This is a genomic window from Winogradskyella sp. A3E31 (genome assembly GCF_046720935.1).
Lineage (GTDB): Bacteria > Bacteroidota > Bacteroidia > Flavobacteriales > Flavobacteriaceae > Winogradskyella.
In genome coordinates this window covers 57,672-173,014 of the sequence record NZ_JBHNWH010000006.1, presented here as the reverse complement: position 1 = coordinate 173,014, position 115,343 = coordinate 57,672, and the positions used below count along the sequence as shown (strand labels likewise).

The following is a 115,343-nucleotide window of genomic DNA, read 5'->3' as shown; positions in this document are numbered from 1 at the left end:
TCTCGTTCCCGATACTTTAATTCAATCACCAGAATTCGCCATATCAATTGCTTTAGGTGCTGCAATCACCGTTTTTATTGCTACTAAAATCGGAATGCCAATATCCACAACCCATAGTTTGGTTGGCGCCTTATTTGGTAGTGGTGTTGTTGCTGTGGGTATGTCATTTAATTTCGAAAAATTAGGACATACGTTTTTAATACCATTAATCGTAAGTCCGCTAATGGCAGCAATAGTCAGCTTTGTATTATATCTCATTTTCCGCGAATCACGAAAAGCCCTTAGAGTGTCCAAGGAAACCTGTGTTTGTATTGGAGACGAAAAAGTTGCAGTTGTAAAAAACACAATCACAAATCAATTTGTAACCGTTGAAAGCAAAGGGCAAAAGACTTTAAAGATCTTAAACAAGGAACAATGTATTGAATCTTATAAAGGGAAATTTTTGGGTATTGACGCCCAAAAGCTATTGGATGTTGCACATTATATAAGTTCTGGTATTGTTAGTTTTGCGAGAGGATTAAATGACACCCCAAAAATAGTAGGTCTCCTAATTGTTATTAATGCCATGGACATTAAATGGGGAATGATTGCTGTTGCAATCGCTATGGCTATAGGAGGGTTGCTTAATGCTAAAAAAGTCGGGAAATTGATGAGTAAAAAGATTACACCTATGAACAGTGGCCAAGGATTTACGGCAAATTTAGTTACAGGGTTATTGGTGACAACTGCTAGTGTGCACGGTTTACCTGTTTCCACCACACATGTTTCGGTAGGGTCTATTTTCGGTATAGGCACCGTGACAAAAAAAGCAGACCTAAAAGTCATTAGAAATATATTACTGTCTTGGTTGTTAACATTGCCTATAGCTGCAATCTCTAGCGCTATTGTGTATTGGGTGTTAAAGGTCATTTAATCAGTAAGAGTAGAGTATAGTATTGCGTTAAAAACCAAGCCTTTTACTGATTCCTATTCCAAGCGCAACTTCCATAGCGATTCATATTTTATCATAAGCCAGGATTTAATTCTGGCTTTTTAATAGGCTTATTGCTAATTTACTATCTTAGGTGTTATAGAATAGGTGTGCGAAATATGTATACTTCATTTTTGTATGTAATTAAAACCAGCCCATTATGAAAATTCTGTTTAGTATCATATTTACCTTTTATTTTTTAATTGGCTTTTCTCAAAAGTCTCAAGAAATAGTAAATATCAGTAACGAATTCCTGTCAACATTAAGCGATGAAATCAAAAATGAAGTATTACGGGATTTCAATGATTCTTTAAGAACCAATTGGACAAATTTACCAGTGGGGTTAGCGAAAAGACCAGGAAAAAAATATGGTGATTTGTCAGATAAATCAAAAATTAAATTTCATGAGGTTTTAACTACCATCTTTAGTTCACAAGGCTATTTAAAAACGACTAGTATTATGCAACTTGACGATATGTTAAACGCTAGAGTTGATGAAGCAATAGAAAATAAACTAATTAAAGAAGATGATATTCCTAGAATCAAAGCACTAGACTGGGACTATAACAATTATTTTATATCAATTTGGGGTAATCCCGATTTAGAAAACCCTTGGAGTTTAAAATTTGAAGGACATCATCTCTCTATTAACCTTACCATCATAAAAGAAAAAATTTCTTTTACACCTATGTTCGTTGGTGCAGATCCTGCTTTAATGACTTCAACAAAACATGTTGGTTTGAGAGTTTTAAGTAAAGAAGAAGATTATGGAATTAAGCTCATAAATTCACTTGATGAATCTCAACAAAAGATTGCGACATTGAGTCAAGAAGTTCCAAGAGATATAATCACTAATCCTTCAAATAGTCAAAGAATTACAGAGTATCAAGGTATCAAAGCTAATGAACTCACTACAGATCAGAAAACGGTATTAATGCTACTCATTAAAGAATTCATCAATAACCTTGAGGATGAGAAATCTAATAAGTATTTGCGAGAAATTGAGGAAAGTGGATTAGATGAGATTTACTTTGCGTGGATAGGTAGTTATAAAAAACGAGAACCAAACTACTATATTATTAACGGTCCTGACTTCATAATTGAATATGATAATACGGGGAATCATATACATTCTATATGGAGGGAAAAGGGCAATGATTTTGGAGAGGATCTTTTAAAAACTCATCATATAAATCATAAGCATTAACTATCTATAATACCTAGTATGGTATATGAATTATCAACGTAAATCAATTATTAACCTGTAGCAATATCTTAGGACAAGACAGTTATACGAAACCATTAGACAATACTTTAACCAACCAATAAGATTCCCGCTTTCTCGGGAAACAGAATATGATAAAATTCTTTAGAAAAATACGATACGACCTTATGGAGAAAAATAAAACTGGAAAATATTTAAAGTATGCTATTGGTGAAATTATACTAGTCGTTATTGGAATTTTAATTGCATTACAGATTAACAATTGGAATGAAAATAGAATAGAACGTAATCAAGAACAACAGTTGCTTAAAAGTCTTCACAAAGAATTGAGTGATAATCTTACAGAACTAAACTATGATATTAAACGTGTTGATTCTTTGCATCATAACTTGAATATTTTAATGGACTTATTATTAGATGACAATCAAGAGAATACGAATATTGATAGTCTAATGCTTAAAACATTGACAACACCCAGTTGGAATCCAAGCTCTTATGTGCTTACTGACTTAAAAAATTCTGGAAAAATCTCTCAGTTATCAAATATCAATCTTCAGGAAAAATTATTTAAATGGGAGCGGCAATATGATAATTTATTAGAAATTTCAGAAGATTACAAGCAAAGTAATGATGCCTATTTAGAATTTTTAAAAAGCAATGCTTCTTTAAGAAATATAGATGCAAATTCTCAAAATTTACTAATTCAATTTTCTGCATTTGACTTTGATAATCAGACTTTACTTAAAGATATACGTTTCGAAAACCACATTGATGATAGATTTATTACGACATCTAATTTGAAAACTGAATATCGAGAGGCTAAAGAGATTCTTGAAGATTTATTAAAAGCTATTAATAATTGAAGCAGTCAACTAATTATACCACATTAACTTTTTAGGTATTGATTTTTATCCTTTCAATGAATTGCATTACCTTAAGCCTTCAAAATTCAAATACACTATGAAATCATTTTACTACCCAATTATTGCCATAATACTTTGTTTATGCTCCTGTTCTAATGAACCAAAAGAAGAAGCAAGTATGCTTATTTATGGCGGCACTATTTACACCGTTGATGACAATCAGCCAAATGTGGAAGCTGTTGCGGTTAAAGACAATACCATTCTTTTTACAGGTACTTTAAAAGAAGCCGAAAACTATAAGGGTGAAAATACTGAAATGATTGACTTAGAAGGTAAGACCATGACACCTGGTCTCATTGAAGGTCATGGACATTTTATGGGCTTAGGCTATAATGAGGTGAGTTTAGATTTACTCAATACCACAAGTTATCAGTCCATTATCGATGCTGTGGAAGAACGTGTTAAAACCGCACAACCCGGAGAGTGGATTACAGGTCGCGGTTGGCATCAAAGTAAATGGGATTCTCTGCCAGATAATTTAGTGAAAGGATTTCAGACGCATTTTAGATTGAGTGATGTTTCACCAGATAATCCTGTATATTTAAGACATGCCAGTGGACATGCAGGGTTTGCCAATGCCAAGGCGATGGAAATTGCCGGACTTTCGGTTTTGGCTGATGAAGGTCTAACAGAATTTGAATTGGAAGGTGGTGAAATCATAATAGATGAAGCCGGCCGACCTACAGGCGTGTTTAATGAAAGAGCACAAGGGATCATAACAAAACATATTCCTGAAAATACACCTGAAACCGACAGACAAGCGTTTCAATTAGCTGTAGACGCTAGTCATAGAAATGGTATTACCAGTTTTCATGATGCTGGGATTGGAAGAGAAACCATAGCACTTTATGATGAGATGCAGGAGAAAGGAAAAATGAATGTACGGATTTATGCGATGCTTACGGGTTGGGATAAAGAATTGATTAATGAATGGTACGAAAAGGGTATTAGAGTAGATGAAGATCATCGATTTACTATTCGTTCTATAAAGTTGAATTGTGATGGGGCTTTAGGTTCTCGTGGAGCGTGGCTTTTAGAACCTTATGCCGATAGACCAGATCATTATGGGCATGAAACTTTACCTATGGAATTCGTTAAGGAAACATCGTATAGTGGATTACGAAATGGCTTTCAGGTTTGTTCACATGCCATTGGTGATAGGGCTAATAGGGAAATTTTAGACCGTTATGAAATGGCGTTTAAAGATTTACCTGAACAATCTGAAGACCATAGATTTAGAATTGAACATGCCCAACATTTGCACCCCGAAGATATTCCTCGTTTTGCTGAATTGAATGTGATTCCCGCGATGCAAGCCGTTCACATGTCATCGGATCGCCCTTGGGCAATTGATAGATTAGGTGAAAAGCGAATTAAAGAAGGGGCGTATATGTGGCAAGATTTGTTACAAAGCGGAGTACCGATTGTTAATGGTACGGATGTGCCAGTAGAACCAATAAACCCGATTGCGAGTTTTTATGCCAGTATCAGTAGAAAAACCTTAAAAGGCACTCCAGAAGGAGGCTATGAACCTGAGCAGAAAATGACGCGTCCACAAGCTTTAAAATCCTACACTTTGGATGCTGCTTATGGTGCATTTGAAGAGGATATTAAAGGGTCGATAGAAGTGGGGAAGTTAGCTGACTTTACTATTTATAACCAAGACCTAATGACTGTCGATGAGAATAATGTTTTAGAAACTGAAGTCGTCATGACCATTTTTGATGGGAAGGTGGTTTATAAAAAATAAGAGAAGTTATAGTTAATTATTTGCCAATGAAAACATCTTGGATTCACTTTTAAACTATCTTTAATATGTTCTTTTAAAACAATAAAGTTATGGGACAGACAAAGTCTAAAAGCAAGTCTTCTTTGCCTAAATCACAGGCAAGAAAGGCTCCACAGACTTCTCCAAAAAAGAAGTAATTTGTGATGGGTTTATTTAGTATAAACCTTAAGTGTTGAAAAAATAGTAAAGTACCACCTTCAAAAGAGGTGGTTTTATATTTTAGGTATAAACCAAATTAAAAAGCCCTTGATTTTCATCAAAGGCTTTTATAAAATATTAGTTATTCTCACTATCCGCAACAGTGAGCATATTGCCTGTCCGTGCTACGGACTACATCATGCCTGGCATTCCGCCACCGCCCATTGGAGGCATAGCAGGTGCATCTTCTTTAATGTCCACTAAAGCACATTCGGTAGTTAAGATCATACCTGCAACAGAAGCTGCATTTTCTAAAGCGATACGTGTTACTTTCTTAGGATCTATAATACCAGCTTTAAGCATATCTACATAAGATTCAGACTTAGCATCATAACCGAAGTCTTTCTTACCTTCAATGACTTTATTGATAACTACAGAACCTTCACCACCAGCATTTTCAACGATTGTTCGTAGAGGGGCTTCAATGGCCTTATTAACAATTTGAACTCCGGTAGTTTCATCTAAATTTTCTGTAGTGATTTTTTCAAGATTTTTCTTAGCTCTTACAAAAGCGACACCACCTCCGGCAACAATGCCTTCTTCAACAGCAGCTCTTGTTGCATGTAGCGCATCGTCAACACGGTCTTTCTTTTCTTTCATCTCAACTTCAGAAGCCGCGCCAACATATAATACAGCAACACCTCCAGCTAGTTTAGCTAAGCGCTCTTGTAGTTTTTCTTTATCATAATCAGATGTCGTAGTCTCGATCTGAGCTTTTATCTGATTGACACGAGCTTTGATGTCAGACGCTTTACCAGCACCGTTTACGATAGTCGTGTTATCTTTGTCGATAGTGACAGTTTCTGCAGTACCTAACATAGAAAGATCAGCATTTTCTAAAGAGAATCCTCTTTCTTCAGAAATTACAGTTCCACCAGTAAGGATAGCAATATCTTCTAACATCGCTTTACGTCTATCACCAAAACCTGGTGCTTTAACAGCAGCAATTTTTAATCCTCCTCGTAGTTTGTTTACTACTAATGTCGCTAAGGCTTGTCCTTCAACATCCTCTGCAATAATTAATAATGGACGACCAGATTGTGCTACAGGTTCTAGAATAGGAAGTATTTCCTGTAGGTTTGAAATCTTTTTATCGAACAATAAAATGTATGGATTTTCTAAATCTGCAATCATCTTGTCAGAATCCGTTACGAAGTATGGAGATAAGTAACCTCTGTCGAATTGCATACCTTCCACAACGTCAACATAAGTTTCTAATCCTTTTGCTTCCTCTACAGTGATGACTCCTTCTTTACCAACTTTTCCGAAGGCTTGAGCGATTAGTTCACCAATGGCATCGTCATTGTTGGCAGAGATGGCTGCTACTTGCTTGATTTTGTCAGAATCGTTACCTACTTTTTGAGCTTGTTTGTCTAAATCCTTAACGATAGACGCAACTGCTTTATCAATACCACGTTTTAAATCCATTGGGTTTGCACCAGCAGCAACGTTTTTTAATCCTTCCTTAACGATAGCTTGAGCTAAAACAGTTGCAGTAGTTGTACCATCACCTGCTAAGTCATTGGTTTTAGAAGCTACTTCCTTAACCATTTGTGCTCCCATGTTTTCCAATTCGTCCTCTAGCTCAATTTCTTTTGCTACAGAAACACCATCTTTAGTAACTTGTGGTGCTCCAAATGATTTTCCGATAATAACATTACGTCCTTTAGGACCTAAAGTTACTTTTACTGCGTTTGCTAATGCATCGACTCCTCTTTTAAGGCCGTCTCTTGCATCTATATCAAATTTTATGTCTTTTGCCATTTTTATAATTTTTTTCATTCCTGTGTGGTCACTGAGGCTACTCGAAGTGAGAACAGGAATATGTTATTGTTAATTGTTGAAAATTTAGTTTGGATTGATGAGATTCCCACATCCGCAGGAATGACAGTTTAGACAATTGCTAAGATGTCACTTTCACGCATCATAAGGTAATCTTTACCTTCAAGCTTAAGTTCAGTACCACCGTACTTTCCGTAGAGTACTGTGTCACCAACTTTTACGGTTAAAGGTTCGTCTTTTTTTCCGTTACCTACTGCAACGACATTTCCTTTTTGTGGTTTTTCTTTTGCATTATCTGGGATAATGATACCAGAAGCCGTTTTGGTTTCCGCCTCCATCGGTTCTACAAGAACGCGATCTGCTAAAGGTTTAATGTTTAAAGCCATTTTATAATTGTTTAAGTTAATTAATAAGAATTGTTTTACCCTCTTTGGGTTAACGCTTTAGCGTTATTCGAAAATTATGCCAATGCCTTTAAACTGACAAAGTTTCAGATATAAAAAAAGGCCAACTAAATGTTGACCTTTTCTTTATATTATAATGTAACCTTATTCAGGTGTACCTGTTGTTGAATCATCAGTGTTAACTGGTGGCGTTGTAATTGGAGCAGTAGTTTCTTCCGTATCTAAAGCTTTAGACTCTGCGGAACCTCCAGCACCTGGAATCGTAACGTTTGCCAATAATATTAAAACTATTAATACTGTAGCGAGCACCCATGTACTGCGGTCTAAGAAATCTCCTGTTTTCTTTACTCCACCTAATTGCTGTGTGCCACCGCCACCAAACGAAGAGGATAATCCTCCACCTTTAGGGTTTTGCACCATAATAACGACGACTAATAAAAATGCGACAATTACGATTAATATTAAGAATATGGTAAACTTTGTCATTGTTCTTGATTGTTATCTTTTAATTCTTTTACTGCCTTAATTTGGTCTGCAAAGAAACTACTTTTTTCTGGATATTTCAAACTTAAAATTTTATAAGATTGAATTGCCTTTTCATAGTTTTTTTGCTCTAGGTAAATCCGTGCTAAGGTCTCTGTCATAAGACTTTCTTCGGTAGGCTCATTATTGACTAGCTTAGGCTTGGGTTGATTTACAGTTGGTTTTATTTTTGGATTGTTTTCTAAAAAACGATCAATGATTTCAATTTTTTGGTCTAAAGGTGCAGAGGGTTGAGGCTCTTTTGTTTCTGGAGTACCTCTATCGATTGGTTTAAAACTTGTAATTTTTAACCACTCAGAAAAGGAATGAGTTTCAGTGTTTGTAAACTCTAATGGTTTTCCGATTTTTAGTTGCTCTTCTGGCTTTTTAGCCTCTTGGTGTTCTTGTATTTGAGTTTCAACGGATTCCTTTGCTGTGTCAGATTGTTTCTCTTCAAATAACCGAGGGTCTAAAACGCGCTCAGTATCTTTAATATGTTTATTTAGAGCATCGTCGATAGTAACACTTTTATTGATGGAAATGTCATTGACATCATTAACAACTATAGATTTAAGATATTCAGAATTCTGTTTTATCGTTTCAGAAATGGCATTTTGGTTAAACTCTTCTGAAGTGATATAGTCAAAAAGAATACTTCGGTCAGCAGTATAGGCGGCTGTAACTTTTAGAGCATTATTGTACTTATAACTTTCCTTATTTTTTAAGCCTTTTAGATAAATGGCTCTTGCAGGTTGAAAGTATGGATAGTCTTCAACAGCTTTTTTAATGAACTCAGTCTGGGCATCAGAGATGGTTTCTGGATATTGTAATAAATATGTGAGCTCTTGTAATTGCATTTTACCAATCTGCTAATGAGGCATTTAAAATATCTTGGGTTATACGGTCTAAAATCTCTTCAAACGCTGTGTCTTTTGTGCCACCAATTAGCTGTGAAGCTGCAGGGTAGTCATAAAAAAATGAAAAGCGTTGTTCAAAATTTTTCTCTTCATCGAGATTATCAAAATAACGGACATTGACTCCGATGGTCAATCTGTTTTGGGCAGCACGGTTATCTGAGGTGGCTGTTGTCGGAGAAATGCGATACTCTACAATTTCTCCTTCGTAAATAATATCGCCGCCAGAATTGACCAACTCTAAACTTGTTTGGTTTTGGATAAGGTCTTGTAAGGTGTTTGTAAACTGTATATCTAGACCTGGCTCAATAAGCGGGGCATTGTTTTGAAAGAAATTTACTTGAAACGAGTTAGCATTAGTTGTTATTCCTGTAAAAGAATAAACACCGCACCCCATAAGTAAAACACTTAATAAGATGGCACTAAAATATTTTGAAAATCTCATAGTTTATTTTTCAGTTGTGAACGCAGTATTACAAATCATATTGCTTAATTTTTCTGTAAAGTGTTCGTTCGCTTATGCCTAACTCTGCTGCCGCTAATTTACGTTTTCCATTATGACGCTCTAAGGATTTTTTGATTAATTCTAGTTCTTTATCCTGAAGTGATAATGTTTCCTCTTCTTCAATTTCCTCAGCAAAATGGTACTTGTCATTTTTGTCTTTTGGCTGTTCTGGAGCGGATTCCTCATGTGAAGGAATTGAAAGCACTTCTAAATCCTCAATGGTTTCATTATAATCAGACGCTCCTTCATCATCACCATATATTTTCTGAATCAGCCCTTCGTTTTCTTTCTGAACGTCTGAAGATGAGTCATTTTTCATCAGTTTCAAAGTCAACTTCTTAAGATCGTTCAAGTCATTTTTCATATCAAAGAGCACTTTGTATAAAATCTCTCGCTCATTGCTAAAATCACTTTCAGATTTGCCAGATGGCCTTATTACAGCAGGGAGATTACTTCCGGCATTTGGTAAATAATTTTGTAGTGTTGAAGCATCTATTGTTCTGTTTTGCTCTAAGACAGAAACCTGTTCTGCAACATTTCGTAACTGCCGAATATTACCATTCCAGCGGTATTTTAATAAGGATTGTACAGCACTGTCTGTTAATTTTACAGTAGGCATTTTATACTTTGAAGCAAAATCACTGGCAAACTTTCTGAACAATAAATGGATATCTTCTTTTCTATCTCTTAAAGGAGGAAGGTGAATTTCAATGGTACTTAATCTGTAATATAAATCTTCTCGAAACTTTTCCTTTTTAATGGCTTCAAACATATTAACATTTGTTGCAGCCACAATTCTAACATCCGTTTTTTGCACTTTACTAGAACCAACTTTTATAAACTCACCATTTTCTAAAACACGCAGTAAACGTACTTGTGTGGTTAGTGGAAGTTCCCCAACTTCATCTAAAAAGATGGTACCTCCATCGGCCACTTCAAAATATCCTGAACGGGTTTGCGTCGCTCCAGTAAAAGCTCCTTTTTCGTGTCCAAAAAGTTCACTGTCAATGGTACCTTCTGGTATAGCTCCACAGTTAACAGCAATATACTTGCCATGCTTACGGTGTGATAATTGGTGAATTATTTTAGGAATACTCTCCTTACCAACACCACTTTCTCCAGTCACCAATATAGAAATATCCGTTGGGGCAACCTGGATGGCTTTTTCTATGGAACGATTCAGTTTTGTATCATTACCGATAATCCCAAAACGTTGTTTTATAGCTTGTACTGATTCCATATTTACTTCCTGCGCAGGCAGAAATCTTTAATTTAATATTTTTACTATTATGAGATTCCCGCTTTTGCGGGAATGACAATTCAATTATTATCTGAGTACCCTACAGCTTCACCAATTAGTGTAGCTGAAGTACAATCGTTAATCTTTACATTGACAAAATCTCCAACCTTATACTGTTCTTTAGGGAATACTGCCACTGTGTTTTGAGAATTACGACCAGACCAATGCTGATCTGACTTTTTAGATTCTTTTTCAATTAAAATTTCTACTGTTTTACCTACAAATTGTTTCGTTCTATAGTGACTATGCTCTTGTTGTAGGTTAATGATTTCAGACAAACGTCTCTTTTTTATAGCCATCGGCACATCGTCTTCCATTTTACGGCCCGCTAAGGTTCCGGGTCTTTCGGAATAAGCGAACATAAATCCAAAATCGTACTTTACATATTCCATAAGGCTTAGCGTATCCTTATGATCTTCTTCAGTTTCTGTTGGGAAACCAACAATCATATCCTGACTAATAGCACAGTCTGGGATGCGTTTTCTAATGTTGTCGATTAATGCAAAATATTCTTCACGGGTATGTAGACGATTCATCTCTTTTAAGATACGGTCACTACCACTCTGTACAGGTAAATGAATATAATTGCAAATGTTCTGGTATTTAGCCATAACATCTATAACATCCATGGTCATATCTTGGGGATTAGATGTAGCAAATCTAAATCGCATTTTTGGTTGTGCTTTAGCACATAACTCTAAAAGATTAGAAAAGTTTACCGCTGTCGCTTTTTGCAAGTCACTTGCCTTTTCAAAATCTTTTTTAAGTCCGCCACCATACCACAAATAACTGTCTACATTTTGACCTAACAAGGTTACTTCTTTGTACCCTTTTTCTGCTAAATCGTTGACTTCTTCAATCACAGATTGCGGATCTCTACTACGTTCACGTCCTCTGGTGAATGGTACCACACAAAAAGTACACATATTATCGCAACCTCGGGTGATGGAAACAAAAGCCGTAACTCCGTTGGTGTTTAGTCGAACAGGGGAGATGTCACCATACGTTTCTTCTTTAGACAGAATAACGTTAACGGCATTTCGTCCTTCATCGACTTCGCTTATGAGGTTTGGTAAGTCTTTATAGGCATCAGGGCCAACAACCAAATCGACCATTTTTTCTTCCTCGAGGAATTTGCTTTTTAGCCGTTCGGCCATACAGCCTAAAACGCCAATCTTCATTTTGGGATTGACTTTTTTAACGGCGTTATATTTTTCAAGGCGTTTGCGAACGGTCTGTTCTGCTTTATCTCTTATTGAGCAGGTATTTACCAGAACCAAATCAGCATCCTCAAGATTTTGGGTGGTATTAAAGCCTTCTTTAGATAGTATAGAAGCTACAATCTCACTGTCGCTAAAGTTCATTTGGCAACCGTAACTTTCGATAAACAATTTACGGCTGTTTCCCTCTTTAGCTTCTAGTACAAGACTTTCGCCTTGTTTATTTTCGTCAATTATCTTTTCCATAGTCATTTCTTGAGTTAACAAGAATCTTTTAATAGTCACTTAATCCGTTGTGCATTTTGACAAAATTCGTCACTTCGAGTGAATTTTTCGATTGAAATGAGAAAAATTTGTATCGAGAAGCAGAATTTTAAATGCTAATTAGTTCTCGATACGATTTTTCGTTCCTCAAAATCACTCGAACTGAAGCAAAAACAAATTTTTACCATCAAAATCCACAATGGGTTAACTTAATATGTTTACTGTCAATTAGCGTGCAAAGATACAAATATTTATGGCTTTGTGACAAAGTGGCAGTATTGTTTTAAGCCCTCGTCTAGTGTTTTTTTAACATAAAATAATCTGTATTTTGAAGCAACCATTTTATATTCATTGCATCTATAATACTATAACTATCAATCAATTTATTATGAAAAAAATAATCGCCCTTCTCATTGTTGCCTTTCTTTTTTCATGTAATGACGATGATGTGCAACAGGAAATGGTTAACATTGCCATCCCAGAACTGCAATCAAAATCTGAATTCAGGGCAAGTATAGACATTTCTACACCACAGCCAATTGAGCAGGCAGGTAAAATTTATGTTTACGAGAATTATATTTTTGTTAATGATGCTTTTAAAGGGATTCATGTTATAGACAATTCTAATCCAGCCTCACCTCAATCTTTAGCATATTTAAAAATCCCTGGAAATGAAGATATTTCTATTAAAAATGATTACCTCTATGCCGATAGCTCTATTGATTTAGTCGTGTTTGATATATCGGACATTAATAACATACAGTTTGTTGAACGTTTAGAGGATGTGTTTTCTGTTTATGATTATCAGATTCCAGCTAGTACGGAGTATGCAGACTTTAATTATGAAGACTTAGAGGATAATGTCATTGTTGGGTGGACAGTTGAGCAAAGGATCAAAGAAGATGAAAATATAGATATTTTTATAGACACGTTTGATACTGCAAGTGAGTCTGGTAATTCAGTTGGTACTGGTGGCTCTTTGGCTCGTTTTCAGATTGTAAATGATTTTTTATACACTGTAGGTAATTATGAGATGTCGATATTCAATATTTCAGATTTGGCACAACCAACGTTGACAAATACACAATATGCCGGGTGGAATATAGAAACAATGTTCCAAGCAGATAATCATTTGTATTTAGGTGGTACAAACGGAATGTATATATACAGCCTTGAGAATGCAGAAAGTCCTAGCTATGTTTCTGAATTTACACATTGGGAAGGATGCGACCCCGTTGTTGTGGATGGAGATTACGCTTATTTAACCTTAAGAGGGGGTAACGATTGTGGTGTAGAGGAAAGTGTATTAGAAGTCATTGATATTAGCGATAAAAGCCAGCCTACGCTAATAGCCACTTATAGCTTAGACAATCCTTATGGGTTAGGATTTAAAGGTGAAAATCTATTTGTTTGTGATGGCACATCCGGATTAAAGGTTTTTGATAAAACAAATCCGTTGGATATTCAATTGATGCAAACGTTCTCAAATATTGAGGCATTGGATGTTATTCCGTTAAATGAGTCTTTGTTAATGATTGGTGACAATATTATATATCAGTATGAATATGCTAACGGATCCATAGAATTAATAAGTACCTTCAACCTCAATTAAGATCAAAAAAGAGTTTATAAATCTTAAATCGGCCTTACATTTTTGTAAGGCTTTTTTAATTATAAAATGCTTATTTAAACCTATTAGAAAGAGTTGTAATTAAATTCATATTAGGATTGTAAATTAATTTTCGCATACATTTGTAGCCATAAAAAACGAAAAATGTCGAAGAACCTTGTCATAGTAGAGTCGCCAGCAAAGGCCAAAACCATAGAGAAATTTTTAGGAAAAGACTATAAGGTAGAGTCCAGTTACGGCCACATTGCAGACTTACCCTCTAAGGAGTTGGGAGTTGATGTAGAAGGAGATTTTGATCCCAAATATCAAGTGTCCAAAGACAAAAAGGATGTTGTAAAAAAATTAAGGGATCTTGCTAAAAAAGCAGAAACAGTATGGTTGGCTAGTGATGAGGATCGAGAAGGAGAAGCTATTGCGTGGCATTTGGCAGAGACCTTAAAATTAGATAAAGAAAAAACAAAGCGTATTGTTTTTCATGAAATTACAAAGAGTGCTATTGAGAAAGCAATTGAAAACCCAAGGAGTATTGATTACAATTTGGTAGATGCACAACAAGCACGTCGTGTTTTAGATAGAATAGTAGGTTATGAATTGTCGCCTGTTTTATGGAGAAAAGTAAAGGGAGGTCTTTCTGCAGGTCGAGTACAATCTGTTTCGGTGCGTTTAATAGTAGAACGCGAAAGGGATATTGAAAATTTCGAAGCACAGGCTTCTTACAGGGTTGATGCTGAGTTTTCTAATGAAGATGGTCAATCGTTTAAAGCCAAGTTGCCAAAGAATTTTGATTCTGAGGCTGAAGCTAAAGACTTTCTGAATAAAAATATTAATGCTGCTTACAAAGTTTCAGACTTAGAGAAAAAGCCAGCAAAAAAATCACCTGCTGCGCCGTTTACGACTTCAACTTTACAGCAAGAAGCATCCCGAAAATTAGGGTTTTCGGTAAGTAGAACGATGAGCAATGCTCAGCGTTTATACGAATCGGGGCTTATTACGTATATGAGAACGGATAGTGTTAATCTATCTAACGAAGCACGTAAAGGGGCTGAAAAAGAAATTGTTTCGGCTTACGGTAGTCAATATAGTAAACCAAGAAATTATAAAGGTAAGTCAAAAGGAGCCCAAGAAGCTCATGAGGCTATTCGTCCAACTGATTTTTCTAACCATACCGTTTCAGCAGAACGCGACCAGTCACGATTGTACGATTTAATATGGAAACGTGCGATTGCATCTCAAATGAGTGATGCAAAATTAGAACGCACCAATTTAAAAATTGAAATAAACAGTTCGTCTAAATTAGAGGAGCGTTTTACTGCGAGCGGAGAAATCATAACGTTTGATGGGTTTTTAAAAGTGTATTTAGAAGGTACTGATGATGAAGACACAGAACAAGATGGAATTTTACCGGATTTAAAAGTAGGGGAGTCACTTCAAAATCAATATATAACAGCCACTCAAAGATTTACGCGCCCACCAGCACGCTTTACTGAAGCGTCGTTGGTTAAGCAATTGGAGGAATTAGGTATTGGACGACCATCTACCTATGCACCTACCATCTCAACAATCCAGAACAGAAATTATATTGAAAAAGGGTCGAACGAAGGAGAACTTAGAAAGTACACACAGTTGGTTCTAGAAAATAATGCTGTTAAAGAAAAGAACCTAAGTGAAAAAACAGGTTCGGATAAAGGCAAGTTGGTGCCAACGGACATCGGCATGATTGTTACAGACTTTTTGGTGAATCATTTTGAAAGCATCTTGGATTACAATTTTACGGCTAAGGTCGAAGAAAGCTTTGACGATATTGCGGAAGGCAAAGAGGATTGGAAAGCCATGATGAAAGATTTCTATAAAGGGTTTCATCCACAAGTTGAAGATGTAAAAGAAAATGCTGAACGAGAATCAGGAGAACGCGTTTTAGGTACCGACCCTAAAACAGGCCGCCAAGTCAGTGTGCGATTAGGTAAATTTGGACCAATGGTACAAATTGGAACAGTGGACGAGGAAGAAAAACCGAAGTTTGCTAGTTTATCTCCAGACCAGCAACTGAATTCCATCACCTATGAAGAGGCAATGGACTTGTTTAAACTCCCAAAGTCTTTGGGTCATTATAATGATGAAGAGGTTGAAGTAAACAATGGACGTTACGGTCCTTATGTGCGTTATGGCAAAAAGTTTGTGTCTTTACCAAAAGGAGTAGATCCTTTAAGTGTAGAATATGATGAGGCATTAGAGTATATTAAGGAGAAGGAAAAAGCAGACGCTCCTATATATACATATAAAGGAGAAGATGTAACAAAAGGTAAAGGACGGTTTGGACCATTTATAAAATGGAACAACATGTTTATCAATGTCAATAAAAAATACGATTGGGATAATTTATCTGAAGATGATATCATAACTTTGATTGAAGATAAAATCCAAAAAGAAAAAGATAAGTTAATCCACAATTGGGAAGAAGAAGGTATTAGGGTTGAAAAAGCCCGTTGGGGTCGACACAATGTCATTAAAGGAAAACAAAAAGTTGAATTGGCAAAGACTGTTGATGTTTCGGATATGACTTTAGAAGAGGCAAAAGCCATTCTCGAAAAAAATGCTCCTAAGAAAAAAGCTGCCAAAAAGAAAACGACAAAACGAAAATCCACTGCAAAAAAGAAATAACCAATGAACTTTAATTTTTTATCGCCTGTTTCAGACTCAGTATTAGCACATAACGAACTGCTGGCAGAACAAACACTCGGTAAAAAAATAAACATGCATTCGGAGCAAAACGGTATACCAGATTTGGATGATATACAGTTAGCAATAATTGGAGTACAAGAAAACCGGAATGATGTCAACTTTATTGGTAATGAACTTAACTTCGATAATATTCGTGTGGCCTTGTATGGACTGTTCCCTGGAAATTGGCACACAACCATAGCTGACCTCGGTGATATTAAACCAGGAGAAACGGTAGAGGACACCTATTTTGCATTACGTACTACGATTGAAGTTTTAGTTGAAAAAAATATCATTCCTATTATTATAGGTGGAAGTCAAGATTTAACCTATTGCAATTACCGAGCGTATGATAGTTTGCAGCCAATGGTTAATATTGTTAATGTAGATACAAATTTTGATTTGGGTGATGCATCGCTTCCTATTAAGAATAATAGTTATTTAGGTAAGGTTATTTTAGAAGAACCTTATAATCTATTTAATTATTCAACTATTGGTTTTCAGACGTATTTCAATTCACAAGAAGAAATAGACCTTATGGAGAAGCTTTATTTTGAAGCTTATCGTTTGGGTGAAGTGTCTTCAGACATTAATTTAGTAGAACCGGTGATGCGGGATGCTAATATTGTTAGTGTGGATTTAAAAGTGGTACGTGCAGGAGAAGTGGATGGCAATCAAAAATATTCACCTAACGGACTAACAGGAAAAGAGATTTGTGCGGTAACACGATATGCAGGTATTAGTAATAAGGTGTCTTCTTTTGGAATATACGAATATCAGTATTCTAAAAAGGATCAGGCAACTTCTATGCTAATAGCACAGATGTTATGGTATTTTATAGAAGGGGTGAATTGTAGGGTAAAAGACGATGATTTTACTGATGATAATGCCTATCAAAAATATAATGTACTTATTGAGGATGAGGAACTTATTTTTCTTAAAAGCCTAAAAACGGGACGTTGGTGGATAGAAATACCTTTTTTACCAAATCTTAATAATAAATTAAAGAAGCATACGTTATTACCATGCACGCACGATGATTATGTGAGTGCAACGCTAGGTAATACACCAGATAGATGGTATAAAGCCTACAGAAAAAACAACTTCTAAAAACGTCATTCGTCGAGGAAAATTCCCAAAAACATCGACAAAATGCATTTTTTTTAGGATGAAATGCAAAAAAAGTTTGTAAAAAGTTGTTTTTTAGAAAATATATAAATATGTTTACCAACTCAAATAATGGATTATACTAATTTAACCTATAGTTTATGAAAATTAAAAAGCTTATTTTACTAGCCACTTTAGGGGCTTTCCTTGCCAGCTGTAATTCTGGTGATAAAGGACAGTTAGTTGGCGTACAAGGTAAAAAATGGCACCCTGAAAAACCCTATGGAATGACACTTGTCCCAGGTGGAGCATTCATAATGGGTAAATCGGATGATGATATTGCTGGTGTACAAGACGCACCAACAAAGACAGCTACAGTAAGGGCTTTCTACATGGACGAAACGGAAATCACAAATAGTGAGTACCGCCAGTTTGTTCATTGGGTAAGAGATTCTATCTTAAGACTTAAGTTGGCGGAACTTGCCGATTTAGAAGGTAAAACTGCAGGCAATGGCGATATAGGTGAATTTGCCTATTTAGATGCGGATCCAGCAAATCTAAATGCCTACGAAAGTTATATGATTAATACGTACGGTAACGATCAGCGTAAAATAAACAGGGATGTTGAACTGATATTTGATACTGCTGAATTCCCTGATGAATTATATGCAGAGGTTATGGATGGTATGTATTTACCATTAGAAGAATCCTATAACGGACAACGTACTTGGGACGTTTCTCAATTTAAATTTCAATATACTGAAATGGATATTCAAGCAGCGGCTAAGGACAGAACCTTAAAACGCTCGGATGTTATCAGTCAAAGAGAAATAGAAGTATATCCAGATACAACAGCTTGGATTCGTGATTTTGCATACTCATATAATGAGCCTATGCACAACGATTACTTTTGGCACGATGCCTATGGGGATTATCCTGTTGTAGGTGTATCTTGGGACCAGGCAAGAGCATTTTGCCAGTGGAGAACGATTTACCACAACGGATATCAAAAAAGCAAAGGAAAGCAACCGGTAAATATTTACCGCTTACCAAATGAAGCTGAGTGGGAATATGCCGCTCGTGGAGGCTTACAAGGAGCAACTTTCCCATGGGGTGGTTATTACACCAAAAATGATAGAGGTTGTTTTATGGCAAACTTTAAACCATTACGTGGTGATTATGCAGCTGACCAAGCACTTTATACAGTAGAAGCAGATGCATACGAACCTAACGATTTTAACTTATACAATATGGCAGGTAATGTTTCAGAATGGGTCAATGGCTCTTACGACACATCATCTTATGAGTATATGTCTAGTATAAACCCTGCGGTAAATGATATGGATAACGAACGTAAAGTAGTCCGTGGAGGTTCTTGGAAAGATGTTGCTTACTTCTTACAAGTGAGTTCTAGAGATTACGAATATTCAGATTCCGCTAGAAGTTATATCGGATTTAGAACGGTACAAGATTATATGGGTACTGAAGTGACAAAAAACGCACAAAAATAAAATTAAACAAACCAATTTAAACTAAAATTAAACCTACTTTAAGTGGTCTGCACTTAAAACTTAACACCTAAAAATTATGGCACAAAAAGGCAAACTTACGTTAACAAACATGATCTACGGATTAGGAGCTGCAATTGTAATTGTTGGAGCATTATTTAAAATCCAACACTGGCCGTTCGGTTCAGAAATTTTAACGATCGGTATGATTGTGGAAGCATTAGTATTTACATATTCTGCTTTCGAAAAGCAACAAGACGATTTAGACTGGTCTCTAGTATATCCTGAATTGGATGGAGGAGCAGCCCAAAACCGCAAGAAGAATCAAACTCCAGAAGAAGCTGAAGCGCAATTGTCTAAAAAATTAGATAGCCTTCTTAAAGAGGCTAAAATTGACGGTGAGCTTATGGCTAGCCTTGGAGATAGTATTAAAAACTTCGAAGGAGCTGCTAAGAATTTAAATCCTACAATGGAGTCTATGGCTGCTACTAAAAAGTATGGAGAAGAGTTGTCTTTAGCCGCTGCCCAGATGGAGTCTTTAAACAGTTTATACAAAGTTCAATTAGAAAGTGTAAACCGTCAGGCAACGATCAACGAAGAAGCTGCTGAAAATGCAACTAAGTTGAAAGAGCAAATGCAATCATTAGCCTCTAACTTATCATCTTTAAACGGTGTATATGGCGGAATGCTTTCTGCAATGAACAAAAGCTAATTAGTTTTTATAACCAAATCATTAATTAACCCTAAAAACTAATTATTATGGCAGGAGGAAAACCTAATGCAAGGCAAAAAATGATCAACCTGATGTACTTAGTATTTATTGCTATGATGGCAATGAATATGTCTAAAGAAGTACTGTCAGCGTTTGGTCTGATGGATATAAAATTCGAGAATAATAACGAAGCTGCAACTGAGAATAATGCAGGTATGTTGGCTAATTTAGAAACTAAGGCGGCCGAAAAACCAGAAGAATTTAAATTAGCTGCAGAAAAGGCAAATCAAATTACGCTAGTTTCACAAGATTTTTACAATTATATAGAGTCTCTTAAAAGCTTCTTATTGAAAGAAGGTAAATATGAAGTTGACCCTGATACTGGTAAATTACCTTTTGAAGCTATGGACAAGACTGATATCCTAGATGAAGCTTGGTTTACGGGAGACCGTTTAACAAAAGAAGGAGATAAAGTTATGGCTCGTATTGAAAAGTACAAGTCAGACATTAAAGAAATTCTTGGTAATGATGTAAAATACCAATCAGCAATCGAGGATTTTGAAGATCGTTTTGATACAACACCGGTAGAAAACAATGACGGTAAAAAATTACAGTGGTTAGATTACCACTACCAAGGATTCCCGGCAATTGCATCGTATACTAAATTGACTGCAATGCAGAATGATGTGAAACTGACTGAAACTAATATGTTTAACCTATTTTTAGGTAACACTTTAGATGAAGCCGTATCATTAAAGAATTATACAGCGATTGTAATCCCAGACAAAAATGCATTTTTTGCTGGAGAGAAATTTACTGGTCGTGTGGTTCTTGGTAAATATGCAAATGTAACTCCAACAGCATTATCTGTTGAAGGTAATAGTATTGATCTTTCTAGAGAAGAAGCTATTGACTCAACTGGTGCAGCTCGTATAGAGTTTGTCGTTGGTAATGTTGGTGAGCACGATGTTAATGGTCAGTTTACGTTTAAAGAAGATGGTAAAGATTTACCGATTGACTTTAACGGACGTTACGTAGTAGTTCCAAGACCAAATTCTGCAACAATTTCAGCTGACAAGATGAACGTTGTTTATCGTGGTGTAACTAACCCAATGACTATTTCATTTGCTGGTGTACCAGATAACAAAGTAAATGCTTCTGCAGCTGGTCTTAGAAGAGGAAACGGAACTGGTAAATACTTAATGAATCCTGGCTCTGGTAGAGAAGTAACCATTAACGTTACAGCTACTTTAGATGATGGTTCTGCAGTAAGAGATAGCAAAACATTTAGAATTAAGAACATTCCTAAACCTACTGGTACATTCAGTGGACAAGATGGTACAGTGAAATTACCGCGTAATAGTGTGGAGATTGGACGTCTTGGTGCTAAGTTAGAAGATTTTGATTTTGACTTACCAATTGAAGTCACTGAGTTTAAGATGAAAGTTCCTGGACAACCTACTGTTAGAGTGTCTGGTACACGATTAAACGCCCAAGCTAAGAATGCATTGAGAAGCGCACGAAGAGGAGATGGAATTCAATTCTTTGATATTAAAGCTAAGATTACTAACAATTCAAGCTACAAGTTACCGACGGTATCGCCAGTATTTGTAGAATTGTCTAACTAGTAATTTTATAAGCCTCAAATTTTAAAATTTAAAGTACAGATGAAACTAAAGCATTTTTTATTAACAGTTGTAGGAGTTGTAGCTTCGCAAAGCATGTTTGCTCAGGCAAATATATTGAGTGCTAAGATTCCTGAGGAAATCGGAATGAAGACTGAAGCACAGTTGCTTTACGATAATGACGAACCTCTTGAGTATGGCTACGTGGACGATAGAGATATTTTATTCTCTAAGATGACGTGGGAAAAAGTCGTTCTAGATGAGCGTGTTAACTTTCCATTGTATTATCCTGTTGACACCAATAATATTGGTAGAGACCGTCGTTCATTATTTCATACGTTAATGGGAGCAGTGGAGTCTGGCGAAATTCCAAAAGTATATTCAGACTCTTATTTTACAAGAGAACGGACACTTGAAGAATTAGGAGCATCTATGAAAAAGGTAGATACCTTAGACATAGGTTACGAGCAATACAATGCGGATGGGTTTGTTGATCCAGAATACATTGTAAGAAGAAATATCGAGGCTTATGATATTAAAGCATATTTATTAAAAGGACTTTGGTATTTTGATAAACGTCAAGGTGAGCTTAAGTATAGACTATTAGCTATAGCACCAGCTGCACCAGATGTAAACTTTATTGACTCAGACGATGAAGCCAATAAAGAACCTATTGGTTTGTTCTGGGTATTTTTCCCAGAGGCTAGAGGTGTATTGCATGAGTCTAAAGCGTTTAATAATAAGAATAGTGCCAAACCAGTGTCCTTTGATCACTTGTTAAATTCAAGACGCTTTAATGGCTATATGTATAAGGAAGAAAATGTATATGGTGACCGTGAGGTCAAGGAATATATACCAGATAATGCATTAATGCAATTATTAGAATCAGATCGTATTAAAGATAAGATTCGAAACTTTGAACAAGATATGTGGAATTACTAATTCCATAGTAACAATACACAAAGCGCTCACTTTTTAGTGGGCGTTTTTTATTTCATGTAAATCTAGTTGTAGCAAGTAACTTTTCAATAATTTTGCGGCAATGATATCTTACGATTACATAATGGTTGGCTGCGGTTTAGCAGGTATTGCTTTTATCGAAAAGCTAAAGGCAAACAATAAGTCCTTTTTAGTATTTGATGATGCATCACAGAAGTCCTCAGTGGTCGCTGCTGGACTTTATAATCCTGTTGCTTTAAAACGATTCAATAAAGTCTGGAAATCAACGGAACAATTAGATCTGGCGCTACCCATGTACGCGAAGATTGAAAGCGATCTCAATATTCAAATTGATTATAAGCTTAAGATTTTAAGACGGTTTTCATCTACAGAAGAGCAGAATTTATGGTATGAAGCTTCAGGAAAACCTGGTTTAAAAGAGTACATGTCTTCTGATATTGTAAGATATAAAAGCCCGAATATTAAATCAGAACATCACTTTGGTGAAGTTTTACAAGCAGGAAGAATCGATACTGAAACCTTGATAAAAGCCTATAGAAAAGAGTTATTGGCAAATAACCAATTGAAACCGGAGAAATTCAAATATGAGGAGATTGAAATTTCTGGCGATAGCGTCAAGTATCAAGATGTAAACACCAAAAATATGGTGTTCGCTGAAGGTTTTGGGGTGAAGCAGAACCCTTTCTTTAGGAAAGTAGAACTCAATGGCACAAAAGGAGAGTTAATCACTATAAAGGCACCAAAACTTAATATTGATTTTGCAATAAAGTCTTCAGTATTTGTTATTCCTCTTGGTAACGACTTATATAAAGTAGGTTCTACTTATAATAGAGTTGATAAAACCAACACGACGACTGAAGCAGCAAAAAATGAACTTATCACCAAATTAAAATCTTTCATGACCTGCGATTTTGAGGTCGTTGAGCATTCGGCAGGCGTAAGACCTACAACCAAAGACCGCCGACCTTTAGTTGGTAGTCATCATTCTCTAGATAATGTTTACATATTAAACGGGTTAGGGACAAGAGGTGTAATGATAGCACCCTATGTTGCAGAAAAACTTTATAAGCTCATAGAGTATTCTGAGGACTTAGATCCAGAAATAGATGTTAACCGTTTTTCTTAGCCAAAGATTTGTCATAAGACATAAAAAGATTTATCCAAATATTTCGCGATAGTCTCATAATAATCGGCATAAAAACAACAAGGGTTGCTATAATCGATAAAAAGGCAATACCCAAAGACGACTCTAACATAAGAAAACTAATGACAAAAGCTGTTATTGCAAAAGCAATCCCCACACCATAACTCACATACATAGAACCGTAGAAAAAACTTGGTTCCATTCTGTAGGTTGTATTACAATGGGAGCATTTATCATTTATTTTTAAGGTATCAGAAATGATATATGGATTCTTTTCAACATACATGGATTCTTGATGGCATTTTGGGCATGTGCCAAAAAGAATACTATAAAGTTTCATTCCTTTTTTAATCATACTTAAAACAGTTACTTTTGCGTTTCAAATTTTGTATAAAGGTAGTTGCTTTTATCATATAAGACTGTATGTGTCCAACGATTTAAGCAATGTCGATATTTAAAAAACAAATGCTCAATATCCATAATCTTTCTATTTCTTTTCAAGGCGAATATCTGTTTGAAGACATCACCTTTAAACTGGGTAATGGGGACCGCATAGGGCTGATAGGAAAAAATGGAGCAGGTAAGTCAACGATGTTGCGTATTCTGTCTAATGAACAAGAACCAGATACGGGCCAAATTGCAGCCGATAAAGATCTTAAGATTGGATTTTTAAAACAGGATATCGATTTTGATTTCGGTAAGACAGTACTTGAAGAGTCTTACGAAGCATTCAAGGAAATAAAAGAACTTGAGGCTCAACTAGAAGATATCAATACCCAACTTGCAGAACGTACAGACTACGAAAGTGATAGCTACAACCAATTGATGATTGACCTCAATGATATTCAGCATCAGTATGAAATCATTGGCGGTTATAACTACCAAGGTGAAACCGAGAAGATATTACAAGGCTTAGGGTTTATGCGTGAAGACTTTAATAAACTAACGGATACCTTTTCTGGTGGATGGCGTATGAGGATTGAGTTAGCAAAACTTTTACTTCAGAATAATGACATTCTATTGCTGGATGAACCTACCAACCACTTGGATATTGAATCCATAATTTGGTTAGAGTCTTTTTTGAAGAATTATAATGGAGCAGTTGTTATTGTTTCTCACGATAAAATGTTTTTAGACAATGTTACCAATAGAACCATTGAAATAAGTCTAGGGCGTATCTACGATTACAATAAGCCGTATTCTAAATTTTTAGTGCTCAGAAAAGAAATGAAAGAGCAACAATTGGCAGCTCAAAAAAATCAAGAAAAACAAATTCAACAAACTGAAAAACTCATAGAAAAGTTTAGAGCAAAAGCCTCTAAGGCTACCATGGCACAATCTCTTATTAAAAAGTTGGACCGCATGGATAAGATAGAGGTTGATGAGGATGATAGCAGTGTTATGAATCTTAATTTTCCTGTATCTGTAACTCCGGGGAAGATAGTAGTTGAGATGAATAATGTCTCTAAAAATTACGGAAAGCTTCAGGTGTTAGAGAATGTCGATTTAACCATTCCTAGGGATATAAAAACGGCCTTCGTTGGTCAAAACGGTCAAGGTAAATCAACATTGGCAAAAATCATTGTTGGGGAAATTAAGCACGACGGTGACGTTAATCTAGGTCATAATGTCCAGATCGGGTATTTTGCCCAAAACCAGGCTGAATATCTAGATGGTGACAAAACAGTCCTAGATACTATGATCGATGCCGCTAATGAAACTAACCGCAGCAAGGTCAGGGATATTTTAGGATCATTTTTATTTAGGGGTGATGAGGTAGAAAAGTATGTAAAGGTACTTTCTGGTGGTGAACGAAATCGTTTGGCATTAGCAAAATTACTCTTGCAGCCTTTAAATGTTTTGATAATGGATGAGCCAACAAACCATTTAGATATTAAATCCAAAAACGTATTAAAGGATGCTCTAAAGAAGTTTGAAGGCACCTTAATTTTAGTATCCCACGACAGGGATTTTCTTCAGGGATTAACACAAACGGTCTATGAGTTTAAAGATCAAAACATCAAAGAATATTTAGGTGATATCGATTATTTCCTAGAACAGAGAAATCTTCAGAATTTAAGAGAAGCAGAACGAAGAACTGTCGTTGTAGAGCAAGCAAAGACCTCGAACAAACAAAGCTATGAAGACCAGAAGAAGCTAAAGTCACTAAACAATAAATTGAGTAATATTGAAGCCAAAATCAATCAATTGGAAAAGGACATAAAAGCCGATGACCTAAAGTTGGCTACAGACTACGATGCTACAGCCTCTAACCCTTCATTTTTCGATGCTTATCAAAGTAAAAAGAAGACATTGAAAAATTTAATGGAAGACTGGGAAATTGTCCAGCTTCAGATGGAAGAGCTTGAATAGAGGATTCCTTTTAAGGTTTTTTTAACTGCTTCTTAAAATCTATAAAATACTTTTGTGGTATTCTAAGCTCGTTTGGATTAAATGATCTAGAACTAACCATCAAAATTGATTCCATGAGGAAGGTTATACTGTTTGCCATAGGTGTATTAATCATTACGGCAGCATTTGTAGGTGCATATTTAATAATTAAAAGCAATACAAAGGAGAAGCCAAAAGTTGAAAAGGTTGTAAAGACTGTTTTTACCGAAAAGGTTAAAAACTCAACGGTGCCCATTATTATCCCTGCTAATGGAAATTTGGTAGCCAAAAACAGATTAGAATTATACTCAGAGGTTCAGGGGATTTTTCAAAGTAGCTCTAACACTTTTAAGGCGGGCCAGATTTATGGTAAGGGCCAGGCACTCATTAGAATAAATTCCAGTGAATATTATGCTACTGTACAATCTGCTAAAAGTGAGCTCTATAATTTAATTACGGCATTGATGCCGGATCTGCGTTTAGATTATCCCGAAGCATTTCCAAAATGGGAGTCCTATCTCAAGAGTTTCGACATGGATGCTTCCGTAAAGCCTTTGCCAGATTCAACTAATGAAAATGTCAACTATTTTATAACTGGCCGCGGAGTTCAAACTGCGTATTATAATGTTAAAAACTTAGAGCAACGCCTTTCAAAATATACTATTTACGCGCCTTACCGTGGTATATTGACTGAGGCTTTAGTGACTCAAGGAACATTGGTTAGAGTAGGACAAAAATTAGGTGAGTTTATTGATACTTCAGTGTTTGAGCTAGAATTAGCAATAAGCAAATCTTTCAGTGATTTGTTAAAACTAGGTGAGAATGTCGTCTTAAATACACCAGACAAACAGACTACTTATAATGGAAAAGTAGTTAGGGTAAATGGCAGAATTGACCAAACAACACAGACAGTAACAGTTTTTGTAGAAGTTAAGGGTGTGGGATTAAAGGAAGGTATGTATTTGGAAGCCCAATTAGAAGCTAAGGAAATTCCGAATGCCATTAAAATTTCACGTAAACTGTTAGTAGATCAATCTGAAATCTTTGTGGTTAAGGACAGTATATTAGATATTATGAAGGTAGAGCCTGTTTATTTCTCGCCAAAAGAAGTGGTCATTAAGGGTGTGCCAGATGATACGGAAATTTTAGCCAAATCTATTCCTGGTGCCTACGCGGGCATGCTTGTAAAAGTGAATGAAGCACCTGCACAGTCTCAAGAAAAGCAATTAGCTAATTAGTATGAGAAAAGTTTTAGCTTATTTTATTAAATATGAAGTTGCTGTTAATGTCGTTATACTTGCCTTTTTCATTTTCGGTATTTTGGGAGTATTACGTCTTCAATCTTCTTTTTTTCCGCTTCAAGAGGCCGAAATCATTTCCATAAATATAGCTTACCCTGGTGCTGCTCCACAAGAAATTGAAGAAGGTGTTGTTTTAAAGATTGAAGATAACCTTAAGGGTTTAATAGGTGTAGAGCGTGTCACCTCTACGTCTCGTGAAAATGGTGGAAGTATCTCCGTAGAGATTGAAAGTGACGAGGATATCAATGATATGCTCGCAGAAGTAAAAAATGCGGTAGATCGAGTGCCTAATTTCCCAACGGGTATGGAGCCTCTGGTAGTAGCCAAGCAAGAACGTGTTCGGCAAACTATAGATTTTGCTATAAGCGGACAGGATATTGAGCTAACGTCATTAAAGCAAATAGGAAGGCAAATAGAAAATGACCTCCGTGCTATGGAAGGGATTTCTCAAATAAGTGTTTCAGGATATCCCGACGAAGAAATAGAAATTGCGGTCAGGGAAAATGATTTGTTGGCTTATGGGCTGACATTTTCCGAAGTTGCCAATGCGGTATCACAAGCTAATATTTTAACCACTGGGGGGAATATTAAGACAGAAGCCGAAGACTATCTCATTAGGGCTAATAACCGATCTTACTATGGTGATGAGCTGAATAATCTTCCAGTTAGGACGCGAGAAGACGGAACTATTGTTAGACTGCAGGATGTTGCCTCAGTACGAGATCGCTTTTCAGAAACACCAAACGCTTCCTATTTTAATGGAAACGTTGCTGTTAATATAGAAATTACTAATACCAATAGTGAAGATCTTATCTCTACTGCAGACAAGGTTAATGAATACATTGAAGAGTTTAACCAAAAATATTCTGGTATAAAGATAGATGTCGTTAGTGACTCGTCTATACGGTTAAACCAACGAACGCAGCTTTTATTAGAAAATGGGGCAGTGGGTATCTTTCTAGTACTCCTCTTCCTGTCGTTATTCTTAAACACTAGGCTGGCGTTTTGGGTTGCATTTGGTTTGCCAGTAGCTTTTTTGGGGATGTTTGTTTTTGCGGCCTATTTTAATGTTACCATAAATGTATTGTCCTTGTTTGGTATGATTATCGTTATCGGGATTTTAGTTGATGACGGTATCGTTATTTCCGAGAACATATACCAGCATTATGAAAGTGGTAAGCCAAGGGTACAAGCAGCAATTGATGGCACTATGGAAGTGCTACCTGCTATACTTTCGGCAATAATTACAACGGTATTGGCTTTTTCAACCTTCTTGTTTTTAGAGGGGCGTATCGGGGATTTTTTCAGTGAAGTATCCGTAATCGTTATTCTAACCTTGGTGGTTTCCTTGGTTGAAGCCTTGATTATTTTACCCGCACATATTGCACATTCTAAAGCATTGGTAAAATTGTCTAAGGAAGAGAAGGAGAATAAAACAGGTATTTCTAGGTTGTTTTTAAAGCTTCGTAAGTTTAATGAGTATGGTGATCGATTTATGGTCTACTGTAGAGACAATATCTATAGTCCTGCCCTAAAATTTGCTTTAAATCAGCGTTTTATTACGTTTTCAATCTTGTTGGCCTTAATGGTTTTAACTATCGGAGCTAATCAAGGAGGTATTATTAGAACCTCTTTTTTTCCGAGTATTGCCAGTGATAGAGTAAGTATAGATTTGTTGATGCCAGAAGGTACAAACCCAGAGATTACAGACTCTATTATTACAATGGTCGAATCTGCTGCTTGGCGTGTTAATGAGACCTATACCAAAAAGCAAACAGGTGGTAAGCAAGTTGTTGAGAATATCATTAAGCGTGTTGGACCAGGAAATAATAAGGCAAGTATCAATGTTAATCTTTTGCCTGGTGAAGAGCGGGATTTTGGATCACCAGAAATTACCAACGCCATAAGAGAAGAGGTTGGAGAGGTTTATGGTGTAGAGCGTTTAACCTTTGGATCTGGAGGTAATTTTGGAGGAACACCAGTTTCAGTGTCCTTATTGGGAAATAATACCGAAGAACTTAAACTTGCTAAAACCGAATTACGAGCGATTCTCGAAGAGAATTCTTTACTTGCAGATGTTTCAGATACTGACCCAGAAGGGATAAAGGAAATCAATATAGAATTGAATGAAACAGCCTACGCTTTAGGGCTCAACCTTAGAGAAGTAATGAGTCAGGTGCGCTCAGGGTTTTTTGGATTGCAGGCACAGCGTTTTCAAAGAGGACAGGATGAAATACGTGTTTGGGTACGTTATGATAAAGCCAATCGATCTTCCATAAATGACCTTGATGAAATGCGTATTGTAACACCAAATGGTGAACGTGTGCCATTTGGTGAAATCGCTACCTATACTATTAAACGTGGTGATGAAAGTATTAGTCATCTTAATGGCCAACGAGAAATTCAAGTGAATGCTGATTTAAAGGATCCTAATGGGAGTGCAACCGAAATTTTATTGGATATTCAGAATAACGTCATGCCAGATATCCTTTCAAAATATCCGACAGTAAGCGTGTCTTATGAAGGACAGAATCGAGAAGCTGGCAAACTCACAAGGTCAGCAGTAACTATTGTGCCGATGGTTATATTTTTAATTTATGTGGTTATTGCCTTTACGTTTAGGAGCTATAGCCAACCCCTAATGTTGTTGTTTATGATTCCGTTTAGTTTTATCGCTGTAGCATGGGGACATTGGTTTCATGATTTTCCGATTAATATATTGTCCGCATTAGGAATTATAGCACTTATTGGTATTATGGTCAATGATGGCTTGGTACTTATAGGTAAATTTAATTTCTTTTTAAGATCAGGGATGAAATTTGATGATGCGCTTTTTGAAGCCGGAAGGGCGAGGTTTAGAGCTATATTTTTAACGTCTTTAACAACCATCGCTGGTATTGCACCGCTGTTATTAGAAAAGAGTAGGCAAGCACAGTTTTTAAAACCAATGGCTATTTCTATTGCTTACGGAATAGGTATCGCAACAGTATTGACTTTAATAATTTTACCATTATTATTATCTGCAACCAATAGTTTTAAGACGACAAGTATATGGTTGATTACTAACCAAAAGGTGAATAAGGAGGAAGTAGAACGTGCAATTAAAGAACAAAATGAGTCGCATTAATAAACTATTATATAGTGTTGTTTTTGTTTTGTGTTTACCGCTGAATGTGGTACTAGGGCAAGATATTTTAACACCAGAAGAGGCATTCCAGCTAGCATTGGAGAATAATTACGGTATAAAAATAGCCACTAATAATGTTGAAGTTGCAGAAAATAATACTAATGTACTTAATACTGGTTATTTGCCAACATTAACAGGAAATGCTGGTGGGAGTATAGATAGACAGAACACGGAAGGTCAGTTGGCAAATGGGGAAACTAGAGTTGCTGAAGGAGCTGAGACACGTCGTTATAATGCATCGCTAAATTTGAATTATACCTTGTTTGATGGTTTAGGACGTCATTACAATTATAAACAACTAAAAGAACAGTATCAGTTATCACAGTTAGAGGCTCGTGAAACCATAGAGAATACCATGTTAGAGCTATTTTCTATTTATTATACGGTTGCCCAATTATCTGAAAATGCAACGGTATTAGAAGAAACACTAACCATCTCAAAAGATCGGCTAACGCGGGCAGAATACCAATTTGAATATGGACAAGATACCAAACTAGCGGTTTTAAACGCCGAGGTTGATATCAATAATGACAGTATTAACCTTATAAACGCAGAACAGCAATTAAAAAACACAAAACGTGATCTTAATGTTGTTATTGGTAACACTATGGTATCTGGTTTTGAAGTAGATACTATTGTAACGTTTCCTTTATTATTAAACAAAGAAGAACTATTCCAAAAAACGTTGACGAATAACGTCACCTTAATGCAAATAGAACAGAACATTAAAATAAGCGACTTTACCATAAAGTCAAACAAATCAGGTTATTTACCTACGGTTGGACTACAGGGATCCTATGGATGGAACGAATCTAATAACAACAGTCCTTTGGCATTTACGTTACAAAATACAAGCACAGGATTTTCAGCCGGTGTAAATCTTACCTGGAATCTTTTTGACGGGGGTGCAACCATAACTCGTATAAAAAATGCCAAACTAGATTTAGAAAACCAAAAACTTCAAAAAGAACTGGTGCTAACAGAGGTGCAGCGTAACTTTAACAATGCTTGGGACGACTATCAGAATAAGCTGAAGATTTACCGTGTACAAGAAGACAATATAAAAACCTCCAAGAATAATTTTGAACGTACTCAAGAAAAATTCAAATTAGGTCAGGTGACGTCTATAGAATTCCGTCAGGCTCAATTAAACCTTATTAATGCAGAATTAAGCAGAAATCAGGCAAAATATGATGCAAAATTTGCGGAGATGACCTTGCTTCAAATTAGTGGAGAATTACTGAATGTAAACTTTTAAGAAATGAAAGAACATTTCTTTCAGTGTCCCTATTGTTGGGAAGAAATTTCAATGTTGATCGATACCTCACAGTTGAAGCAAAATTACATCGAAGATTGCGAGGTGTGTTGTAACCCCATTCAGCTAAAAATAACATTAGAAGCCCAAGAAATCATCAATTTTAGAGCAAAAAGCATTGAACAGTGATAATATTAAATATCTGTTTATCAGTGTTTTAATAATTTAGTTATGCATTTCATCGAATAAATTTGCTGTTTTGTCGAATAGCATCTATATTTGATTCAAATAATTGTGGTCCCTCCCCCAAATCCGCTAAAATGAAAACCTTAAAATTAACCTTATTATGTTTTACGCTATTTGCATTTACCTATGCAGACGTTTCCAAAACCGAAAAAGAAGCACTTGTAGCACTTTATAATGCTACTAATGGAGACTCCTGGAACAATACTTGGGATATCGACCAACCTATAACCGACTGGTATGGCATAACCCTTGAGAACGACAAAGTTGTAGCTGTCAATTTAAGCTTTAATAATCTTGAAGGAACTATTCCGGAAGAAATTGAAGGGTTACAATACTTAAAAGTTTTGAATTTATCCTTTAATAACATAGAAGGGAATCTTCCTGAAGGATTAATGACCTTATCTCAATTAGAAGAGCTAAAATTATTTAGTAATCATATGGGAGGTCAGTTACCAAACTCAATCGGTAATTTAGAAAACTTAAAGTCTTTAGAATTATACAATAACCATTTTATAGGTGCTATTCCTGTTGCAATAGGAAAACTAAAGAACCTAGAAAAGTTAATGTTAAGTAGTAACGAGTTGATTGGTACATTGCCAATTACTCTTACAAACCTTAGACAATTAAAAGTATTAAGTCTTTTTGACAATAAACTCTTTGGAAGTATCCCAAACAAAATTGGTGAGATGGCTCAGTTAGAAGAACTGATTTTATCTAACAACAGTTTTTACGGCGACTTACCTTCTGGATTAGCAAGATTAGATAAGCTGAACACATTATTGTTAACAAATAATGAGTTTAGAGGTAATTTTGCCAACGTGCAAAACCAGTTGCCAAATGTCACAAATTTTGATATTGATCAAGAAAACACACAAGGTGCTTTAGCAACATTAGACGTTGAAGAAGACGATAATTAATTGAGAATTAAGTTATAATTAGAGAGATGACCTTCAAAGTAAATTTGAAGGTTATTTTTTTGTCAGAACTTTGAGAATCTAAAAAAAGTCTTATCTTTGCATTCCTAAAATGATTGAGTCGGCATTATGAACCGAGAGTTAAAAGCTAAGAAAGTCATTATAGATTTAAATCGCGGGATAGAGCAGTAGGTAGCTCGTCGGGCTCATAACCCGAAGGTCACTGGTTCGAGTCCAGTTCCCGCTACTAAGGCTAAAGCCAGTAAAATCAACGGATTGTGTTCTCACAATCCGTTTTTTTATGTCAACTTTTTCCTTACTTTTGCTTGCCGTACACGATAGAGTACACGATGCCCCGATGAAATTGAACTATTCTGAACCTAAAATCTATACTGGTGGTGTGGCTGTTAACCAATGGTCTAAGCTATCTAAAAAAGAAAGAGATAAAGCACTTTCCAAGCCATGGTATGTCTATTATGCCTTTCGTCATCCTGAAACCCACAAGCTCGTTCGCCAACCGAATATAAAAGGTGGTGCCAATAACTTTTATACCAAAAAAGACCGTCTTGAAATTTTAAAGCCTTTAAAGGATACCCTTTTATTTATTCTCAAAAAAGGATTTAATCCATACCATCACAATGAAAATCTTAAAGAGGAAATAGATGAGCTTCTTGATTTGGGTGATTTTAAAACCCCAAAGAAAAGAAAGACCACTAAAAAAATTAAACCAGAACCAATAGAGGTTAAGACTAGTGTTAAAAAAGCATTTGATAAAGCCTTATCCATTAAAAAGATGATGCTCAAGGATAACTCTTACAAAAGGTATAAGAGTAGAATCAATCAATTTTATAGATGGTTAAAAGAGAACAATGTTAAAGAGCATTTAGATATATCTCAAATTACAAAAGCTGTTGTTATAGAGTATTTAAATGAGGTGTTGTCCAAGACAAGTGCAAGGAATAGGAACAACTCAAGAGGTGCTATTTCCAGTCTATTCCAAGTTATGGTTGATAATGAAATAATTGAAACCAATTTTATTGCTAGTATTAATGTCTTAAAGTCGAATCCAGAAAGGAATAAGACTTATAAACCTGAAATGCTCGATAAGATATTGAGCCGTATTGAGGACAGCGACCCAACCTTATTACTTCTGATACAATTCATTTCTTTTGGTTTTCTTCGTCCAATAGAAGTATGTAGGTTACAAGTTAAAGATATTGATTTAGATGACGCAAAAGTTTATGTGAGAGCCAAGAATAAACCAGTAAAGATTAAGATTCTTCCAGAGGTATTAATTAATTCATTGCCAGATCTAACCGATTATGACGATGAATCGTATTTAATTACACCATATGGTTTTGGTCAAGACTGGGAGACTTCTAATGATAATAAGAGAGATTATTTTTCGAAACAATTTAAGAAGGTAAAAGATGAATTTGGATTAGGAGTGGATTATGGCTTATACAGTTTTAGGCATACTTTCATTACAAAACTTTATCGATCATTACGAAAATCCAAGTCTGTATTTGAAGCTAAAAGTATGCTATTGGGGATAACTGGTCATACTACAATGGATGCCTTGGAGAAGTATCTAAGAGATATAGATGCTGAAATGCCCGATGACTTTTCAGAACACTTAAATTAATTATATGCAAGAAGACTATTTTGGAATTACAAGTTTAACAGAAATGCATTCATTTAGTAGTCCCAAGGACTTTGTTGATATGCTTATAGATAAAGGTGCTTATGTAAGGAAGAAGGTAATTAGCCTGAATGAAAATAAGGTTAAAGATTCTCTTGAGTCAAGTAGGGATATGAAAGAATCGATTTTCAAATTCATAGTAAGCACATACATCAATCTTATAGATTCCAAAATATATAATCGTGCCTGTCCATTAGAATCAAAGTGTTATGGTTTGACTTCTAAGAAGCAAAAACAAATTGCATTAAATGAATTTAATTCTATTTATAATGAATTGGAATTGGATTCAATTAACCTAACTAAGAAGACAAAATCAGAATCTGGTATCATGCGATATGGAGCAACCAGTAAATTAAAAATTATCAAATATGCATTAGAAGGCGAAAAGAGTAATATTTCAAACAATCAAGAACTGGTTTTTGAATATCTCACAGGTAATAAGGAGTATTTTGACTTTAACTTATTAAAGGAAGATCAAACCTTGTCGAGATTTTTAGATCGCTACAGTAAATTTCAGTTTTTAATACAATTAAACGATACTTACAAATTTGAACCTGATTGGTATTTTTCAACTGATGCCAAAATTAGAGAGGCACATAAAAAATATAGTGAAATAATTCCAAACGAAATTATATTCATACATACATATAGGAAAATATCTCAATTTAAAACGGATAAAATAGCTTCTACAAATAGTCTTTATTGTACACTCTTCAATTTGGGGTACCTAGATGACTCTTCTCATAAACTATTCAAGAAATTTATCTTAGCGGAATTTAATATTTCAATTTCTAAAATCCTAAACCCTGACAGTCATATTAACGACAGTCACCAGCAAAGAATCTCAAAATTTTCTAAAGAATTTGAAGACTTAGACGTCTAAAATTAGACAGTTTTTACTCATTGACCTATGACCCCGATATTTGACCTAATATCGGGGTTTTTGACTTGTATTGACCTGAGTTGTGACCTCTGTAAAGTCTTGTTAGGCAGATGTATTACGTAAATTTATACTTGAGGGTTGTTGTAACGGATGTACTAAAAACTACATCTAAAATTGACAACTATTTTTTAACCAAAACCAAATTTACCATGAGTAACCACAAAAAAACAAAATCAGTTACTGTAAGATTCACACAGTACGATTATGAAACTCTAAAAATTAGAGCAGAGGAAGACCGCACTTCCATTTCAGACTACATCAGACAGAATGTTAAACTAGAATTTATAATCCTGTAGAAATGAGTAGAGAAAAAGAATCAAAAATTAAAGAAATAATTGCCTCATCTGATGAGGCAATTTCCCAATCCAACTCACTTAACAATAAAGCAGGATGTTTTATTGTAAAACCTGCAAATACTTGGATTGATGAAGCTAAAAGAAGACCAATACCTAGAATGTTATTTGGTGAGTTCTGGTTTGAGGGTGAAGTCTGTATACTATTCGCAGACACAAACGTAGGTAAGTCAATTTTAGCAGTTCAAATTGCAGATAGTATAAGTAGTGGACGACCAATAGATGGATTTAAGCTTGAAGTAGATCCACTTAAAATTGCGTATTTGGATTTTGAATTATCCGATAAACAATTTGAAAAGCGATATTCCATTGATTATACCCATCATTATCAATTCCATGATAATTTTTTAAGGTCAGAGATTGATCCAGATTTAGAGCTTCCAAAAGAATTTAAGACCATAGAGGATTTTTTAAATCATTCGTTCTCAACCATCATAGAGAAGTCGGATGTAAAAGTCTTAATAATAGATAATATCACCTTTTTAAATAGTGATAATGAAAAGGCTAAAGATGCATCACTTATTATGAGTCATCTCAAAAAGTTAAAAACGACGTATGGAATTTCGATTTTAGTATTAGCTCATACACCAAAACGAAACCCATCAAATCCATTAACCGGTAATGATTTGGCTGGGAGCAGGATGCTGATGAATTTTTGTGATAGTGCGTTTGCTATTGGAGAAAGTGCCTCAGAACCTGATATTAGATACCTGAAGCAGATTAAGCAACGAAATACAGAGAAGATATATCATGATAATAATGTAGCGGTTTGTCGTATTGCTCAACCTTCTAATTTCTTGCTGTTTGAATATATAGGTATAGGATGTGAATCTGAGCATTTAAGGCGTATCGAGCAAAAAGATATGGAATCAAGGGATGCTCAAATTTTTGAGCTGAAAAAACAGAATATACCAAATACCAAAATAGCTGAACAACTTGGTATAAGTGAGGGTACTGTTAGGAACAGAATTAAAAAGAATAGTTAAGGAATTGTTGACTGCTGAAACTGTATATAAGGTGGCCGAAGCTCTCTCTCATAAAGAGAAGAGTCGCCTGTACGATATGTTGAAGCAAGATCAACAAGCTAAGTGCTTAAAAGGTGGTAAAAAGATAAGAGCTGAATACTCTGACATAGAAGCTTTAAGGCATTTGCGCGACACTCTTTTAAAATAACCCTTTTTAAAACGTCCCAATTCGTAAGATTCGTAACTCGTAAGATTCGTAACCATTACTGTTAATTACGAATTACGAATACCAATTAAATTAATAACCCCCAAATCAACAACCAACTATGCATTATAGATATTCATTAGATAAATCAAGTAAAAAATTCATTTGTCCTGCCTGTCTCAAAAAGAGATTTGTTAAATACGTGGACAACCAAACAAATCAATATTTAGAAGATAACTGTGGAAGATGTGATAGGGAAAGCAAGTGTGGATACCATCTAAGCCCTAAAGGGAACCAGCCAATAGCACAACTGCCAATTAACAACAAACCAATTTTACCTACATATCATGATACTAAACTTCTTAGTCTTTGTGGTAAGAAATATAATACACATAACAACTTTATCAGTTTTTTAAAAAAGCATTTTTGTGCAGTAGACATACAAGCAGCAATAGACCTGTATTTTATTGGGACGTCTAGCCATTGGGATGGTGCAAACATATTTTGGCAAGTTGATGAGTGTATGAATGTACATGCTGGGAAGATTATGTTGTACGATCCGTCAACAGGCAGTAGAGTTAAAAAGCCTTACTCTCATATTAATTGGGTACATACAGTTATGAAAAAAAAGAAATTTAAAATTTCTAAAAGACTGATAAACAGAGGTAAGACAAATTGTAATACAGAATTTAAAGATTGTAACACAATTGTAGGACATGATTGTGAGACATTTGTATTACAACAATGTTTGTTCGGACTTCATAATCTACATGACGATACTTATAAGACTATTGCCATTGTTGAGTCTGAAAAGACTGCTATAATTATGAGTATTTTTATGCCTCACCATCAATGGATGGCGACAGGGTCTAAAACTAATTTTAAAGAGAAGTTGCTCAAGCCATTAAAGGGTAGAAAGGTAATAGCCTTTCCCGATAAATCTGAATACCCTCATTGGGAAAAAGTGTCGAAAGCTCTTTCTTTAAAAGGTTATGAAATTTGTTGTGACCACTTATTGGAATTAAAGGGAATAGAAGATGGAAGTGATTTATGGGATTTTTTGGAATCTTAATGACTCCGTAAAGACATTAAAGTAATTATTTGTAATATTTTTCATAAACAGTTTCATTTATCCATTTAATGACTGTTTTAGAAGCAAACCTTTGCACAACCATTGCATCATTAAATTTATATATTTGTATTTGTGAAATTTACAACAGTCATATTATCTTTAATTATACTAATTCTTTCAGCAAAACCTTGTTCTGATGGTCAAAACTTAGAAGATGAGCATGAAGACAAAGTATCTATTAATCACAATCATCAAGAAGATAGTGACGACTCTTGTCCTGTCACCTGTATTTGCAATTGTTGCGGTATGTCAATTACTTATGAACCACTGGCAACTTTTAATTTAATTGATTTTTGTAAAATTTCTACAGCAGTAATATCTTCATATCAGTCTACATATAGATTTGATTTTCATTCCAATATTTGGCAACCGCCGCAAGTAATAAGCTAAAACAACACGATTTTAAATCAATTATTTAGTTAATTACAATTATAATTCAATGGACAAATACTTATTGAGCATTAAGCTCATACTAATACTTTGCCTGTCACTAAAGGCACAAACATCCGACATACAATTAAAGGTCGTCACAGAGGCTGAAAATGAGCCTTTAATGGGTGCTACAGTTTACTTTGAAGCCTTAGAAAAAGGTGCTGTAACCAATTTTGATGGTATTGCAGAATTTACAGCAATACCAGACGGTCAGCACCAAATAATTATTTCCTTTTTAGGATTTGAAACATTGCAAACCACAATTCAAATTCCAAGTAATATAGAATTAAAATTTAAACTAAAAGAAGCAGATAATCAATTAGATGCTGTGGTTCTGCAATCTACAAGAAGTACACGAACCGTCAGAAAAATACCTACACGTATCGAGTTTATAGGCGCAGAGGAATTAAGCGAAAAAGCAATAATGAACCCTACTAATATTTCTATGGTTCTTCGTGAAAGTACAGGGATACAGATGCAACAAACGTCTTTAAGTAGTGGTAGTACTAATATACGTATTCAAGGATTGGATGGTAGATACACCCAACTTTTAAGAGACGGGTTTCCATTATATGGAGGTTTCTCAAGTGGATTAAGTATTTTACAAATACCGCCTTTAGACTTACAACAGTTTGAGATTATTAAAGGAAGTTCATCAACGCTTTATGGAGGCGGTGCTATTGCAGGATTGATAAATATGGTCTCTAAAACACCAGACGAAGAACCTGCATTAGATATTATGCTTACACAGACCCAAGCGTTAGGAAGTACAGCTAATATATTTTATAGTAAACGAAACGAAAAATTTGGTTTTTCGCTTTACGGTTCTGGGCACTATCAAAAAGCATACGACCCAGAAGATGACGGATTTAGTAACCTTCCTAAAACAACATCCTTTTCATTTAACCCTAAATTGTTTTATTATCCATCAGAGAAAACTACGATTTGGTTTGGATTAAATGGGACTTATGATGATAGGATTGGTGGTGATATAACTAAAATCGAAAGTGGTGAAGATGGCATTCATCAATATACAGAGGAAAACAACTCAAAACGATTAAGCAGTCAATTGGTATATCAAACACAATTAGATTCTGTTAGTTCATTAGAATTTAAAAACAGTGTCTCTTTTTTCGATAGGAATTTAATTGTTCCAGATTACAATTTTGATGGTCAGCAAGTAAACACTTTTACTGAATTTACATATAACAAAGTATCAGAAAATACGGATTGGATAATTGGAGCTAATCTATATACCTCAAATTTTGATGAAAATGATAAGGCACTATCACAGCGAGACCAAAAAGATGTAACCCTTGGAGCATTTGTAAACAATATCTATGATATATCCGAAAATTGGATTTTAGAAATAGGATTAAGAGCAGATTACAATTCTGACTTCGGTTTCTTTCCACTTCCAAGAATTTCATTACTCTATAAAAACAATAGTGGATTTTCAAGTAGAATTGGTGGAGGTTTAGGATATAAGATTCCTGATATTTTTACAGAAGAAGCTGAGTATATTAACTTTGAAAATGTTCTCGCAATAGATAAATCAACAGTAGATGCAGAACGTTCTTATGGTGTTAATTTCGATTTGAACTATCAAACTCGTTTATCAAATGAGATTGGTTTTTCTGTAAATCAATTATTCTATGTGACTGCAATAAATAAAGGAATACTCTTAAATTCAACAGATAACGGATTATTCCAATTTGAAAATGCAACCGATGAAATTTTCAGTAGAGGAGCAGAAACCAATATAAAGTATACGTATAAGGATTTTAGATGGTTCTTAAATTATGCCTACATCGATACAAAGCTAAACTATTTGCCTGGTAACCCTCAAAAACCATTGACCGCAAGACATAATGCGGGTAGTGTTTTAATGTACGAATCTGATAAATGGCGCATAGGGTATGAAACGTTTTACACAGGAAAACAGTTTTTATCCAATGGAACGAAAACAACAGACTTTGTAACTATGGGTTTATTGGTAATGCGTAACTTTAAATTAGGAAGTGTATTTGTCAATTTTGAGAACTTTACAGATAGAAGACAAAGTAGATTTTCCCCTTTGGTATTACCACCTCATGAAAATCCTGTTTTTCCAGAGATTTATGCACCTACAGATGGTTTTATTTTTAGTGTAGGACTTATTATTAAACCTTTTGGAAACGAAGACCACGATTAATTATGGAGACGATAGAAGAATTATTAGAGTCAAAAGATATTCGCATAACAGCAATGCGTTTGCTTATATATAAATTTCTTGCTGAAAAACAAGTAGCAGTAACATTGAGCGATATTGAAAATGCTTTTGAAAAAGCAGATAGAACTACTTTATACAGAACTGTTAAGACTTTTGAGGAAAATGATATAGTACACCAAATTGATGATGGTACAGGGATAACCAAATATGCGCTGTGCGAACAAGGTTGCAATTGTGATATTAAAACCGATTTACACTTACATTTTCATTGTAATAATTGCAATAAAACTGTTTGTTTAACCGACTACAAAATACCTCAAATAAAAGTACCTAATGGTTTTGTTTCGGAAAATGTAAACTTGGTTGTGAAAGGTATATGCGATAAGTGTAGTACCTAAAAATGCACTTCCATTGCACTCCATTTTGGAGCATATTTGATTTTATTAACAAACAGTAAATGAAAAAAAAGAAAGTTAATTTAAGAGATTTAAAACCAGATTCAGAGACCCAACATAGTCACTATGATGGTCATAATCATAGCAATCCTAAAAGTGGTTCAAATTTAAAAACCTACTTGCCAGCTATTTTTAGTTTTGTAATGTTAATAGTAGGTATTGCTGTAGATTATTTTGAAGCATTTCCTCATTTTTCTGGCTGGATTCGTGTTCTTTGGTACATAGTAGCCTATATTCCTGTTGGTTTTCCTGTGGTAAAAGAAGGTTGGGAAAGCATTAAAAAAGGTGATTTTTTTACAGAGTTCTTTTTAATGTCCATTGCCACAATTGGTGCATTTATCATTAGTGAATACCCAGAAGGTGTTGCAGTAATGTTGTTCTACGCTGTAGGTGAATTATTTCAAAATGCAGCAGTCAACAGAGCAAAAGGAAATATAAAAGCATTATTAGATGTTAGACCAAAAGAAGCCAATGTATTTCGTGATGATGATTATAAAAATGTTTCGCCAGAAGATGTAAACATTGGAGAGAAAATTCAAATTCGTGTTGGTGAAAAGATTCCATTGGATGGAGTTTTATTATCTGAAAAAGCATCATTAAATACCGCAGCTTTAACAGGCGAGAGTAAACCCGATTCCATACAGAAAGAAGCAAAAGTTTACGCAGGTAGTATTAATTTAGAGAGCGTTATTGAAGTTGAAGTAACCAATAAATTTGAAGATAGTTCTATAGCAAGAATATTAGACTTGGTTCAAAATGCAACAGCACGTAAATCTAAAACGGAGTTGTTTATCAGACAGTTCGCTCGTGTCTATACACCAATAGTGGTGTTTTTAGCGATAGGTGTAACATTCATTCCTTACTTTTTTGTAGATGATTATATGTTTAGAGACTGGTTGTACAGAGCCTTGATTTTCTTGGTAATATCTTGTCCTTGTGCATTGGTAATTTCTATTCCATTGGGTTATTTCGGTGGATTGGGAGCAGCTTCAAAAAATGGAATATTGTTTAAAGGTGCTTCATTTTTAGATGCAATGACCAAGATAAATACATTGGTGATGGATAAAACAGGAACGGTTACCAAAGGTGTTTTTAAAATCAAGGATATTAAGACTATAGGATTGGAAGAATTTGAATTTATGAAATACCTAATGGCTATGGAAGAACAATCCACGCATCCAATAGCAAAAGCCATTATGGAATATAAAGAAAATGGAGAAGACTATGAAGCACATGACGTTTCTGAAATTGCAGGTAAAGGCTTAAAAGGCATTGTAAATGGTAAAATAGTATTAGTAGGAAATAAAGCATTAATGATTGCTAATAATATTGATGTACCAACTGAAACAGAAAGTATTGTAGAATCTATTGTATTAGTTGCAATAGATAACAAGTTTGCTGGTTATGTGGTCATTGCAGATGAATTAAAAGATGATGCCAAAGAAACAATTGTCAATTTACAAAAAGTAGGAATCAAAAATATTATGATGCTTTCTGGTGACAAAGATTCTATTACTCAACAAGTCGCAAAAGAATTGAATATTAAAAATGCTAAAGGTGGGTTATTACCAGAAGATAAATTAAATGAAGTTGAAATTTTAAAGAAAAATCCTGAAAACAAAGTGGCTTTTATTGGTGATGGTATTAATGACGCACCTGTTTTAGCAGCAAGTAACGTTGGTATTGCAATGGGTGGTTTAGGTAGTGATGTCGCAATAGAAACAGCAGATGTCATCATTCAAACAGACCAACCTTCAAAAGTAGTGAGAGCCATTAAAATAAGTCGTTCCACACGAAAAATCGTTTGGCAGAATATCATTTTAGCTTTTGGAGTTAAAGTCATTGTATTGATTTTAGGAGCAGGTGGATTAGCAACAATGTGGGAAGCTGTATTTGCAGATGTTGGAGTGGCTTTATTAGCCATTTTGAATGCCGTTCGATTGCAGAGAATGAGTTGGAGATAAAATGATTAATCAATTAATCTTCTGTTAAACAAAACTAACATTTGTTAAAATTTCGTAACTTCGCTATTAATATGAAGCAGTTTTTCCATAAAATAATGTCTTTGTCAATGGCTTTTGTAGTGTTATTTTCTACAATGTCTTTTACTGTTAATATGCATTATTGTGGAGGTACTTTAGTAGAAACAGCTATATTCCAGAAAGCTAAAGGTTGTGGAATGGAAATGGAAAAGCAGTCTACCAAAGGTTGCTCAATTACCAAAAAAAGTTGTTGTGCTGATGAGCAATTAGCAATTGAAGGTCAGGACGAACTACAACTACAAGTGGACAAAATTACCTTTGATCAACAGCTATTTATTACATCATTTGTATACACCTATATTAACCTTTTTGAAGATTCAGATAAAAATATATCTTCTTACCAAGACTATAAACCGCCACTCGTTATAAGGCGTATCTACAAAATTGACGAGACCTATTTAATTTGATTTTTAAACAATAGACTTTTTTATCCTATGGCTAATTGTCGTAAGGATAATTTGCTGTTTTCGGTGTTTTCCTAACACCAATGTCTAATTGTTTAATTATCAAAGCTAATGCTAAATAAAAGCATCAAATTTTTAATAGAAAATAAGCTCGTCGCCGTTCTGCTACTTGTCCTTTTTGTCGGTTGGGGAACAGTCAACGCACCTTTTAATTGGGATACAGGTTTCTTACCAAGTAATCCAGTTGCTGTAGATGCCATACCAGATATTGGCGAAAACCAACAAATCGTTTTCACCAAATGGGATGGTCGCTCACCGCAAGATATAGAAGACCAAATCACCTATCCGCTTACAACGTCGCTACTCGGTATTCCTGGAGTAAAAACCATTCGTAGTTCCTCTATGTTTGGCTTTTCGAGCATCTATATCATTTTTGAAGAGGACATCGAATTTTACTGGAGTAGAAGTCGCATTCTCGAAAAACTCAATTCCTTACCAAGTGGATTATTACCCGAAGGTATTAATCCTGCTTTGGGTCCAGATGCTACAGGATTAGGACAAATCTTTTGGTACACTTTAGAAGGGCGTGACGAAAACGGAAACGTAACTGGTGGATGGGATTTACATGAATTACGAAGTATTCAAGATTATTATGTAAAATATGCCTTGTCGTCAGCGAGTGGCGTCTCGGAAGTGGCTTCAATTGGTGGTTATGTTCAGGAATACCAAGTGGATGTCAATCCAGAATTGATGCGTCAGTACAGCATTGGTTTAGACAAAGTTGTAAAAGCGATAAAGGAAAGTAACAAGGATATTGGAGCACAGACTTTAGAAATTAATCAAGCCGAATACTTGGTCCGTGGTTTGGGTTATGTAAAATCCATTTCAGACATCGAAAATGCAGTAGTCACTTCCGAAGACTATACAGCAATAAAAATAAAAGACATTGGAAAAGTCTCTTTAGGTCCTGCGACACGACGTGGTATTTTGGATAAAGAAGGAGCGGAAGTTGTTGGTGCAGTTGTGGTGGCACGTTATGGTGCAAACCCAATGGAAGTCATCAATAACGTAAAGGATAAAATCAACGAATTAAGTGCAGGATTGCCTTCAAAAGTGTTAGCAGATGGCAGAACATCACAAGTCACCATAGTCCCTTTTTATGACAGAACAGAATTGATTCAAGAAACATTAGGCACACTCAACGAAGCATTGACATTAGAAATTCTCATTACCATTCTGGTCATCATCATTATGGTGTTTAATCTTCGAGCTTCCATACTAATTTCTGGACTATTACCAGTTGCTGTTTTAATGGTGTTTATAGCCATGAAACTCTTTGGTGTCGATGCTAATATTGTCGCCTTATCAGGTATTGCTATTGCTATTGGTACCATGGTCGATGTGGGTGTTATACTATCAGAAAACATCATTCGGCATTTAGACGAGGAAAGTGAAAAGCGAAAAGCGAAAAGTGAAAAGTTACCAATTAATCAGGTGGTGTACAACGCCACAGCCGAAGTTTCTGGTGCAATAGTAACGGCAGTTATGACTACCATTATTAGTTTTATTCCTGTATTTACGATGATTGGAGCAGAAGGAAAGCTATTTAGACCCTTAGCATTTACAAAGACTTTTGCACTAACAGCGTCCATTATTGTAGCGTTATTTTTAATTCCACCGTTTGCTGCATTTTTATTCGGAAAGAAAAGCATTAAGACCAATTTCAAATATGTTATAAATGGCTTTTTAATAGTATTGGGAATAACTGCAATAGTCTATGGGTATTTGTTAGGATTGGTATTGATAGCTTTCGGAATTACAGCACTTTTTAATATTCAAAATAAGATAACAGATAAGCAGGCTAACCTTATTAATATTATTATTTCGGCATCAGCAATCATATTCTTGTTAGCCGAATATTGGAGACCATTAGGTGTAGATAAAAGCATTTTCTGGAATCTCATTTTTGTAAGTATTATTTGCTTTGGCTTATTAGGTGTTTTCTCTTTATTCATCAAATACTACACACGTATTTTAAGGTGGTGTTTAGATAATAAATTATTCTTTTTGTCAGTCCCAACAACGCTTTTAATAGCTGGGTTTTTCATCATGAAGAATACAGGAAAAGAGTTTATGCCATCCTTAAATGAAGGTTCCTTTTTACTCATGCCAACCTCTATGCCCCATTCTGGTGTGGAAGAAAACAAACGTGTTTTACAGCAATTGGATATGGCTGTAGCCAGTATTCCAGAAATTGAAACCGTAGTTGGTAAAGCAGGTAGAACAGAATCAGCGTTAGACCCAGCACCTTTATCAATGTATGAAAATGTCATTCAGTACAAGCCAGAATATATGCTAAATGACAACGGTGAGCGCCAACGCTATAAAGTGAATGATGATGGTGAATATGTATTAAAAAACGGAATGTCATTGCGAGCGGAACAACGTGAAGCGTGGCAATCTCTTAATGCAAAAGAACAGCTCATTCCAGACGATGATGGCGAGTTCTACCGTAATTGGCGACCAGAAATACAATCACCAGACGATATTTGGAATGAAATTGTAAGAGTTACCAAATTACCAGGCGTAACCTCTGCACCAAAACTACAACCCATTGAAACACGATTGGTGATGCTACAGACAGGAATGCGTGCACCAATGGGAATCAAAGTGAAAGGTCAAGATTTAAAGCAAATTGAGGCATTTGGAATGCAATTAGAAAACATTATCAAGGAAGCTGAAGGCGTGAAGAAAGAAGCTGTTTTTGCAGACCGTATTGTTGGTAAGCCTTATCTGCTCATTGATATTGATAGAGAGAAAATAGCACGTTACGGAGTAACTATAGAAGAGGTTCAAAATGTATTGAAAGTCGCAGTTGGTGGAATGGTGTTAACCCAAACGGTTGAAGGCAGAGAACGTTATGGAGTTCGTGTTCGCTATCCAAGAGAATTACGTGCAAATCCCACAGACTTACAACAGATTTATGTACCTGTTGGTAACGGAAGCCCTGTGCCTTTGAGTGAATTGGCAACTATTAGATATGAACAAGGTCCACAAGTCATTAAAAGTGAAGACACCTTTTTAGTTGGCTATGTGTTGTTCGATAAATTAGATGGTTTTGCAGAAGTCAGTGTTGTTGAAAACGCCCAAGCATTAATACAAGAAAAGATAGCTTCTGGAGAATTAGCTGTTCCTAAAGGAATCAACTATGCATTTACAGGAACATACGAAAATCAGTTACGAGCAGAAAAAACCTTATCGGTTGTTGTGCCATTGGCCTTAGCCATCATTTTTCTGATCCTGTATTTTCAGTTCCGTTCCGTAAGCACATCATTAATGGTATTTACGGGAATTGCAGTTGCCTTTGCAGGGGGCTTTATAATGATATGGCTTTACGGTCAAGGATGGTTTTTAAACTTCAATTTCTTTGGTGAAAATCTGCGCGACTTATTCCAAATGCACCCAATAAATTTGAGTGTTGCTGTATGGGTTGGTTTTATTGCACTCTTTGGGATTGCAACCGATGATGGTGTGGTAATGGCAACTTATTTAACCCAAACATTCGATAGAAATACACCAGATAATAAAAAGGAAATTAGAGCATCAGTTGTTGAAGCAGGCGAAAAGCGTATCAGACCCTGTTTAATGACTACGGCTACCACCATATTAGCATTATTGCCAATACTAACATCCACAGGACGAGGAAGTGATATAATGATACCAATGGCAATCCCAAGTTTTGGCGGAATGCTTATTGCTCTAATAACCTTATTTGTCGTACCAGTATTATATAGCTGGAAAGCAGAAGTTCAACTAAAAAGAACAACAAAATGAAACACATAAAATCACACACACAAACAGTCTTTGTTCTTTGTTCTTTATTCTTTGTTCTCAAAGGTAATGCACAGCAATTAGAAACATTAATCAATGAGGCTTTAGAAAACAATCCAGAGATTCAAAAATTTGAATTGCAATATGAGAGAGCTGCTGAAAAAGTGAACGAAGTCAATACCATACCAAATACAGAATTTGGAGTTGGTTATTTTGTTAGTGAACCAGAAACACGCACAGGTGCACAGCGCTTAAAAGTATCGGCAAAACAAATGTTGCCTTGGTTCGGAACCATAACATCGAGAGAAAATTACGTGAGTTCTTTGGCAGATGCTAAATACGAAGACATCGTTATCGCAAAGCGAAAGTTAATGGCTTCGGTTTCACAATCGTATTACATTTTATACGCAAACAAAGCCAAGCAAGCAGTGTTAGTAGAAAACATCAAATTACTAACTACCTATGAGACATTAGCTCTAACATCTGTCGAAGTAGGTAAAGCCTCAGCAGTAGATGTATTGCGTTTACAAATGCGTCAAAACGAAATACAACAATTAAAAGACGTATTGCAACAACAATTTTTAGCAGAACAAACCAAATTCAATAACCTCTTGAACAGAGGAAATGATGTTACGGTCAATGTGGTAGATAGTTTAATGATACCTTCAGAAGACTTTGAAATTACTACTGAAAATTTGGCACTACATCCTGAATTGCTGAAATATGATAAAATCTATCAATCTATAGAGCAATCAGAATTACTAAACCAAAAAGAAAGTAATCCCATGATTGGTTTTGGTTTAGACTACATCAATGTTACTGAAAGACCAAATATGGATTTTAGTGACAACGGAAAGGATATTGTTATGCCAATGGTTTCAGTATCTATCCCAATATTCAATACCAAATATAAATCTCAAAGCAAACAAAATGAGTTGCAACAACAGGAAATTACTGCCCAAAAACAAGAGCGTTTAAATTCTTTGGAAACACTTTTAGACAAGGCGATTAACGAACGTATATCGGCAAGAATAAGCTATGTTACACAAACCAAAAACCTAAAGCAAGCGAAAGATGCAGAAGACATTTTAATAAAAAGCTATGAAACAGTAACGATTGATTTTAATGATGTTTTAGACATTCAAGAACTGCAACTAAAGTTTCAAATGAACCAAATAGAATCAGTAATGACCTATTATGTGCAGACCTCAATAATTAACTATTTAACCAATTAGACGATGAATAAATCAACATATATAACTCTATTTATATTTTCGGCAATCGCCTTTACGTCTTGTCGAGATAAAGGCGAAAAAAATACTTCGGTAGTAGTAAAACATTCGGGTGCTTTAAGAACTATAATGTCTGGTAACATTCAACACGTTATTAGTTTAGATACACTTTCAGAAAAGCATCTATATGCCCTTGGTGCTGTTGATAATCTCAAAGGTGAAATACAAATATTTGATAGTAAACCGAGTAACAGCTTTGTGGTTGATAGTCGTTTGCAGATTAAAGACTCTTATAGTTTAAAAGCGCCATTATTAGTGTATGCTCAAGTCGAAGAATGGGATTCTTTTCAAGTTGAAAATAGTAAAACAAAAAGTGATTTAGAAGAACAGATTTTTGAAATAGCTACAAATAGTGGAATCAACACAGAAAAACCATTTCCTTTCTTATTAGAAGGAACAGTAGCTTCTTTAGATTGGCACGTTATAAATTGGAAAGATGGTGATACTATCCACAACCATAAAAAGCATAAGGAATCTGGTTTAAATGGAACTTTAGCTAATAAAAAAGTTCAAATTATAGGTTTCTATTCCACAAAGCATAAAGCAGTTTTCACTCATCATACTACTAATATGCATATGCATTTTAAAACAGATGATAATGTTATTGCGGGTCATATTGATGATTTGTTATTAAATCAAACAATAACTTTAAAGTTACCAAAACAATGAAACATACATATCACATACACGGAATGACTTGCAACGGTTGTCGCAGCCACGTTGAAGAAACGCTCTCTAAAGTAGAAGGAGTTTCAAAAGCAACAGTTGATTTGGAAAAGGCAGAAGTTACAATCGAAATGGAATCACATATTCCCATAGAAACATTTCAAGAAGCCTTAAAAAAGGATGGTGACAGATACAATATTCATAAACAAGGAGAACACCATAAGCATTCAGAAGATAAAAAGAAAGAGCAACCCAAAGGTAAAGGCACAGGGACATTTTATTGTCCTATGCATTGCGAAGGCGATAAAACCTATGACAAACTAGGCGATTGCCCTGTTTGCGGAATGGATTTGGTCGAAGAGCAAAATCTATCAGCAACTTCAAAAGAGCAATGGACGTGTCCGATGCATCCAGAAATTGTGAAAGACGAAGCAGGTTCGTGTCCAATTTGTGGGATGGATTTAGTACCAATGGAAGCAGATAGTTCAGCAGAAGAAAAAACGTATAAAAAACTATTAAGGAAGTTTTGGATTGCCACAGCATTCACCTTACCAATTTTCTTAATAGCAATGAGTGAAATGCTTAATAACAATCCATTGTATGATATAATGGAACAGAAAAATTGGAATTGGATTCAATTTGCATTATCCATTCCTGTCCTGTTTTATGCTACTTGGATGTTCTTTGAACGTGCTTACAAAAGCATCAAAACGTGGAATCTCAATATGTTTACACTTATAGGCATTGGTGCAGGTGTAGCGTGGTTGTTTAGCGTGATTGGGATGCTATTTCCAGATGCATTTCCTGATCAATTTAAAACTGAATCAGGTGCGGTACACGTCTATTTTGAAGCTGCAACGGTAATTCTAACGTTAGTGCTTTTAGGTCAATTGTTAGAAGCTCGTGCTCATAGTAAAACCAATTCGGCAGTAAAAGAACTGTTGAAATTAGCACCCAATAAAGCTATAAAAATTGTAGATGGCGAGGAAGTTGAAGTCAGTATTGACGAGATAGAACTCAACGATATTCTAAAAGTAAAACCAGGTGATAAAATTCCTGTAGATGGTGTCATTACGGAAGGTAACACCAGTATTGATGAATCGATGATTACAGGTGAGCCTATTCCAGTAAACAAAGCTGTAGATGATAAAGTAAGTAGCGGTACCATCAATGGGAATCAATCCTTTTTAATGAAAGCCGAAAAGGTTGGAAGTGACACTTTATTATCACAGATTATTCATATGGTGAATGATGCCAGTAGAAGTCGTGCACCTATTCAAAATTTAGCCGATAAAGTTTCGGGTTATTTTGTGCCAGTCGTAGTAATCATTTCGGTCATCACATTTATAGTATGGTCTATTTGGGGACCAGAACCTGCTTATGTCTATGCATTAGTTAATGCTATTGCCGTTTTAATTATAGCGTGTCCCTGTGCTTTAGGGTTAGCAACGCCAATGTCTGTAATGGTTGGTGTGGGTAAAGGTGCTCAAAATGGTGTGTTGATAAAAAATGCCGAAGCTCTTGAAAAAATGGATAAGGTAGATACATTGATAGTTGACAAAACAGGAACAATTACTGAAGGAAAACCAACAGTTGAATCCATAGGTACTTTTAATGATGGTTTAAGCGAAAAAGAGGTGTTACAATACATCGTATCATTAAATACGAATAGTGAGCACCCTTTGGCAGAAGCTACCGTTAAGTATGGAAAAGAGCAGAATGCAGAAATATTAAAGTCAGAAGATTTTAGTGCTGTTACTGGAAAAGGTGTTGAAGCAAAAATTGATGGCAAAAAAGTAGCATTGGGTAATCCTAAAATGATGGAATATGCCAAAGCAAAAATTACCTCTACAATGAAAGAGGAAGCAAAAACCTATCAAAAACAAGGTAAAACAGTGTCTTATTTAGCAATAGATGAAAACGTTGTTGGCTATGTGGTTATTGGAGATAAGATAAAAGAAACCAGTGCCAAAGCTATTAAAGCACTTCAAGAAAAAGGCATTGATGTGATAATGCTTACAGGAGATAATCATGATACCGCACAAGCAGTCGCATCAGAATTGAATCTGGCAGATTTTAAAGCCAGTATGCTACCAGAGGACAAACTCAAAGAAGTAGAAAAATTACAAGAAAATGGAAAAGTAGTTGCTATGGCAGGTGATGGTATTAATGATGCACCAGCATTGGCTAAAAGCGATGTTGGGATTGCTATGGGAACAGGGACAGATGTAGCCATTGAAAGTGCAATGATAACCTTAGTAAAAGGCGATTTAAACGGCATTGTAAAAGCAAGAAATTTAAGCGATTCAGTAATGAAAAACATTAAGCAAAATCTGTTTTTTGCACTTATCTATAACACTTTAGGTGTGCCTATTGCAGCAGGTGTTTTGTTTCCATTCTTCGGAATATTACTCTCACCAATGATAGCAGCTTTAGCTATGAGTTTTAGTTCTGTTTCTGTTATTGGAAATGCACTACGATTAAGAACAACTAACGTATAACTATAAATATAAAACTAATGAAAAATCCAATCCTATTAATTGTGTTAGTGCTTACAATCGTAAGTTGTAAAAACGAAAAATCAAGTTCAGAAGAGCAAAAACACAATCATAGTGCTGAAACCGAAAAAGTTGAAGAACCAAAGAAAAAACCATTAAGTCCGCATACCGAAACCATGGCTATGATAGGTGACGCTCATATTCATATTGATTATTCATCACCAGGAGTAAGGGATAGAATCATCTTTGGTGGTTTGGTTGGTTATGACCAAGTATGGCAAGCAGGAGCGCATATGGCGACTTGGTTAGAGACTAATAAAGATTTAGTTATAGATGGCAAAGCGCTTCCTGCGGGGAAGTATGGATTTTTTACCATTCCTTCTAAAGATGAGTGGACTGTAATGATTAATAAAAATTGGGATCAACATGGTAAAGATGAATATGCTGAAAAAGATGATGTTATAAGGTTTAAGGTGAAACCAATAACCTTAGAGGAATCCGTAGAACATTTAGAATATAAGGTCAATAAAATAGATGATGAAAGCGGCACTATTTCAATGGCTTGGGAAAAAGTTAAAATCGAGTTTCCTTTTACAATAAAAAATTAGAAAATGGTAAACAGGCATACAGCTTTAAAAATTAGAAAAACGCATAGGTATTTAGGTCTTTTTTTAGGGATTCAATTCCTGTTTTGGACGATTAGTGGTTTGTATTTCAGTTGGACGAATATTGATGAAATTCACGGAGACCACTTTAAGAAACTCAACTATCAACCAAAAGCGTTTAATAGTCTAATAAGTCCTTCACAACTTAATTCTCCAGAAGGGGTCAATACTATTGAGTTGAGAGATATTGGCAATATCCCTTACTATTGGGTAAACAATAAGCAACTTTTTAGTGCTATCGATGGAAGTCCTAAAAATAGTATTACGGAGGATGAAGCACTTTACATCGCCAAAAACCATATGAAAAGTGGTTTAGAGGTAGAATCTGTTGAGCAGATTACTGAAACCGGGAAACATCACGAGTATCGAGAAAAACTGCTACCTGCTTATGTTATATCCTATACAACCGACGAGGCTCTAAAAGCATACGTTTCCGTAAAGGACGGTAAATTTCAAACCGTAAGACATCGTTCTTGGAGATGGTTTGATTTTTTATGGATGACACATACCATGGATTATGAAGGTAGAGATAACTTTAATACGTTAGTTTTAAGAGCCTTTTCATTTTTAGGGTTGATAACCGTTTTAAGTGGTTTTTTACTTTGGTACACATCATCACCGTCAATTAGAAAACTATTAAAAAAGAAGAGAAATAAATAACTAAAAATCAACAAGTATGGAAAGTTCAAAAGAACACTCAAACAAGGGAAATTATAAAACCTTCTTTATAATGTTGGCTTGCTCATTTGTAGCAATGTACATCACAATGTATTTAAACACGTATGCAATCGACCATGTATGGTTTAGCTTAACACGATTCTATATGACGTGTTTGGGTATTGCTACAATGGCTGTTATTATGTGGTTTTTTATGCGGAAAATGTACAATGATAAAAAGAAAAATATTGCCATACTTGCAGGTAGTTTTATACTATTTGTGGGTGCTTTAGGGTTGGTAAGAACGCAAGCACCAATTATTGGAGATGTACTTTGGATGAAAGCTATGATTCCGCATCATTCTATCGCTATTTTAACAAGTGAGCGTGCAGATATTCAAGACCCAGAGGTTAAACAATTAGCAGAAGATATCATAAAAGCACAACGCAAAGAAATTGAAGAAATGAAAGCAATGATAAAACGGTTAGAAAATGAAAAATAATAAAATAGTCATATACATAGGCTTGCTCGTATCAGGCCTGTTGTTGGGTTGGTTGCTATTTGGTGGTTCATCAAAGAAAGAAACAAGCCAAAACCAAGGTGTTGAAGCAGAAACCAATCAAATGTGGACCTGTTCTATGCATCCACAGATTATGCAGCCAGAAGCAGGCGATTGTCCTATTTGTGGTATGGATTTAATTCCTGCGGAAAGCGGAAGTGATGGCTTAATGGCAGACCAATTCAAACTAACAGAAAATGCAATGGCTTTAGCCAACATCCAAACAACTATTGTAGGTAAAGGCAATGTTGATGGCAATACCATAAAACTATCTGGAAAGATTGCTGAAAACGAAGAAGCCAATGCAGTACAGGTCAGTTATTTTTCTGGTAGAATTGAACGTTTGAATGTGAGTTTTACTGGTGAAGAAGTTCGTAAAGGCCAGCTACTAGCAACTATTTATTCACCTGAGTTGTATGCAGCACAACAAGAATTAATTACAGCAGCATCTTTAAAAGAATCACAACCAGCTTTGTATAAAGCGGTTCGCAATAAATTAAAATTATGGAAGCTCTCTGAAAATCAAATCAATCAGATTGAAGAAACTGGAAAAGTAAAAGAAAATTTTCCTGTATATGCAACTGTTTCAGGCACAGTAACAGAAAAACTAGTAGAACAAGGGGATTACGTCAAACAAGGTCAACCTTTATTAAAAATCGCCAATCTCAACACAGTTTGGGGAAACTTTGATGTGTATGAACATCAGATTGACCGCTTTAAAAAAGGACAGGAAGTGATGATAACAAGCAATGCCTATCCTAACAAAGAATACAAAGGTAAAGTCGATTTTATTGACCCAGTTTTAAACACCAAAACAAGAACAGTAACCTTGCGTGTGGTGCTAAATAATAAGGACGATGTATTTAAACCAGGCATGTTTGTGACGGCAACTATTGAAGGTAGTACAACTAACAATATGGAAGTTCTAACAATTCCAGCATCTGCTGTGTTATGGACAGGTGAGCGTTCTGTGGTGTATCTAAAAACAAATGCAGACCAACCCGTTTTTGAAATGCGTGAAGTTAAATTAGGTAATCAAATAGGCAATCAATATGAAGTTTTAGATGGAGTTTTTAATGGAAATGAAATTGTAACAAACGGAACATTTACAGTTGATGCAGCTGCACAATTAAATGGCAAGAAGTCTATGATGAATAAGGACGGTGGAAAAGTAATGACTGGTCATGAAGGACATACAATGGAAATGGAAACAATGAAGATCGATTTTAACTCAACATTAGAAAAATCTTTTCAGCCTGTTATCGATGTTTACATTGAGCTTAAAGACGCTTTAACACAGTCAAATTTAGTGTTGGCATCTAATAAAAGCGAAGCATTTAGAGAGGCGTTAGAAGCGATTCCAACTACTGATAGAGAGGAAGCTAATAATTATTGGTCTATCCTACATAAAACATCTAAAGGCATAAATGAGAACGTTAGTATTGAACATCAACGTGAACAATTTCAAATCATATCAGACAATTTAATTGCTATGGTTAAAAATTTTGATAAGGTTGACGATAAATTATTTGTTCAATTCTGTCCAATGGCAGATAATAACAATGGTGCGTATTGGTTGAGCAAAGAAGAAAAAGTAATCAATCCATATTTTGGTGACGCCATGCTAACCTGCGGTGAAGTAAAACAAGTCATAGAATAATAAAACAAGTCATAACAATTAAATTTTAAAAAAATGAAGAAAGTAATTTTGAGTGTAGCTGCAATAGCAGTATTAGGTTTCACAAGTTGTAAAAACGAAACCAAAAAAGAAACAGAAACAACAACAACTGAAATGTCTAAAGATATGGCAATGACAAATCTGTCTTTTGGTGTAAGAGGGAATTGCGGTATGTGTAAAAGCACTATCGAAAAGGCAGCTAACGGTGTAGAAGGAGTTGCAAGTGTCAATTGGGATGTCGATAAAAAGAAAATTGATGTGTCTTTTGATGATTCAAAAACTGATGCTATGGCAATTCACAAAGCAATTGCAGCTTCAGGTTACGATACGGAAAAAGTTGAAGGTGATGAAGAAGCGTATGAAGATTTACCAGGGTGTTGTAAATACGACCACGACATGATGATGAATCAATCTGGTGAAACAAAAAGTGATGACCATTCGAATCAAGACCATTAAGATTTAGTAATCTTTGTAAACACTTATTTTGAAATTATTGATTAATAACTGAAAGAGTTGAAACAGGAATTAATTTTTTAGGAATATGTCGAAATGTGTAGTTTCAAAATTTTAGACAAAATGAATATAATCCTTTTATAAATTCTTATCAGGATAAGTGCTGAATACAGACATAAAACACCTATTTTTGACACTTAATCAGAGTACACGATTACGTACACGATTTTGAGGTAAAAGTATTAAAATAGCGTAAAAACGGGGGAAAGTTTCAAGCTCATAACCCGAAGGTCACTGGTTCGAGTCCAGTTCCCGCTACAAAGAAAGCCTCTTGAGAAATCAAGAGGCTTTTGTTTTACTAAGCACGTTTTTTTTCAATAGTGTTCGCCTTCTTTTCTTTCTTTTTAGTCTCTTCTGGTGGAATGATGTACCTATGATTATCATTAAAAAACTGCTCTCGCATGGCTTCCATTCGTTTTATCATATCATCCATATTTGGAAAAGTTGACGGTGAACCACTAGAAAAGAAATTATCCTTAAAGAAGTCATCCGAAAAGAACTGTTTCATGATGGAATCGTGTTCAGTAAAACCATACATCCTTGGAGATTGAAACATGGAGAAACGGTTTTGCATTTTATTAAAAATACTATCTGCGTCTATACTTTTTAGATCTCTTGAAGATGACCAAGTATATATGGAATCATAACGAATGATATTTCCATTTTTATCAACTTCTTTGTTGACTTTCCAACTTCCTTTGGGTTCGTTAAGACTATTTTTTTCTATCTCAATTTTAGAACTTTTGTCTTTTGAGTTTTGTGCGTTGCAGCTTGTAGCTAAAATTGCTACAAACAAAAAGAGCATTACTTTTTTCATTTTATACAATTTTAAATTAAACTATCATCTATTATAATTTCAAAAAAAATGCCAATCTGTAAAGGTCTACATTTTGTCAGATAGTTTTATTTTTGCAATTGTATGAATGACAACCTTAAAAATGAATTTTTTGGTATAGGCATCCAAAATGGTAAAACACCAGAAAATCTCGGGGTGCTTTGGCGGTCTACACAAAACCTTGGAGCTAGCTTTATATTTACCATAGGTAATCGTTATGCAAAACAAGCATGTGATACACACAATGCCGTAAAATCAATGCCTTATTTTCATTATGATTCGTTTGAAGACTTTTTTAATAACCTTCCTAAAGGGGCAAGGCTAGTTGGGGTGGAGCTAACTAAAGAGGCTGAAGATTTAGAAACGTTTCATCACCCTCGACGGTGTTTATATTTATTAGGTGCAGAAGACCATGGACTATCTAACGAAGCTATAGAAAAAAGTCATTTTTTAATAAAATTTAAATCGCAACTAAGTTTAAATGTATCCGTTGCAGGAAGTATTGTGATGTACGATAGAGGAATAAACAAACCAAGGTCGTAACTTTGCAGGCATAAGAGTTATAATTATATGAGTCATAAAGCAGGTTTTGTAAATATCATCGGAAATCCTAATGTGGGGAAATCCACATTAATGAACGCTTTTATAGGTGAAAAACTGTCTATTATTACCTCAAAGGCTCAAACCACGAGACATCGCATTTTGGGGATTGTTAATGGTGAAGATTTTCAAATGATTCTGAGTGATACACCAGGAATTATTAAGCCAGCCTATCAACTTCAAGAATCCATGATGGATTTTGTGAAATCTGCTTTTGAGGATGCAGATGTGCTGATTTATATGGTTGAGATTGGTGAAAAAGAATTAAAGGATGATGCTTTTTTCAATAAGATAACGAACTCTAAAATCCCGGTTTTATTATTGTTGAATAAGATTGATACCTCTAATCAAGAACAGCTTGAAGAGCAGGCAGAATTATGGCAGCAAAAAGTGCCTAATGCAGAGTTTTTCCCAATTTCAGCTTTAGAAGGATTTAATGTACAGAATGTTTTCAATAGAATTATTGAGTTATTGCCAGAATCACCAGCATTTTATCCAAAAGACCAATTGACAGATAAGCCCGAACGTTTTTTTGTGAATGAGGCGATACGCGAAAAAATCTTAATGCACTATAAGAAAGAGATTCCTTACGCTGTAGAAGTAGATACTGAAGAATTTTTTGAAGAAGATAACATTATAAGAATGCGTTCGGTTATAATGGTAGAGCGCGAAACCCAAAAAGGGATTTTAATAGGGCATAAAGGTTCGGCGTTAAAGCGAGTCGGAGTAGAAGCCCGTAAAGACCTTGAAAAATTCTTTGGCAAGCAAGTGCATTTAGAGCTGTATGTAAAGGTCAATAAAAATTGGCGTAGCAACCAAAAGCAGCTTAGGCGTTTTGGGTATAATAAGAAGTGAAAAAGTACTAAGTATAAAGTACAAAGTGTAAGTTTTGCATTTTAATTAAACTTCAGTATTTAGCCAACAGCCAAAATCTCAAATCGTTAATCAAAAATCGTAAATTTAAAGCTACCTTTGCACCCGCTTACAGGGTATGTAAATGCAGATTAATTCTTAAGACATGGGAAATATAGTAGCAATAGTTGGCCGTCCAAACGTAGGTAAGTCCACTTTTTTTAATCGTTTAATTAAAAGAAGGGAAGCTATCGTTGATGCTGTAAGTGGTGTGACCAGAGATCGCCATTACGGAAAAAGTGATTGGAACGGTAAGGAATTTTCTTTGATTGATACTGGCGGATATGTCGTCGGGAGTGATGATATTTTTGAAGCTGAAATTGATAAACAGGTGGAGTTGGCCATTGAAGAAGCAGATGCCATTATTTTTATGGTAGATGTGGAAACAGGGATTACCGGTATGGATGAAGATGTTGCCAATCTATTACGTAAGGTAGAGAAGCCTGTTTTCCTAGCCGTTAATAAGGTGGATAACAATAAACGAGCTCAAGATGCAGTTGAATTTTACTCTTTAGGTCTTGGTGATTACTTCACTATTGCAAGTATTAACGGTAGTGGAACCGGAGATTTGCTAGATGCTTTAGTAGAAGCTTTACCGGAGCAGGAGGAGGAAGAGGAAGAAATTCTGCCAAGGTTTGCTGTAGTTGGAAGACCAAATGCGGGTAAATCATCTTTTATAAATGCTTTAATCGGTGAAGAGCGTTACATTGTTACAGATATTGCAGGTACTACAAGAGATTCTATTGATACCAAATACAACCGTTTTGGATTTGAGTTTAACTTAGTGGATACTGCAGGTATTCGACGTAAGTCCAAGGTAAAGGAGGATTTAGAATTTTATTCTGTAATGCGAAGTGTTAGAGCTATTGAACACTGCGATGTGTGTTTGGTGGTTTTAGATGCTACTCGTGGATTTGACGGACAAGTTCAAAATATATTTTGGCTCGCAGAACGTAATAGAAAAGGAATAGTCATTCTAGTGAATAAGTGGGATTTGGTGGAGAAAGAAACCAAAACTGCAAAAGAATTTGAGAACCATATTAGACAAGAAATTGCTCCATTTACAGATGTGCCAATAGTCTTTATATCAGTGCTTAATAAGCAGCGTATTTTTAAAGCGATTGAAACTGCTGTTGACGTATACAAAAACAGAACCAAGCGCATTAAGACAAGTGTTTTAAATGATACGTTACTGCCGATAATTGAAAATTATCCTCCGCCTGCTTTAAAAGGAAAGTTTGTAAAAATTAAATACATCATGCAGTTGCCAACACCTCAACCGCAGTTTGCCTTTTTTTGTAACTTACCTCAGTATGTTAAAGAACCGTATAAGCGTTACTTAGAAAATCAATTACGTGATCATTTCGATTTTACTGGTGTTCCGATAAGCGTTTACATGCGAAAAAAGTAGTATTTTTAATGCTGCTATGAAAAATAAAAACTCAATATTATTTTTGTTTTTATTTGTGTTTTCCCTTGTTGGAATAGCACAGAACCTTCCACCAGAGATAAGTGTTACAGGTAATCAGCTTTATTGCCCAATGGCACCAATACCGATTGTAACATCGGCGAGTATTTCAGATCCTGACCCAGAAGATTCGTCCCTGTCAGAGATATTTGTTCAAATTTCTGGGGGTTATCAATTAGGTGAGGACCTTTTGACTTTAGGCGGGGTTAACCCAAATATTACGGCATTATGGAGTGCGTCTGAAGGTGAACTAAATCTTAAAGGGCCTGCAACTTTTGAGGAATTTGCAACGGCTGTTGAAAATGTTTTCTTCCAGACAACTGAAACGGTTTTTACAGAGGATAGAGAGTTCTCCATTAATTTAAGTGACGGTAAATATTTACCAAGTACAGGGCATTACTATATTTTTGAAGAGGCTCCTGGTATTTCTTGGTCAGCAGCGAGAACGGCAGCAGAAAACCAGACGTATTTTGGTATCCAAGGCTACTTAGCGACATTAACATCTTTGGAAGAAGCCCAGTTTGCAGGAGAACAAACTTCTGGTACAGGTTGGATTGGTGCAACGGATGAGGAACAAGAAGGTCTTTGGAAATGGGTCACGGGACCAGAAGCAGGCACTGCTTTTTGGCAAGGTGCTGTAAATGGTACTCCTATTAATAATGCATTTTCATTTTGGAACACAGGCGAACCAAATAATTTAGGCGACGAAGATTATGCTCATATCACAGACCCTTCAATAGGTATCGATGGGTCGTGGAATGATTTGCCTTTAACCTCTAATGCCAATGATCCTTCAAACCCGTATTACCCTAAAGGCTATATTGTGGAATTTGGGGGTTTAGGTAATGAGCCAGAGTTAAATATTTCTGCGAATAGTATCGTAAGAATGCCAAGACTTGTCAGTGAAGAGTTTTCGTTTTGTGGAGGCAATAATATTACTATTTCTATAGCATCTACAACAGATGAAGTGTTTTGGTATGAATCCGAAACATCTACTACCGCTATATACTCAGGCTTTGATTTTGAGACATCACTAGACAGTACTACTACATTTTGGTTAAATCCTTACCAAGAATTTTGTTCAGAGGGCTATAATGTGAGATATCCAGTGACTATTACTATTAATCCACTTCCTGATGCAGAGGACATTACCGTTATACAATGTGATGATAACATTATGGGCGATGGTATTTCCACTTTTAATTTAAGCAATTATGATGATGCCATTACCGCAGGTATTATGGATAATAGAAGTGTTACTTATTTTTTGGATGCTTCCCTCACTTCAGAAATTGATACTACAAATTATACCAATCAATTTAATAATCAAATTGTCTATGCTAGAGTTGAAAACACCCAAACAGGTTGTATGAATTCGGCTGAGGTAACATTAAGGGTGAATAGCTCTGAAGGAAATGTAGCGGTATTGGAAATTTGTGATGATGAGCTCGAAGATGGAATAGCAACATTTGATTTGTCGGAAGTTGACAGTCAGGTTTTACAAGGGGTATCCTCAGATTATGAAACTTCATATTTTGAAACATTGAATGATGCTCAATTAGACGTGAATGAATTGCCGGCTAATTATTCGAATACAAACCCTTATAATCAAACCATTTTTGTTAGAATAAATGATGGATTTAATTGTATTGGTATTAATGAAGTAGAACTTATTGTAAGACCTTTGCCAAATCTTTTGGACAACAAAACGGTCTATTATTGTCTCAACGAATTTCCTCAAACGATACGTCTATCTGGTGGAATTGTAGATGATATACCTAATAATTATTACTACAATTGGTCAACTGGGGTGACCACAATACAAATAGAAGTCAATACCCCTGGAACCTATACAGTTGATGTCACTGAAGTCGATGGCTGTACAAACTCTAGAACAATTACTGTATTACCTTCAAGTTCTGCAGTGGTAGAGTCCATTAATATTACTGATGCCTCGGATAACAACAGTATTGAAGTACAGGTTAGTGGATCTGGAGAGTACGAATACGCTTTAAATAATCCTAATGGGCCTTTCCAAGAATCCAACACTTTTTTAAATGTGACTTCAGGGACACATACAATTTACATTAGAGATCTAAATGGATGTGCCATAACTGAAGAAGAAGTTATAGTTCTGGGCTTTCCAAAATACTTTACTCCTAACGGAGATGGAAATCACGATGTGTGGTTAATTAATGGATTGGCTTCTGATGCTTTCCAAGGCTCGATTTTAAAAATTTTCAATAGACATGGTAAGCTCTTGGAGGTTCTTTCTGCATCCAAACCGAGTTGGGATGGCACCTATAACGATAACCTTATGCCATCAGATGATTATTGGTTCTTAGTTGAACTTGCCGACGGTAGGACTATTACAGATCATTTTGCTCTAAAACGATAAGTCCTTTACTATTTTATATTTATTTTAAGAAATTTCATACGAAGTTACATTTATATTCGTTCTTTTAGTAGTTAAAATTATCCTAAACTAAAAGAATAGTTGTTTAACTATATAAATAGTTTTAGGTTTGAACCACCAATCATCAATCAATATCAATGAGAAAATTACTTTTCATTAACGTCCTGTTATTATCACTGTTTTCATTTGCACAGCAAAAATCATTTCAGATTTATGGAACTCTCGTGGCAGAGGATACAAAACAGCCTTTAGAGTCAGCAACGGTTTATTTAGAACGCGCTCAAGATAGCAGCTTAGTCACTTACACCATTTCGGATAATGAAGGAAAATTCCAACTTCAAGATAAAACTTATGACGATGCCTTAACCCTTTATGTGTCTTACGTAGGCTACCAGACGTATAAAAAGGTAATTCCTATTAACGCTGAGGAAATTAAACTGAATCAAATTACACTTAAAGTAGATAACAATGCCTTAGATGAGGTTGTTATAAAATCAAGAGCGCCAATTACCATTAAAAAAGACACTCTAGAATTTAATGTAAAGTCATTTAAGACTAAGAAAGATGCCAATGTTGAAGACTTACTAAAGCAACTGCCAGGTGTTGAAGTAGATGCCGAAGGCAATATTACGGTCAATGGTAAAAGCGTTAATAAAATTTTGGTGAATGGTAAACCGTTTTTTGGAAATGACCCAACAATTACAACCCGAAACTTAACTAAAGAACTTATTGAAAAGGTGCAGGTCACCGATACCAAAACAAAGTCCGAAGCTTTCTCTGGTGAAAAGGGAGATGATGAAAACAAGACCATTAATTTAACAATAAAAGAAGAGAATAATAAAGGTGTTTTTGGACGGCTTTCAGGTGGCGCGGGTACAGATAAACGTTATGAATATGCCGGCTTAGTTAATATTTTTGATAACGATCGACGATTTTCAGTGCTTGCAGGGGGGAATAACATCAACTCACCGGGATTTAGTTTTGGGGAGATACAGAAAATGTTTGGGAACATTACCTCAATGTCAGTAAATAGCTCAGGGGCATTTTCCGTTAATGGCCGCTCTTTTGGTGGTAGTGGACAGGGAATTATCACGTCCACTAATGCAGGAGCCAATTATGCCGATGTTATTTCCAAAGGGTTTGATGTGGCTTCAGATTATTTCTATTCTAACAGTAGTTCTGAAAATGAAAGTAAGACCGAGCGTGAAAATATTTTACCAGATTCACGATTCTTTACAAATTCTAATTCCAGAGAAACTACTGATAATAGTAATCATCGTTTTAATGCTGATTTTGATATTGAAGTCGATTCCACCTTTCTGATAAGTGTAAGACCTTCATTTAATTACGGGAATTCTACAAGAAAAACAGACCGATTTGAAGAGTCTCTAGATGACAATAGGGATTTAATAAATCAATCTACTTACGATGCCTTTTCAGAATCGAATGTAAGAAATTTTTCAAATGATTTTGATATTACAAAGCGCTTTGGTAATAATGGTGCTTTTCTAAAATTTGCGTTAGAAACAGAAATAAATACTACGGATGGTGAAAATTTTCAACGTTCGGAGACTTTAATTAGTGACCCTAATGAGGATGATATTATAAGGGACCAGTTTACGGATGATGAAGAGGACTTTAATAGTCTTCGAGTAAGTACAACGTATCGTATTCCTTTAATAGCAAAAGAATTATTTTTAGATACAAAGTTTAACTATTTAGCTGATAAACGAACAAATGTCAATTCTACATTTGATTTTAACGATGCTACACTTCAGTATGATCAATTCAATACGGATTTAAGTTCTGATTTTGTATATAAAAACAGAAGAGCAACCCCTAGTTTAGACTTAACCTATCGTAAAGATAAGTTGAGGTTGAGTTTAGAGGTTGGCTATGTGTTTAGGACGTTAGAAAATGAGGATAATTTGTTGGATGAAAATGGTGATGAAGTGCGTCCGGAGTCTGATTTAAAACGTCGATTTGAGGCTTTTGAATTTAGTGGAAACCTGAATTATCGCTTTAGTGACAAATCATCCATCTACACAGGTTACGGTTTGTCTAATATACCACCGCAATTAAGACAATTACAAGCGTTTCAAGATGTATCTAATCCATTAAACATCGTTACGGGTAATCCTAATTTAGAACCATCTAATGAATTTAGGTTATATGGAGGTTATAATAATTTCGATTGGCAAAAACGCTCTGGGTTCTTTTCTAACATCAATGTAAATGTGACTAATAATCAAGTGGTGGCAAAGACGACTGTTGACAATAATTTTGTTAGAAATACGACCTATGAAAATGTCAACGGTAATTATAGAATCAGCGGTAGTGGCTCATTCAGAAAAACCATAAAATTAGATTCCCTTCGTTCATTAAAATACAGAGTCGGTGGTAATTTTTCAACTTCTCAGAATATTAATTTCAATAATGACGTGAAGTATGCTTCAAACAATGTGAATATTGGCCCAAGTGTGGGCATTACCTTAGAGTGGAAGGATGTATTAGAATTTGCTCCGACGTATAATTTATCCTTTACTAAAACAACGTTCGACTTAGATCAGTTTAACGAGCAAAATTTTGTACAGCACAATCTAAGACTTAGAACAGCTACCTTTATGCCAAAGCATTTTGAATGGCGGAATGACATTAATTTTAATTACAATCCAAATATTGCTACAGGCTTTCAGAAAAGTGCATGGTTTTGGAACTCTACCTTGGCGTATTCTTTCTTAAAAGATAAAGCCACATTAACCTTAAAGGCTTATGATTTGTTGAACCAGAATACCAATGCGAGACGAACGGCTACGGCTGATTACATTCAAGATTCACAAAGTACGGTATTACAACGCTATTTTATGTTAAGTTTTAGTTGGAAATTCAATAGTCTAGGACCAAAAGGAAATACGGGTGATGGTAATTTTATCTTTTTTGATTAGTAAGAAGTAAGAAGTAAGAAGTAAGAAGTCTACTATTTTTTAAACATTTAAATCACCAACCGCCTGAAGCTCCACCGCCGCCAAAGCTACCTCCGCCGAAACCACCACCAAATCCTCCGCCAGAGCTGCCTCCAAAACCACCAAACCCACCTGAAGAAGACCCTTTAGAGTAACTGCCGCGCCCCATATTGCTTAAAATAATAGCATCTAATAAGCTTGTGCCTCCACCATTAGAACCTCCACTATTTCCACCACCACGACGATTTTTAGAGATGGCAATGATTATAATTATGAAGAAAATAAAGAGTATAAAAAAGACGGCTACAGGAAAATCGGAATTAGAATTATGTTGTCGCGTGCCTTGATACGCACCAGTAAGGACTTCAAAAATGGCATCCGTCCCACGATTAAGACCACCATAGTAGTCGTTACGCTTAAAATAAGGGATGATGTCTCTTTCAATAATACGTCTGCTTAAGGCATCCGTTAAATAGCCTTCAATACCTTTACCTGTATTGATACCGATCTTTCGATCTTCATAAGCTAATAAAACAAAGATGCCATTATCTTCTTTGGCCTGTCCGATACCCCATTGTTCTGCCCATTGTGCCCCGAGATAGTTAATGTACTCTCCTTCGGTAGAGTTAATAATGGCGACAACAATTTGGGTAGAAGTTGTGTCTGAATATCTTACGAGTTTATCTTCCAGATTTTTCTTTTCAGAAGTAGAAAGTAAATTTATATAATCGTAAATACTGGTTTGTTCCTCTGGTTTTGGGGGAATTTCATATTGCCCATAACTTGTAAACACACTCGAAATACAAACCAAGAATACAACTTGAAATACAATGTGCTTAAGTCTTAACATTAGCCTTTAGAAATAGAATTATCTAATTCATCAATATCGTCATGTGTCCAAGGGAAATGTTTGGAGAGTGCTTCCCCAGCATTTTCAATACCCTCGATTAAACCGTTTGCAAAATGTCCTTTTTTAAAATGTGAAGCAATTACATCCCTTGTAGAATTCCAAAAGGTTTCACCGACGATGTCATTAATACCTTTGTCGCCATAGATTACAAATTCTCGTTTATTTACAGCAACATAAATTAAGACTCCATTTTGGTCTCTGGTATTGTCCATTTTTAAGACATGAAAGACTTCCATAGCATGCTCTAAGGTATTACCCTCACAGGTAGATTCGATATGTACACGTATTTCACCAGAGGTGTTTTTTTCAGCCTTTCGAATGGCTTCAACAATATTCTGTTCTTCTTTGGCGGTTAAAAAGTCTTCAAGGGCTGACATGGTCTAGTTGAAATCAAATTCAACATCAGGAGCATTTTCACTACCTGCTTCAGCTTTATAATATGCTTTTTCATCAAAACCTAGGAATCCTGCAACAAGCTTTGTTGGCATTTTACGAACGTAAGAATTATAAGGCTCTACAGCCTCGTTATACCGGTCTCTTGCTATATTGATTCGGTTTTCAGTGCCTTCTAATTGACTCTGTAGCTCTAAAAAATTCTGATTAGCCTTTATTCTGGATAGCGTTCAACGGTAACTAATAAACTCTTTAAAGCTCCAGTAAGACCACCTTGTACTTCATTAAATTGTGCTAATTGTTCTGGAGTAATATTGTTTGGATCAATATTTATTGAAGTCGCTTTAGCTCTTGCATTAATCACAGCTTCGAGTGTGCTTTTTTCAAAATCAGCCGCTCCTTGTACCGTTTTAACCAAGTTACCTATTAAGTCATTTCGTCTTTGGTAACTACTTTCAACATTACCCCATTCCTTGGTAACACTTTCTTCTAATTCAACAGCAGTATTATTGACGTTGAATCCCCAAAAAATGACGATGACAACAAGTGCAATTGGTATAATCCACTTTTTCATAAGTTCTAAGTTTAAAGTTCTTTTTTGATTTTAATGAGTTGCGCCTTGATGTTTTCTAACTTTTCTATGATTTCAAAAGTACTTAAGGCTTGTTTTTTTTCTTCTTTAAGATGAGTCTTAGCACCGTCTAAGGTAAACCCACGTTCTTTGACCAAATGGTAAATAAACTTCAGGTTTTTTATATCCTCAGGAGTGAATTTTCGATTGCCTTTGGCATTCTTCTTTGGTTTTAAAACATCAAATTCCTTTTCCCAAAAGCGAATCAATGATGTATTTACTTTAAATGCCTTGGCAACTTCACCAATACCGTAATAACGTTTTTCAGGTAAGTCTACGTGCATATTAATCGAGAGATTGGTTTTCTAAAGATGCTTTTTCCAATAACTCATTAAACTCTTTAGCCGATAAATTGCCATAGTAGAAGTTTATTGGATTAATACGTTCTTCGTCCTTAAAAATTTCATAGTGTAAGTGGGGAGCTTCCGAACGGCCTGTACTACCTACAAAACCTATTAAATCACCGCGCTTTACACGTTGATTGACCCTTACATTGTATTTGTATAGGTGCGCATATAAAGACACATAACCATAACCATGATCTATCCTAATGTGTTTTCCGTATCCTGTCGAGCTGTTATCAGCGCGTTTTACAATACCATCACCTGTGGCATAAATTGGAGTACCACGAGGGGCTGTAAAATCCATCCCATAATGAAACTTCCTTACTTTAGTAAAAGGGTCTGTTCTATACCCATACCCAGAAGCCATACGGGTTAAGTTTTCGTTATTGACAGGTTGAATGGCGGGAATAGCCTCTAAAAATTGTTCTTTATCTTCGGCGAGTATCTTTATTTCATCCAAAGATTTTGATTGTACAACTATGGCCTTTTCTATGATGTCTAACTTTTTGTTAGTCTCTGCAATGAGTTTGGAATTGTCATAACCTTCGTATTTTTTATAACGGTTTACACCACCAAAACCTGCTCTTCGTTGCTCTTCAGGTATTGGATTTGCTTCAAAATACAGACGATAAATAGCATTGTCTCGCTCCTCTACATTTTCAAGTGCTGCTAATGCGTCTTCCATACGTTTGTCTAACAACTCATACTGAAACTTTAAATTCTCATTTTCCCTAACGAGTTGACGTTCTTTTGGGGATTCAAAAAAGTTACTCGCAATAATGACAAAAAAGAAAGCAAATAGGGCAGCCGCTAAAAGAAAGACAACAGCATATTTAAAAGTGGTACGTTTCTTTCGCTCTATCTTTCTATAGGATAGCGTTTCAGAATCATAATAATATTTTACCTTACCCATATAGTTATTTATACTATTTTTGCTGCTAAATAGCACTATTTGTGCTTATTTTTTACTTGCAAAGCTATCAAAGATAAAAATTGTTTTGCAATAAATAGAAATTATAAAAATTAGCTTTTATTACGCAATATGAAGTCTCAAGAAATACGCGATAAATTTTTAAGTTTTTTCGAAAGCAAACAACATACTATTGTGCCTTCTGCTCCAATGGTGTTGAAAGATGACCCTACCTTGATGTTTGTGAACTCGGGCATGGCACCTTTTAAAGAGTATTTTTTAGGGAACAGTACACCAAAAAGTAATCGGCTAACGGATTCCCAAAAGTGTTTGCGGGTCTCTGGTAAGCATAATGATTTGGAAGAAGTCGGCTATGATACGTATCACCATACCTTATTTGAAATGCTGGGGAACTGGAGTTTTGGTGACCCTGACGGCCAAAGCCAAAATGGCGTAGGTGGTTATTTTAAAAAAGAAGCTATTGCTTGGGCTTGGGAATTATTGACCGAAGTTTATAACATTGATAAGAATATTCTTTACGTTACCGTATTTGAAGGTGACAAAGAGGATAATACACCTATGGACCAAGAAGCCTACGACTTTTGGAAAGCTATTGTGCCTGAGGATCGGATTTTAATGGGTAATAAAAAGGATAATTTCTGGGAGATGGGAGATCAAGGGCCTTGTGGACCTTGTAGCGAAATCCATGTTGATATTAGACCTGAAGCAGATAAGAAAAAAGTAGATGGAAAATCATTAGTTAATGAAGACCACCCTCAAGTAGTAGAAATCTGGAATTTGGTCTTTATGCAATACAATCGTAAGGCTGATGGAACCTTAGAGAACTTACCAGCAAAACATATAGATACGGGTATGGGGTTTGAGCGTCTATGTATGGTCTTGCAAGGGGTTCAATCTAATTATGATACGGATGTTTTTACTCCATTAATTAGAGAAATTGAAACGATTACCAATACAGATTATGGTAAGGATGAAAAGTCGGATGTTGCAATTCGAGTAATTTCGGATCATGTTAGGGCGGTTGCTTTTTCAATCGCCGATGGACAACTGCCTAGTAATAATGGCGCTGGTTATGTAATACGCCGTATTTTAAGACGTGCCGTTCGTTATGGATTTACATTTTTAGATAAGAAAGAGCCGTTTATTTATCGATTGGTTGATGTTTTGGTAAAGAAAATGGGCAAAGCATTCCCTGAACTGAAATCACAAAAACAACTCATTGAAAATGTTATTAAGGAAGAGGAAACATCATTTTTAAGAACCTTGGATCAGGGTCTGTTATTATTAGATAAGATGATTTCTGACGTTAAGTCAAAAGAAATTTCTGGTGACAAGGTGTTTGAATTAAAAGATACATATGGTTTTCCTGAAGATTTAACTGAATTAATTCTTCGTGAAAAGGGATTTACATACAACAAAGAGGACTTCAAACAAAAGCTTAAAGAACAACAAGAAAGAGGTAAGCAGGCATCGGCATTAAAATCTGATGACTGGACAGTCCTAAAAGAGGATGAAGTTGAAGAATTTATTGGTTATGATGCGTTATCGGCTGATGTTAAAATTACCCGATACCGGAAGGTGACTTCAAAAAAAGATGGAGAATTATATCAACTTGTTTTTAATCTCACTCCGTTCTATGCAGAAGGTGGTGGGCAAGTTGGTGATAAAGGCTATTTGGAAGACAGACACGGAAATGTTGTTTATATACTAGACACTAAAAAAGAGAGTAATGTTATTATTCACTTTGCAAAGGAGCTTCCAGAACATCTTAATGAAACTTTTAGGGCGGTTGTAGATGCTAAACAACGTCGCAGAACAGAGTGTAACCATACGGCAACACACTTATTACATCAGGCACTTAGAGAGGTGTTAGGTACCCATGTTGAGCAAAAAGGATCTGCAGTACATTCAAAATATTTACGATTCGATTTTTCTCATTTTTCAAAATTAACCAGAGAAGAACTCAGAGACGTTGAAGATTTTGTCAATGCACGTATTGAAGGTAAATTACCGCTAGAGGAATTTAGGAATATCCCGATCCAAGAGGCATTAGATAAAGGAGCATTAGCATTGTTTGGTGAAAAATATGGTGATACTGTAAGAGCGGTGAAGTTTGGTCAATCCATGGAGCTTTGTGGCGGAACACATGTTGATAATACTGCTGATTTATGGCATTTTAAGATTGTGTCTGAAGGTGCAGTTGCTTCAGGGGTAAGACGTATTGAAGCCATTACCAGTGATGCAGTCAAGGATTTTTATTTTGAAAATAACCGCGCCTATTTTGAAATGAAAGACCTACTGAATGCTCAAGAGCCGGTAAAAGCATTACAAAGTTTACAGGAAGAAAATGCCGAATTAAAAAAGCAGGTTGATTCTTTATTAAAGGATAAAGCTAAAAATTTAAAAGGTGATCTTGTTGGTGAATTAGAAGATATCAACGGTGTTAACTTCTTAGCCAAAAAAGTTGATTTGGATATGTCTGGTATTAAAGATTTATCTTTTGAATTAGGGAGTCAGTTCGAAAATGTGTTTTTACTATTTGGGACCGAACAAAATGGTAAAGCTATGCTATCTTGTTACATTTCTAAGGATGTTGTAGCTAGTAAAGGGCTTAATGCTGGCACTATTGTCAGAGAACTTGGTAAGTTCATCCAAGGTGGTGGTGGTGGACAACCTTTTTATGCGACTGCAGGAGGTAAAAATCCTGATGGAATTTCGAAGGCTTTAGAGCAGGCAAAATCATACTTGAATTAATTTTTAGGTGAAACTTCAAACCAAAATACCAATAGAGAAAGAAAAGTATAATCAAATCGATTATAATTCAAACGTTGTTTTATTGGGTTCTTGTTTTGCTGAAAATGTAGGTGAGAAGTTTGACTATTTTAAGTTTAAAAGTGCTGTAAATCCGTTTGGTATTCTATTTCATCCCTTAGCCATTGAAAGTCTTATTACGCGGGCAATCAATAGCGACTATTACGAAACTTCAGAAGTGCAAGCTGTGAATGAGCATTATGTATGTTATGATGCACATTCTAGAATGAATACTACTGAACCTTCAGATTTGGTGTTAAAATTAAATTCAGCATTAGATCAAACTTTGGAGCAACTTCAAGATGCGACTCATGTTATTATAACTTTAGGAACTAGTTGGGTTTATAGACATATTGCTAATGATGCCATTGTGGCGAATTGCCACAAAGTGCCACAAAAGGAATTTTTAAAAGAACTTCTTTCGGTGGATGAAATAAAGGCCTCACTCCAGGCTATAGTAAGTTTGGTTAGGGCTATTAACTCTAAATTGAGTTTTATTTTTACGGTATCACCAATTAGGCATATAAAAGATGGTTTTGTAGAAAATACATTGAGCAAGTCGCATTTAGTTTCGGCTATACATCAGGTTGTTGACATTAGGCATCAGTTGTATTATTTTCCATCTTATGAAATTATGATGGACGAACTGAGGGACTATCGCTTCTACAAGGACGATATGGTTCATCCTTCAAAACAGGCTATAGATTATATTTGGGAGCGATTTGTTGATTGTTGGGTTACAGAAGATACATTGCCTACCATGAAAGAAATTGATGCCATTCAAAAAGGACTTTCTCATAGATCGAGTAAGGTTGAGGGTTTGGAAAATGTAAAATTTCAAAAGCAACTACTGTCAAAAATTGAATCAATAACAGCTAAGTTTCCTCACATTATATTTAATTAAATTTAAAATGAAACCTAATGAAAATGAATTGGTTAAGTTTGATTTAAACCTTGTTGTTACACTTTGTCTTTTTTACTTGCAATTTGTCGAAAAAAAACATAATGCAAATATCTACATGTTATATTTATAATGCTATTAATCAATTTCATTAAAAAGCATTGATCTTTGATCCTAAGGACTGAGTTTGGTGCTTTTTTTGTTTTTAGGGATTAACCTCAACGCTCTTGGGAACTAAAACAGAATAATCACCACCATTTCGTATTACGTCCCTTACAATTGAAGAAGAAATATAAGAGGTTTTTGCAGCTGTTAGGAGAAAGACCGTTTCAATTTTAGATAATTTTCTATTGGTATGCGCAATGGCTTTTTCAAACTCAAAGTCTGCAGGATTTCGCAATCCTCTAAGGATAAATTTAGCATCCACTTCTTCACAGAAATCTATAGTTAAACCTTCGTAAGTCATTACTTTTACTTTCGGTTGGTCTTTAAACGCTTCTTCAATAAAACGCCGCCGTTCATCAATAGAAAACATATACTTTTTATCGGCGTTAACACCAATGGCAATAATAACTTCATCAAACAACTTTACTCCGCGTTTAATAATGTCGTAGTGGCCTAATGTTATTGGATCAAAGGAACCAGGAAAGAGTGCGCGTTTCATTTATATCCTTTTAATTTCATAAATTATTTTATCTAAATATTGTTTTTTTAATTGCGATTTCTCGAAACTTACAGTCACATCTTCCCAGTTGTCTGCTTCATCCAAATATTTAGTTTTGCGATACTTTAATGCGCTATAAGTGGCATCAATTTCTCGATTTAATGATATGTTATATTTATTCATTTTGAATTCAATAGAATCATTTTCAATATTAATAATTTTCATGAGTGTAAATTCGCCATGAGCCTGTTCAATAAAATAAATATCATCTACTTTAGGGTCATTTATGTACTCTGCACTTTCACTACTAGTTTCAGCACAAGAAGTTACTCCAATCAAAGTAAATATTAATACCGATTTCAAGAATTGGAAGGTGTTCATAATTAATAGGTTAAGATTTGTAAGTCAAAGATAACTAATTATTTTTCAAAGCCTCTTCAATACCATTTGAGAACAAATCGACAAGGCTAATGCCCGCTTTGGCAGCTTGTTGGGGTAGAATACTTTCCTTGGTTAACCCAGGTACGGTATTTATTTCTAGCAAATGAGGTTCGTCATTTTTAAAAATAAATTCACTTCGAGAAAACCCAGTGAGACCCAATGTTTCATATATTTTTTTAGCTTGAGCTTTGACTTTATTTTCGTAATCTTTTGAAATTCTGGCAGGGGTAATTTCTTGTGATTGTCCTAAATACTTTGCCTCGTAATCAAAAAAATCATTTTCAGAAACGATCTCTGTTATCGGTAGCACTATGACTTCCCCCTTATACGAAATAACACCAACAGAGACTTCTGTACCATCTAAAAATTCTTCAATAATTATCTGTGTATCTTCTTTAAATGAGATATCAATTGCCGTTTTTAAATCTTCTTTTTTATAGACTTTAGAAATGCCATAACTGCTACCAGCTCTATTTGCTTTTACAAAACATGGCAAGCCTACTTTTGTAATAATAGCTTCTTCGTCGATAACCTCTCCCAGATTGAGGTAAAAACTTTCAGCAGTTTTAATGCCAAAGGGTTTTAATGTAGCTAACAAGTCACGCTTATTAAAAGTTAGTGCTGCTTGATACATAGAGCAACCAGTTATGGGAATATTCAAAAGGTTAAAATAGGCTTGCATATAACCATCTTCGCCTGGGGAACCGTGTATGGCATTAAAAACACAGTCAAAGGAAATAGGCTGACCATCAATAACAGTGGTAAAGTTGTCTTTGTTTATGGGATATTCATTTCCACTTTCATCAACATAAACCCATTTATCTTTAAAAATATGAATAGAATAAGGATTGTATTTAGACCTATCTAACATATTATAAACAACAGCTCCACTTTTAAGTGAAATTTGGTATTCGCTAGAATAACCACCCATTAGTATTGCAATATTTTTTTTCATAAATCAAGAAAAAACCGATAATGTAAATGTATCATTTATTTTATTTTTGAAATAACATCGATTTATAAATTATCAACGTACTTATAATGCACATACGTATTAATAATTATATACGTTAAAATGATTAGTTTTGTCCTTTACCTATTTTAATTTATGAGTTTTGTAAAATTTTTGACCAGTAAAGTCTTTTTAAAGCAGCTTGGTCTTGCGATTGTTGCCGTTTTAGTCTTTTGTTTTTTTGCGTTAAAATGGCTAGATATTACTACCAACAAGGGAGAATTCAAAGTTGTTCCCGACCTTAAGGGAAAATCTTTAAATACTGTGCAGATTGAGCTAAAGGACCGTGATTTGGTTATGGAAATACAAGATTCTGCAAACTATAATCCCGATTACCCAAAATATTCTGTTATAGAACAAGACCCTGTTGCAGGTGCACAAGTCAAGGAAAACCGAAAAATTTATTTAACATTAAACCCGTCAGGTTATAGAAAAGTAGCTGTACCTAATATTGTAAATAGAACATTTAGACAAGCGAAACCAACACTAGAGGCACTTCAGTTTGAAGTTGGTAAAACCACCTACGTCGATAATATTGGCAAGGATATAGTATTGTCTATGTCTCACGATGGAAAGAAACTTTCTGAAGGAGATATGCTGCCGTTGACGTCTAAAATAGACTTAGTATTAGGAAACGGAAACAGACCTTCTTCTAATTAATATGAAAGCGCAGCCCGATTTCGATAATGAGGATGAAGATCTTTATGAGCACTATGCTTTTAAGGTAGAAAAGGGGCAGCAGCCACTTCGTATTGATAAATACCTCATGAATTTTATTGAGAATGCTACTCGAAATAAAATACAGGTAGCAGCTAAAGATGGTAGTATCTATGTTAACGATAGTCCAGTAAAATCCAATTACAAGGTTAAACCTCATGATGTTATTTCTGTAAAATTTGAACATCCACCACATGAACATCTACTTGTTGGTGAGGATATTGATATTGATGTCGTTTATGAAGATGATGATCTCTTAGTTGTCAACAAACCTGCAGGAATGGTAGTACATCCGGGTCATGGTAATTATTCTGGAACCTTAATCAACGGGTTGATTTTTCATTTTGAAAACCTGCCAAATAATTCAAGCAATAGGCCTGGCTTAGTACATCGAATTGATAAAGATACCAGCGGTTTACTCGTGGTGGCTAAAACAGAACATGCCATGAATCACTTGTCGAATCAGTTTGCGGAGAAAACCTCAAAACGAGAATATGTCGCTTTGGTTTGGGGTAATGTTGAACACGAAGAAGGTACGGTTGAAGGAAATATTGGTCGCCATCCCAAAAACAGATTACAAAATACGGTATTTGAAGGTGATGATGCCTACAAAGGAAAACCTGCGGTAACCCATTATAAGATTATTGAACGTTTGGGGTATGTCACTTTATTAAGTTGTAAGCTCGAAACCGGACGGACGCATCAAATTAGAGTCCACATGAAACACATTGGGCACACTTTGTTCAATGATGAGCGTTACGGTGGCGAACGCATTTTAAAAGGGACGACTTTTTCTAAATACAAGCAGTTTGTAGATAATTGTTTCAAGGTTTTGCCGCGCCAGGCACTACATGCTAAAACATTAGGTTTTGAACACCCAACAACGGGAGAGTTTATGAATTTTACTTCAGAAATACCTGAGGACATGTCTCAGTGTATCGAAAAATGGAGACACTACGCAAAGCATCAAGAAAATCTATAGTAGCATAAATAATTATTGCTGCACTTGTTTAGGAATTTAGCTTCTTCGTCGTAAATTTGAGTGTAAAAAGAAGCGAGTTATGAAGTTAGTTTTATCCCCAGCAAAGTCCTTGGATTTTGAAAGTCAATTACCAACAACTAAATCCACAGAGAGTTGTTTTTTGGCTGAAGCAGAACGTCTAAATAAATTACTGAAGAAGAAATCTGCAAAAAGCTTATCAAAGCTTATGAAGATTTCGGACAATCTCGGGCAATTGAATTATGAACGCAATCAAGAATGGGAATTGCCCTTTACAAAAGACAATGCAAGGCAAGCATTATATGCATTTAGTGGTGATGTTTATAGAGGTATAGATGCGTATTCAATTGACACAAAGAGACTAGATAAGGTACAAGACACTGTTAGAATTATTTCCGGACTATATGGAATTTTAAAACCCTTGGATTTAATTCAGCCATATCGTTTGGAAATGGGTACAAAAATGCCGGTTGGTAAAAACAAAAATCTCTATGAGTTTTGGAAAAAGAAAGTGACACTAGCTTTAAATGAAGAATTGGAAGACGATGAAATATTCTTGAATTTAGCGAGTAACGAATACTTTAAGGCTATAGATACCAAAGCACTTAAAGTGCCGGTTATTACTGCAAATTTCAAAGATTTTAAAAATGGGGAATACAAAACCATAATGACCTATGCAAAACTAGCAAGAGGTTTTATGACACGGTACATCATTGACACTGATGCCAAAACCCTTGAAGATTTAAAAGGTTTTAATTACGAAAACTACGGCTTTAGCGAAGAGTTATCTTCGGATAAAGATTTAGTGTTTACGCGCTAGTGGTTTAGCTTTTTGCCTTTTTATTGACATTGATTTTGTCTTCAGTACGCACACGCTTTTTTATGCGCGGGCGTCTTACTCCAAAAGTGCCTCTGTGTATTTTACCACGTTTTGTTTTTTTATCTCCTTTTCCCATGATTTAAACTTTTGTTTTAGAATATACTAAATTGTAGAGAATATTTCAAGATTTATGTTTCTACACAAGCATCCTTACGAGCCATTTATACATAATGACACTAAAAAATTAATTGTTGGTACTCTGCCACCTCCAAGATTTTCAACAGGAGATCTATTAGAAAAAGATGTGGATTTTTGTTATGGTAGTTATTACAATTCACTTTGGTTGTTTATTGACAAGATTCATAATCTCAATTTGCGCTACGATAATTCCCAAGAAGCTATTGAGGAACGAAAACAGTTTTTAATAGAACATAAAATAGGAGTTTGTGATATTGTTGAAAGTGCCGAGCGTGAAAAGATAGATGCTTCGGATTTAGGTATGAAAAACATTAAACTCAGGGATGTTGTTGGCTACCTAAAACAACACCCAAGTATAGATACCATTTTATTTACGGGTGGAAATAGTAAAAATGGCCCAGAATACTTTTTTAGAAGACATTTGAAGGAATACAATCTAAAACTCAAACTGGTGAATAATGAAGTGCCAAGGATTCATGAATTCACACTTTGTCATTCTGAACGAGGGTTGAGGCTCTCGAAACCCGATTCAGGATATCCAAGAACCATAAAAACCGTTTCAATAACATCTGGCTCTGGCGCGGCAAATATTTCAATAAGTCGATTACCACTTTATAAAAAGATGAAATCTAAAAACCCAGAATTCAACACGTTTGATTTTAGGGTGATGCAATACCGTGAATTTATCTAATGATTTAGTTTGTAATCTAACCGACCTTATTTCCTGTATGTCAAAAAAATCAGATAACTCTTTTAAAGACCCCTTAAAAGCCTATCAGAATTTCCTTTTCTAAATCCGTTCAATGGACAACTGAGTATATTCAAAACGTATATAAAATTCATTATCCACAAAATATATAATGAAATATTAAGGATTACATCGATTTAATATGCATTTCATAGAAAATATGAACTAATTCAATGATTTTATTCAAAATACCGAAACTGCCCCTCCCATAATTGCGTAAGTATTTGTGAATGTAAATATTAATTAAAATTAAATCCAATGAAAAATTTAAAAAATTACGTATTGGTTGGCGCTTTTGTAGTGGCCACCCTTTTTGTTATTGCTGCGGATCACATTGACGCTCCGGCTGTCACTGGGACTAGAAGTGATATCACAGATCTTTATGCCTTTCAGGCTGAAAACCCAGAAAACTTAGTGTTTGTTGCCAATGTGCAAGGCTTATTGAGCCCTAAGAGTACCAATAGTGCCCATTTTGATCAAGATGTTTTGATTGAGTTCAATATCGATACCGATGGTGATGCTATTGAGGATTTAGTCATCCAAGCTGCTCCAAGAGGAAACAGAATGTTTTTTAGAGGGCCAATTGTCCCTGACCAAACAGGAACTGTAACGACTTACAATCCAGCAAATGGAACCGATGTAAACTCTGTAATTATTACAAAGTATGGTGACGAAGCAATAATTGAGAATGCAGACGGCATGAGCTTTTTTGCAGGACCAAGAGATGACCCTTTCTTTTTTGATTTTGCACAGTACACAGCTATTTTAGCTGGCGATGCTACATCTTTTAGAGAAGAAGGTGTAGATACTTTTGCAGGTACAAATGTATTGTCTGTAGTGGTTGAGGTTCCTAAAGATATGTTAGGTGACTCTGATGGTGACATAAATGTATGGGTAGAAACTAAAAGAAAACAATAATAAAATAAATACGAGATATTATGAAAACTATAAAATATATTTTGGGAATGGCTGTGATTGCTTCGCTATTTCTCAATTGTAACAAAGACGAAGCATACGAAACAAACGCAACTGAGGCTAACTTCTCAGCAAGAGGTAATTCTGATCCTTTTAGTGGTAACACATGGGTGCAAGAAGACCAAATGGCTAGACCAGCTGTAAATACGGTATTTGTATCCTCAGGGAGTAAAGATGCATTTAATGTCACAGTTCCTTCAGAGCAAGGAGCAGCATTTCAGCAAATGTTTCAGAATAATTTAATGGCATTAAGCCCAGCGTTTAACGGACCAGAAGACACCAATGCTCTTGGTTTGGATGCTGCAACGTTTAGTACTGTATTAGCTACAGATGTATTAACAGTTGCTAAAACTGGTACAACCACATTTTTTGATGGTGTAAATGTTTTAACAGGAAGAACTTTAGCGGATGATGTTATATCTGTTGAGCTACTATTAATTTTTGGTGGTGAAGACGGGACTGAGTTTCCAGGATTATCAGATGATAATGTTGATGCCAATGATAAAGAATTCTTGACATCATTTCCATATTTAGCTTCTCCTTGGTAGAAGTTGTAATTAATCCAATAAAAAAGACCAGCAATTGCTGGTCTTTTTTTGTTTAATTTAGATCAACTTACTTTTTGTTTTGTTGATCTTTAATTGTTTTCTCATCGATATCAAATTCATTGGTGTTTTGATTAACATTTCCCGTTAAATTTGTCGGATTTTTCTGTTCTTTAGTTCGTTTAAATTTTCTTTTATCTTCTGTAACTCCCATAGTCGTTTAAATTTTAAGATTCCTTATAAACTAATGAAAAGTAGTGTAAATCATTCACAAAATCTATATAAAATCTAGCGTTAGCTTGTTAATAATTCTTAAATGAGCCCTTTTTGCAACTATACCTTTACATAATGAGGTGAGATGCGTAGAATTAGTCTATAATCATTAATGTAATGTGTAATTAAGCCGTAACTTTGCGGCATAAACAAGGTGATAATTAAAAGACAATAGTCATCTTAACTAAAAAAGATGTATGTCATTTAAATCATTGGGTTTGTCAGAACCTATATTGCGCGCTATAAGTAAAAAAGGGTATGAAGAACCGTCACCAATTCAGGCAAAAGCCATTCCCCCAATTTTAGAAGGAAAAGATGTGTTAGCTTCAGCACAAACAGGGACTGGTAAAACAGCAGGTTTTACGTTACCACTATTGCATTATCTTTCTGAAAACCCTAAAGAAAAATTCAGGCCAATTAGAGCACTTATTTTAACACCTACACGAGAACTTGCAGCTCAGGTTCACGCTAATGTTAAAGACTATAGTGAATTTTTAAATATACGAAGTACGGTGATTTTTGGTGGAGTAAATCAGAAACCTCAAGTGGCGACAATCAGAAGGGGCGTTGATATATTAATTGCTACACCAGGACGGTTACTCGACCTAGAAAGTCAGGGAGCGTTGTCCTTAAAGCGTGTTGAGGTTTTAATTTTAGACGAAGCTGACCGAATGCTCGATATGGGTTTTTTACGTGATATTGAACGCATCATGAAACTGATGCCCAAAAAGCGTCAGAATCTGATGTTTTCTGCTACATTCTCAAAAGACATCAAGAAGTTAGCCTATTCAATTCTAAACAATCCTGTACAAGTTGAAGCAACACCAGAGAATACAGCTGTTGAGGTTATAAATCAAACAGTATATCGTGTTGCTAAAGCAAAAAAAACGGATCTTATTATTAAGCTTATTGCTGAAGGTAATTGGAAACAAGTTTTGGTGTTTACCCGAACGAAACATGGGGCCAATCGCTTAACTAAAAAAATGATCAGTGCAGGTATTACGGCGGCGGCTATACACGGTAACAAAAGCCAAGGTGCAAGGACAAAAGCTTTAGATGGATTCAAAAAAGGAAGAATAAGGGTTTTAGTCGCTACGGATATTGCTGCTCGTGGTTTGGACATTCCCCTTTTACCACATGTTATCAATTTTGAATTGCCTAATATTTCTGAAGATTATGTACATAGAATAGGTAGGACTGGTAGAGCAGGGGCTTCTGGTGAAGCGATATCCTTAGTGAGTGCTGATGAAACTACGTTTTTAAGGGATATCGAAAAATTAATCGATCAAAAAATTGAGATAAAAATTCTTGAAGGATTTGAACCAGATCCTAATGCTTCAACAGAACCTATAAAACAAGGTCAAGGTGGACGCCGAAATTCTAATCCTCGCGGAAAAAGTAAGAGTAAAAATTCAGGGCAACGACGCCGGAGACGAAATAATTAGAAAACTTTTCATCTAACCAAGTATTGTTTTAACAAATTTATCTATGGTTTCAGTGCCTTTAGCTGAGAGATGCTTAATAAAAGCACTTCCAATTATAGCACCCTTACCGTATTTTGTTGCCTGATTGAACGTTTCTTCGTTTGAAATTCCAAACCCGATTACTTGAGGATTTTTCAAATTCATATCAGAAATACGTTTAAAATAATTAGTTTGTTCATTACCAAAACCAGTCTTAGCTCCCGTTGTACTGGCAGAACTGACCATATAAATAAACCCATTTGAAATAGAATCGATATAATGAATACGCTCATCAGATGTTTGAGGTGTGATTAAAAAGACATTGATAAGGCCATAACTTTCAAAAATAGTCTTGTACTCGGAATGATATACATCCACTGGTAAGTCTGGTATAATTAATCCATCAATACCAATGCTTTGACACTTTTTGCAAAAGTCTTCAACTCCGTATTGTAAAATAGGGTTAAAATATCCCATAATAATTAATGGAATTGAAACAGTTTTTCGAATGTCTTTCAATTGATTAAAAAGTATTTCGCTCGTCATACCATTTTTAAGAGCTTTGGTAGAACTTTCTTGTATTGTTGGCCCATCAGCAAGTGGGTCACTAAATGGTAGGCCAATTTCAATCATATCCACTCCGTTTTTTTCTAAATCTTCAATGATAGATACAGTATCATTAAGCTGAGGAAATCCTGCTGTAAAATATATGGACAAAAGCTTTTTGTCTTCTTTTAGTTTTTGGTTAATTCTATTCATGTCTTTGGTTTCGTCACCCTGAATTTATTTCAGAAACTTATTAATTAATCTTCTTTTTTGTTAGATACAGAATCAAGTTCAGCATTCGGCCTAAAGCCCGAAATAATCAATATAATTCTGTAAATCCTTATCACCACGCCCCGATAGACTGATGACGACAACATCGCTTGGTTCAAAAGTTTTATGTTCAAAAATGGCCAAAGCATGGCTTGTTTCAATGGCAGGAATAATACCCTCCAGTTGTGCCAATTCCAATCCCGCTGTCATCGCTTCATCGTCAGTTGCTGAGTAGAATTCACCGCGCCCAGTTTTATATAAATGCGAATGTAGTGGGCCAACTCCGGGATAGTCTAATCCAGCAGAAATAGAATATGGCTCAGTAATTTGTCCATCTTTAGTTTGCATTAATAAGGTTTTGCAACCATGTATAATGCCTTCTTTGCCAAGAACGGACGTTGCAGCACTTTCACCAGAATTGATTCCTTTTCCTGCTGCTTCTACAGCAATAATACCTACTTTTTCATTATCAAGAAATTGGTAATACGTTCCAGCAGCATTACTACCACCACCGATACATGCTACAACATAATCAGGGTAGTTACGACCTTCTTTTTCTTTGAGTTGCCATTCGATTTCCTCTGAAATAATAGCTTGAAATCGTGTCACCATATCAGGATAGGGGTGAGGTCCAATAGCAGAACCAATAATGTAATGCGTGTCCACAGGGTTATTAATCCAATCTCTAATGGCTTCATTTGTGGCATCCTTGAGTGTTCTGCTACCAGATAATGCCGGTACAACTTTAGCACCTAGCATTTTCATTCGCGCAACGTTTGGTGCCTGTCGAGCAATATCAATTTCGCCCATATAAACAATACACTCAATTCCCATTAAAGCGCAGACAGTTGCAGTAGCCACACCATGTTGCCCAGCTCCAGTCTCGGCAATAATTCTGTTTTTGCCTAATCGCTTAGCCATTAGAATTTGCCCAATGGTATTGTTGACTTTATGCGCACCTGTATGATTGAGATCTTCTCGCTTTAAATAGACTTTTGTGTTGTATTTTTCTGAAAGACGTTTAGCGTAATATAACGGGGAAGGGCGACCAACATAATCCTTTAGCAGTTGATGAAACTCTTCTTGGAAAGAGGGTTCTGCCATAACTTTTAGATAATTCTGTCGTAATTCTTCAACATTGGGGTAGAGCATTTCTGGTATAAATGCTCCACCAAATTCGCCGTAGTAGCCTTTTTCGTTGATGTTGTATGTTTCTTTCATAATCTTTTGTCATTCCTGCTTGGTCGCTGAGGATACTCGAAGCGCAGACAGGAATCTACTTGTTTCTGTATTAATGTGGATTCCGCATCACGTGTGGAATGACAGTGTTTGTTTAAACTTTTCTAATGCTTCTATATTTTTTAATCCTGGTTCTGTTTCAAATTTACTGTTAACATCTAAGGCGTAACAATATTTAGATTCCTGCTTACGCAGGAATGACAGAACGTTGTCAACTTCGTTCAACCCAATGCCTCCACTTAAAAAGTACGGCTTAGTTGAAGGATAATCTTTTAAGATCTCCCAGTTGAATTTGTACCCATTTCCTCCAGGTAATTTTCCCTTTGTGTCAAACAAAAAGTAATCACAGACATCTTCATAGTCACTCAATACAGTAAAGTCAAAATTATCTTTTATTGAAAATACTTTTATGATTTCTTTGTTCGTTGCTTTCAATATGCGACAATATTCTGGTGTTTCATGTCCATGAAGTTGCACAGCATCTAATCGGTATCTTTCAATATGGTTGACAATAGATTCTATTTGTTCATCTACAAAAACACCAACTTTTTTAATCGAATCTGGTAGAGTAGGCATTTCTCCTTCAAAATGACGTGAAGACTTTTCATAAAATATAAAGCCAAGGTAGTCGGGCTGCAATTGTGCAACCTCAGCTGTATTATATTTCATTCCGCAGACTTTTAACTTCATATTTCTAAAGTCTTAATAAAATCTTGAGCACTCTTACCTGGATTATCAGTCTTCATAAAATTTTCACCAATCAAAAAACCTTTATATCCATAAGGTTGTAATTCTTTTATGGCTTCAACCGAGCTGATGCCACTCTCAGACACCTTTACAAATTCATCAGGAATCTTTTTACTTAACTCTTTTGAAGTATCAAGACTCACTGAAAATGTTTTTAAATTTCTATTGTTAACCCCTAACATATCTAGTGATGGCATCAGAGATTTGTTTAATTCTTCTTCATTATGAACTTCTAAAAGCACATCCATTTGAAGTTGTTTAGCCAATTCTGAAAATTGCTTTATTTCATCTCTTGATAAAATTGCTGCAATCAATAAAATAACATCTGCTCCATAAGATTTTGCTTCAAGAATTTGATACTCATTGATGATGAATTCTTTCCTTAAAAGAGGCAATTGACAACTGGCTCTTGCTAAAATTAAATCATCTAAAGACCCTCCAAAATATTTGCTATCTGTTAATACGGACATACCACATACACCAGCACTTTCATAACCCGAAGCAACATCTTGCACATTTAAACTCTGATTAATAACTGCTTTTGAAGGTGATCGTCTCTTATGTTCAGCAATAATACCTGATTGGCTTGCTCTCAAATTATTTACGAGAGAATTGGTTTGCCTTCCAAACAAAACGGAACTCTCTAATTGTTTTATGGGAATTAGCGATTGACGTAAATCAACTTCTTTGCGTTTATCAGCTACTATTTTATCTAAAATGTTCATGTTCATTTCCTACGTAGGCAGGAATCTTTTTAATTTGTTTGTTTCTATTTGTTCATTTTGTCTTAATATAAAACGAACCAAAAAATCACGATCAAAATTAGGAAATTGCTAAAGCACCACTCACTCTCAGAACTTCGTTCTTTCGTTCATTATTTCTGAATTTTGATGATTCCGACTTTGTCGGAAAATAGGACTTCCCCTAAAATAAAAATGTTTAATAGTATTTATCCTATTGTTTTTTATCAATTACTGTGAACTGCAACTGAATATTGCTTACTTATTTATTACTCAATTCAATCAATTTATCCATACTCTTTTTCGCTCTGCCACCTAATAAGGATTCTTTTGCCATCTCAAATCCTTCTTGGTGGCTGATCTGTTTTGATGTTGCTATGGCTAACCCTGCATTGGCACATACCACGTTATTTTGTGGTTCAGTCCCATTGCCCGAAATGATATTCACAAAAATTGATGCGGCTTCTTCAACAGTGTTGCCTCCAAAAATATCGGATTGCTTTATTTGAGGAATGTTTAAGTCTTCAGGTGAAAAAAGCGTTTCAGATTGGTTAGAAATTACTTTGGTTTTTCCTGTTAAGGAAATCTCATCGTAACCATCTAATGCGTGCACAACGGCATAATTCTTATCTGTTTCTTGGTATAAATACCCATACAATCTCAATAATTCTAAATTAAACACACCAACCATCTGGTTTGGAGGAAAGGCCGGATTTACCATAGGTCCCAGCATATTAAAAAATGTTTTTACTCCTAACTCTCTTCGTATTGGGGCTACATTTTTCATTGCTGGATGAAACAACGGTGCATGTAGTACACAAATTCCGGTTTGGTCAATGCATCGCTCCAGAAAATCATGGTCGTTAGAGAATTTGATGCCCAAGAATTCCATAACGTTTGAAGAGCCACAAGCTGATGACACTCCATAGTTACCATGTTTAGCCACATTGACACCAGCACCAGCTGTTACAAATGAAGATAAGGTGGAAATATTAAACGTGTTTTTTCCATCTCCACCTGTTCCACATAAATCAATAGGGTTATAATCCTTTAAATCTACGGCTAAACACAACTCCAGTAAGGCATCTCTGAATCCTTTTAATTCTTCGAGCGTAATGCTTCTCATCATATACACTGTAAGAAAAGATGCAATTTGACTCTGATTGTATTTTCCATTCGAAATATTGACCAGGACATTCTTAGCTTCCTCAGCAGAAATACTTTCTTGATTAATTAATCTGTTTAAAATCTCTTTCATACTTATGAATTAATCCAGTTTTTCAAAATTTGTTTTCCGTTTGGGGTAAGAACAGATTCCGGATGATATTGTACACCTTTTACATCAAATACCTTATGTCTTAAGGACATCACCTGACCATTTGAGTCGAATGATGTCGCTTCTAAATCTTCTGGAAGATTAGGGTTTACTACCCACGAATGGTAGCGTCCAACTTCAAAAGTTTTATCCATGTCGTTGAATAAACTTTCATCATTAACAGAAACTGTCACGTTAGTTGATACCCCATGATACACAGTTTCTATATTTTGTAAACTACCGCCAAAAACTTCACCAATGGCCTGTTGACCTAGGCATACTCCTAAAATACTTTTTGTAGGCGCATACTCGGCTATGATAGCTTTTAGAAGTCCGGCTTCATCTGGTATTCCTGGGCCTGGCGACAGTACAATTTTATCGAATTCAGCAACTTCTTCCAGCGTTAATTTGTCGTTACGTTTCACGGTGACCTCACAGCCCAAATCTTCTAAATAGTGAACGAGATTATAGGTAAAACTGTCGTAATTATCTATGACTAAAACTTTTTTCATAGTTATATGTCTTCTGCCATTGTAATGGCTTTGGTTAATGCTCCTAATTTATTGTAAACCTCCTGTAATTCACTTTCGGGGTTTGATTTGGCCACGATTCCGGCTCCAGCTTGCCAGAATAGCTTATGGTTTTTACTGAGGAAAGTACGAATCATGATGGCGTGGTTGAAATTACCTTCAAAATCCATAAACCCGATAGCACCACCATAAAAGCTTCTGCTTGTTTTTTCATATTTTTCAATAAGCTGCATCGCCATGTGTTTTGGTGCTCCGCTTAATGTCCCTGCTGGGAATGTGTCTGCTACAACTTGCATGGTATTTGTGTCTTTGTTGACGCTGCCAGTGACTTTACTCACTAAATGGATGACATGAGAAAAAAACTGTACTTCCCTGTATGTTTCTACCTTGACATTATTTCCATGGCGGCTCAAATCATTTCTCGCTAAGTCCACCAACATAACGTGTTCGCTGTTCTCTTTATCGTCTTTCACTAGGTCTTCAGCGGACTGTGCATCTTTAGCGTCATCACCTGTGCGTCTAAATGTACCGGCAATGGGGTGGATTTCAGCTTTACCTTTACTTACAATAAGTTGGGCTTCAGGGGAACTGCCAAAAATTTTGTAATTCCCATAATCGAAATAGAACAAATAAGGAGAAGGATTTATGCTTCTCAAGGCCCGATACACATTAAATTCATCTCCTTTAAAGTCTTGTGAAAAACGTTTAGAAAGCACTAATTGAAAAACATCTCCACGACCACAATGTTTTTTCGCAAGTTCAACGTGCTTTTTATACTCGTCATCCGTAAGGTTAGACACAATATCTCCTTTAGAACCAAATCTGTAAGTGCCATATTGCTTGTTCTGAATAACCTGAGCTATGGTCTCAACATTTGAAACTCCATCTAGGGTATGTGAAAAAATATAAGCTTCATTTTTAAAATGACTGATAGCAATGACATTCTGATATACGGCATAATAGATTTCAGGAATTTCTATTGAATTGCCCTTTTTTGAAATTTCAATGTCCTCAAAATATTTTACAGCATCATAATTGGTATACCCGAATATACCGTTGGTGATGAATTTAAAATGTTCTTCTAGGTCAGAACTAAAGCGTGTTGAAAATTGATGGATGCTTTCTGTAACATTGTCTGAAGAAGCTTTATCAGTGACTGTTTCGCCATCAGGTAATTTTTGAGTAATAGTATCATTTACAACCTTGATAGAGGCAATTGGGTTACAGCAGATGTACGAAAAACTATTGTCATTGGCACGATAGTCACTATTTTCTAAAAGAATGCTATTAGGAAATGTATCTCGTATTTTTAAATAGATATTTACAGGCGTAATATGGTCTGCCAACATCTTTTTGTAATCTGTTTTTAATTTAAAATGCGTCATTAATTCTTTGTATCAATTTCTCTAATCGTTAGTTAGAATAAAAAAAGGCTTGTCGTGAATGACAAGCCTTTACTATGTTTAAACTACACAATGGACTATTTCACGAACGTTTCGTTTGCGAATGACCACCACCATGTATTATGTCCTTTTGTTTTCATTGAAGGCCAAATATAGAAATGAATAATTTGATTTCAAACTTATTTGCGTAAAAAAATGTTCCCGCTTCAATTATTTCTAATCTCAACGGGAACTGTAGATCTAAATGTTGCTATTAACCAATGTTTACTTAGAACTTAAGGGTTACATTTAGATCAAATTCATCATAAATGGCTTTATCCTTTAAATTGTCAAAAAAGCTACTTGAACCATATTTAACATCATATTTTGCACGATCTACTTTTAATGCAGCAGTTGCTATATTGCCATTAACTGCCATTGTAAAAGAAATCGGGTTGGTGATGCCTTTAATAGTAAGGTCTCCTGTAACGTCGTAAGAATCCCCATTTTTTGTTGCTTTGTTAATGACAAACTTAGCTTCAGGATGCTTTTCAACACCGAAAAAATCATCAGATTTTAAATGTCCTTCTAATTTTGCTTTACCACCTCCGCTAAGGTCAGTAACCGTAATACTTGTCATATCGATTACAAAAGAGCCACCAGTTAAGTTTTCATCATCAAAGTTGAGATGCCCACTTTTTAAGGAAATTGTGCCTTCATGTTCACCAGTCACTTTATAACCGTTCCAGACTATTTTACTTTCATCAACATTGACGGGAACATCTTTTAATAAGCTAAAAGACATAAATAATAGTGCTAAAATGGCAATGATTCCTAGTTTCGAATTCTTTTTCATATTTAAAAATTTAGTTTAGATAATAATATATTGAGTTGTTCTAGTTCTTTTTTGCTGAGGTTTTGGGTAACATTTTGCTCAGCCTGATCTATTAAAGGATCTAATGTCTTTAAAATTGCTAAGCCTTCATCTGTAATGGAAATATCTACTTTACGTCGATTGGTTTCGCATGTTTGTCGTTGTACAAAATCTTTCTTTATCAATTTATCTACCAAGCGCGTAGTGTTACTCATTTTACTGACCATACGATCTTGAATATCTTGTAAATTAATCGGTTGCCCTTTTTGTCCTCTTAAAATCCGTAGCACATTAAATTGTTCTATGGATAAATCAAAGGGTTTTAAAGCAGATAGTAATTCATCTTTAATACCATTGTTAGAGTAGAAGACACGAATGACTGTTGCTTTTGACAAAGGGATAGATTTACTGGTTTTTAATACCTCTTCTAATTGCTTCATGTACAATTGTTGTATATACAAATGTAAGTTTTAATTTAATGGTTTTACATTAATGTTATGTTAAACTTCAATGATGTTTAATTCTGATGCTTAATTTTAAGTTATGAAATATATGTGCTTTATAATAGTTGCAGTTTTAATGTCTTGTAAGTCGGATAAGAATAACGAAAAGACAGAAAAAGAGATAATGCCAGAAATGGCAGTAACCTCAGAGCAAGATATTGAGCTCGACATCTATGATTTTGAAGGCCTAAAACCATTTTTTAATAAAGATGATGATAAAATTTATGTCATCAATTTTTGGGCAACTTGGTGTGCCCCTTGTGTAAAAGAACTACCTTATTTTGAAAAATTAAATGCAGAGTATTCCAACAAAGGAGTGGAACTACTTTTGGTAAGCCTAGATTTTCCAAGACAATATGATACAAAACTAAAGCCATTTTTAAAAGAAAAGCAGTTGACGTCTAAAGTGGTTGTTCTTGATGATGTGGATGCAAATACGTGGATACCTGCTGTAGATGAGGAGTGGTCTGGTGCTATACCAGCAACATATATTTACAAGGGTGATAAAAGCCAGTTTTATGAAGGCTCATTGACCTATGAAGAACTTGAAACCGAAATACAACAATTTTTAAATTAAATTAATTATGAAAACACTAAAACTTTTATCAGCATTTGTGCTGATGCTTACATTAACCGCATTTACAGTTTCCGATAGGGGGGACGGGTACAAAGTAGGGGATATAGCTACCGATTTTTCATTAGAGAATATCGATGGTAATATGGTATCTCTTTCAGATTACAATGACGCCAAAGGTTTCATTGTCATTTTTACTTGTAATACGTGTCCTTATGCTGTAGAATACGAAGATCGTATTATAGAACTTGATAAAAAATATGCTTCGCAAGGGTATCCTGTCATTGCTATAATGCCTAATAACACTGATGTTAAACCAGGCGATAATATGGAGGCGATGAAAGCTCGTGCAAAAGCAAAAGGATTTACCTTTCCTTATTTAATGGACAAAGGTCAAAAGATTTATCCACAGTATGGAGCTACAAAAACTCCACACGTTTATGTTTTACAGAAAACTAAAAAAGGAAATGAAGTAAAATACATAGGTGCAATTGATGACAATTACAAAGATGCTTCTTTAGTAAAAACCAAGTATGTTGAAAACGCAGTTGATGCACTGATGAAGGGTAAAGAAGTTCCTGAAAAAGAAACAAGAGCAATAGGCTGCTCTATAAAAGTTTAGTATTTTTTTAAATGTTAAAATTTTAATCCGAGGTGTAACACTTCGGATTTTTTTACGTCTATTTTATAAGGAAATGTTAATTTTGTTCAACCAAATTTCCTTTAAATGGCAGATTTATCCCAAATTGATTGGACAAAGCAGCTTGAGAATGACTCTAATGCTGTAATTTTAGATGTAAGAACACAGGATGAAGTGGATGAGGGTATGATACCTAATGCACTTCACATTGATATTTATGGAGGCCAAGAGTTTATAGACAAAGTCGAAGCTCTAGATGCGTCCAAAAACTATTATGTGTATTGCAGATCAGGAAATAGAAGTGGACAAGCTTGTGCTATCCTAAATCAATTAGGCTTTGAAAACGCCTATAATTTGAATGGTGGAATAAATGAATGGGAAGGCGAGCTTATAACCCCATAACACATTAAAAGTATGTTTAAAAAAATTAATCTTTTGGCTTTAGTCGTTGTTTTTGCTTTAACAAGTTGTTTAAGCAATGGTAATCCCGCAGAAGTAAAAGTTGTCACCGCTGAAGAAATGCAAGACATTTTAGAGTTAGAAGATGTGCAATTGGTAGATGTCCGTACTCCAGATGAATTTGCTGCTGAACATATAGAAAATGCTCAGAACATTGATTTTAAGTCTCCAACGTTTGAAGAAGATATTACGAAGCTCGATAAAGACAAGCCTGTAGTATTGTATTGCAAGTCTGGTGGTCGTAGTGCCAAATGCGTTAAAAAACTAGAAGAAGCAGGCTTTAAAAAAATCTACGATTTAAAAGGGGGTATTTCTAAATGGAAGTATGCTACTGATACTAAGGAACAAGGCGCTCCTTAACTCTATAGCCAGACATAAGTTCTGGTTTTCTTTTTATTACTTAAAATCTTAATCTTTTTATAAATTAGACCGTAGTTTTCACTTATTATCTACACAAAAATTACATTTGTGATTTAACGCCTAATTTATGAAGATTAAATCCGCTTACCTACTCAGCATATTTTTTACATTTTTCTTTAGTCTAAGTTTTGCTCAAATACTTGAGCCTGTTAAATGGACTCATAGTGTTGAGAAGCTCTCTGATACAGAATACCAGCTGATTTTTGAAGCATCTATTGATGAAGGATGGTACGTATATTCACAAGAAGAACCAGATGGATTAGGACCGTTGCCTACATATTTTGAATATTCTGAACAAGAGAATAATTACAAGCTAATTGGCACAACAACTGAACCTAATGTGGCTCCAAAATTTGACAAAGTTTTTGAGTTGGATTTGAAAAAATTTGAAAATGAAGCTGAATTTGTTCAAAAGATAGCACTGATTAATTCAGAGCTTAATTTAATTGAGGTAAGAGTAGATTATCAGACGTGTAATGATGAAAAATGTATCCCTATGGATTATGTTTTTAATATCTCCTTAGATGGATCTGAAGTTGAATTAGAAGCTGTTGAGATTGATGAAAGAAGTAAAGCATTGTCCGCTGCCTTGGATTTGGGTGTTACTGGCTGGGATAATTTTGAATCTACAGATAAAGTAGAGCAAAAGAGCAATTTCGGGATTTTTCTATTAGGATTTTTGGGAGGTTTAATTGCATTATTGACTCCTTGTGTATTCCCAATGATTCCCTTAACGGTTTCTTTTTTCACAAAAAGTTCAGGCGATAATAAAAAAGGTATTTTCAACTCCATTTTATATGGCTTTTTTATCTTTTTAATTTACGCTTTACTTAGTCTTCCATTTCATTTAATAGACACATTAGACCCAGAAATTCTGAATAATATCTCAACAAATGTGACGCTCAATATTATCTTTTTCCTGATTTTTATTGCTTTTGCATTTTCGTTTTTTGGATACTATGAATTGACTTTGCCAGCGTCTTGGAGCAATGCTTTAGATAGTAAAGCCAACAAAATAGGAGGATTTATCGGCATCTTTTTTATGGCATTAACATTAGCTATTGTGTCCTTTTCCTGTACTGGACCAATACTAGGAACTTTGTTGGGTAGCTCATTAACGGCTGATGGAGGAGCAACACAATTGTCACTAGGAATGAGTGGTTTTGGTCTGGCATTAGCCTTGCCGTTTACATTGTTTGCCATGTTTCCAAAGTGGTTGAATTCATTACCTAAATCTGGTGGATGGTTGAATACTGTTAAGGTTGTTCTTGGCTTTATTGAACTAGGTTTAGCATTAAAATTCTTGTCTAACGCAGATTTAGTAGAACATTGGGGACTTTTAAAACGCGAAATATTTATTGGACTTTGGATACTTATTGGGATCGGATTGGTACTCTATTTATTCGGTAAGATTAAATTCCCGCATGATGGGCCGCTTAAAAAATTGGGAGGTTTCAGAATTACTACAGCCATCTTATTCTTGGCGTTTGTCCTTTATTTAATTCCGGGAGTGACCAATACTAAATATGCCAACCTTAAATTATTGAGTGGTTTTCCACCACCTTTGTTCTATAGTGTTTATGAAAAATCTTCTGAATGCCCATTAGATCTCAATTGTTATAAAACGATTGAAGAAGGTCTTGAAGCTGCTAAATTAGAAAATAAGCCTATTATGCTCGATTTTACGGGATGGGCATGTGTCAATTGCCGTAAAATGGAAGAGCAGGTGTGGAGTACTTCTAAAGTCTATGATATACTGAGTGATGAATACATTATCATTTCATTGTATGTTGATGATAAAACGTTGTTGCCAAAAGCCGAACAATTTCAATACTTAAGACCATCGGGGACAGTAAAGGACATTGAGACTATTGGTAATAAATGGGCAACGTTGCAGACCAAGAATTTTAAAAATAATTCCCAACCGTACTATGTGTTGGTCAATCATGATATGGAATTGCTAAACGCTACTAGAGCATACACGCCAAATGCAGGGACCTATTATCAATGGTTATTAGAAGGTTTAGGGAATTTTAATACGGTTAAATTTTAAAATACACCTCTTCAAAAGGAATTCTAAATCGTGGACCGTAAATGCCTTTGTCATCTCGGATACCGCAACCAATGATCATATTTATCTCTGCACCTCTGGGTAAATTTAAAATCTGTTTAACCCGTAACGTATCGCTACCTTCCATGGGGCAAGTATCATAGCCAATAGCTGCCATACTTATCATAAAATTTTCTGCTGCCAACCCTGCACTTTTATGCGCCACAATACGCATATCGCTTTCCCTGGCTTGACGGTAAATAGGTTTAAACAATCCAACAATTTGGAATATAAAATATTTGATATAGCCTAAAATCCCCAAAAAATCTATGTAAACAGTTGGGATCAACTTACTGTAATAGTTGGTGGCCATTTTCTTCCGTTTCTCTTCACGCTCAGTTAGGTTTGGTTTGCTATATACTCTTTTCAGAAATTCGATATTTGCTTTGGCACGTTGTCGCCATAAATCTTTTCGTGTAACAATGACAACGAGCTGTTGCGCCGTTTTAGCTGCATTTTGCCCAAAGCAAGCGTATGCCATTTTTTTTAAAATAGTATCATCAGTGATATGATAGAATTCCCAAAGTTGTAGATTGCTGCTCGTTGGTGCCAAAGACGCATTATACAAGCACTGTTTTACTTTTTCGGTATCGATGGGTTGGTCTTTGTAAACTCGGGTTGAGCGGCGATAAGCTATAGCTTCGGTAACGGTTTTTTCCATTTTAGAAAATTAATGGAAAATAAAAGCTTACACAAAGAGAAGCTGATATAATTTATCACCAACTACATAACCAAGGCTTAGCACAAGCGGATACCCAATAAATAACCAGAGGTAATCAAAAGCAGAGATGATTTTAAAAGCTGACCATCCTTGACTTGATAACATTTCAATAAAGTCGTACCATGACTTTAATCCAAGTTTAATAATTAAACCATTTGCTAAAACAGCTGTGATGAGGATGCAAAGGCCAATGAGATAGAGTCTAACCATGATAGTGTTAAAAATAATCGGTTTTAGGGCAATTCTTAATAGTTAAGGGACTTAATTTTACCTAAAATAATATTAAAATTATGGAAAAACTTTTAAGAATCATTGGTGCGGCTTGGGGAGCAAAGAAAATTGGTGGAGGAAAATGTGGGTGTTTCGGAACTATTATCGTGTTTTTAATCCTCTATTGGTTATTGGGTTATGTGTTTAAGGTGTTTTGAGAGTTTTACTTTCAAAATCTACCTTATACTAATCGCTTATTCCTAAAAGCAATTCCCGAACCTGTTTTAAGATACCTTTCAAAATCATAGGCTTTTTGCTTGTTTTCAAACTGTGTTAAACATATTAATGTAACAGGTAATCTATTTTTAGTATAATGAACCTCCCCTTTGTTATGTGATTTTAATCTGTTTTCAACATTTGTAGTATAACCAGTATAATAGGTGTTATCAGAGCATTTTAAAATATAAACAGTATATGGTAACCTCATAAAGTTTGATTTATTTAAATTTATGAATTTTTGTGGACACGTCCACCGAAGCTCTTGTCATAAATAATAATTGAACTGTAAAAATTAATAAGCCCTACTTCGCTTTTCGTTTCCTCAAAGCTTCGTAGGGCAAAGGTGGAGTCGGAGAGAATCGAACTCTCGTCCAAACAAGTAACCAAAGCGCTTTCTACATGTGTATTCTTTTATTGTTTTTTCGATGTTAAGCTGGCAAAAGACAACCTACTCAACACTTATCTTCTAAATCTCGAAAGGGTAACAAAGCACTACCCAATCTTGGTTAATTTTTACGATGCCTCTAATAAGAACGCCACTAACCAGGGCTTTCTGGAGACATTTAGCCTTCCTACCTAGTAGGAACTAGCACAATCTTACTATAATTCAGATTACGCAGCTAAAGCGTAGTTATTCTCGCCGTTTAAAAGTTTGACTCAGCCTTTTACGTGTATCAAAGTCATTACACGACATGCTTACGATTTAATTAATCTCGCTGTCAAAACCAGTCGACCCCAATTAAATTGATAAGATGGCGAAGTTACAAAAAAAGTTGTGCAACCTCTTAATTCCATTTATTTTCGTGCAAAATCTATTCCATTCTATTTTATTGGAAAAAATGTCATATTTAAGTATTGAGAATTATGAAATTTGCTATCATAAAAGAACGTAAAAGTCCACCTGATCGTCGTGTGGTATTCTCACCAGAAAAATTGGCTGAGGCCAGAAAGCAATTTCCGGATGCTGAATTTGTGGTGGAATCTTCAGATATTCGAATTTTTTCTGATGAAGCCTATTCTAAATTGGGTTTTGAGGTCACTGATGATGTCTCGGATTGTGATGTGATGATTGGAGTGAAGGAAGTGCCTATAGAACACCTTATTCCCAATAAAAAATATTTTTTCTTTTCACATACAATAAAAAAACAACCGTATAATAGAGACTTACTAAAAGCCATTCTAAACAACAATATTGAATTGTATGACCACGAAACCATAGTAAAACAGAATGGAGCACGATTGATTGGCTTTGGAAGATATGCTGGTCTTGTTGGTGCCTATAACGGTTTAAGGGCTTTAGGGCTTAGAGATCATTTATTTGAATTACCAAAGGTTGAAACACTATCGGATTTAAATGAGGTGAAATCTGAATTGGATAAAATAACGATTCCCAACATCAAAATTTTATTATCAGGCACAGGTAAGGTTGCAAAAGGTGCTAAGGAAATTTTAGACCATTTGAAAATTAAAGAAGTCAGCGACGCTCTATATTTAACCTCAGAGTTTTCTGAGCCTGTGTATTGTTTGGTGGATGTTATGGAATATGCTAAAAGAACTGATGGTAAAGTGGGTAATAGATCTGAGTTTTATAAGGACCCTTCGGGATATGAAAGTAATTTTATGCCTTATGCTAAACAAACAGATTACTTTATAGCAGGTCATTTCTATGGAAATAACGCACCGTATTTGTTTACAAGAGCCGATGCTAAGCATCCAGATTTTAAAATAAATTTAGTGGCTGATATTTCGTGCGATATTGATGGACCTGTAGCGAGTACAGTCCGTCCTTCAACCATTGCTAAGCCTTTTTATGGTTACGACCCCAGTACGGAATCTGAAGTTCCTTTTGATGCCAAGGATGCCATTACGGTTATGGCTGTGGATAACTTGCCATGTGAGCTTCCCAAAGATGCCAGCGAAGGTTTTGGGGATTCCTTTTTAGAGTATGTGATTCCTTCATTTTTTAATGCTGACAAAGACGGCATTTTAAAGCGTGCTAAGATTACCGAAAATGGTAACTTGACTAAGCGTTTTAGTTACCTTCAGGGCTTTGTGGATGGGAGGGAATAATCTAATTTTATTAGGAAATCTTATATTGTTTTATCGCTTAAGAGTGAAATGGCCAAAATGTGTGTTCCCGTTAGATCTTACTACTTTAAACCAATAGTCTGATGTAGGCATTGGTGTACCATTATAATTTCCATCCCAACCTCTATCGTAGAATAACATTGTATGTAATAGTTTTCCGTACCTATCATATATCTCAATTTCTATGTCTTCATCTCTTGCAGAATTGATAACCTTCCAAAGGTCATTAACTCCATCTCCATTTGGGGTGAAGAATTTATCATAATAAAGCAAAAATAACGTCTCGCTTTCGGTTACTTGAAGGCAGTTAGCATCTCTTACATAAACACGATAGTCATCAAGAGGTAAGTTTCCAAAAATATTAGAAGGTTGATAATTGATTCCATCAATGGAGTATTCATAAACTCCTTGGCTTTCCATAATTACTTCAATAGAATTCTGTTCAGAACTCCAGTCAATAACATTTATTTCACCAATAACAGGAAGCCCAACATCTCCTTCTTTCACAGTAATATTTTTTGTAGACTCACAGGTAAAATCACCAAAATCTTTTATAACACTTAAAATATACAAACCAGGAGTATCAATACTTATAGATTGAGTTGTCTCGCCAGTAGACCATTCGTAACTAATAAAACCATCAGGAGCATTTAAATCTATTGGTTTTTTGTTGCAGATATATTGTATATCGGGCATATCGATTTCTATAAACTCTGGTGTAACAATTTTAAAACTATCAATTGTGTAGCATGTTGAATTAATCAAATTTTCAACTCTTACCCAAATAAATGTTGAACCGATATCTGGCGTAAAATCTATGATTTCATTACTACTCAATAATGCGTCCGATTCTGAGAAATAATAACCTACCCTGAATACACTTGAATCTAATCCATTTAAAATATCTGTATCATAATTATTCAATATTAGTGTAACATCCTGAGAACATTCATAAATATCATTTGGCGATGCAATTGTTGGTGAGGCGTAAATTGTAATTTCATCGGAATCAGAATAAGCCAGATTTCCTCTATCATCATACACCTCGACAGAAACAATATATGTACCATAATCGGCATATGTGTGCAGTATATTAGACCCTTCTGCGATTGTACCATCTCCCAAATCCCAATTATAAGTTGCTCCTACAAGAGATGTTTCATAGTTAAATTCTGTAGTTTCCCCTTCGCAGATATTGGCAAATGAAATGCCTTCGGGATACTTTGGTGATAAAAATGTTGGTAAATCCAATAAATTATCACCGCTTAGACCTAGAACATTAACTCTATAATTACAATCTTCACCTAAGGAGTTAGGGTTATTTATAGCGCCTATAAAGGATTCACCTCTCTGATTGCTAAATATAGTTCCATCTGGGCCTCTTTTTAAATATGGGTAAGTGGCATTTTCTGTTGTTACATCATATCTAGGTGGAATATTTTCAAGGTCAGATATATCATATTGTTGAATACCTGAATTGAAATACGTTGTATAAAGAACCTTACTATTTGATGAAAACTCAATACCTGTAAAAGGTCCAGAATCAATTGTTTCGTCTATTTCTTCCTCTTCGTATATTAAGTCTAATTTACCTGTTAAGTCATCAAATTTAAGTAAGAACAATTTTCTCAAAAGAGGAAAACCAGCAGCAATTAACTCGTTATTCGGTGATATTTCCATTACACCATAATTCCCAGCATTCCCATCAAAAAAATCAACACCCTCTGTAGAGGTAATCGGTGATGTAGAGATGCCATTTTCTGTTATTAAGAAAGAGTGGTAAACACGATTACGAAGACATATTAACCATACGTCCTTACCATTGGCATGTCTTGCTGTGACCATGTGTTGTCCAACATCGTTTGCCATTAAAATATGAGTTTTATTCGGTACTAACCCTCCCAATCCATTATCTAAAGACATATCGACAAGTGTGTAGCTTAATCTTTTTTTAAGACCATCTTGGATAGTTATAAAGACATAATAGCGATTAGGGTTACCTGGATCTCTTGCAATAGCTGCTTGTGATTCCCAAAAAGCATACTCATCAGTTGGTGAATTTAGCATGTTTTGATGTAATCTATTCTTAAATATCCTACCGTCAGAATAGAACATAAGGTTACCATCTTGATCATTTGCACATATAATATTATCTGGACCTTCTATAATACCAAAAGCTATCCTTCTTTCGATGGTGTTATCTCCAAGACTAGAATAGTTGTTGCCATCAAATTGCATTCCTGCGAGCATTCCAAAATACCATTGATTTCTTTCCTTTTGGGCATATACGCAACAAAAAAACAATGAAATGGTTAGTAATAATATGGTTTTGCGCATTTAAGGTGATCTTCGTTTATATGCTACTAAATTTGAATATGATTAATATCAATAAAGAAATAAAAATATAGTAAATATTATATATTTAATTAATTCATGGTTGTGATGTAATTTTGTTAGGTTAACTGTTTTAATGCAAAAATTATACCTAAAATATTAATATTTAGGAAACTAAAATTTTAGAGATATAAGATTGTTCAATTTTTTACTCTATAATGAGTTGATATAAAAAAAACGAAATACAGAAACAATCCAAATCCAAAAGTAAAAAGCCAAACTTCAATATTTTCGTAAGGAGCTATGAAAATTACCAGTATATCAGAAATTAAATGCTGTGGCTGACTTATTATTTCCCAAGAATTGTAACGTAGATATCTTCCAAGATATACTCCAAAAGCAGAAAGAAATATTAGTATAAAAGTTACTGTATTTAATGGGATAGATTTAAAGTGCTTCTTAAGAATATTTTGCATATCTATTAATGATAAATAGAAGAGAACAAGCCCCGATAGAGAAAAAGACAGAAGAACAATAATATCTAACCAGAGTAGATGTGTGTTAGCAACTCTAAGGTGTAAAAAATCTGTGATAATGTATGGAGCATTGGGTAGAAACAGTAGCCAGATTATAAACCAAAGTACAAGCTTGTAATGTTTTAGGGACTTGGTATTGATGTACATGGTTATGGCATAAGGAATAATGGCTAAGAAAATGTTCCATACTAAAAAGAGGTAGAAAAACGATTTATTCAATTTTACCCGAATCATAAGAATAATAAGGCTAAAAGTTAGCGCACTTGTGATTATGGATAAGGTTTTGAACTTTGTTTTTATTATTGATTTTAGTGTTTCCATAGTTTGTATTCTATAATTAGTACGGTGCAAATTCCAAGTGTGTAGGCAAGGAGATCAGCAAATTGAAATGTAGTTCCTAAAACAAGTTTGGCTAGAGAATTATCTTCAAGATTCATCCATTTAATGAGGGAGAAGTATTGGACTGCCTCTATACTAAATGCGATGAATAAACTTATGATAGCTGTAGCTTTTACGCTAATATCAGTAAAAGATTTAATGAATGTATAAACTAAAATCACCGCAATAAAGTCTCCAAAAGTATGCCTTATAAACCCTGTTTTTAAGTACAATGCAATACTGATTTCTATAATTAATAAAACACAAGAAATGATAAGGTATGTTTTGTTGAGTTTAAGTTTCATAATTGTATTATGCTATTATCAGTGCTATAATAAAATAAAAAATAGCTATTGGTATATTTAATAATATTCGACCTAAAACTTTGAATAATCGCATTCTAAAACGGCTATAAACTATGGCAGCTGAAATAATAAGTACAACGATTAAAGCATTCCAAATAAATCCATAGTAAACAAATAATTCAGTTAACCTTAATGTTAATTTAAAATTTGGGAAGCACATTGTCCATATAAATAGAACACTCCCAAGACTAAGACTGATTGCAGCAGTATAGCGTCCAATTTTATCAAGAAGTTTTATTAATTTCATTATGACCAAGATTAGGTTAAAAGAGGTTTCCTAAGAAGTATCCAGCTCTGTCATTTCGAGCGTAGTCGAGAAAGTTAAGAAATTGAATTTCAATACAATTCGACTACGCTCAATGTGATAGAATACTTTTTGATTTTTAGTGATTATTCCAATCAATTTTTCTTGACACGCACATTACACTTGCAAGGATTAAAAAGAGCCCGATACTACCTACTAAAAGCGCATAATTTTCAAGTTGAATTATAACATAAATGAAGGTGTAAAGTATGGTTAATGAAGATCCTATGAATAATGTAAAACGTACCGATTTTAAAATGGATTTAGAATATAGAGTAATAAGTGTTATCACAGAAATTCCTGCAATTAAATACGCTTTTAAAAAAGTGCTGTGCTCAGAAATTGAAATTAATAGTGTATAGAACATTATCAATCCAAGCCCAATCATTAAATACTGGAAAGGATGGATGCTAATTTTGCTTAATGTTTGTATAAGAAAGAAGATTAAAAAGGTCAACCCTATGACTAAAAAACCATATTTGGCCGAACGTTCACTTTTTTGATAGTCATCGACTAGGATTACAAATTTGGTGCCGAAGGCAAATTCTTCAAGATTTGGAATACTTTTCAGGTAATTTTGAGAAAAGGGTCTGTTAATGGATAGGACTTTCCAATCAGCAGTGAAACCATTTTCTGTAATGCTTCTGGTTTCATCATCGGGAGAATAGCCTCCTATAAATCCTGGATCAGCCCAATTTGAATCCATTGACATTGAGGTTGATTTACCTACAGGAATAATTTGAAGCTGCTCACTACCGTCGTAACTTATCTTCATATCGTAAGTAATCTTTTTTTCTAATAGAGTTTCATCAATAAAACTAGTTTCAAGCTCATCGAGTTGTCTAAAACGATTTTTTCTATCTGAAAAATTTGTTTCAAAATCATAAGACTTACCATTAAGGTTTATAGATATATCAGTCTTAATGCCTTTAAGATTCGTGGTTTTCAATACAAAACTTGCTTTTGACCAAATAATGTTTTCATTCTTTATGCCTTTATTTTCAAGATTTGGAATATCAAATGAGCCATTTAAAGCCATGTCTGCAGTATAAACTGCTGTTTCAAAATTCCCTAAATGTTGTGTTTTGGATTTTACGGATGACTTTACATTTAGTTCTTCTGGAAAAATGTATGTATAATTTAATTCTGACTTCGTCTCAGTGCTATAGGCTTTTGTTTGATCGTTATAGACTTGAGTCTCGATATAAGTCATATAAGGCAGTTTTAATATAGGGCCATAGACCAGAACTTCTGTTCCCCATTTTGTATTAATTTCACTAATGACATCTTGTTGTCGATTAGCCCTCTCAGAAATTAAAATGTTAACATAGGTAAGTGGAATAAGTAGTAATAACACTAATGCCCCTACAATAAGCATACGAGCGGTAATTGAGTTTTTTAGCCAATGTCCGAATTTGTTTTGTTTTTCCATGATGTATTTGTTAAAGTTTGAAAGTACTTTGTATTTCAAAGTGAATGATTAAAAAAAAATGTGTTATGATTTATTTATTAGTTTTTCAAGAGCTTCGATATGTTTTTTAAATTCTGCTTTTCCCAACTTAGTAACACTATAACGTGTGTTTGGTTTTCGTCCAATAAATTGCTTTTCCACTAAGATATATTCTGCCTTTTCCAAAGCTTTTGTATGACTTGCTAAATTGCCATCTGTAGCACCCAGCAGTTCCTTTAGTGTATTGAAATCAGCATATTCATTTACCATTAAAACAGACATGATACCGAGTCTTACCCTATGATCAAAAAGTTTATTTATGTTAGTGATTATACTCATATTACTTCCTGCGAAAGCAGGAATCTTATTTTTTAATTAGATACTTTTTAAAAATTTTATATATAAAATATGCTATTAAAATAATATTAATAATAACTAGTAAATAATATGAAATAAATGCTACCTTTTCAATTAAACTCATGCTCTGTAAACTGAAATATTCACCTTTACTTTCAATATAAGTACCTTCATAATTTATTATCACTAAGCCAATAATTAAGTATAGTATTATATCTACTACAATTATTGAAAAAGCCCACCCAATTCTATTCAAAAATCTTTTTGCGACTACCAACTAGCTTCTATCATATTTAAAATGCATCCAAGTACCATAAACAATATGCATAACACCAAAACCAAGCACCCAAAGCCAAAAACCATAACCAGGGTAAAGTGCACAAATTAACCCTAATGCAACTTGTATGTAACCTAAATATCTAATATCACCAATGCTAAACTTGGAGGCGTTAATTAATGCTAATCCATAAAAGATAAGCATCAATGCTCCAGTTTGTCCATATTTTTGTTGGTTTAGAATGATTAAAATGTAAAGCCCTCCAACAACTAATGGTATTAAAAAATTAAAAACTAGTCGGCGTGATGAGCTATCCCAAATTTTCTCGCCGTTTTTCTTTGCTTTTCGTGTCGTTAAAAATATACCAGTGATAACACTTAAAAATGCAATTAAGAAGAGTATTAGCATAACAGTTCTAAATATCCACCCGTTGAGTAGGAGTGTTCCATCACTATATTCAACTACTAACCAGTATGCAGCAGCAGCACCAATCAATGCATATACTCCTGCCATTATCCCCGATAAACCACTTAAAGAAATAAACCGTGATGATTTATTCATTAAATTTTTGATTTCAGAAATGTCTTTTAAATAATCTTCACTACTCATGTTAAAGTACTTTGAAATACAAAGTAAAATAAATAATTCCTTTTCTACAAAAGAAAATTCATTAATTTTATAAAAACAACAAAAAAAAGAGAATCATGATCGGACTTCTATTAACTATTGCAAACATTGCTGGTGGCATCCTTTTAGGATTAGCCACATTAGATAAATGGGATGGAGAAAGTAATTTCTTTAATAAGATAGCAGGATTTTTAGCACCCTTTCAAACTATAATAGGTGGGGCTTTAGTTATTCTTCCTTTATTTTCATTTTGGAGTGGACTTTTATATAACAGTATAAGTATGCTCGGGGGATTTTTGCTGCTAACGCATGTGTTCGGCAAAATACCATCACTAGAAGAGTCGCTTCATAAATTTTCTGATAAATTAAGTCCATTTAAAGCTATTATAGGTATAGCTATCTTAATCATAGGAATTCTAAGAATTTTTTAAGACGCTTTGAACCCTGCAGAAGCATATATTTTGAGTAAGCCTGAGCCTTATAAATCCATATTGCTGCAACTTCAAGCAATTATTGAAGCAGTGGCACCACAACCAGAATTGTTATTTAAATGGAAACTGCCATTTTATTACTGCAATGGTATTCCCTTATGCTATCTTAACCAATCTAAGGATTACGTGGATTTGGCATTTTGGCATGGTGAAAAACTACCTAAGTTTAAAGAACACTTTATTTCTGAAAAACGAAAAACGGTAATGTCCTTAAGTTATAAATCGGTTGAAGATATTAATGATGAGGTTGTTGTTTATGTAATTGAACAACTGCTGAAAATCAATACCAACCCGTTTAAATTAATTTTGAGTGGGACGTATAAAAAGTGATTAAAAACTGGTTACTGTTTTTCTGATCGCAACTAAATTCTTTAATAAACCCTCAAGATTGTCTAGGTGCAACATATTGGCTCCATCACTTTTAGCATTAGCCGGATCAAAATGGGTCTCGATGAATAATCCATCAACATTATTCACGACACCAGCTCTCGCGATCGTTTCAATCATATCTGGTCGTCCACCTGTTACCCCAACACTTTGATTAGGTTGTTGCAAAGAATGCGTGACATCTAAAACTGTAGGAGCAATGTTTCGCATTGTGGGAATACCTCTAAAATCGACAATCATATCTTGGTATCCAAACATAGTGCCTCTATCTGTTATCCAAGCCTTTTCATTACCTGCATCTTTTACTTTTTGGACGGCATGCTTCATAGATTCTGGACTCATAAATTGTCCCTTTTTCAGGTTGACAACCTTCCCAGTTTCTGCAGCCGCAACAACCAAGTCTGTTTGTCGGACTAAAAACGCAGGAATTTGTATCACATCCACATATTCTGCTGCCATGGCGGCATCAGAAGATTCATGAATGTCTGTAATGGTGGGCACATCAAAAGTTTCTGAAACTTTACGTAGAATTTTTAATGCTTTTTCACTGCCAATTCCGGTAAAGCTGTCGATACGACTGCGATTTGCCTTTTTAAAACTTCCCTTAAAAACATAAGGTATTTTTAAGTTATCAGTGATGCTAACGACACGCTCTGCAATTCGTAATGCCATATCTTCACCTTCAATAGCGCAAGGCCCGCACAGCAAAAAGAAATTATTAGAATCGGTATGTTTTAATTTAGAAATCTTGTTCATATTATATTAATTATTTCCGCGCATTAGTTTGTTAATACATATTCAACATTAACTATTTCAAAAGTTTCAGGTGGAAGACCTAAATCTAATGAGCTTTCTTGATCATAAGTTAAAATACAGTTTGAACTTGCCGGAATTTCATAGCAAGGAACACTGGCATAATTAGAGAAACTTCCCGAAAATTCTGAATTTGGTGTAACAACTGTTAGTTTTGGGATACCAGTTGCATTAAAATCATTATTGTTATTGAGTTGAATTTCGAATTGGAGTATAGAAGTATTGTTTCCAGTATCTGGAACGAAATTAAAACTTAAAATTTCATAAGTAAAATTTTCAAGTACAGGTGCTTCAATAATATCTGGAACATCAGACTCTTCAAAGTTACAAGGGACTTCTTGTGTTATTTCATTAGTATAACTCTGATTACCTACAAAATAGACCTGAGGAATGGTAATTGTTTTTGTACAATCATCATCGGAGGGGCAACTTAAGAGTGACAAAGAAAAAAATACACAAACAGTAATCTTAATGTTTCTTATGTTTAATTGCTGCAATGAAATCAAAATTCTTTCGTTCAAAAGTTATGCCGCAAAGATAGTATTTAAAATTCTGCTTTCAGACTATTTTTTATATCCAGCATTTGTAGTTGAAAAGGCTATTTATTAGATAAAAATACTAACCTAAACTATCAAAGTTTTAGCAGTTCATAATAATAACAATTATTTAACGCAAAACCGATATTATGCCGTACATTTGCGCGCTTAAAATCAGCATCTCATGGATACGATTAAAAACATTGCAATTATTGCTCACGTTGACCACGGTAAAACAACTTTGGTTGATAAGATTATGTACCACTGTCAACTGTTTCGTGAAAACGAGAATACAGGAGACTTAATTTTGGATAATAACGACTTGGAACGAGAAAGAGGTATAACCATTACCTCAAAGAACGTTTCAGTAGTATATAAAGACACTAAAATCAACATTATCGACACACCTGGTCACGCCGATTTTGGAGGAGAGGTAGAGCGTGTATTAAACATGGCAGACGGTGTGTTGTTATTGGTAGATGCTTTTGAAGGGCCAATGCCACAGACACGCTTTGTGCTTCAAAAAGCTATTGATTTAGGTTTAAAACCATGTGTTGTTATCAATAAAGTTGATAAAGAAAACTGTACTCCAGAGGAAGTCCATGAAAAAGTATTCGATTTAATGTTTGAATTGGGCGCAGAAGAATGGCAATTAGATTTTCCGACAGTATATGGATCAGCCAAGAATAACTGGATGAGCGATGACTGGCAAAATGAAACTGAAAATATCGAACCCTTATTGGATATGGTCATTGAGCATATCCCTGAGCCAAAAATTGAGGAAGGTTCAACTCAAATGTTAATCACATCCTTAGATTTCTCTTCATTTACAGGGAGAATCGCTATCGGAAGATTAACACGAGGAGACTTAAAAGTAGGACAGCAGATCTCTTTGGTAAAAAGAGACAGATCAATCGTTAAGAATAGAATTAAAGAGCTTCACATTTTTGAGGGCTTAGGTCGTAAGAAAGTTGATGAAGTGCAGACTGGAGATATTTGTGCTATAGTTGGGTTAGAAGGTTTTGAAATTGGTGATACGGTTGCTGATTTTGAAAACCCTGAAGGTCTAAAGACCATTGCCATTGATGAGCCCACAATGAGTATGTTGTTTACGATTAACGATTCACCTTTCTTCGGAAAAGATGGCAAGTTTGTGACATCGAGACATATCAAAGATCGTTTGACAAAGGAATTAGAAAAGAACTTGGCATTACGTGTTGAAGAAACCGATAGTGCAGATAAGTTTATGGTATTTGGTCGTGGCGTATTACACTTATCTGTTTTAATTGAAACGATGAGGCGTGAAGGTTACGAGCTTCAAATTGGTCAGCCACAAGTAATTATTAAAGAGATTGATGGTGTAAAATGCGAACCTTTTGAGGAAATGACTATTGATTTACCAGAACATGTTTCAGGTAAGGCAATCGAGATGGTGACTATGAGAAAAGGTGAGATGATAAGCATGGAAGCAAAAGGGGACCGTATGGTTTGTCAATTTATTGTGCCATCTCGTGGAATTATTGGTTTAAGAAACCAGTTATTAACCGCAACAGCAGGTGAGGCTATTATGGCACACCGTTTTAAAGAATACCAACCATTAAAAGGTGGTATTCCTGAGCGTCAAAATGGATCATTGGTGTCTATGGAAAATGGTCAAGCCATTCCTTATTCTATTGATAAATTACAAGACCGTGGTAAGTTTTTCGTTGATCCAGGTGAAGATATTTATGAAGGTCAAGTGATAGGTGAAAATTCTCGTGGTGATGATATGACGGTTAACGTGACTAAAACTAAAAAGTTAAGTAACGTGCGTTCATCAGGTGCTGATGATAAAGCTAAAATTGTACCTGCAATTAAGTTTTCTTTAGAAGAAGCCTTGGAATATATTCAGAAAGATGAATATGTAGAAGTCACTCCAAATTACTTACGTTTACGCAAAATCTTCTTAAAGGAGGTTGACCGTAAAAGAAATAAGACGATATAAGTTAATAGAAATTATTGGAAATAAAGTGAAAGAGAAATGCAGTTGTGTGTTTCTCTTTTTCATGTAAAATCATTTGAGATATGGAATTATTTGGAATAACCGGAACAGAATATATAGGTTATTTAGCTTCGTTAATGGTACTACTCTCTTTTACTATGAAAGACATTATAAAACTAAGAGTAGTAAATATGACTGGTTGTATTCTCTTTGTTATTTATGGATTTTTAATGCCAACGATTCGTATTGGGTTGCCTATCATCATTGCAAATGTCGCCATTTTCGGAGTCAATCTATACCACTAGTATAATTACAAAAAAACTGAAATTAACTCCTAACGGCATTCCATAATTATTGATGTATATGGAATTCTAAAGTACGATTCATCGATATAGCTAGATACATGTACAAACACTTGTTCTGCCAAAGTAGTGTACTCATCCTGTGTCCTTACAAATTCTCCTCGATCTTTATCTAAGAAAAAACGAGCTATTTTATTTTGATTTTTGGTATAACACCCATCCATTGAAACGAATTTCCCTCCTGGCTTCAATGCTTTTTTTGCAACTTCAAACAATTGTATACAAGCTTTGTCATTGAGGTGATGTAAGACTCCCGCAGCACTCACAATATCATAGGTTCCTATGTCATTCAGTTCTAAAGATGAAATATCAGAACATATAAACCGTGCTTTATCCCCATAATTGGACATCGCCTGATTAATATAGTCTTGGTCAATGTCAACACCTGTATAGTCTACTTTTGGTAAAAATTCTAGCATATACCCAGGGCCACAACCAATGTCCAATATTTTTTGATCTTGCTCAGCATTGATGTTTTTTTCAACAAAAAGAAATCTAGCTCTATATCCTCCGACCAGTTTTTGATACGTAGTATAAATGATAGGGTTTTCTAAGATTCTTCTAAAGTCTATGATTATTGCTGTTTAAAGTTTAAGCTAAATTAAAAGAATTTATATCTTACCTCTTTAAATTAAGCACAAATTAGCTAACCAAATACTCTACATGATTCATTGGATTAAAAACAAGCCATTTATTGTTGTTTTAGCATGTGTTATTTTCATCCAATTGATACTTGCCTTTCAAGGTTTTGACGTTTGCGATGACGGCTTTGCATTAACATTTTATCAGCAGTTTTTTAATGATCCGTCGTCCGTAGAATATAATTTTGTGTATTGGTTATCTGGCCTATTCGGAGGACTTTGGTATCAATTATTTCAAGGTGGAGGGATTCTTTGGTTTAAGATATTAGCTTTAATAGTCAATTCATTAACTTTTAGTTTCGCCTATTTAATTCTGAAAAACTACATCAAGACCAGTTATCTGTTAATCGGGTTGTGTATGGTGCTCTTTGCAAACGATTTTGGATTCTTGGTGTTTTACAATAATCATCTTACCGCTTTGTTATCTGTTTTAAGCGTTTATTTTTTGCATAAAGGTTTAGTTTCCAATACTGCAAGGTATGTGTTATTCTCAGGGTTTATAATTGGTCTGAATATTTTTACACGTTTGCCCAATTTATCCCAATTGGCTTTGGTTCTCGTAATCCCTACTTGGTACTATATACAATCTGTTTCTTTAAAAAAATCAATAAGAGAGACTGGTCTATTTTTAGCAGGAAGCATTGTCGGTATTTTATTGGTTTTAGCTTTGCTAATAGTACTTGGGCAGTTTGGTATTATGAAAAATGTCTTATCGACGGTGTTTAACTTAGGAACAGCAAGTGATAGTGGGCATAATATGAACGCATTATTAAGCGGATATTTCTACAACTATTTAAAAGTCGCAAAATACACAGGGGCATTATTGGGTTATTTGGTTTTAGCTGTTTTGGTTGCTATAAAATTTAGAAGATTGGTGTTTATTCAAATGTCAATTAAAATCATTACTGCAATTTTATTTGCCATTTGGATTCAAAAAGCGGCAATTCACGGAATTTATGGATTGGGTTACATTGGCATATTTGGAATTCTATTATTCGAAAAGAATAATAAAGCATTAAAACTACTTACCGTAATGGCTTTTGTTCTTCAGTTTTTATTGCCTTTTGGTAGCGGTGGCGGAATGAAGTCAAGTGGTTATATGGCAATTTGGCTTTCCATTCCCCTATTTTTTTACGCCTTATATAATGCTCCAAAATGGATATCTGCTAACACAAAATTTATTCATAATTCAGAGTTTTTCAAAATTGAAATAAGAACTATAGCCACATTGTTTGGTGTCATTTTTCTTTGTTATAAGGCATATAAAATGTCTTTTAATGCTTATTTCGACCAAGGACCGCGATGGGAAAAAAATTATACAATTAATAGTGACTTAGCTAAAGGTATTTATACTAAGGAACGGAGAGCCAAAATCATTAATGATGGCTTAGAGCATCTCAAACTATTTGTTGAACCTAATGATTATTTGCTGGCGTATGATAAGGTTCCTATGCTTCATTTTTTAACAGAAACACGTCCCTATGCTTACAATTCTTGGCCGTGGATTTATGATAGTGATAGTTTTAAAGATAAACTTTCAGAAGCAGAAAATAATATTGAAGAATTACCGGTTATTATTCAGCAAAAGTTTGAGACTATATATAAATTCTCAGAGCCGATTTCAGATTATATGTCTTTAGACAGAGAAAATGATAATTTCTTCAACACGTCACGTACAAAAGTGATGTTAGATTTTATAAGCAGACATAACTATAAAATCGTGTGGTCAAATGACTATTTCAACATCTATAAAACAGAAGAGTAATTTATAAATTGCTATTCAATTGTAAATGCTTTATTTTGCCTTCTAAAGCTTTCTATTTAATATGCCAACTATAGGGGTTATTATTCCGGTTCATAACGAAGAACAAAACTTACTGGATCTTTATAAAAGATTGAAAGGGGTTTTGAGTTCTATTGATGATGACCACGAACTTATCTTTGTCAATGACGGTAGTTCTGATAATTCCTTAGAACTTATTTTAGGGCTCTCAAAGCAAGATGAATCCGTTTATTATATAAATCTATCTCGCAATTTTGGACACCAAATAGCTGTTTCTGCTGGTTTAAATTATAGTAAGGCAGACGCAGTTGTAATTATAGACTCAGACCTTCAAGACCCTCCAGAGTTGATTAACAAACTGTTTTCGGAGTATAAAAACGGATATGATGTGGTCTATGCTAAAAGGCGAAAGCGAGATGGGGAGGGAGCTCTAAAAAAAGGTACTGCTAAGTTGTTTTATAGGGTTCTAAGGAAATTAGTCCCGTTCGAAATCCCTATTGACACGGGTGATTTTAGATTGATTTCCCAAAAAGTAGTTAAGTCATTAAACACAATGCCCGAACAAAATAAATTTTTACGTGGACAAATAGCCTGGTTAGGTTTTAAGCAGACCTATGTGTTTTTTGATAGAGATTCGCGCAAAAAAGGAGAGACAAGCTATTCTTACAGTAAAATGTTTAGATTGGCTTTTGATGGTATTACTGGTTTTTCTGACAAACCATTAGCTTTGGTTACTAAATTAGGGTTTATCATTTCCTTTGTCGCTTTTATGTTTATAATGTTTGCCATATTCTCTCATTTTGTTCTTAAGGAGACAATTACAGGGTGGACGTCGATTATTGTTAGTGCCAGTTTCTTGGGAGGCATTCAATTATTTTCCATTGGGATTATTGGTGAGTACATCAGTAGGATAAACCGTAATGTACAAAACAGACCATTGTATATTATAGAAGCAACAAATTTGAAGAACAGCGAAGACAAAAACTCATAAACGTATCTATAAAATACAACCATATACGCTAGAATTAAATGAGCAATGGAACGCTTTCATTGAAGAAGCCAATAATGCTACATTTCTATTTCATCGAGATTTTATGGAATATCATAAAGATAGATATGAGGATGCGTCTTTAGTTATGTTTAAAGATGATGCTCTTTTTGCCGTATTGCCGGGGAATAAGGATTTAAATATTTTTCATTCCCATCAAGGACTAACATATGGGGGTTTAATTTTTAGACCTTATTCAAAGTTAGAAGATATTATAACGGCCTTTAAGGACCTATTAAAATATCTTAAGGGTGAAGGATTTGAAAAACTATGGCTGAAAGAATTGCCGAACATTTATAAAAAGCATCAAGACGATACTTTTAACTATTTAAGTTTTAAACTGAAAGGTGTCATTTTTAGAAAGGATATTCTTTCTGTTGTTGAACCTCAAAACCTGAAGCTTTCCAATAGTCGCAGGGAAGGCCTTAAGCGTGCTACAAAGAATAATTTAATTTTAAAAGAAGTTGATGACTTGTCTGATTTTTGGAATACCATTCTTATTCCAAATTTAAGAGAAAAGCATAGAAAAAGTCCAGTACATTCGCTTGATGAAATCACAAAATTGAAGCAGTCTTTTTCTAAGAACATTAGGCAATTCAATGTGTATCACAGCAATAGATTAGTCGCTGGAGCAACGATTTTTGAGACCAAAAATGTAGCCCATGCACAATACATTTCTGGAAATGAGGAAAAAAACGAATTGGGGAGCATCGATTTTTTACATATTAAGTTGATTACAGATATATTTCAAGACAAACCATATTTCGATTTTGGGATGTCGCACACAGCATCAGGGCAGATTAATAAGGGGTTACATTTCTGGAAAGAAGGTTTTGGGTCTTTTTCTGTAGCCCAGAACTTTGTTGAAATAGAGACTAAGAATTATCCACTATTAGACTCACTCTTCTCATGATTCCCTTTTTAGACATACAAAAGATAAACGTAAGGTACCAAAAGGAATTTTTAAAACATTTTGAACAGGTCCTTTCTAAAGGAAATTATATTCTTGGAGATTATGTTTCACAATTTGAAAGTGAATTTGCTACGTATTGTGGTACTACATATTGCTTGGGTACAGGTAACGGTCTAGATGCGTTAACCCTTATTTTAAAGGGTTTTATAGAGTTAGGTGAATTGAAGCTCGGTGATAAGGTAATTGTACCTGCTAACACTTTTATTGCAACTATTCTCTCGGTCATTCATGCTGGTTTAGAGCCTGTTTTAGTAGATCCGGATGAAAGCACGTTTAACTTGTCAGAGAAAGGTGTAAAGGCTGCTTTGCATAATGATATTAAAGCTATAATCGTAGTGCACCTATATGGGCAAGTTTCTGAAATGAATGAGATTAGCGAACTTGCAAAAACGCATAATTTATTACTGATTGAAGACGCGGCTCAAGCTCATGGTGCTCAGGATGGGTTAGGTTCAACATCTGGAAATGTAGGCCATGCAGCTGCGTTTAGTTTTTACCCTGCTAAGAATTTAGGGGCGCTTGGGGATGCTGGTGCCATAACAACTAATAATTCAGAATTGTATGGTGCTGTAGGGAAACTTCGAAATTACGGTAGTTCTAAAAAGTATCAGAATGATAGTATTGGTTTTAATAGTCGCCTAGATGAATTGCAAGCGGGATTTCTCTCTGAAAAACTGAAGTACTTAGACACCGACAACTCAAAAAGAAGACAGATTGCATTGAGGTACAATAATGAAATAAAGAACCCAAAGGTGAGACTACCTATTGTAACACATTTAGAATCCCATGTGTTTTATGCTTATGTTGTAAGGGTAGAGGACAGGGAAAATTTTAGAGATTACTTACTTGAAAATGGAATTGAAACCCTAGTACACTATCCAATTCCTCCCCATCGCCAAAATGCATTAAAAAGATTTAAACATTTAAATTTACCAATTACTGATGCTATTCATAAATCTGTAGTAAGTTTGCCAATAAGTCCAGTATTAAAGGATGCAGATGTCTCAAAAATTATAGAAACAGTAAATGCTTACTAATTGAAAAAGTTCAATAAATACATAAATACCAATGTCCTTTTTAAAACTGCCAACCTTAATTCTACCTCTATAGGGATAAAAATCATTGCAGGTATTTTTACGTCTAAGGCGATTGCCATTTTTATTGGAGCAGAAGGACTGGCATTAATTGGTAATTTCAATAACTTTCTTAAAGCATTACAATCCTTTTCAACTGTTGGTTTTTATAAGGGAGTTGTAAAATATGTTGGTCACTTTAAAGAGAATAACCGTGAACTTAGTGCTTTACTTTCCACATCTTACTTTGTTGGTTTTTTTGCAACTATGTTGGCGGCCTTCCTTTGTTATTACAATGCTGATTTTATAAATAACTTTTTGTTTTCTTCAAATTACAACTATGCCTATATCATAGAAGTAATGGCCATAGCCTTGCCTTTTTATACGCTCAATATCTTTTGCTTCAGTATAATGAATGGATTTTCCAAATATAGAATCCTGTTGGTTATAAATATTATCGGTCAGATTGTAGGTCTCTTAGTTACCTTATTACTGATTTGGCAAGACAAGATTGATGGTGCCCTGGTTTCTATAGCAATAATGCCGGCACTATTGTTTTTAATTACTTTGGTTGGGATATTATTCAGAAAGAGTTTAGTGAACTTGGTCAATATCTCTAATATTTCTAAAGAAATGCTCTCTAAGTTAAGTCCATATTCGCTTATGGCTTTGACAACTGTGGTTGCATTGCCGTTGGTGATGATATTTATCCGAAATTACATTATAGATGAAGTAGGTATAAAAGAAGCTGGGTATTGGGAGGCTGTAAATAGAATTTCGAATTATTATCTCATGTTCATTAACTCACTAATTGCTTTATATCTAGTGCCGAAACTAGAAGCGGTGCATTCTAAAAGTAATTTTAGAAAAGAGGTCTTTGGCTTCTATAAGAGTTTAATGCCTTATTTTTTAGGTGTATTAATTGTGCTTTATTTATTGAGAAGTTTTGTGGTAAGACTTATCTTTTCTGAAGAATTTGCACCGGCACAAGATTTATTTATATGGCAATTTTTAGGTGATTTTATAAAAGTAATGGCAATGGTTATTGCCTTTCAGTTTTTGGCAAAGAAAATGTTTAGCCACTTTATAATTCTTGAAACATTTTTGTTTGTGACACTTTATTTTTCGAGTGTTTATCTAGTTGATGTGTTTGGGTTGAAAGGTGCTGTTATGGGACATTTCTTTACTCAAGTTCTGCATTTTGGAATTGTAATATTACTATTTAGCAGCTCTTTATTTGGTGTGATATCTGAAAAAATCGAAGACTAAAGTGAAGCTTCCTAATTTTATAGCGTCCAATTTAATTCTAAAAATAACATCGTTAAACGGTTTTGTTATTGCTATAAGGCTGATAATTTCTGTTGTGATTCAACGGTTATTAGCAGTTATGGTGGGGGAGGCTGGAATTGCAAAAGTAGGCCAGATAAGAAATGTAATGGCCATGCTAACCAGTATTTCAACTCTTGGTGTTTTCAATGGAGTTGTAAAATATTTGGCTGAGTATAAATCAGATGAAAAAACGTTAGTCAAGTTATTTTCTACAGCATTTGTTTTTATTGCTATTGGCGCAGTTGGGTCGGCAATTGTTCTCTTTTTTGGCGCGACATATTTAGCTGAGTATCTATTTAATGATGAGTCACTAACTATTGTTTTTAAGCTACTTGCTGCCATTGTCCCTTTAATAGCTATTAATAGAGTATTTATTGCTGTGGTCAATGGCTTATCTGATTATAAAAAGTATGCCAAAATTGACTTAATTGGTTATGTGTTATCCGCATTAGCCCTGCTTATTGGTTTGTGTTATTTCAGTATTGAAGGAGTTATAATTGCTATTGCGATTACACCGATAATACAAATGTTGGTCTTAATTTTTATTTTTGGTAAGACCTTAAAGGAGTATATTGATTTTAAAGGCCTTAGACCTTCATTAATTTTTAAAAACCAATTGCTCGTTTTTACATTGATGTCGGTGGTTTCTACATTGTTTTTGAATTTTGTTGAATTAGAATTAAGAACCCTCATTACGGATAAGATCAATGTTGAAGAAGCTGGTTATTGGACGGCAATGACTTTTATCTCTAAAAACTATAT

109 protein-coding genes, 1 tRNA gene, 1 other RNA gene and 1 pseudogene (2 of these 112 cut by a window edge) are annotated in these 115,343 nt (G+C 34.9%); 70 read left to right on the top strand and 42 right to left on the bottom strand.

All coding sequences use genetic code 11. The features are described 5' to 3' along the window. The 4 genes from ACFEMA_RS09205 to ACFEMA_RS09190 form a co-directional block, all read left to right on the top strand. Positions 1 to 913: the 3' portion of an anion permease gene (locus ACFEMA_RS09205; RefSeq protein WP_411767850.1), read on the top strand. 209 nt of this gene lie to the left of the window's left edge; the window shows 913 of its 1,122 coding nt (coding positions 210-1,122); its start codon lies off the left edge, out of view; it ends in the stop codon at positions 911 to 913. A 217-nt stretch (positions 914 to 1,130) separates the two neighbouring features. After that, the gene (locus ACFEMA_RS09200; protein WP_411767849.1) at positions 1,131 to 2,177 is read left to right on the top strand and encodes a DUF3500 domain-containing protein; all 1,047 of its coding nucleotides are present in this window, start codon (positions 1,131 to 1,133) and stop codon (positions 2,175 to 2,177) included. Positions 2,178 to 2,362: 185 nt separating this feature from the next. Continuing rightward, positions 2,363 to 3,058 (top strand): DUF6090 family protein, encoded by a 696-nt coding sequence (locus ACFEMA_RS09195; protein ID WP_411767848.1) that lies wholly within the window; start codon positions 2,363 to 2,365, stop codon positions 3,056 to 3,058. 97 nt (positions 3,059 to 3,155) lie between these two features. Then, positions 3,156 to 4,868: an amidohydrolase gene (locus tag ACFEMA_RS09190; RefSeq protein ID WP_411767847.1), complete on the top strand. Its 1,713-nt coding sequence runs from the start codon at positions 3,156 to 3,158 to the stop codon at positions 4,866 to 4,868. A 369-nt stretch (positions 4,869 to 5,237) separates the two neighbouring features. Here the strand turns inward: ACFEMA_RS09190 and groL are convergent, their stop codons facing one another. The 7 genes from groL to miaB form a co-directional block, all read right to left on the bottom strand. Next, positions 5,238 to 6,869, bottom strand: a complete 1,632-nt coding sequence (groL, locus tag ACFEMA_RS09185) for a chaperonin GroEL (RefSeq protein ID WP_411767926.1) — start codon at positions 6,867 to 6,869, stop codon at positions 5,238 to 5,240. 128 nt (positions 6,870 to 6,997) lie between these two features. Further along, entirely contained in the window at positions 6,998 to 7,273 is a 276-nt protein-coding gene (groES, locus tag ACFEMA_RS09180; protein ID WP_411767846.1) for a co-chaperone GroES, read from the bottom strand. A gap of 162 nt (positions 7,274 to 7,435) precedes the next feature. Continuing rightward, complete coding sequence (gene secG / locus ACFEMA_RS09175; protein ID WP_411767845.1) at positions 7,436 to 7,777, bottom strand: preprotein translocase subunit SecG; 342 nt, start codon at positions 7,775 to 7,777, stop codon at positions 7,436 to 7,438. Continuing rightward, a complete protein-coding gene (locus ACFEMA_RS09170) occupies positions 7,774 to 8,670 on the bottom strand; it encodes a hypothetical protein (protein WP_411767844.1) in 897 nt (298 codons plus the stop codon). Before ACFEMA_RS09170 ends, secG begins: the two co-directional genes overlap by 4 nt. A gap of 1 nt (position 8,671) precedes the next feature. Beyond that, positions 8,672 to 9,172 (bottom strand): LptE family protein, encoded by a 501-nt coding sequence (locus ACFEMA_RS09165; RefSeq protein ID WP_411767843.1) that lies wholly within the window; start codon positions 9,170 to 9,172, stop codon positions 8,672 to 8,674. Positions 9,173 to 9,200: 28 nt separating this feature from the next. Beyond that, entirely contained in the window at positions 9,201 to 10,472 is a 1,272-nt protein-coding gene (locus ACFEMA_RS09160) for a sigma-54 interaction domain-containing protein (RefSeq protein ID WP_411767842.1), read from the bottom strand. Positions 10,473 to 10,552: 80 nt separating this feature from the next. Continuing rightward, positions 10,553 to 11,998, bottom strand: a complete 1,446-nt coding sequence (miaB, locus tag ACFEMA_RS09155; RefSeq protein ID WP_411767841.1) for a tRNA (N6-isopentenyl adenosine(37)-C2)-methylthiotransferase MiaB — start codon at positions 11,996 to 11,998, stop codon at positions 10,553 to 10,555. 406 nt (positions 11,999 to 12,404) lie between these two features. Here miaB and ACFEMA_RS09150 point away from each other — a divergent pair, with 406 nt between their 5' ends. The 8 genes from ACFEMA_RS09150 to ACFEMA_RS09115 all read left to right on the top strand — a co-directional run bounded on the left by ACFEMA_RS09150 (position 12,405) and on the right by ACFEMA_RS09115 (position 23,402). After that, on the top strand, positions 12,405 to 13,628 hold the full coding sequence (locus ACFEMA_RS09150) for an LVIVD repeat-containing protein (protein ID WP_411767840.1): 1,224 nt from the start codon (positions 12,405 to 12,407) through the stop codon (positions 13,626 to 13,628). A gap of 162 nt (positions 13,629 to 13,790) precedes the next feature. Continuing rightward, complete coding sequence (topA, locus tag ACFEMA_RS09145; RefSeq protein ID WP_411767839.1) at positions 13,791 to 16,304, top strand: type I DNA topoisomerase; 2,514 nt, start codon at positions 13,791 to 13,793, stop codon at positions 16,302 to 16,304. A 3-nt stretch (positions 16,305 to 16,307) separates the two neighbouring features. Next, complete coding sequence (locus ACFEMA_RS09140) at positions 16,308 to 17,474, top strand: formimidoylglutamase (protein WP_411767838.1); 1,167 nt, start codon at positions 16,308 to 16,310, stop codon at positions 17,472 to 17,474. A gap of 158 nt (positions 17,475 to 17,632) precedes the next feature. Beyond that, a complete protein-coding gene (gene gldK / locus ACFEMA_RS09135) occupies positions 17,633 to 18,982 on the top strand; it encodes a gliding motility lipoprotein GldK (protein WP_411767837.1) in 1,350 nt (449 codons plus the stop codon). 76 nt (positions 18,983 to 19,058) lie between these two features. After that, on the top strand, positions 19,059 to 19,691 hold the full coding sequence (gldL, locus tag ACFEMA_RS09130) for a gliding motility protein GldL (protein ID WP_411767836.1): 633 nt from the start codon (positions 19,059 to 19,061) through the stop codon (positions 19,689 to 19,691). Positions 19,692 to 19,738: 47 nt separating this feature from the next. Continuing rightward, entirely contained in the window at positions 19,739 to 21,319 is a 1,581-nt protein-coding gene (gene gldM / locus ACFEMA_RS09125) for a gliding motility protein GldM (RefSeq protein WP_411767835.1), read from the top strand. Between the two features lie 39 nt (positions 21,320 to 21,358). Further along, on the top strand, positions 21,359 to 22,258 hold the full coding sequence (gene gldN, locus ACFEMA_RS09120; protein WP_411767834.1) for a gliding motility protein GldN: 900 nt from the start codon (positions 21,359 to 21,361) through the stop codon (positions 22,256 to 22,258). A gap of 100 nt (positions 22,259 to 22,358) precedes the next feature. Beyond that, positions 22,359 to 23,402 (top strand): NAD(P)/FAD-dependent oxidoreductase, encoded by a 1,044-nt coding sequence (locus ACFEMA_RS09115; RefSeq protein WP_411767833.1) that lies wholly within the window; start codon positions 22,359 to 22,361, stop codon positions 23,400 to 23,402. Here ACFEMA_RS09115 and ACFEMA_RS09110 read toward each other — a convergent pair. Next, positions 23,386 to 23,775 (bottom strand): DUF983 domain-containing protein, encoded by a 390-nt coding sequence (locus ACFEMA_RS09110; RefSeq protein ID WP_411767832.1) that lies wholly within the window; start codon positions 23,773 to 23,775, stop codon positions 23,386 to 23,388. The genes ACFEMA_RS09115 and ACFEMA_RS09110 overlap by 17 nt on opposite strands. A 110-nt stretch (positions 23,776 to 23,885) precedes the next feature. On the opposite strand from ACFEMA_RS09110, the gene ACFEMA_RS09105 reads away from it, so the two are divergent. The 27 genes from ACFEMA_RS09105 (at position 23,886) to ACFEMA_RS08975 (ending at position 55,861) form a co-directional block, all read left to right on the top strand. Continuing rightward, complete coding sequence (locus ACFEMA_RS09105; protein WP_411767925.1) at positions 23,886 to 25,793, top strand: ABC-F family ATP-binding cassette domain-containing protein; 1,908 nt, start codon at positions 23,886 to 23,888, stop codon at positions 25,791 to 25,793. A 113-nt stretch (positions 25,794 to 25,906) separates the two neighbouring features. After that, positions 25,907 to 27,049: an efflux RND transporter periplasmic adaptor subunit gene (locus ACFEMA_RS09100; RefSeq protein ID WP_411767831.1), complete on the top strand. Its 1,143-nt coding sequence runs from the start codon at positions 25,907 to 25,909 to the stop codon at positions 27,047 to 27,049. Position 27,050: 1 nt separating this feature from the next. Then, positions 27,051 to 30,239, top strand: a complete 3,189-nt coding sequence (locus ACFEMA_RS09095) for an efflux RND transporter permease subunit (RefSeq protein WP_411767830.1) — start codon at positions 27,051 to 27,053, stop codon at positions 30,237 to 30,239. Further along, on the top strand, positions 30,226 to 31,557 hold the full coding sequence (locus ACFEMA_RS09090; RefSeq protein WP_411767829.1) for a TolC family protein: 1,332 nt from the start codon (positions 30,226 to 30,228) through the stop codon (positions 31,555 to 31,557). Before ACFEMA_RS09095 ends, ACFEMA_RS09090 begins: the two co-directional genes overlap by 14 nt. Positions 31,558 to 31,560: 3 nt before the next feature. Further along, positions 31,561 to 31,743, top strand: a complete 183-nt coding sequence (locus ACFEMA_RS09085) for a CPXCG motif-containing cysteine-rich protein (protein WP_411767828.1) — start codon at positions 31,561 to 31,563, stop codon at positions 31,741 to 31,743. 131 nt (positions 31,744 to 31,874) lie between these two features. Beyond that, on the top strand, positions 31,875 to 32,717 hold the full coding sequence (locus ACFEMA_RS09080) for a Two component regulator three Y domain protein (RefSeq protein WP_411767827.1): 843 nt from the start codon (positions 31,875 to 31,877) through the stop codon (positions 32,715 to 32,717). Between the two features lie 171 nt (positions 32,718 to 32,888). After that, positions 32,889 to 32,961, top strand: a tRNA-Met gene (locus ACFEMA_RS09075). 54 nt (positions 32,962 to 33,015) lie between these two features. Continuing rightward, on the top strand, positions 33,016 to 34,359 hold the full coding sequence (locus ACFEMA_RS09070; RefSeq protein ID WP_411767826.1) for a tyrosine-type recombinase/integrase: 1,344 nt from the start codon (positions 33,016 to 33,018) through the stop codon (positions 34,357 to 34,359). Between the two features lie 4 nt (positions 34,360 to 34,363). Further along, positions 34,364 to 35,299 carry a hypothetical protein gene (locus ACFEMA_RS09065; RefSeq protein WP_411767825.1) on the top strand — a complete coding sequence of 312 codons (936 nt, stop codon included), beginning with the start codon at positions 34,364 to 34,366 and terminating at the stop codon, positions 35,297 to 35,299. A 209-nt stretch (positions 35,300 to 35,508) separates the two neighbouring features. Next, positions 35,509 to 35,655 carry a plasmid mobilization protein gene (locus tag ACFEMA_RS09060; protein WP_411767824.1) on the top strand — a complete coding sequence of 49 codons (147 nt, stop codon included), beginning with the start codon at positions 35,509 to 35,511 and terminating at the stop codon, positions 35,653 to 35,655. A 2-nt stretch (positions 35,656 to 35,657) separates the two neighbouring features. Continuing rightward, the gene (locus ACFEMA_RS09055) at positions 35,658 to 36,698 is read left to right on the top strand and encodes an AAA family ATPase (protein ID WP_411767823.1); all 1,041 of its coding nucleotides are present in this window, start codon (positions 35,658 to 35,660) and stop codon (positions 36,696 to 36,698) included. Then, a complete protein-coding gene (locus tag ACFEMA_RS09050; protein ID WP_411767822.1) occupies positions 36,658 to 36,885 on the top strand; it encodes a hypothetical protein in 228 nt (75 codons plus the stop codon). Before ACFEMA_RS09055 ends, ACFEMA_RS09050 begins: the two co-directional genes overlap by 41 nt. Before the next feature lie 118 nt (positions 36,886 to 37,003). Next, positions 37,004 to 37,954, top strand: coding sequence for a DUF6371 domain-containing protein (locus tag ACFEMA_RS09045; protein WP_411767821.1), 951 nt, complete (start codon positions 37,004 to 37,006; stop codon positions 37,952 to 37,954). A gap of 132 nt (positions 37,955 to 38,086) precedes the next feature. Further along, entirely contained in the window at positions 38,087 to 38,404 is a 318-nt protein-coding gene (locus tag ACFEMA_RS09040) for a DUF6660 family protein (RefSeq protein ID WP_411767820.1), read from the top strand. A 49-nt stretch (positions 38,405 to 38,453) separates the two neighbouring features. Next, positions 38,454 to 40,640: a TonB-dependent receptor gene (locus tag ACFEMA_RS09035; RefSeq protein WP_411767819.1), complete on the top strand. Its 2,187-nt coding sequence runs from the start codon at positions 38,454 to 38,456 to the stop codon at positions 40,638 to 40,640. 2 nt (positions 40,641 to 40,642) lie between these two features. Then, positions 40,643 to 41,056 carry a Fur family transcriptional regulator gene (locus ACFEMA_RS09030; RefSeq protein ID WP_411767818.1) on the top strand — a complete coding sequence of 138 codons (414 nt, stop codon included), beginning with the start codon at positions 40,643 to 40,645 and terminating at the stop codon, positions 41,054 to 41,056. A 59-nt stretch (positions 41,057 to 41,115) separates the two neighbouring features. Continuing rightward, a complete protein-coding gene (locus ACFEMA_RS09025) occupies positions 41,116 to 43,077 on the top strand; it encodes a heavy metal translocating P-type ATPase (protein ID WP_411767817.1) in 1,962 nt (653 codons plus the stop codon). A 71-nt stretch (positions 43,078 to 43,148) separates the two neighbouring features. Continuing rightward, positions 43,149 to 43,562 (top strand): HYC_CC_PP family protein, encoded by a 414-nt coding sequence (locus ACFEMA_RS09020; RefSeq protein ID WP_411767816.1) that lies wholly within the window; start codon positions 43,149 to 43,151, stop codon positions 43,560 to 43,562. Between the two features lie 108 nt (positions 43,563 to 43,670). Continuing rightward, positions 43,671 to 47,393, top strand: a complete 3,723-nt coding sequence (locus tag ACFEMA_RS09015) for an efflux RND transporter permease subunit (protein WP_411767815.1) — start codon at positions 43,671 to 43,673, stop codon at positions 47,391 to 47,393. Beyond that, on the top strand, positions 47,390 to 48,625 hold the full coding sequence (locus tag ACFEMA_RS09010) for a TolC family protein (protein ID WP_411767814.1): 1,236 nt from the start codon (positions 47,390 to 47,392) through the stop codon (positions 48,623 to 48,625). Before ACFEMA_RS09015 ends, ACFEMA_RS09010 begins: the two co-directional genes overlap by 4 nt. A gap of 3 nt (positions 48,626 to 48,628) precedes the next feature. Continuing rightward, positions 48,629 to 49,351 carry an acetolactate decarboxylase gene (locus tag ACFEMA_RS09005; RefSeq protein ID WP_411767813.1) on the top strand — a complete coding sequence of 241 codons (723 nt, stop codon included), beginning with the start codon at positions 48,629 to 48,631 and terminating at the stop codon, positions 49,349 to 49,351. After that, positions 49,348 to 51,849 carry a heavy metal translocating P-type ATPase gene (locus ACFEMA_RS09000; protein ID WP_411767812.1) on the top strand — a complete coding sequence of 834 codons (2,502 nt, stop codon included), beginning with the start codon at positions 49,348 to 49,350 and terminating at the stop codon, positions 51,847 to 51,849. The genes ACFEMA_RS09005 and ACFEMA_RS09000 overlap by 4 nt, the downstream gene beginning before the upstream one ends. Positions 51,850 to 51,866: 17 nt before the next feature. Next, on the top strand, positions 51,867 to 52,454 hold the full coding sequence (locus ACFEMA_RS08995; RefSeq protein ID WP_411767811.1) for a DUF2911 domain-containing protein: 588 nt from the start codon (positions 51,867 to 51,869) through the stop codon (positions 52,452 to 52,454). 3 nt (positions 52,455 to 52,457) lie between these two features. Next, complete coding sequence (locus ACFEMA_RS08990) at positions 52,458 to 53,171, top strand: PepSY domain-containing protein (protein ID WP_411767810.1); 714 nt, start codon at positions 52,458 to 52,460, stop codon at positions 53,169 to 53,171. A gap of 16 nt (positions 53,172 to 53,187) precedes the next feature. Then, positions 53,188 to 53,670 carry a DUF305 domain-containing protein gene (locus ACFEMA_RS08985; RefSeq protein WP_411767809.1) on the top strand — a complete coding sequence of 161 codons (483 nt, stop codon included), beginning with the start codon at positions 53,188 to 53,190 and terminating at the stop codon, positions 53,668 to 53,670. Further along, positions 53,660 to 55,387: an efflux RND transporter periplasmic adaptor subunit gene (locus ACFEMA_RS08980; protein WP_411767808.1), complete on the top strand. Its 1,728-nt coding sequence runs from the start codon at positions 53,660 to 53,662 to the stop codon at positions 55,385 to 55,387. The genes ACFEMA_RS08985 and ACFEMA_RS08980 overlap by 11 nt, the downstream gene beginning before the upstream one ends. Before the next feature lie 33 nt (positions 55,388 to 55,420). Beyond that, the gene (locus ACFEMA_RS08975) at positions 55,421 to 55,861 is read left to right on the top strand and encodes a heavy-metal-associated domain-containing protein (RefSeq protein ID WP_411767807.1); all 441 of its coding nucleotides are present in this window, start codon (positions 55,421 to 55,423) and stop codon (positions 55,859 to 55,861) included. Between the two features lie 355 nt (positions 55,862 to 56,216). Here ACFEMA_RS08975 and ACFEMA_RS08970 read toward each other — a convergent pair whose 3' ends face one another. Then, positions 56,217 to 56,735, bottom strand: coding sequence for a hypothetical protein (locus tag ACFEMA_RS08970; protein WP_411767806.1), 519 nt, complete (start codon positions 56,733 to 56,735; stop codon positions 56,217 to 56,219). 102 nt (positions 56,736 to 56,837) lie between these two features. Here ACFEMA_RS08970 and ACFEMA_RS08965 point away from each other — a divergent pair, with 102 nt between their 5' ends. The 5 genes from ACFEMA_RS08965 (at position 56,838) to ACFEMA_RS08945 (ending at position 65,094) form a co-directional block, all read left to right on the top strand. Further along, a complete protein-coding gene (locus ACFEMA_RS08965; protein WP_411767805.1) occupies positions 56,838 to 57,296 on the top strand; it encodes an RNA methyltransferase in 459 nt (152 codons plus the stop codon). Between the two features lie 27 nt (positions 57,297 to 57,323). Continuing rightward, positions 57,324 to 58,208, top strand: a complete 885-nt coding sequence (gene era, locus ACFEMA_RS08960; protein WP_411767804.1) for a GTPase Era — start codon at positions 57,324 to 57,326, stop codon at positions 58,206 to 58,208. Between the two features lie 163 nt (positions 58,209 to 58,371). Further along, complete coding sequence (gene der / locus ACFEMA_RS08955; protein ID WP_411767803.1) at positions 58,372 to 59,676, top strand: ribosome biogenesis GTPase Der; 1,305 nt, start codon at positions 58,372 to 58,374, stop codon at positions 59,674 to 59,676. Positions 59,677 to 59,692: 16 nt separating this feature from the next. After that, positions 59,693 to 62,131, top strand: coding sequence for a T9SS type B sorting domain-containing protein (locus tag ACFEMA_RS08950; protein ID WP_411767802.1), 2,439 nt, complete (start codon positions 59,693 to 59,695; stop codon positions 62,129 to 62,131). 155 nt (positions 62,132 to 62,286) lie between these two features. Beyond that, positions 62,287 to 65,094 carry an outer membrane beta-barrel protein gene (locus ACFEMA_RS08945; RefSeq protein ID WP_411767801.1) on the top strand — a complete coding sequence of 936 codons (2,808 nt, stop codon included), beginning with the start codon at positions 62,287 to 62,289 and terminating at the stop codon, positions 65,092 to 65,094. 52 nt (positions 65,095 to 65,146) lie between these two features. Here ACFEMA_RS08945 and ACFEMA_RS08940 read toward each other — a convergent pair whose 3' ends face one another. The 5 genes and pseudogenes from ACFEMA_RS08940 to ACFEMA_RS08920 all read right to left on the bottom strand — a co-directional run bounded on the left by ACFEMA_RS08940 (position 65,147) and on the right by ACFEMA_RS08920 (position 68,303). Then, a complete protein-coding gene (locus ACFEMA_RS08940) occupies positions 65,147 to 65,962 on the bottom strand; it encodes a TPM domain-containing protein (RefSeq protein WP_411767800.1) in 816 nt (271 codons plus the stop codon). Next, positions 65,962 to 66,399 carry a TPM domain-containing protein gene (locus ACFEMA_RS08935; RefSeq protein ID WP_411767799.1) on the bottom strand — a complete coding sequence of 146 codons (438 nt, stop codon included), beginning with the start codon at positions 66,397 to 66,399 and terminating at the stop codon, positions 65,962 to 65,964. Before ACFEMA_RS08935 ends, ACFEMA_RS08940 begins: the two co-directional genes overlap by 1 nt. A gap of 3 nt (positions 66,400 to 66,402) precedes the next feature. After that, positions 66,403 to 66,989: pseudogene (locus tag ACFEMA_RS08930) on the bottom strand (LemA family protein). Positions 66,990 to 67,000: 11 nt separating this feature from the next. Continuing rightward, a complete protein-coding gene (locus tag ACFEMA_RS08925) occupies positions 67,001 to 67,330 on the bottom strand; it encodes a MerR family transcriptional regulator (protein WP_411767798.1) in 330 nt (109 codons plus the stop codon). A gap of 1 nt (position 67,331) precedes the next feature. After that, entirely contained in the window at positions 67,332 to 68,303 is a 972-nt protein-coding gene (locus ACFEMA_RS08920; protein WP_411767797.1) for a M23 family metallopeptidase, read from the bottom strand. Positions 68,304 to 68,432: 129 nt separating this feature from the next. Between ACFEMA_RS08920 and alaS the strand changes: the two genes are divergently transcribed. Together alaS and ACFEMA_RS08910 are read left to right on the top strand one after the other, a co-directional pair. Further along, entirely contained in the window at positions 68,433 to 71,075 is a 2,643-nt protein-coding gene (alaS, locus tag ACFEMA_RS08915) for an alanine--tRNA ligase (RefSeq protein ID WP_411767796.1), read from the top strand. 7 nt (positions 71,076 to 71,082) lie between these two features. Continuing rightward, positions 71,083 to 72,036 carry a GSCFA domain-containing protein gene (locus tag ACFEMA_RS08910; protein ID WP_411767795.1) on the top strand — a complete coding sequence of 318 codons (954 nt, stop codon included), beginning with the start codon at positions 71,083 to 71,085 and terminating at the stop codon, positions 72,034 to 72,036. A 202-nt stretch (positions 72,037 to 72,238) separates the two neighbouring features. On the opposite strand, the gene coaD is transcribed toward ACFEMA_RS08910, so the two are convergent. Genes coaD through ACFEMA_RS08895 form a run of 3 tightly spaced genes read right to left on the bottom strand, consistent with a single transcriptional unit; the run spans position 72,239 to position 74,093 of the window. Beyond that, complete coding sequence (gene coaD / locus ACFEMA_RS08905) at positions 72,239 to 72,697, bottom strand: pantetheine-phosphate adenylyltransferase (RefSeq protein ID WP_411767794.1); 459 nt, start codon at positions 72,695 to 72,697, stop codon at positions 72,239 to 72,241. Beyond that, complete coding sequence (locus ACFEMA_RS08900) at positions 72,698 to 73,078, bottom strand: hypothetical protein (protein WP_411767793.1); 381 nt, start codon at positions 73,076 to 73,078, stop codon at positions 72,698 to 72,700. Positions 73,079 to 73,112: 34 nt separating this feature from the next. Then, a complete protein-coding gene (locus tag ACFEMA_RS08895; RefSeq protein ID WP_411767792.1) occupies positions 73,113 to 74,093 on the bottom strand; it encodes a D-alanine--D-alanine ligase in 981 nt (326 codons plus the stop codon). 153 nt (positions 74,094 to 74,246) lie between these two features. Here ACFEMA_RS08895 and ACFEMA_RS08890 point away from each other — a divergent pair, with 153 nt between their 5' ends. The 3 genes from ACFEMA_RS08890 to yaaA all read left to right on the top strand — a co-directional run bounded on the left by ACFEMA_RS08890 (position 74,247) and on the right by yaaA (position 76,687). After that, positions 74,247 to 74,810, top strand: a complete 564-nt coding sequence (locus ACFEMA_RS08890; protein WP_411767791.1) for a PASTA domain-containing protein — start codon at positions 74,247 to 74,249, stop codon at positions 74,808 to 74,810. Between the two features lies 1 nt (position 74,811). Next, a complete protein-coding gene (locus tag ACFEMA_RS08885) occupies positions 74,812 to 75,849 on the top strand; it encodes an RluA family pseudouridine synthase (protein ID WP_411767790.1) in 1,038 nt (345 codons plus the stop codon). Between the two features lie 79 nt (positions 75,850 to 75,928). Further along, positions 75,929 to 76,687, top strand: a complete 759-nt coding sequence (gene yaaA / locus ACFEMA_RS08880) for a peroxide stress protein YaaA (RefSeq protein ID WP_411767789.1) — start codon at positions 75,929 to 75,931, stop codon at positions 76,685 to 76,687. Positions 76,688 to 76,691: 4 nt separating this feature from the next. Here the strand turns inward: yaaA and ACFEMA_RS08875 are convergent, their stop codons facing one another. Continuing rightward, positions 76,692 to 76,823 carry a 30S ribosomal protein THX gene (locus tag ACFEMA_RS08875; RefSeq protein WP_411767788.1) on the bottom strand — a complete coding sequence of 44 codons (132 nt, stop codon included), beginning with the start codon at positions 76,821 to 76,823 and terminating at the stop codon, positions 76,692 to 76,694. A gap of 54 nt (positions 76,824 to 76,877) precedes the next feature. On the opposite strand from ACFEMA_RS08875, the gene ACFEMA_RS08870 reads away from it, so the two are divergent. From ACFEMA_RS08870 to ACFEMA_RS08860, 3 genes are all read left to right on the top strand, one after another. After that, positions 76,878 to 77,576: a uracil-DNA glycosylase family protein gene (locus ACFEMA_RS08870; protein WP_411767787.1), complete on the top strand. Its 699-nt coding sequence runs from the start codon at positions 76,878 to 76,880 to the stop codon at positions 77,574 to 77,576. A gap of 315 nt (positions 77,577 to 77,891) precedes the next feature. Further along, complete coding sequence (locus tag ACFEMA_RS08865; RefSeq protein WP_411767786.1) at positions 77,892 to 78,551, top strand: DUF4331 family protein; 660 nt, start codon at positions 77,892 to 77,894, stop codon at positions 78,549 to 78,551. 20 nt (positions 78,552 to 78,571) lie between these two features. Continuing rightward, on the top strand, positions 78,572 to 79,156 hold the full coding sequence (locus tag ACFEMA_RS08860) for a DUF4331 family protein (protein WP_411767785.1): 585 nt from the start codon (positions 78,572 to 78,574) through the stop codon (positions 79,154 to 79,156). A 67-nt stretch (positions 79,157 to 79,223) separates the two neighbouring features. Here the strand turns inward: ACFEMA_RS08860 and ACFEMA_RS08855 are convergent, their stop codons facing one another. Further along, complete coding sequence (locus tag ACFEMA_RS08855; protein ID WP_411767784.1) at positions 79,224 to 79,367, bottom strand: hypothetical protein; 144 nt, start codon at positions 79,365 to 79,367, stop codon at positions 79,224 to 79,226. Between the two features lie 256 nt (positions 79,368 to 79,623). Here ACFEMA_RS08855 and ACFEMA_RS08850 point away from each other — a divergent pair, with 256 nt between their 5' ends. Then, positions 79,624 to 80,871, top strand: coding sequence for a DEAD/DEAH box helicase (locus tag ACFEMA_RS08850; protein WP_411767783.1), 1,248 nt, complete (start codon positions 79,624 to 79,626; stop codon positions 80,869 to 80,871). A 12-nt stretch (positions 80,872 to 80,883) separates the two neighbouring features. Here ACFEMA_RS08850 and trpA read toward each other — a convergent pair whose 3' ends face one another. The 9 genes from trpA to ACFEMA_RS08805 all read right to left on the bottom strand — a co-directional run bounded on the left by trpA (position 80,884) and on the right by ACFEMA_RS08805 (position 88,972). Next, positions 80,884 to 81,648 (bottom strand): tryptophan synthase subunit alpha, encoded by a 765-nt coding sequence (gene trpA / locus ACFEMA_RS08845; protein WP_411767782.1) that lies wholly within the window; start codon positions 81,646 to 81,648, stop codon positions 80,884 to 80,886. A gap of 90 nt (positions 81,649 to 81,738) precedes the next feature. After that, the gene (gene trpB, locus ACFEMA_RS08840) at positions 81,739 to 82,926 is read right to left on the bottom strand and encodes a tryptophan synthase subunit beta (RefSeq protein WP_411767781.1); all 1,188 of its coding nucleotides are present in this window, start codon (positions 82,924 to 82,926) and stop codon (positions 81,739 to 81,741) included. An 87-nt stretch (positions 82,927 to 83,013) separates the two neighbouring features. Next, positions 83,014 to 83,634 (bottom strand): phosphoribosylanthranilate isomerase, encoded by a 621-nt coding sequence (locus ACFEMA_RS08835; RefSeq protein WP_411767780.1) that lies wholly within the window; start codon positions 83,632 to 83,634, stop codon positions 83,014 to 83,016. Continuing rightward, the gene (trpC, locus tag ACFEMA_RS08830) at positions 83,631 to 84,416 is read right to left on the bottom strand and encodes an indole-3-glycerol phosphate synthase TrpC (RefSeq protein WP_411767779.1); all 786 of its coding nucleotides are present in this window, start codon (positions 84,414 to 84,416) and stop codon (positions 83,631 to 83,633) included. The genes ACFEMA_RS08835 and trpC overlap by 4 nt, the downstream gene beginning before the upstream one ends. A 277-nt stretch (positions 84,417 to 84,693) precedes the next feature. Then, positions 84,694 to 85,689: an anthranilate phosphoribosyltransferase gene (gene trpD / locus ACFEMA_RS08825; protein WP_411767778.1), complete on the bottom strand. Its 996-nt coding sequence runs from the start codon at positions 85,687 to 85,689 to the stop codon at positions 84,694 to 84,696. A gap of 2 nt (positions 85,690 to 85,691) precedes the next feature. Next, positions 85,692 to 86,258 (bottom strand): anthranilate synthase component II, encoded by a 567-nt coding sequence (locus ACFEMA_RS08820; RefSeq protein WP_411767777.1) that lies wholly within the window; start codon positions 86,256 to 86,258, stop codon positions 85,692 to 85,694. Between the two features lie 2 nt (positions 86,259 to 86,260). Then, a complete protein-coding gene (locus tag ACFEMA_RS08815) occupies positions 86,261 to 87,661 on the bottom strand; it encodes an anthranilate synthase component I family protein (RefSeq protein WP_411767776.1) in 1,401 nt (466 codons plus the stop codon). Between the two features lie 286 nt (positions 87,662 to 87,947). Continuing rightward, entirely contained in the window at positions 87,948 to 88,514 is a 567-nt protein-coding gene (locus ACFEMA_RS08810; protein ID WP_411767774.1) for a YceI family protein, read from the bottom strand. A gap of 2 nt (positions 88,515 to 88,516) precedes the next feature. After that, entirely contained in the window at positions 88,517 to 88,972 is a 456-nt protein-coding gene (locus ACFEMA_RS08805) for a MarR family winged helix-turn-helix transcriptional regulator (RefSeq protein ID WP_411767772.1), read from the bottom strand. A 103-nt stretch (positions 88,973 to 89,075) separates the two neighbouring features. Here ACFEMA_RS08805 and ACFEMA_RS08800 point away from each other — a divergent pair, with 103 nt between their 5' ends. The 5 genes from ACFEMA_RS08800 (at position 89,076) to ACFEMA_RS08780 (ending at position 93,181) form a co-directional block, all read left to right on the top strand. Further along, the gene (locus ACFEMA_RS08800; protein WP_411767771.1) at positions 89,076 to 89,612 is read left to right on the top strand and encodes a TlpA family protein disulfide reductase; all 537 of its coding nucleotides are present in this window, start codon (positions 89,076 to 89,078) and stop codon (positions 89,610 to 89,612) included. 7 nt (positions 89,613 to 89,619) lie between these two features. Continuing rightward, positions 89,620 to 90,231, top strand: a complete 612-nt coding sequence (locus tag ACFEMA_RS08795) for a thioredoxin family protein (protein ID WP_411767770.1) — start codon at positions 89,620 to 89,622, stop codon at positions 90,229 to 90,231. Positions 90,232 to 90,336: 105 nt separating this feature from the next. After that, a complete protein-coding gene (locus ACFEMA_RS08790) occupies positions 90,337 to 90,651 on the top strand; it encodes a rhodanese-like domain-containing protein (RefSeq protein WP_411767769.1) in 315 nt (104 codons plus the stop codon). Between the two features lie 12 nt (positions 90,652 to 90,663). Next, positions 90,664 to 91,068: a rhodanese-like domain-containing protein gene (locus tag ACFEMA_RS08785; RefSeq protein WP_411767768.1), complete on the top strand. Its 405-nt coding sequence runs from the start codon at positions 90,664 to 90,666 to the stop codon at positions 91,066 to 91,068. Between the two features lie 127 nt (positions 91,069 to 91,195). Continuing rightward, positions 91,196 to 93,181, top strand: coding sequence for a cytochrome c biogenesis protein CcdA (locus ACFEMA_RS08780; RefSeq protein WP_411767767.1), 1,986 nt, complete (start codon positions 91,196 to 91,198; stop codon positions 93,179 to 93,181). Here the strand turns inward: ACFEMA_RS08780 and ACFEMA_RS08775 are convergent. Continuing rightward, positions 93,171 to 93,899 carry a nitroreductase family protein gene (locus tag ACFEMA_RS08775; protein WP_411767766.1) on the bottom strand — a complete coding sequence of 243 codons (729 nt, stop codon included), beginning with the start codon at positions 93,897 to 93,899 and terminating at the stop codon, positions 93,171 to 93,173. The two genes, ACFEMA_RS08780 and ACFEMA_RS08775, sit on opposite strands and share 11 nt — an antisense overlap. Positions 93,900 to 93,926: 27 nt before the next feature. Then, positions 93,927 to 94,169 (bottom strand): hypothetical protein, encoded by a 243-nt coding sequence (locus ACFEMA_RS08770; RefSeq protein ID WP_411767765.1) that lies wholly within the window; start codon positions 94,167 to 94,169, stop codon positions 93,927 to 93,929. Between the two features lie 80 nt (positions 94,170 to 94,249). Here ACFEMA_RS08770 and ACFEMA_RS08765 point away from each other — a divergent pair, with 80 nt between their 5' ends. Then, a complete protein-coding gene (locus ACFEMA_RS08765) occupies positions 94,250 to 94,387 on the top strand; it encodes a hypothetical protein (protein ID WP_411767764.1) in 138 nt (45 codons plus the stop codon). Positions 94,388 to 94,410: 23 nt separating this feature from the next. On the opposite strand, the gene ACFEMA_RS08760 is transcribed toward ACFEMA_RS08765, so the two are convergent. Together ACFEMA_RS08760 and ssrA are read right to left on the bottom strand one after the other, a co-directional pair. Beyond that, positions 94,411 to 94,656: a GIY-YIG nuclease family protein gene (locus ACFEMA_RS08760; protein ID WP_411767763.1), complete on the bottom strand. Its 246-nt coding sequence runs from the start codon at positions 94,654 to 94,656 to the stop codon at positions 94,411 to 94,413. Positions 94,657 to 94,789: 133 nt separating this feature from the next. Beyond that, positions 94,790 to 95,185: a transfer-messenger RNA gene (gene ssrA / locus ACFEMA_RS08755) on the bottom strand. Positions 95,186 to 95,312: 127 nt separating this feature from the next. On the opposite strand from ssrA, the gene ACFEMA_RS08750 reads away from it, so the two are divergent. Further along, positions 95,313 to 96,518, top strand: a complete 1,206-nt coding sequence (locus tag ACFEMA_RS08750) for an NAD(P)-dependent oxidoreductase (protein ID WP_411767762.1) — start codon at positions 95,313 to 95,315, stop codon at positions 96,516 to 96,518. A gap of 30 nt (positions 96,519 to 96,548) precedes the next feature. Here ACFEMA_RS08750 and ACFEMA_RS08745 read toward each other — a convergent pair whose 3' ends face one another. From ACFEMA_RS08745 to ACFEMA_RS08715, 7 genes are all read right to left on the bottom strand, one after another. Next, positions 96,549 to 98,873: a T9SS type B sorting domain-containing protein gene (locus ACFEMA_RS08745; RefSeq protein WP_411767761.1), complete on the bottom strand. Its 2,325-nt coding sequence runs from the start codon at positions 98,871 to 98,873 to the stop codon at positions 96,549 to 96,551. A gap of 197 nt (positions 98,874 to 99,070) precedes the next feature. Then, positions 99,071 to 99,727 carry a DUF1361 domain-containing protein gene (locus ACFEMA_RS08740; protein ID WP_411767760.1) on the bottom strand — a complete coding sequence of 219 codons (657 nt, stop codon included), beginning with the start codon at positions 99,725 to 99,727 and terminating at the stop codon, positions 99,071 to 99,073. Then, a complete protein-coding gene (locus ACFEMA_RS08735; RefSeq protein ID WP_411767759.1) occupies positions 99,715 to 100,089 on the bottom strand; it encodes a DUF2809 domain-containing protein in 375 nt (124 codons plus the stop codon). The genes ACFEMA_RS08740 and ACFEMA_RS08735 overlap by 13 nt, the downstream gene beginning before the upstream one ends. Positions 100,090 to 100,096: 7 nt before the next feature. Further along, positions 100,097 to 100,396, bottom strand: a complete 300-nt coding sequence (locus ACFEMA_RS08730) for a hypothetical protein (RefSeq protein ID WP_411767758.1) — start codon at positions 100,394 to 100,396, stop codon at positions 100,097 to 100,099. Positions 100,397 to 100,532: 136 nt separating this feature from the next. After that, entirely contained in the window at positions 100,533 to 101,885 is a 1,353-nt protein-coding gene (creD, locus tag ACFEMA_RS08725) for a cell envelope integrity protein CreD (RefSeq protein ID WP_411767757.1), read from the bottom strand. 63 nt (positions 101,886 to 101,948) lie between these two features. Then, a complete protein-coding gene (locus ACFEMA_RS08720; RefSeq protein ID WP_411767756.1) occupies positions 101,949 to 102,242 on the bottom strand; it encodes a winged helix-turn-helix domain-containing protein in 294 nt (97 codons plus the stop codon). Positions 102,243 to 102,537: 295 nt separating this feature from the next. Next, positions 102,538 to 103,146, bottom strand: coding sequence for a hypothetical protein (locus ACFEMA_RS08715; RefSeq protein ID WP_411767755.1), 609 nt, complete (start codon positions 103,144 to 103,146; stop codon positions 102,538 to 102,540). 95 nt (positions 103,147 to 103,241) lie between these two features. Here ACFEMA_RS08715 and ACFEMA_RS08710 point away from each other — a divergent pair, with 95 nt between their 5' ends. Together ACFEMA_RS08710 and ACFEMA_RS08705 are read left to right on the top strand one after the other, a co-directional pair. Further along, positions 103,242 to 103,595, top strand: a complete 354-nt coding sequence (locus ACFEMA_RS08710) for a hypothetical protein (RefSeq protein WP_411767754.1) — start codon at positions 103,242 to 103,244, stop codon at positions 103,593 to 103,595. 30 nt (positions 103,596 to 103,625) lie between these two features. Then, positions 103,626 to 103,985, top strand: coding sequence for a DUF1801 domain-containing protein (locus ACFEMA_RS08705; RefSeq protein WP_411767753.1), 360 nt, complete (start codon positions 103,626 to 103,628; stop codon positions 103,983 to 103,985). Here ACFEMA_RS08705 and kdsA read toward each other — a convergent pair whose 3' ends face one another. Further along, positions 103,986 to 104,798 (bottom strand): 3-deoxy-8-phosphooctulonate synthase, encoded by an 813-nt coding sequence (gene kdsA, locus ACFEMA_RS08700; RefSeq protein ID WP_411767752.1) that lies wholly within the window; start codon positions 104,796 to 104,798, stop codon positions 103,986 to 103,988. Between the two features lie 23 nt (positions 104,799 to 104,821). Beyond that, positions 104,822 to 105,376 (bottom strand): hypothetical protein, encoded by a 555-nt coding sequence (locus ACFEMA_RS08695; RefSeq protein WP_411767751.1) that lies wholly within the window; start codon positions 105,374 to 105,376, stop codon positions 104,822 to 104,824. A 199-nt stretch (positions 105,377 to 105,575) separates the two neighbouring features. On the opposite strand from ACFEMA_RS08695, the gene typA reads away from it, so the two are divergent. Together typA and ACFEMA_RS08685 are read left to right on the top strand one after the other, a co-directional pair. Beyond that, entirely contained in the window at positions 105,576 to 107,375 is a 1,800-nt protein-coding gene (typA, locus tag ACFEMA_RS08690; RefSeq protein WP_411767750.1) for a translational GTPase TypA, read from the top strand. Positions 107,376 to 107,455: 80 nt separating this feature from the next. After that, complete coding sequence (locus ACFEMA_RS08685; RefSeq protein ID WP_411767749.1) at positions 107,456 to 107,677, top strand: uroporphyrinogen decarboxylase; 222 nt, start codon at positions 107,456 to 107,458, stop codon at positions 107,675 to 107,677. Between the two features lie 29 nt (positions 107,678 to 107,706). Here the strand turns inward: ACFEMA_RS08685 and ACFEMA_RS08680 are convergent, their stop codons facing one another. Beyond that, entirely contained in the window at positions 107,707 to 108,207 is a 501-nt protein-coding gene (locus tag ACFEMA_RS08680; RefSeq protein WP_411767923.1) for a class I SAM-dependent methyltransferase, read from the bottom strand. 190 nt (positions 108,208 to 108,397) lie between these two features. On the opposite strand from ACFEMA_RS08680, the gene ACFEMA_RS08675 reads away from it, so the two are divergent. The 6 genes from ACFEMA_RS08675 to ACFEMA_RS08650 all read left to right on the top strand — a co-directional run. Next, positions 108,398 to 110,140 (top strand): hypothetical protein, encoded by a 1,743-nt coding sequence (locus ACFEMA_RS08675; protein ID WP_411767747.1) that lies wholly within the window; start codon positions 108,398 to 108,400, stop codon positions 110,138 to 110,140. 61 nt (positions 110,141 to 110,201) lie between these two features. Further along, on the top strand, positions 110,202 to 111,149 hold the full coding sequence (locus tag ACFEMA_RS08670; RefSeq protein WP_411767746.1) for a glycosyltransferase family 2 protein: 948 nt from the start codon (positions 110,202 to 110,204) through the stop codon (positions 111,147 to 111,149). Positions 111,150 to 111,252: 103 nt separating this feature from the next. Continuing rightward, positions 111,253 to 112,119 (top strand): GNAT family N-acetyltransferase, encoded by an 867-nt coding sequence (locus ACFEMA_RS08665; RefSeq protein ID WP_411767745.1) that lies wholly within the window; start codon positions 111,253 to 111,255, stop codon positions 112,117 to 112,119. Further along, complete coding sequence (locus ACFEMA_RS08660) at positions 112,116 to 113,216, top strand: DegT/DnrJ/EryC1/StrS family aminotransferase (RefSeq protein WP_411767744.1); 1,101 nt, start codon at positions 112,116 to 112,118, stop codon at positions 113,214 to 113,216. Before ACFEMA_RS08665 ends, ACFEMA_RS08660 begins: the two co-directional genes overlap by 4 nt. After that, a complete protein-coding gene (locus ACFEMA_RS08655) occupies positions 113,217 to 114,521 on the top strand; it encodes an O-antigen translocase (RefSeq protein WP_411767743.1) in 1,305 nt (434 codons plus the stop codon). 1 nt (position 114,522) lies between these two features. Continuing rightward, a protein-coding gene (locus ACFEMA_RS08650) for an O-antigen translocase (protein ID WP_411767742.1) crosses the window boundary here: on the top strand, positions 114,523 to 115,343 show its 5' portion. It continues 469 nt past the right edge of the window; 821 of the gene's 1,290 nt are visible here — the first part of the coding sequence; the start codon lies at positions 114,523 to 114,525; its stop codon lies beyond the right edge, outside the window.

Coding starts and splice junctions, on each gene's coding strand:
- ACFEMA_RS08660 (WP_411767744.1), top strand. CDS start 112,116: ATGATTCCCTTTTTAGACATACAAAAGATAAACGTAAGGTACCAAAAG.
- ACFEMA_RS08885 (WP_411767790.1), top strand. CDS start 74,812: ATGAAAGCGCAGCCCGATTTCGATAATGAGGATGAAGATCTTTATGAG.
- coaD (WP_411767794.1), bottom strand. CDS start 72,697: ATGAAACGCGCACTCTTTCCTGGTTCCTTTGATCCAATAACATTAGGC.
- ACFEMA_RS08750 (WP_411767762.1), top strand. CDS start 95,313: ATGAAATTTGCTATCATAAAAGAACGTAAAAGTCCACCTGATCGTCGT.
- ACFEMA_RS08975 (WP_411767807.1), top strand. CDS start 55,421: ATGAAGAAAGTAATTTTGAGTGTAGCTGCAATAGCAGTATTAGGTTTC.
- gldN (WP_411767834.1), top strand. CDS start 21,359: ATGAAACTAAAGCATTTTTTATTAACAGTTGTAGGAGTTGTAGCTTCG.
- ACFEMA_RS08740 (WP_411767760.1), bottom strand. CDS start 99,727: ATGGAAACACTAAAATCAATAATAAAAACAAAGTTCAAAACCTTATCC.
- ACFEMA_RS08760 (WP_411767763.1), bottom strand. CDS start 94,656: ATGAGGTTACCATATACTGTTTATATTTTAAAATGCTCTGATAACACC.
- ACFEMA_RS08855 (WP_411767784.1), bottom strand. CDS start 79,367: ATGGGAGTTACAGAAGATAAAAGAAAATTTAAACGAACTAAAGAACAG.
- ACFEMA_RS08780 (WP_411767767.1), top strand. CDS start 91,196: ATGAAGATTAAATCCGCTTACCTACTCAGCATATTTTTTACATTTTTC.
- ACFEMA_RS09065 (WP_411767825.1), top strand. CDS start 34,364: ATGCAAGAAGACTATTTTGGAATTACAAGTTTAACAGAAATGCATTCA.
- ACFEMA_RS09115 (WP_411767833.1), top strand. CDS start 22,359: ATGATATCTTACGATTACATAATGGTTGGCTGCGGTTTAGCAGGTATT.
- ACFEMA_RS09030 (WP_411767818.1), top strand. CDS start 40,643: ATGGAGACGATAGAAGAATTATTAGAGTCAAAAGATATTCGCATAACA.
- ACFEMA_RS08675 (WP_411767747.1), top strand. CDS start 108,398: ATGATTCATTGGATTAAAAACAAGCCATTTATTGTTGTTTTAGCATGT.
- ACFEMA_RS08790 (WP_411767769.1), top strand. CDS start 90,337: ATGGCAGATTTATCCCAAATTGATTGGACAAAGCAGCTTGAGAATGAC.
- ACFEMA_RS08730 (WP_411767758.1), bottom strand. CDS start 100,396: ATGAAATTAATAAAACTTCTTGATAAAATTGGACGCTATACTGCTGCA.
- ACFEMA_RS08865 (WP_411767786.1), top strand. CDS start 77,892: ATGAAAAATTTAAAAAATTACGTATTGGTTGGCGCTTTTGTAGTGGCC.
- ACFEMA_RS09070 (WP_411767826.1), top strand. CDS start 33,016: ATGTCAACTTTTTCCTTACTTTTGCTTGCCGTACACGATAGAGTACAC.
- ACFEMA_RS09015 (WP_411767815.1), top strand. CDS start 43,671: ATGCTAAATAAAAGCATCAAATTTTTAATAGAAAATAAGCTCGTCGCC.
- gldK (WP_411767837.1), top strand. CDS start 17,633: ATGAAAATTAAAAAGCTTATTTTACTAGCCACTTTAGGGGCTTTCCTT.
- ACFEMA_RS08770 (WP_411767765.1), bottom strand. CDS start 94,169: ATGGTTAGACTCTATCTCATTGGCCTTTGCATCCTCATCACAGCTGTT.
- kdsA (WP_411767752.1), bottom strand. CDS start 104,798: ATGAACAAGATTTCTAAATTAAAACATACCGATTCTAATAATTTCTTT.
- ACFEMA_RS08720 (WP_411767756.1), bottom strand. CDS start 102,242: ATGAGTATAATCACTAACATAAATAAACTTTTTGATCATAGGGTAAGA.
- ACFEMA_RS09020 (WP_411767816.1), top strand. CDS start 43,149: ATGAAGCAGTTTTTCCATAAAATAATGTCTTTGTCAATGGCTTTTGTA.
- ACFEMA_RS09060 (WP_411767824.1), top strand. CDS start 35,509: ATGAGTAACCACAAAAAAACAAAATCAGTTACTGTAAGATTCACACAG.
- ACFEMA_RS08820 (WP_411767777.1), bottom strand. CDS start 86,258: ATGAAAAAAGTTTTAGTCATAGATAATTACGACAGTTTTACCTATAAT.
- ACFEMA_RS08715 (WP_411767755.1), bottom strand. CDS start 103,146: ATGAGTAGTGAAGATTATTTAAAAGACATTTCTGAAATCAAAAATTTA.
- miaB (WP_411767841.1), bottom strand. CDS start 11,998: ATGGAAAAGATAATTGACGAAAATAAACAAGGCGAAAGTCTTGTACTA.
- ACFEMA_RS09165 (WP_411767843.1), bottom strand. CDS start 9,172: ATGAGATTTTCAAAATATTTTAGTGCCATCTTATTAAGTGTTTTACTT.
- ACFEMA_RS08895 (WP_411767792.1), bottom strand. CDS start 74,093: ATGAAAAAAAATATTGCAATACTAATGGGTGGTTATTCTAGCGAATAC.
- trpB (WP_411767781.1), bottom strand. CDS start 82,926: ATGAAAGAAACATACAACATCAACGAAAAAGGCTACTACGGCGAATTT.
- ACFEMA_RS08980 (WP_411767808.1), top strand. CDS start 53,660: ATGAAAAATAATAAAATAGTCATATACATAGGCTTGCTCGTATCAGGC.
- alaS (WP_411767796.1), top strand. CDS start 68,433: ATGAAGTCTCAAGAAATACGCGATAAATTTTTAAGTTTTTTCGAAAGC.
- ACFEMA_RS08815 (WP_411767776.1), bottom strand. CDS start 87,661: ATGACGCATTTTAAATTAAAAACAGATTACAAAAAGATGTTGGCAGAC.
- gldL (WP_411767836.1), top strand. CDS start 19,059: ATGGCACAAAAAGGCAAACTTACGTTAACAAACATGATCTACGGATTA.
- ACFEMA_RS09110 (WP_411767832.1), bottom strand. CDS start 23,775: ATGATTAAAAAAGGAATGAAACTTTATAGTATTCTTTTTGGCACATGC.
- trpC (WP_411767779.1), bottom strand. CDS start 84,416: ATGAACATTTTAGATAAAATAGTAGCTGATAAACGCAAAGAAGTTGAT.
- era (WP_411767804.1), top strand. CDS start 57,324: ATGAGTCATAAAGCAGGTTTTGTAAATATCATCGGAAATCCTAATGTG.
- ACFEMA_RS09100 (WP_411767831.1), top strand. CDS start 25,907: ATGAGGAAGGTTATACTGTTTGCCATAGGTGTATTAATCATTACGGCA.
- ACFEMA_RS08925 (WP_411767798.1), bottom strand. CDS start 67,330: ATGCACGTAGACTTACCTGAAAAACGTTATTACGGTATTGGTGAAGTT.
- secG (WP_411767845.1), bottom strand. CDS start 7,777: ATGACAAAGTTTACCATATTCTTAATATTAATCGTAATTGTCGCATTT.
- trpD (WP_411767778.1), bottom strand. CDS start 85,689: ATGAAAGAGATTTTAAACAGATTAATTAATCAAGAAAGTATTTCTGCT.
- ACFEMA_RS09045 (WP_411767821.1), top strand. CDS start 37,004: ATGCATTATAGATATTCATTAGATAAATCAAGTAAAAAATTCATTTGT.
- ACFEMA_RS08765 (WP_411767764.1), top strand. CDS start 94,250: ATGGAAAAACTTTTAAGAATCATTGGTGCGGCTTGGGGAGCAAAGAAA.
- gldM (WP_411767835.1), top strand. CDS start 19,739: ATGGCAGGAGGAAAACCTAATGCAAGGCAAAAAATGATCAACCTGATG.
- ACFEMA_RS09025 (WP_411767817.1), top strand. CDS start 41,116: ATGAAAAAAAAGAAAGTTAATTTAAGAGATTTAAAACCAGATTCAGAG.
- ACFEMA_RS09080 (WP_411767827.1), top strand. CDS start 31,875: ATGAAAACCTTAAAATTAACCTTATTATGTTTTACGCTATTTGCATTT.
- ACFEMA_RS08945 (WP_411767801.1), top strand. CDS start 62,287: ATGAGAAAATTACTTTTCATTAACGTCCTGTTATTATCACTGTTTTCA.
- ACFEMA_RS09085 (WP_411767828.1), top strand. CDS start 31,561: ATGAAAGAACATTTCTTTCAGTGTCCCTATTGTTGGGAAGAAATTTCA.
- ACFEMA_RS08970 (WP_411767806.1), bottom strand. CDS start 56,735: ATGAAAAAAGTAATGCTCTTTTTGTTTGTAGCAATTTTAGCTACAAGC.
- ACFEMA_RS08850 (WP_411767783.1), top strand. CDS start 79,624: ATGTCATTTAAATCATTGGGTTTGTCAGAACCTATATTGCGCGCTATA.
- ACFEMA_RS08985 (WP_411767809.1), top strand. CDS start 53,188: ATGGAAAGTTCAAAAGAACACTCAAACAAGGGAAATTATAAAACCTTC.
- ACFEMA_RS09095 (WP_411767830.1), top strand. CDS start 27,051: ATGAGAAAAGTTTTAGCTTATTTTATTAAATATGAAGTTGCTGTTAAT.
- ACFEMA_RS09200 (WP_411767849.1), top strand. CDS start 1,131: ATGAAAATTCTGTTTAGTATCATATTTACCTTTTATTTTTTAATTGGC.
- ACFEMA_RS08810 (WP_411767774.1), bottom strand. CDS start 88,514: ATGAAAAAGAATTCGAAACTAGGAATCATTGCCATTTTAGCACTATTA.
- ACFEMA_RS08805 (WP_411767772.1), bottom strand. CDS start 88,972: ATGAAGCAATTAGAAGAGGTATTAAAAACCAGTAAATCTATCCCTTTG.
- ACFEMA_RS08795 (WP_411767770.1), top strand. CDS start 89,620: ATGAAAACACTAAAACTTTTATCAGCATTTGTGCTGATGCTTACATTA.
- typA (WP_411767750.1), top strand. CDS start 105,576: ATGGATACGATTAAAAACATTGCAATTATTGCTCACGTTGACCACGGT.
- ACFEMA_RS09010 (WP_411767814.1), top strand. CDS start 47,390: ATGAAACACATAAAATCACACACACAAACAGTCTTTGTTCTTTGTTCT.
- ACFEMA_RS09090 (WP_411767829.1), top strand. CDS start 30,226: ATGAGTCGCATTAATAAACTATTATATAGTGTTGTTTTTGTTTTGTGT.
- ACFEMA_RS08835 (WP_411767780.1), bottom strand. CDS start 83,634: ATGAAGTTAAAAGTCTGCGGAATGAAATATAATACAGCTGAGGTTGCA.
- ACFEMA_RS09035 (WP_411767819.1), top strand. CDS start 38,454: ATGGACAAATACTTATTGAGCATTAAGCTCATACTAATACTTTGCCTG.
- ACFEMA_RS09170 (WP_411767844.1), bottom strand. CDS start 8,670: ATGCAATTACAAGAGCTCACATATTTATTACAATATCCAGAAACCATC.
- ACFEMA_RS08665 (WP_411767745.1), top strand. CDS start 111,253: ATGGAATATCATAAAGATAGATATGAGGATGCGTCTTTAGTTATGTTT.
- ACFEMA_RS08900 (WP_411767793.1), bottom strand. CDS start 73,078: ATGAACACCTTCCAATTCTTGAAATCGGTATTAATATTTACTTTGATT.
- groES (WP_411767846.1), bottom strand. CDS start 7,273: ATGGCTTTAAACATTAAACCTTTAGCAGATCGCGTTCTTGTAGAACCG.
- ACFEMA_RS08935 (WP_411767799.1), bottom strand. CDS start 66,399: ATGTCAGCCCTTGAAGACTTTTTAACCGCCAAAGAAGAACAGAATATT.
- ACFEMA_RS08710 (WP_411767754.1), top strand. CDS start 103,242: ATGATCGGACTTCTATTAACTATTGCAAACATTGCTGGTGGCATCCTT.
- ACFEMA_RS09140 (WP_411767838.1), top strand. CDS start 16,308: ATGAACTTTAATTTTTTATCGCCTGTTTCAGACTCAGTATTAGCACAT.
- creD (WP_411767757.1), bottom strand. CDS start 101,885: ATGGAAAAACAAAACAAATTCGGACATTGGCTAAAAAACTCAATTACC.
- ACFEMA_RS08785 (WP_411767768.1), top strand. CDS start 90,664: ATGTTTAAAAAAATTAATCTTTTGGCTTTAGTCGTTGTTTTTGCTTTA.
- groL (WP_411767926.1), bottom strand. CDS start 6,869: ATGGCAAAAGACATAAAATTTGATATAGATGCAAGAGACGGCCTTAAA.
- ACFEMA_RS08735 (WP_411767759.1), bottom strand. CDS start 100,089: ATGAAACTTAAACTCAACAAAACATACCTTATCATTTCTTGTGTTTTA.
- ACFEMA_RS08965 (WP_411767805.1), top strand. CDS start 56,838: ATGAATGACAACCTTAAAAATGAATTTTTTGGTATAGGCATCCAAAAT.
- der (WP_411767803.1), top strand. CDS start 58,372: ATGGGAAATATAGTAGCAATAGTTGGCCGTCCAAACGTAGGTAAGTCC.
- yaaA (WP_411767789.1), top strand. CDS start 75,929: ATGAAGTTAGTTTTATCCCCAGCAAAGTCCTTGGATTTTGAAAGTCAA.
- ACFEMA_RS08920 (WP_411767797.1), bottom strand. CDS start 68,303: ATGGGTAAGGTAAAATATTATTATGATTCTGAAACGCTATCCTATAGA.
- topA (WP_411767839.1), top strand. CDS start 13,791: ATGTCGAAGAACCTTGTCATAGTAGAGTCGCCAGCAAAGGCCAAAACC.
- trpA (WP_411767782.1), bottom strand. CDS start 81,648: ATGAATAGAATTAACCAAAAACTAAAAGAAGACAAAAAGCTTTTGTCC.
- ACFEMA_RS08685 (WP_411767749.1), top strand. CDS start 107,456: ATGGAATTATTTGGAATAACCGGAACAGAATATATAGGTTATTTAGCT.
- ACFEMA_RS09150 (WP_411767840.1), top strand. CDS start 12,405: ATGAAAAAAATAATCGCCCTTCTCATTGTTGCCTTTCTTTTTTCATGT.
- ACFEMA_RS08890 (WP_411767791.1), top strand. CDS start 74,247: ATGAGTTTTGTAAAATTTTTGACCAGTAAAGTCTTTTTAAAGCAGCTT.
- ACFEMA_RS09055 (WP_411767823.1), top strand. CDS start 35,658: ATGAGTAGAGAAAAAGAATCAAAAATTAAAGAAATAATTGCCTCATCT.
- ACFEMA_RS09160 (WP_411767842.1), bottom strand. CDS start 10,472: ATGGAATCAGTACAAGCTATAAAACAACGTTTTGGGATTATCGGTAAT.
- ACFEMA_RS08800 (WP_411767771.1), top strand. CDS start 89,076: ATGAAATATATGTGCTTTATAATAGTTGCAGTTTTAATGTCTTGTAAG.
- ACFEMA_RS09105 (WP_411767925.1), top strand. CDS start 23,886: ATGCTCAATATCCATAATCTTTCTATTTCTTTTCAAGGCGAATATCTG.
- ACFEMA_RS08745 (WP_411767761.1), bottom strand. CDS start 98,873: ATGCGCAAAACCATATTATTACTAACCATTTCATTGTTTTTTTGTTGC.
- ACFEMA_RS09000 (WP_411767812.1), top strand. CDS start 49,348: ATGAAACATACATATCACATACACGGAATGACTTGCAACGGTTGTCGC.
- ACFEMA_RS08860 (WP_411767785.1), top strand. CDS start 78,572: ATGAAAACTATAAAATATATTTTGGGAATGGCTGTGATTGCTTCGCTA.
- ACFEMA_RS08775 (WP_411767766.1), bottom strand. CDS start 93,899: ATGGAAAAAACCGTTACCGAAGCTATAGCTTATCGCCGCTCAACCCGA.
- ACFEMA_RS08940 (WP_411767800.1), bottom strand. CDS start 65,962: ATGTTAAGACTTAAGCACATTGTATTTCAAGTTGTATTCTTGGTTTGT.
- ACFEMA_RS08995 (WP_411767811.1), top strand. CDS start 51,867: ATGAAAAATCCAATCCTATTAATTGTGTTAGTGCTTACAATCGTAAGT.
- ACFEMA_RS08870 (WP_411767787.1), top strand. CDS start 76,878: ATGTTTCTACACAAGCATCCTTACGAGCCATTTATACATAATGACACT.
- ACFEMA_RS09190 (WP_411767847.1), top strand. CDS start 3,156: ATGAAATCATTTTACTACCCAATTATTGCCATAATACTTTGTTTATGC.
- ACFEMA_RS08990 (WP_411767810.1), top strand. CDS start 52,458: ATGGTAAACAGGCATACAGCTTTAAAAATTAGAAAAACGCATAGGTAT.
- ACFEMA_RS08875 (WP_411767788.1), bottom strand. CDS start 76,823: ATGGGAAAAGGAGATAAAAAAACAAAACGTGGTAAAATACACAGAGGC.
- ACFEMA_RS08950 (WP_411767802.1), top strand. CDS start 59,693: ATGAAAAATAAAAACTCAATATTATTTTTGTTTTTATTTGTGTTTTCC.
- ACFEMA_RS08670 (WP_411767746.1), top strand. CDS start 110,202: ATGCCAACTATAGGGGTTATTATTCCGGTTCATAACGAAGAACAAAAC.
- ACFEMA_RS09195 (WP_411767848.1), top strand. CDS start 2,363: ATGGAGAAAAATAAAACTGGAAAATATTTAAAGTATGCTATTGGTGAA.
- ACFEMA_RS09005 (WP_411767813.1), top strand. CDS start 48,629: ATGAATAAATCAACATATATAACTCTATTTATATTTTCGGCAATCGCC.